98 protein-coding genes and 8 pseudogenes are annotated in these 115,343 nt (G+C 37.3%); 56 read left to right on the forward strand and 50 right to left on the reverse strand.

The window, feature by feature from the left end; translation table 11 throughout:
- Positions 1-61: 61 nt before the first annotated feature.
- From MKL36_RS13575 to MKL36_RS13610, 8 genes are all read right to left on the reverse strand, one after another.
- Positions 62-1,206, reverse strand: a protein-coding gene (locus tag MKL36_RS13575; protein ID WP_085944219.1) for an IS3 family transposase whose coding sequence is annotated in 2 segments (ribosomal slippage) — positions 62-942 and positions 942-1,206 — 1,146 coding nt in all. Because the reading frame shifts where the segments join, the coding sequence is not laid out codon by codon here.
- Positions 1,207-1,304: 98 nt separating this feature from the next.
- Positions 1,305-1,484, reverse strand: coding sequence for a hypothetical protein (locus MKL36_RS13580; protein ID WP_021511470.1), 180 nt, complete (start codon positions 1,482-1,484; stop codon positions 1,305-1,307).
- Positions 1,477-1,797, reverse strand: a complete 321-nt coding sequence (locus MKL36_RS13585; protein WP_021511471.1) for a hypothetical protein — start codon at positions 1,795-1,797, stop codon at positions 1,477-1,479. The genes MKL36_RS13580 and MKL36_RS13585 overlap by 8 nt, the downstream gene beginning before the upstream one ends.
- A complete protein-coding gene (locus MKL36_RS13590; protein ID WP_004998933.1) occupies positions 1,797-2,228 on the reverse strand; it encodes a DUF5681 domain-containing protein in 432 nt (143 codons plus the stop codon). The genes MKL36_RS13585 and MKL36_RS13590 overlap by 1 nt, the downstream gene beginning before the upstream one ends.
- 35 nt (positions 2,229-2,263) lie before the next feature.
- The gene (locus tag MKL36_RS13595; protein ID WP_021511472.1) at positions 2,264-2,980 is read right to left on the reverse strand and encodes a hypothetical protein; all 717 of its coding nucleotides are present in this window, start codon (positions 2,978-2,980) and stop codon (positions 2,264-2,266) included.
- Positions 2,981-3,642: 662 nt separating this feature from the next.
- Positions 3,643-5,673 (reverse strand): phage NrS-1 polymerase family protein, encoded by a 2,031-nt coding sequence (locus MKL36_RS13600; RefSeq protein ID WP_086374216.1) that lies wholly within the window; start codon positions 5,671-5,673, stop codon positions 3,643-3,645.
- Between the two features lie 140 nt (positions 5,674-5,813).
- Positions 5,814-6,056: a helix-turn-helix transcriptional regulator gene (locus MKL36_RS13605; RefSeq protein ID WP_000155629.1), complete on the reverse strand. Its 243-nt coding sequence runs from the start codon at positions 6,054-6,056 to the stop codon at positions 5,814-5,816.
- A 201-nt stretch (positions 6,057-6,257) separates the two neighbouring features.
- Positions 6,258-7,466 (reverse strand): tyrosine-type recombinase/integrase, encoded by a 1,209-nt coding sequence (locus tag MKL36_RS13610; RefSeq protein ID WP_005242948.1) that lies wholly within the window; start codon positions 7,464-7,466, stop codon positions 6,258-6,260.
- Between the two features lie 1,266 nt (positions 7,467-8,732).
- On the opposite strand from MKL36_RS13610, the gene MKL36_RS13615 reads away from it, so the two are divergent.
- Together MKL36_RS13615 and MKL36_RS13625 are read left to right on the forward strand one after the other, a co-directional pair.
- The gene (locus MKL36_RS13615) at positions 8,733-9,890 is read left to right on the forward strand and encodes a tetratricopeptide repeat protein (protein ID WP_005111735.1); all 1,158 of its coding nucleotides are present in this window, start codon (positions 8,733-8,735) and stop codon (positions 9,888-9,890) included.
- 724 nt (positions 9,891-10,614) lie between these two features.
- Positions 10,615-11,169, forward strand: coding sequence for a hypothetical protein (locus MKL36_RS13625; protein ID WP_001220175.1), 555 nt, complete (start codon positions 10,615-10,617; stop codon positions 11,167-11,169).
- A gap of 244 nt (positions 11,170-11,413) precedes the next feature.
- On the opposite strand, the gene MKL36_RS13630 is transcribed toward MKL36_RS13625, so the two are convergent.
- From MKL36_RS13630 to MKL36_RS13640, 3 genes are all read right to left on the reverse strand, one after another.
- Complete coding sequence (locus MKL36_RS13630; protein ID WP_021510630.1) at positions 11,414-11,773, reverse strand: RidA family protein; 360 nt, start codon at positions 11,771-11,773, stop codon at positions 11,414-11,416.
- Between the two features lies 1 nt (position 11,774).
- Positions 11,775-13,016, reverse strand: a complete 1,242-nt coding sequence (locus MKL36_RS13635; protein WP_021510629.1) for a D-amino acid dehydrogenase — start codon at positions 13,014-13,016, stop codon at positions 11,775-11,777.
- A gap of 80 nt (positions 13,017-13,096) precedes the next feature.
- Positions 13,097-13,975 carry a LysR family transcriptional regulator gene (locus tag MKL36_RS13640; RefSeq protein WP_031222583.1) on the reverse strand — a complete coding sequence of 293 codons (879 nt, stop codon included), beginning with the start codon at positions 13,973-13,975 and terminating at the stop codon, positions 13,097-13,099.
- 115 nt (positions 13,976-14,090) lie between these two features.
- On the opposite strand from MKL36_RS13640, the gene MKL36_RS13645 reads away from it, so the two are divergent.
- The gene (locus tag MKL36_RS13645; protein ID WP_050579372.1) at positions 14,091-15,518 is read left to right on the forward strand and encodes a gluconate:proton symporter; all 1,428 of its coding nucleotides are present in this window, start codon (positions 14,091-14,093) and stop codon (positions 15,516-15,518) included.
- A 181-nt stretch (positions 15,519-15,699) separates the two neighbouring features.
- On the opposite strand, the gene MKL36_RS13650 is transcribed toward MKL36_RS13645, so the two are convergent.
- On the reverse strand, positions 15,700-16,515 hold the full coding sequence (locus MKL36_RS13650) for an alpha/beta fold hydrolase (protein ID WP_021510626.1): 816 nt from the start codon (positions 16,513-16,515) through the stop codon (positions 15,700-15,702).
- Between the two features lie 469 nt (positions 16,516-16,984).
- On the opposite strand from MKL36_RS13650, the gene MKL36_RS13655 reads away from it, so the two are divergent.
- The 31 genes and pseudogenes from MKL36_RS13655 (at position 16,985) to MKL36_RS13810 (ending at position 44,983) form a co-directional block, all read left to right on the forward strand.
- The gene (locus MKL36_RS13655) at positions 16,985-18,733 is read left to right on the forward strand and encodes an FAD-dependent oxidoreductase (protein WP_021510625.1); all 1,749 of its coding nucleotides are present in this window, start codon (positions 16,985-16,987) and stop codon (positions 18,731-18,733) included.
- Positions 18,734-19,194: 461 nt separating this feature from the next.
- Entirely contained in the window at positions 19,195-20,073 is an 879-nt protein-coding gene (locus tag MKL36_RS13660) for a MetQ/NlpA family ABC transporter substrate-binding protein (RefSeq protein WP_000732870.1), read from the forward strand.
- Between the two features lie 174 nt (positions 20,074-20,247).
- On the forward strand, positions 20,248-20,754 hold the full coding sequence (locus MKL36_RS13665; RefSeq protein WP_021510624.1) for a hypothetical protein: 507 nt from the start codon (positions 20,248-20,250) through the stop codon (positions 20,752-20,754).
- A 656-nt stretch (positions 20,755-21,410) separates the two neighbouring features.
- Positions 21,411-21,971: pseudogene (locus MKL36_RS13670) on the forward strand (TetR/AcrR family transcriptional regulator).
- A gap of 431 nt (positions 21,972-22,402) precedes the next feature.
- Positions 22,403-22,712: pseudogene (locus tag MKL36_RS13675) on the forward strand (DUF2345 domain-containing protein); the annotation flags it as partial.
- A gap of 259 nt (positions 22,713-22,971) precedes the next feature.
- The gene (locus tag MKL36_RS13680) at positions 22,972-23,163 is read left to right on the forward strand and encodes a hypothetical protein (RefSeq protein ID WP_021510622.1); all 192 of its coding nucleotides are present in this window, start codon (positions 22,972-22,974) and stop codon (positions 23,161-23,163) included.
- 1 nt (position 23,164) lies between these two features.
- A complete protein-coding gene (locus MKL36_RS13685) occupies positions 23,165-23,335 on the forward strand; it encodes a T6SS immunity protein Tdi1 domain-containing protein (protein WP_249409279.1) in 171 nt (56 codons plus the stop codon).
- Between the two features lie 236 nt (positions 23,336-23,571).
- The gene (locus MKL36_RS13690; protein WP_021510621.1) at positions 23,572-23,925 is read left to right on the forward strand and encodes a hypothetical protein; all 354 of its coding nucleotides are present in this window, start codon (positions 23,572-23,574) and stop codon (positions 23,923-23,925) included.
- A 67-nt stretch (positions 23,926-23,992) separates the two neighbouring features.
- Positions 23,993-24,361 (forward strand): hypothetical protein, encoded by a 369-nt coding sequence (locus tag MKL36_RS13695; RefSeq protein ID WP_021510620.1) that lies wholly within the window; start codon positions 23,993-23,995, stop codon positions 24,359-24,361.
- 812 nt (positions 24,362-25,173) lie between these two features.
- A pseudogene (locus tag MKL36_RS13700) lies at positions 25,174-27,778 on the forward strand (RHS repeat-associated core domain-containing protein).
- Between the two features lie 2 nt (positions 27,779-27,780).
- Positions 27,781-28,218, forward strand: coding sequence for a hypothetical protein (locus MKL36_RS13710; RefSeq protein ID WP_021510614.1), 438 nt, complete (start codon positions 27,781-27,783; stop codon positions 28,216-28,218).
- Between the two features lie 425 nt (positions 28,219-28,643).
- Positions 28,644-29,082: pseudogene (locus MKL36_RS19055) on the forward strand (hypothetical protein).
- Between the two features lie 166 nt (positions 29,083-29,248).
- Positions 29,249-29,739, forward strand: a pseudogene (locus tag MKL36_RS19060) (hypothetical protein).
- 15 nt (positions 29,740-29,754) lie between these two features.
- Positions 29,755-30,201, forward strand: coding sequence for a hypothetical protein (locus tag MKL36_RS13720; protein WP_005111712.1), 447 nt, complete (start codon positions 29,755-29,757; stop codon positions 30,199-30,201).
- 141 nt (positions 30,202-30,342) lie between these two features.
- Entirely contained in the window at positions 30,343-30,759 is a 417-nt protein-coding gene (locus MKL36_RS13725; protein WP_021510612.1) for a hypothetical protein, read from the forward strand.
- A 612-nt stretch (positions 30,760-31,371) separates the two neighbouring features.
- The gene (locus MKL36_RS13730; protein WP_021510611.1) at positions 31,372-32,541 is read left to right on the forward strand and encodes a tetratricopeptide repeat protein; all 1,170 of its coding nucleotides are present in this window, start codon (positions 31,372-31,374) and stop codon (positions 32,539-32,541) included.
- A gap of 444 nt (positions 32,542-32,985) precedes the next feature.
- On the forward strand, positions 32,986-33,426 hold the full coding sequence (locus MKL36_RS13735; RefSeq protein ID WP_000842611.1) for a hypothetical protein: 441 nt from the start codon (positions 32,986-32,988) through the stop codon (positions 33,424-33,426).
- Positions 33,427-33,617: 191 nt separating this feature from the next.
- Positions 33,618-36,863, forward strand: a complete 3,246-nt coding sequence (locus tag MKL36_RS13740; RefSeq protein ID WP_021510610.1) for a DEAD/DEAH box helicase — start codon at positions 33,618-33,620, stop codon at positions 36,861-36,863.
- A gap of 407 nt (positions 36,864-37,270) precedes the next feature.
- A complete protein-coding gene (locus tag MKL36_RS13745) occupies positions 37,271-37,723 on the forward strand; it encodes a hypothetical protein (protein WP_021510608.1) in 453 nt (150 codons plus the stop codon).
- Between the two features lie 48 nt (positions 37,724-37,771).
- The gene (locus MKL36_RS13750) at positions 37,772-38,737 is read left to right on the forward strand and encodes an RDD family protein (protein WP_021510607.1); all 966 of its coding nucleotides are present in this window, start codon (positions 37,772-37,774) and stop codon (positions 38,735-38,737) included.
- A 280-nt stretch (positions 38,738-39,017) separates the two neighbouring features.
- Positions 39,018-39,265, forward strand: a pseudogene (locus MKL36_RS13755) (MetQ/NlpA family ABC transporter substrate-binding protein); the annotation flags it as partial.
- Positions 39,266-39,708: 443 nt separating this feature from the next.
- Positions 39,709-39,828 (forward strand): annotated as a pseudogene (locus tag MKL36_RS13760) (RHS repeat-associated core domain-containing protein); the annotation flags it as partial.
- 40 nt (positions 39,829-39,868) lie between these two features.
- Positions 39,869-40,189, forward strand: a complete 321-nt coding sequence (locus MKL36_RS13765) for a hypothetical protein (RefSeq protein WP_227521653.1) — start codon at positions 39,869-39,871, stop codon at positions 40,187-40,189.
- A gap of 145 nt (positions 40,190-40,334) precedes the next feature.
- Positions 40,335-40,478: a hypothetical protein gene (locus MKL36_RS13770; protein ID WP_002041943.1), complete on the forward strand. Its 144-nt coding sequence runs from the start codon at positions 40,335-40,337 to the stop codon at positions 40,476-40,478.
- 12 nt (positions 40,479-40,490) lie between these two features.
- Positions 40,491-40,751, forward strand: a complete 261-nt coding sequence (locus MKL36_RS13775; RefSeq protein WP_021510604.1) for a hypothetical protein — start codon at positions 40,491-40,493, stop codon at positions 40,749-40,751.
- 58 nt (positions 40,752-40,809) lie between these two features.
- The gene (locus tag MKL36_RS13780; RefSeq protein ID WP_000717400.1) at positions 40,810-41,109 is read left to right on the forward strand and encodes a hypothetical protein; all 300 of its coding nucleotides are present in this window, start codon (positions 40,810-40,812) and stop codon (positions 41,107-41,109) included.
- 117 nt (positions 41,110-41,226) lie between these two features.
- Complete coding sequence (locus MKL36_RS13785; protein WP_021510603.1) at positions 41,227-41,952, forward strand: tetratricopeptide repeat protein; 726 nt, start codon at positions 41,227-41,229, stop codon at positions 41,950-41,952.
- 170 nt (positions 41,953-42,122) lie between these two features.
- Positions 42,123-42,602: a tetratricopeptide repeat protein gene (locus MKL36_RS13790; RefSeq protein WP_021510602.1), complete on the forward strand. Its 480-nt coding sequence runs from the start codon at positions 42,123-42,125 to the stop codon at positions 42,600-42,602.
- 472 nt (positions 42,603-43,074) lie between these two features.
- Positions 43,075-43,335 carry a hypothetical protein gene (locus MKL36_RS13795; RefSeq protein WP_000957066.1) on the forward strand — a complete coding sequence of 87 codons (261 nt, stop codon included), beginning with the start codon at positions 43,075-43,077 and terminating at the stop codon, positions 43,333-43,335.
- Between the two features lie 284 nt (positions 43,336-43,619).
- A pseudogene (locus MKL36_RS19065) lies at positions 43,620-44,096 on the forward strand (SEL1-like repeat protein); the annotation flags it as partial.
- A gap of 143 nt (positions 44,097-44,239) precedes the next feature.
- Complete coding sequence (locus tag MKL36_RS13810) at positions 44,240-44,983, forward strand: tetratricopeptide repeat protein (protein WP_021510599.1); 744 nt, start codon at positions 44,240-44,242, stop codon at positions 44,981-44,983.
- Between the two features lie 121 nt (positions 44,984-45,104).
- Here MKL36_RS13810 and MKL36_RS13815 read toward each other — a convergent pair whose 3' ends face one another.
- The 11 genes from MKL36_RS13815 to MKL36_RS13865 all read right to left on the reverse strand — a co-directional run bounded on the left by MKL36_RS13815 (position 45,105) and on the right by MKL36_RS13865 (position 56,505).
- Positions 45,105-45,971 (reverse strand): tetratricopeptide repeat protein, encoded by an 867-nt coding sequence (locus MKL36_RS13815; RefSeq protein ID WP_021510598.1) that lies wholly within the window; start codon positions 45,969-45,971, stop codon positions 45,105-45,107.
- A gap of 57 nt (positions 45,972-46,028) precedes the next feature.
- On the reverse strand, positions 46,029-46,499 hold the full coding sequence (locus MKL36_RS13820) for a hypothetical protein (RefSeq protein WP_021510597.1): 471 nt from the start codon (positions 46,497-46,499) through the stop codon (positions 46,029-46,031).
- Between the two features lie 238 nt (positions 46,500-46,737).
- A complete protein-coding gene (locus tag MKL36_RS13825; protein WP_000416092.1) occupies positions 46,738-47,097 on the reverse strand; it encodes a hypothetical protein in 360 nt (119 codons plus the stop codon).
- 381 nt (positions 47,098-47,478) lie between these two features.
- Positions 47,479-48,837 carry an amino acid permease gene (locus MKL36_RS13830; protein ID WP_079747750.1) on the reverse strand — a complete coding sequence of 453 codons (1,359 nt, stop codon included), beginning with the start codon at positions 48,835-48,837 and terminating at the stop codon, positions 47,479-47,481.
- 144 nt (positions 48,838-48,981) lie between these two features.
- Complete coding sequence (locus MKL36_RS13835) at positions 48,982-50,427, reverse strand: NAD(P)/FAD-dependent oxidoreductase (protein ID WP_021510595.1); 1,446 nt, start codon at positions 50,425-50,427, stop codon at positions 48,982-48,984.
- 19 nt (positions 50,428-50,446) lie between these two features.
- Positions 50,447-51,778, reverse strand: a complete 1,332-nt coding sequence (locus tag MKL36_RS13840; RefSeq protein ID WP_000428074.1) for an APC family permease — start codon at positions 51,776-51,778, stop codon at positions 50,447-50,449.
- Between the two features lie 194 nt (positions 51,779-51,972).
- Positions 51,973-52,680 (reverse strand): cache domain-containing protein, encoded by a 708-nt coding sequence (locus MKL36_RS13845; RefSeq protein WP_000191921.1) that lies wholly within the window; start codon positions 52,678-52,680, stop codon positions 51,973-51,975.
- A 74-nt stretch (positions 52,681-52,754) separates the two neighbouring features.
- A complete protein-coding gene (locus tag MKL36_RS13850) occupies positions 52,755-53,474 on the reverse strand; it encodes a FadR/GntR family transcriptional regulator (RefSeq protein ID WP_001277431.1) in 720 nt (239 codons plus the stop codon).
- 59 nt (positions 53,475-53,533) lie between these two features.
- Positions 53,534-54,304 carry a nuclear transport factor 2 family protein gene (locus MKL36_RS13855; RefSeq protein WP_001041177.1) on the reverse strand — a complete coding sequence of 257 codons (771 nt, stop codon included), beginning with the start codon at positions 54,302-54,304 and terminating at the stop codon, positions 53,534-53,536.
- A 28-nt stretch (positions 54,305-54,332) separates the two neighbouring features.
- Complete coding sequence (locus MKL36_RS13860) at positions 54,333-55,763, reverse strand: gamma-aminobutyraldehyde dehydrogenase (RefSeq protein WP_021510594.1); 1,431 nt, start codon at positions 55,761-55,763, stop codon at positions 54,333-54,335.
- Positions 55,764-56,082: 319 nt separating this feature from the next.
- Positions 56,083-56,505, reverse strand: coding sequence for an Lrp/AsnC family transcriptional regulator (locus tag MKL36_RS13865; RefSeq protein WP_002001056.1), 423 nt, complete (start codon positions 56,503-56,505; stop codon positions 56,083-56,085).
- A gap of 135 nt (positions 56,506-56,640) precedes the next feature.
- Here MKL36_RS13865 and MKL36_RS13870 point away from each other — a divergent pair, with 135 nt between their 5' ends.
- From MKL36_RS13870 to MKL36_RS13880, 3 genes are all read left to right on the forward strand, one after another.
- Complete coding sequence (locus tag MKL36_RS13870) at positions 56,641-57,876, forward strand: aspartate aminotransferase family protein (RefSeq protein ID WP_021510593.1); 1,236 nt, start codon at positions 56,641-56,643, stop codon at positions 57,874-57,876.
- On the forward strand, positions 57,873-58,967 hold the full coding sequence (gene astA / locus MKL36_RS13875; RefSeq protein WP_021510592.1) for an arginine N-succinyltransferase: 1,095 nt from the start codon (positions 57,873-57,875) through the stop codon (positions 58,965-58,967). The genes MKL36_RS13870 and astA overlap by 4 nt, the downstream gene beginning before the upstream one ends.
- 398 nt (positions 58,968-59,365) lie before the next feature.
- Positions 59,366-60,829 (forward strand): amino acid permease, encoded by a 1,464-nt coding sequence (locus tag MKL36_RS13880; protein ID WP_021510591.1) that lies wholly within the window; start codon positions 59,366-59,368, stop codon positions 60,827-60,829.
- Between the two features lie 81 nt (positions 60,830-60,910).
- On the opposite strand, the gene MKL36_RS13885 is transcribed toward MKL36_RS13880, so the two are convergent.
- A complete protein-coding gene (locus MKL36_RS13885) occupies positions 60,911-62,371 on the reverse strand; it encodes a coniferyl aldehyde dehydrogenase (protein WP_021510590.1) in 1,461 nt (486 codons plus the stop codon).
- Between the two features lie 129 nt (positions 62,372-62,500).
- On the opposite strand from MKL36_RS13885, the gene MKL36_RS13890 reads away from it, so the two are divergent.
- A complete protein-coding gene (locus MKL36_RS13890) occupies positions 62,501-63,571 on the forward strand; it encodes an AraC family transcriptional regulator (RefSeq protein WP_021510589.1) in 1,071 nt (356 codons plus the stop codon).
- A gap of 15 nt (positions 63,572-63,586) precedes the next feature.
- Here MKL36_RS13890 and MKL36_RS13895 read toward each other — a convergent pair whose 3' ends face one another.
- The 3 genes from MKL36_RS13895 to MKL36_RS13905 form a co-directional block, all read right to left on the reverse strand.
- Positions 63,587-64,483, reverse strand: coding sequence for a DMT family transporter (locus tag MKL36_RS13895; RefSeq protein WP_001181015.1), 897 nt, complete (start codon positions 64,481-64,483; stop codon positions 63,587-63,589).
- A 125-nt stretch (positions 64,484-64,608) separates the two neighbouring features.
- Positions 64,609-66,156 (reverse strand): galactarate dehydratase, encoded by a 1,548-nt coding sequence (gene garD, locus MKL36_RS13900; RefSeq protein ID WP_021510588.1) that lies wholly within the window; start codon positions 66,154-66,156, stop codon positions 64,609-64,611.
- Positions 66,157-66,226: 70 nt separating this feature from the next.
- Positions 66,227-67,585, reverse strand: a complete 1,359-nt coding sequence (locus tag MKL36_RS13905) for an MFS transporter (RefSeq protein WP_021510587.1) — start codon at positions 67,583-67,585, stop codon at positions 66,227-66,229.
- A 285-nt stretch (positions 67,586-67,870) separates the two neighbouring features.
- Here MKL36_RS13905 and gudD point away from each other — a divergent pair, with 285 nt between their 5' ends.
- The 4 genes from gudD to MKL36_RS13925 all read left to right on the forward strand — a co-directional run bounded on the left by gudD (position 67,871) and on the right by MKL36_RS13925 (position 72,852).
- Entirely contained in the window at positions 67,871-69,205 is a 1,335-nt protein-coding gene (gudD, locus tag MKL36_RS13910) for a glucarate dehydratase (protein ID WP_021510586.1), read from the forward strand.
- Between the two features lie 162 nt (positions 69,206-69,367).
- Complete coding sequence (gene kdgD, locus MKL36_RS13915; protein WP_000339249.1) at positions 69,368-70,279, forward strand: 5-dehydro-4-deoxyglucarate dehydratase; 912 nt, start codon at positions 69,368-69,370, stop codon at positions 70,277-70,279.
- 30 nt (positions 70,280-70,309) lie between these two features.
- Positions 70,310-71,896 (forward strand): aldehyde dehydrogenase (NADP(+)), encoded by a 1,587-nt coding sequence (locus MKL36_RS13920; RefSeq protein WP_086374218.1) that lies wholly within the window; start codon positions 70,310-70,312, stop codon positions 71,894-71,896.
- A 242-nt stretch (positions 71,897-72,138) separates the two neighbouring features.
- Positions 72,139-72,852: a FadR/GntR family transcriptional regulator gene (locus MKL36_RS13925; RefSeq protein WP_000092890.1), complete on the forward strand. Its 714-nt coding sequence runs from the start codon at positions 72,139-72,141 to the stop codon at positions 72,850-72,852.
- A gap of 70 nt (positions 72,853-72,922) precedes the next feature.
- Here MKL36_RS13925 and MKL36_RS13930 read toward each other — a convergent pair whose 3' ends face one another.
- The 8 genes from MKL36_RS13930 to MKL36_RS13965 form a co-directional block, all read right to left on the reverse strand.
- Entirely contained in the window at positions 72,923-74,674 is a 1,752-nt protein-coding gene (locus tag MKL36_RS13930) for a tannase/feruloyl esterase family alpha/beta hydrolase (protein WP_021510584.1), read from the reverse strand.
- Positions 74,675-74,707: 33 nt separating this feature from the next.
- Complete coding sequence (locus MKL36_RS13935) at positions 74,708-75,097, reverse strand: PaaI family thioesterase (RefSeq protein WP_000372413.1); 390 nt, start codon at positions 75,095-75,097, stop codon at positions 74,708-74,710.
- Between the two features lie 40 nt (positions 75,098-75,137).
- The gene (locus MKL36_RS13940) at positions 75,138-75,674 is read right to left on the reverse strand and encodes a DUF3237 domain-containing protein (protein ID WP_021510583.1); all 537 of its coding nucleotides are present in this window, start codon (positions 75,672-75,674) and stop codon (positions 75,138-75,140) included.
- Positions 75,675-75,730: 56 nt separating this feature from the next.
- Positions 75,731-76,981 (reverse strand): OprD family porin, encoded by a 1,251-nt coding sequence (locus MKL36_RS13945; RefSeq protein WP_000041309.1) that lies wholly within the window; start codon positions 76,979-76,981, stop codon positions 75,731-75,733.
- Between the two features lie 81 nt (positions 76,982-77,062).
- The gene (locus MKL36_RS13950; protein ID WP_021510582.1) at positions 77,063-78,202 is read right to left on the reverse strand and encodes an acyl-CoA dehydrogenase family protein; all 1,140 of its coding nucleotides are present in this window, start codon (positions 78,200-78,202) and stop codon (positions 77,063-77,065) included.
- Between the two features lie 74 nt (positions 78,203-78,276).
- Positions 78,277-80,163, reverse strand: a complete 1,887-nt coding sequence (locus MKL36_RS13955) for a feruloyl-CoA synthase (RefSeq protein ID WP_171251830.1) — start codon at positions 80,161-80,163, stop codon at positions 78,277-78,279.
- An 83-nt stretch (positions 80,164-80,246) separates the two neighbouring features.
- Entirely contained in the window at positions 80,247-81,698 is a 1,452-nt protein-coding gene (locus MKL36_RS13960) for an aldehyde dehydrogenase (protein ID WP_021510580.1), read from the reverse strand.
- Between the two features lie 37 nt (positions 81,699-81,735).
- Positions 81,736-82,575, reverse strand: a complete 840-nt coding sequence (locus MKL36_RS13965) for a p-hydroxycinnamoyl CoA hydratase/lyase (protein ID WP_171251829.1) — start codon at positions 82,573-82,575, stop codon at positions 81,736-81,738.
- Between the two features lie 247 nt (positions 82,576-82,822).
- On the opposite strand from MKL36_RS13965, the gene mhpT reads away from it, so the two are divergent.
- From mhpT to MKL36_RS13980, 3 genes are all read left to right on the forward strand, one after another.
- Positions 82,823-84,055, forward strand: coding sequence for a 3-(3-hydroxy-phenyl)propionate transporter MhpT (gene mhpT, locus MKL36_RS13970; protein WP_000411713.1), 1,233 nt, complete (start codon positions 82,823-82,825; stop codon positions 84,053-84,055).
- Positions 84,056-84,125: 70 nt separating this feature from the next.
- The gene (locus tag MKL36_RS13975) at positions 84,126-84,584 is read left to right on the forward strand and encodes a MarR family winged helix-turn-helix transcriptional regulator (RefSeq protein ID WP_000252463.1); all 459 of its coding nucleotides are present in this window, start codon (positions 84,126-84,128) and stop codon (positions 84,582-84,584) included.
- Positions 84,585-84,690: 106 nt separating this feature from the next.
- Positions 84,691-85,383: a GntR family transcriptional regulator gene (locus MKL36_RS13980; RefSeq protein WP_086372192.1), complete on the forward strand. Its 693-nt coding sequence runs from the start codon at positions 84,691-84,693 to the stop codon at positions 85,381-85,383.
- Positions 85,384-85,424: 41 nt separating this feature from the next.
- On the opposite strand, the gene MKL36_RS13985 is transcribed toward MKL36_RS13980, so the two are convergent.
- Entirely contained in the window at positions 85,425-86,369 is a 945-nt protein-coding gene (locus tag MKL36_RS13985) for a PDR/VanB family oxidoreductase (RefSeq protein WP_021510578.1), read from the reverse strand.
- A 12-nt stretch (positions 86,370-86,381) separates the two neighbouring features.
- Positions 86,382-87,458, reverse strand: coding sequence for an aromatic ring-hydroxylating dioxygenase subunit alpha (locus tag MKL36_RS13990; protein ID WP_031222572.1), 1,077 nt, complete (start codon positions 87,456-87,458; stop codon positions 86,382-86,384).
- Between the two features lie 491 nt (positions 87,459-87,949).
- Between MKL36_RS13990 and MKL36_RS13995 the strand changes: the two genes are divergently transcribed.
- A complete protein-coding gene (locus MKL36_RS13995) occupies positions 87,950-89,296 on the forward strand; it encodes an MFS transporter (RefSeq protein ID WP_031222571.1) in 1,347 nt (448 codons plus the stop codon).
- Positions 89,297-89,327: 31 nt separating this feature from the next.
- A complete protein-coding gene (locus tag MKL36_RS14000) occupies positions 89,328-90,608 on the forward strand; it encodes an OprD family outer membrane porin (RefSeq protein WP_021510575.1) in 1,281 nt (426 codons plus the stop codon).
- 59 nt (positions 90,609-90,667) lie between these two features.
- On the opposite strand, the gene MKL36_RS14005 is transcribed toward MKL36_RS14000, so the two are convergent.
- From MKL36_RS14005 to MKL36_RS14020, 4 genes are all read right to left on the reverse strand, one after another.
- Complete coding sequence (locus tag MKL36_RS14005; protein WP_000154593.1) at positions 90,668-92,338, reverse strand: GMC family oxidoreductase; 1,671 nt, start codon at positions 92,336-92,338, stop codon at positions 90,668-90,670.
- A 28-nt stretch (positions 92,339-92,366) separates the two neighbouring features.
- Entirely contained in the window at positions 92,367-93,260 is an 894-nt protein-coding gene (locus tag MKL36_RS14010; protein ID WP_021510574.1) for an alpha/beta hydrolase, read from the reverse strand.
- Between the two features lie 72 nt (positions 93,261-93,332).
- Positions 93,333-94,187, reverse strand: coding sequence for an SDR family NAD(P)-dependent oxidoreductase (locus MKL36_RS14015; protein WP_004747848.1), 855 nt, complete (start codon positions 94,185-94,187; stop codon positions 93,333-93,335).
- Positions 94,188-94,231: 44 nt separating this feature from the next.
- Positions 94,232-95,719 carry a flavin-containing monooxygenase gene (locus MKL36_RS14020; protein ID WP_021510573.1) on the reverse strand — a complete coding sequence of 496 codons (1,488 nt, stop codon included), beginning with the start codon at positions 95,717-95,719 and terminating at the stop codon, positions 94,232-94,234.
- A gap of 135 nt (positions 95,720-95,854) precedes the next feature.
- Here MKL36_RS14020 and MKL36_RS14025 point away from each other — a divergent pair, with 135 nt between their 5' ends.
- A complete protein-coding gene (locus MKL36_RS14025) occupies positions 95,855-96,868 on the forward strand; it encodes an AraC family transcriptional regulator (RefSeq protein WP_031222570.1) in 1,014 nt (337 codons plus the stop codon).
- A 43-nt stretch (positions 96,869-96,911) separates the two neighbouring features.
- On the opposite strand, the gene ttdB is transcribed toward MKL36_RS14025, so the two are convergent.
- From ttdB to MKL36_RS14040, 3 genes are read right to left on the reverse strand one after another with little or no spacing between them, the layout of a single operon-like run.
- Positions 96,912-97,520, reverse strand: a complete 609-nt coding sequence (gene ttdB, locus MKL36_RS14030) for a L(+)-tartrate dehydratase subunit beta (protein ID WP_000722967.1) — start codon at positions 97,518-97,520, stop codon at positions 96,912-96,914.
- Positions 97,517-98,416: a L(+)-tartrate dehydratase subunit alpha gene (gene ttdA / locus MKL36_RS14035; RefSeq protein WP_021510571.1), complete on the reverse strand. Its 900-nt coding sequence runs from the start codon at positions 98,414-98,416 to the stop codon at positions 97,517-97,519. Before ttdA ends, ttdB begins: the two co-directional genes overlap by 4 nt.
- 49 nt (positions 98,417-98,465) lie before the next feature.
- The gene (locus MKL36_RS14040) at positions 98,466-99,764 is read right to left on the reverse strand and encodes an MFS transporter (protein WP_021510570.1); all 1,299 of its coding nucleotides are present in this window, start codon (positions 99,762-99,764) and stop codon (positions 98,466-98,468) included.
- Positions 99,765-100,001: 237 nt separating this feature from the next.
- Here MKL36_RS14040 and MKL36_RS14045 point away from each other — a divergent pair, with 237 nt between their 5' ends.
- A complete protein-coding gene (locus MKL36_RS14045; RefSeq protein ID WP_000990661.1) occupies positions 100,002-100,922 on the forward strand; it encodes a LysR family transcriptional regulator in 921 nt (306 codons plus the stop codon).
- A 58-nt stretch (positions 100,923-100,980) separates the two neighbouring features.
- Here the strand turns inward: MKL36_RS14045 and MKL36_RS14050 are convergent, their stop codons facing one another.
- From MKL36_RS14050 to MKL36_RS14065, 4 genes are all read right to left on the reverse strand, one after another.
- Positions 100,981-101,859, reverse strand: coding sequence for a class I SAM-dependent methyltransferase (locus tag MKL36_RS14050; RefSeq protein WP_021510569.1), 879 nt, complete (start codon positions 101,857-101,859; stop codon positions 100,981-100,983).
- A gap of 111 nt (positions 101,860-101,970) precedes the next feature.
- Positions 101,971-103,494 carry a flavin-containing monooxygenase gene (locus MKL36_RS14055; protein ID WP_000126765.1) on the reverse strand — a complete coding sequence of 508 codons (1,524 nt, stop codon included), beginning with the start codon at positions 103,492-103,494 and terminating at the stop codon, positions 101,971-101,973.
- A 23-nt stretch (positions 103,495-103,517) separates the two neighbouring features.
- Positions 103,518-104,351 carry an SDR family NAD(P)-dependent oxidoreductase gene (locus tag MKL36_RS14060; RefSeq protein WP_000600022.1) on the reverse strand — a complete coding sequence of 278 codons (834 nt, stop codon included), beginning with the start codon at positions 104,349-104,351 and terminating at the stop codon, positions 103,518-103,520.
- Positions 104,352-104,413: 62 nt separating this feature from the next.
- Positions 104,414-105,373 (reverse strand): metal-dependent hydrolase, encoded by a 960-nt coding sequence (locus MKL36_RS14065; protein ID WP_086374219.1) that lies wholly within the window; start codon positions 105,371-105,373, stop codon positions 104,414-104,416.
- Between the two features lie 525 nt (positions 105,374-105,898).
- Here MKL36_RS14065 and MKL36_RS14070 point away from each other — a divergent pair.
- Positions 105,899-106,522, forward strand: coding sequence for a TetR/AcrR family transcriptional regulator (locus tag MKL36_RS14070; RefSeq protein WP_000107496.1), 624 nt, complete (start codon positions 105,899-105,901; stop codon positions 106,520-106,522).
- Positions 106,523-106,586: 64 nt separating this feature from the next.
- On the opposite strand, the gene MKL36_RS14075 is transcribed toward MKL36_RS14070, so the two are convergent.
- Positions 106,587-107,309 carry a pirin family protein gene (locus tag MKL36_RS14075; RefSeq protein WP_021510951.1) on the reverse strand — a complete coding sequence of 241 codons (723 nt, stop codon included), beginning with the start codon at positions 107,307-107,309 and terminating at the stop codon, positions 106,587-106,589.
- 511 nt (positions 107,310-107,820) lie between these two features.
- Between MKL36_RS14075 and MKL36_RS14080 the strand changes: the two genes are divergently transcribed.
- The 6 genes from MKL36_RS14080 (at position 107,821) to MKL36_RS14105 (ending at position 114,601) form a co-directional block, all read left to right on the forward strand.
- On the forward strand, positions 107,821-108,783 hold the full coding sequence (locus MKL36_RS14080) for a metal-dependent hydrolase (RefSeq protein WP_000226456.1): 963 nt from the start codon (positions 107,821-107,823) through the stop codon (positions 108,781-108,783).
- 65 nt (positions 108,784-108,848) lie between these two features.
- Positions 108,849-109,679, forward strand: coding sequence for an SDR family NAD(P)-dependent oxidoreductase (locus MKL36_RS14085; RefSeq protein WP_021510950.1), 831 nt, complete (start codon positions 108,849-108,851; stop codon positions 109,677-109,679).
- Between the two features lie 23 nt (positions 109,680-109,702).
- Positions 109,703-111,253 (forward strand): flavin-containing monooxygenase, encoded by a 1,551-nt coding sequence (locus MKL36_RS14090; protein WP_021510949.1) that lies wholly within the window; start codon positions 109,703-109,705, stop codon positions 111,251-111,253.
- A 368-nt stretch (positions 111,254-111,621) separates the two neighbouring features.
- A complete protein-coding gene (locus MKL36_RS14095) occupies positions 111,622-111,849 on the forward strand; it encodes a hypothetical protein (protein ID WP_000608974.1) in 228 nt (75 codons plus the stop codon).
- Between the two features lie 322 nt (positions 111,850-112,171).
- Positions 112,172-113,491 (forward strand): NCS2 family permease, encoded by a 1,320-nt coding sequence (locus MKL36_RS14100; RefSeq protein ID WP_000729980.1) that lies wholly within the window; start codon positions 112,172-112,174, stop codon positions 113,489-113,491.
- A gap of 111 nt (positions 113,492-113,602) precedes the next feature.
- Positions 113,603-114,601, forward strand: a complete 999-nt coding sequence (locus MKL36_RS14105) for an adenosine deaminase (RefSeq protein ID WP_001077405.1) — start codon at positions 113,603-113,605, stop codon at positions 114,599-114,601.
- A 42-nt stretch (positions 114,602-114,643) separates the two neighbouring features.
- On the opposite strand, the gene MKL36_RS14110 is transcribed toward MKL36_RS14105, so the two are convergent.
- Positions 114,644-115,201 carry a cytochrome b gene (locus tag MKL36_RS14110; RefSeq protein WP_001111768.1) on the reverse strand — a complete coding sequence of 186 codons (558 nt, stop codon included), beginning with the start codon at positions 115,199-115,201 and terminating at the stop codon, positions 114,644-114,646.
- Between the last annotated feature and the right edge of the window lie 142 nt (positions 115,202-115,343).

Raw genomic sequence — 115,343 nt, forward strand, 5'->3', positions numbered from 1 at the left:
AGAGGTGGTCCCACATGTTTGAACAACTAAAAGCTTATTTATAAGTGATACTCTGCTCTAGTTAAGCTACCTTATTTTGTTGTGGTAGCTGGTCATAGTAAAACTCATCTGGAGTCATTTTGTCCAGACTCGAATGAGGTCGTTTCAAATTATAAAATTCAAAATATGCGTTTAATTGCTTCTTCGCATCCAAAACATTGCTGTAGGCTTTGAGATACACCTCTTCATATTTAACGCTCCGCCATAATCGTTCAACCATCACATTATCAACCCATCGACCTTTACCATCCATGCTGATTTGGATGTCATTTGATTTCAATACATCAATAAATGCATCACTGGTAAACTGACTGCCTTGGTCTGTATTAAATATTTCAGGTCGACCATATTTTTCAATAGCTTCATTTAATGTTTCTATGCAAAATGTAACCTCCATACTAATCGATACTCTATGCGCAAGTACCTTGCGGCTATGCCAATCAATCACAGCACATAAATAAACAAAGCCTTTTGCCATAGGGATATACGTTATATCCGTAGACCACACTTGATTACTGCGCTGAATAGCCAATCCTTTGAGCAGATATGGATATTTGCGGTGAGCTTGATTAGCCTGGCTTAAATTTGGTTTGCAATATAACGCATTAATGCCCATTTTCTTCATTAAAGTACGTGTATGACGTCGTCCTATATGATGTCCTTGACGATTCAACAAATCACGCATCATACGGCTACCTGCAAAAGGGTATTGCATATGTAACTCATCCATACACCGCATCAGCTTCAGATCTGATGCACTCACAGGTTTTGGGCGATAGTAATAACAACCACGGGAGACTTTCAGCAGCTGAGCTTGCTTAGATACTGAAATCTGAAGTGAGTCATCGATTAACTTTTGTGGTTGAAGCGGCCCAGTTTCTTCAACACACCTTCTAAAAAATCAATTTCTAATGCCTGCTCACCGATTTTTGCATGTAGTTTTTTTAGATCGATGGGTGGTTCTGTTGGAGCTTTTGATTGATCGAAAGCTTGCGAGGAAGCTGAAATCAGTTGATTTTTCCAGTCGATAATTTGGTTTTGATGAACATCAAATTCAGCACTCAATTCAGCAAGTGTTTTTTCTGCTTTAATCGCAGCAAGTGCTACCTTAGCTTTAAAATCATTTGAATGATTTCTTCTTGGTCTACGTGCCATAAAATACTCCATATATTGATGTTTATAACATCATTTGGGGAGCAAAATATCACTTATAAGTGTTGTTCAAATTTCCTGATCCACCTCTTATATGATATTAAGAAATATGCTTAGGAGAATTTAGTATCGTCAACTAATTGTTGTTGATGTGGTACAGCAATAGCTTCCCACTCATCATAAGACAAAATAGGTGGAAAAGCGGCTACTAATTTAATAGTAGTCGCTTTATTCTTTCTGTTGGTTTCGACTTTAGCTAAACGCCTTTGAAAGTCTTTTAATACCTTAGCCATTATCGGTATGACCACAATTAGGGTTAGGGTATTGTGCCCACGGTTGCCCCTGTAGCATGTTTTTAACCGTTACTGGTACTGTAGGAGGTACATAGTCGCTAAATGGGTGTAATGGGCTATTTAGCTTTTCTTCAAGCTTTGCAAATAAGGGTTTAATAAATACTTCCTCAAGTTCATCGTTAGAAGCATATAATGCCATGATGTGCATTAGATTATGCATTGCAACCAAACGTTCACTTGGTGAACCATGTGCAATATCCTGTGTAAATTTAAAACGTAAAAATTCATATTCTTCTCGTGTTGGCAGGTTCATTAGTGTTTCTCCAGTGCATTAATACGTTGTTCTAATTCATCAATCTGACGAATACCATTTAAAGCATTAATTGCTTCAATAATTTGTTTACCCACATCAGGCGCAACATTGCCGTCAGCAATAGCCTGTAAAACAGATTGTGCTTGTTCGGTTACACTTGCTGTGGCATCTAATTCAAACTGGACTGTTTCAGTCTGAGCTTTAAGCGTTGGCGCAATACGTGAAAGGACTAAGCTAGCCGCTTGCATATCGCCTGAAAGAGCAGATTGAATCACTACTTTGGCAATATCATCAGCATCAGCGAGTAGGGATTGATTTACTTTCATTCTTTTATCAATAATCCCTTTTGGGCGACCTTGTGGGTTAGGGGAGTTCATCCCCTTACGCCAATTTGGATTTCCTGCTGTTTTAGTCTTTGAATTTGTGGTCATTACAATTCCTTGATCTAAACTATTAATTATCAATTTCAAAGATCGACACGTTGGTCATTTAAAATGAATGCTTGTTCTGCTTCATTTTTTGCTTTACGAAGTTTTTGAATAACGTGTGATGGTTTACCCACTGCTTTTTCTACTTCTTTAAATACCAAGCCACCACGTTCACCCAGCAACGTTGCTGCATTCTTCATTACTTTTAATCGCTTAGCTAAGGCAGGATTTTGAATTTCATGGAGTTGACGTGTGTAATGTTGAACTTCAATATCAGTTAAGCCTGAAAGGTATGATGGAGCACCTAAAAGGGCTTGAAGTGTTTGCAAGTCTTTTTTCTGCTGTGCTTCTTCAATGAATTTGCGACGCTTGCTGTTATTCATATTTTTAACATGCGAGCGGATTTCATTAGCCACAGGGTCATTAGCACCTGCTGTCAAAGGTGTGGTTAGTTCCTTTTCAATATGTGCAATGCTTTTACTTAGGTTTGCATTTGCAGAATCAATAGATTTAGTAATTTTAAGAAGCTTCTTATTTGCAAAATCATCAGTTTGGATTAATTGAGCTGCTTCATTCCAAACAGGATTTCGCTTACTTGCTTCACGTGCTTTATGAATATCATTGATACCTTCGTAGGCTTCACTCAATGCTTGTGCAGCAATGTGAACATAAGAAGCAGTTTCTTCATCATAGCCTTGAAGGTGCTTGATATTGTCGGGATGTAGTGATGGTGTAATTAGAGGATATATAGACATTTTGAACTCGCATATTGGTTGCATAATTACTTATTGCTTACAACATACGAAAAACAAATTAAAATGGCGACGAAATCAAATAGATACAAATTATTTACAGCAAATAACAAATTATATGGGGGTATAAACAAGCATTTTTATAGTGCGAAAAATAGCCGTTTTAAGCGAGTTTTTAGGGTAGCCAGTACCTTTGTACCAACCGAGTGCTTAAAGAGGCTATTTACCCCTGAAAGTCGTGCTAATTTCGCTATGTTTAAACCTGTATTTGGGGTAAAGGGTTTAATAATTTAATTAGCAGTAAGTATCCATATTTTTAACCACAGTATTAATAATTATTGCTGTAAGCATGTAATCTGTTGAACTAAGAAAAAGTTATAGAAATGAACGAACTTATATAAACAGAAGAATGTGAATATAAAGAGCTGTTGCTGTGGTTAGCGTGAGTTGCATTAGCATAACCCCCCTAAAGGGGGGGGTATATGTGCAACTTTGCAACTTTTTAAATAAGTTGCAAATAAAAGTTGCAATGCAACTTATTTAAAAACAATTGTTTAATGGTAAAGTTGCAAGTACGAGTTGCAACTGCAACTCGGTAAAAATGCTTGCAACTTTTAAGGGAAAGTTGAAAAATTAATGAAACTCTGCAACCTATTGTTTTATAATTATATTTTAAGTAAATCCAGTCCTTTTTGTGTCAAAGTAACTGTTTTACCATTTTCAATTAAGAAGCCTTTTATAATCAGAGCATCTTTCGCTCTTGTCATTTGGTATGCTTTTTCGAATCCAAGTATTTCTCCCCAGTCTTTTTGCTTACTGTTGGGATTATCATTAATAACTTTTAAAATCCTTTTGTTATCTTCATTTTGATCTTCTAGTATTTTATTGTGGTTATTCATTGCTTGAATATCAATTACTGGCGTGACAACTGCTGAAGAAATGGGGTTTCCATCTTCATCCATACCTAAAGGAATAGGTTCTAAATGAAATTGTCGTTCAATATCATTTGCACCATTCTTGGATTTTGCAATATTCCATTTTTTTGTAGAACCGTTAGATGATATTTCAATTGCACAGTCTACAGCACCAAGTAAACTGGAATGACCACGCATTCCACTTCCTTGGATTTTGCCTGAATGGTGTACGATAAGCACTAAACAATTTAATTCAGATGATAATTTCTTAAGTTTACCGATGACCATACCCATGTCTGTAGATGAATTTTCGTCTATGCCATTTGCTGATTGAGCTAGGGTATCTATACAAACTAAACCACAATTTGGTGCATATTCTTTAATAGAATTAATTAATTCTTCTACATGATCTTTCTCTTTAAAGTTTAAAGAAATTTCATAGTATAAAAAGTCATTATCAGGGATTAAACCTTTTCTTTCCTGATAAGCATGTAAGCGATTTCCCATACCATGTATATCTTCAAGATTAATATAGGCAACTTTAGACTGCTTTGTTTTCATTCCGAACCATTCTTCACCTTTGCAAATTGCAAAAAGTAAATCAAGCATCAGAAATGATTTTCCAGTAGCAGGTAAGCCGTAAATTGTGGCTAGTCCTTTTTTAGGTAATACACCTTGAACGAACCATTCCATAGGAGGTCGGTTCATTACATCTAATAGGTTTGTTGGGATAAATTTATTTATACCGATAGGCTTTTGAGCGTTATATCTTGCGAGTAGATTGTCTGCTATTTTTTTACCAATATTTGCTTCGTACTCATCGTGTGCTTGATTTTGACGCGCTTTTCTAATTGTTGATTCAATGTAATCTTTACGGTTTGCTTTTATTCGTTTTCCAAGGTTTGATTTATGCCATAAGCGAATAAGTTGATCATTATTATTGGTATAGAATGCAAGCATTTGGATTAAAGATAAATCAGCCTGACTGTGGTCAAGACCAATAGCTTCTGAATCATTATCTAAGTCAGCAAACCATAACGCTTGAAATTTTTCTTTATTTCCTGCATTCCAAGCTTTTTCCATAATCGAGTCATCACTTTCAATTTGTGGTTGATCGGGCAGTGGTTCAAACTTTCCTTTTTCATCCTGTAGCTGTGAAACCATATTATCTAATATGTCTTTCTTATACTTAATGGGTTCACTTTTTAAAGTATTACCAGTACAAATAATAAATCGTTCTTGAGAATATATTTCTACATTATCACGTCTGAGTCCTTTTCCAATATTACCGTAAACCCATATATGGAAGCCTTTTCCGCTTTGAGAATACTCAGTATAACTATTCAAAGTTTTTATAATGCTGCTTGCACGATCGCACTGTTCTTGTGGGGTATCTGCTTTAATATCCAAGTCAATACAGGTAAATGGATCTTCTGCGCTAAGCATATATCCAATACTATAACCTTGCTGTTTTACTTCAATACCGTGTTTGTCCGTATGTGACGTTACCCTGCCACGATTGTTCCATGCAAAGGTACAAGCATCATTAAAGTTCATCCATGTGGTAGGGTCATTTGATTTAGCAGGAACGGGATTGCCATCTACAACATAAAGGGGGGCTTTACTTGCTCCACTTACAGCCCATTGAGCACGCTCTTTTAATTCCTCGGGAATATTAGCCCACAGATTTGAATCATTAATAATGACAGAGGTTTGCTGTGGGGCTTGGCTGCCTTGCGTAGTTTGCTGTGGTAAAATAGGGGTACGGTTTAAGCTATTCATGCCAGTTTATTCCTATCAAAAAGACTGCTTCGGCAGTCTTTTTTTTTGATTGTATGTTTACGATAGGCTTAGGTCGGGAGAGGTGTTGGACACAGGTTTCAATAAGCGCAATACGTTTAAGGTTTAGAACAGAAAATTAATTATTTGTCGGAGGTTTGAACTGAATACGAAGACGTACTCGAATGCGCTTGTGCTTCAAGCCATGCCATTAAGGTTGAACGTAAATAGCGGACACGTGACTGGGTATCTGATCCCACTTTAATAAATTGTGGCCCTTTACCTTTAGTACGCCATATTTCAAGGGTGTTCTTTTTAAAGCCAAGTAATGAAGCGGCTTCTTTAGTCGTCAGTAAATCTTTATGATTGTTTGCTGAAATAGTCATGTCAAAAGTTCCTTTAGTAATGAGCTATCTGACATGCAATAAAAAAAGGGACAGATAGCTCAAGTTTAAATTAACCTTGAAGCCTCTATCCCATGATAGATACAAGCTTAATAATGTAACCCATGTTACGTAAATATTAAGCGAGGTGTTTGCAGTTAAAAACAACTATATTATGTTTTATGTTAATGCACAAATGATTTTTTATGATTTACTTTTATCAATCCAATCAGCCACTTGCTGAACTTCGGGGCGTAAATATTGCAAGTGCGTAGTTTCTAAATAATGAATTGCTGTAACCCCTTTAGGTACATGGTTTGTCAGCAATTCAACCTTGTTTAAATCAATACCACAATGCGCCACTCCTATTGTGGTAAACGTCCGTCTAAGGTCATGTGCTGTAATTGGTGTTCCAGCAACTTCACTCATACGTTTCAATGAATCTCTAGGGTCAATAATGTGCCCTGACTTTGACCATGAAGCAAAAACAAAAGGTGAACCCTCTGTTCTAGGTCTAGCTTTGAGCAGCTCTATTGCTTGAGTTGATAAGGGTAAATAAACAGGATTGTGGTTTTTAGGGTCGGGTATATGCCACCATGCTTCCTCCAAATTGACCCTATCCCAAGTTAAAGAACGAGCTTCGCCTAATCGTGCGCCTGTGAGCATTAAGAAAATGATTAAATCAATGCTTGCTAGAGTTTCACGGTTAAAAGCAGTTTCCCTTGTTGACCACAGGTAATTCCAAACATCATTTACCTTAGAATCAGGAATACGACTGGTACGAGGTTTTAATTTCACCATTTTCTTTTTAAGAATATTTACAGGGTTTTCCTGAATTAATGGTGTGCCATCTTCCTTTCTATATTCATCCATTGCGTAATTAATTAATGCTCGTAATACACTGAATGCTTGATTAGCTTGGGCAGGTGCAGGGGCATTACCACGTAAACCATGTTCTTTAAGTTGGTTGTAGCGTTTATTCACATCCTCACGGTTTATGGCTGCAATAGGAGTATCCTGCCATGCTTCAAAACTTGTGGTCACATGTCTGCGAATTTCACTTTGTGAACTTTCTTTAAGCGATCTGTCTTTAATGTAAGAGTCGCAAACTTCACGCAATGTAATAGACATTAATGCATGTGCTTTTGCCTGTGCTGTTGGGCTTGTACCCATGCGCATTGTGCGTAAATGCTCGCGGGCAATGTCACGTGCTTGGTCAGGGGCAAAGACACCATACTGCCCGATAGTAATACGTTCCGAGCGACCATTAACACGGTTTTGCACAATAAAGCTAACACGACCTTTAGGGGTAACTCGAATACCGAAACCTTTTAATTCAGTATCCCATTCAAATTTATCTTTGCTGATTGGTGCAGGGTATTTGTCGATGAAGCTCTTAGTCAACTTAGGCATGATAGAACTCCTCACCGACATTGTAGTTGGCGATAAATGTAGTATGATTCATTTGTTGTTTCCTAGTAGGGATATAACCACAGGCAAGGGCTATTGGCGTAGTCGCTTGCCTTTTTTGCACTGTAACTCGTAAGCAATTTGTAAGCGATACAGGGAAAGCATAAACAAGCTACATAAAACAAAATATAGCTTCAAGGCATTGTTTTGTAAAGGAATGTATGGCTTACTAAATGTTAATAAAGCCCAGTAAAGTGTAAGTCCCAATAACTTGAAAACCGACGAGGGTGTGAGTCCTCCGTGAGTTCGAATCTCACCGCTTCCGCCAAATTCTAAAAGCCCCTGTTAAAAGTAGGGGCTTTTTTATATCTATTATTTTACCCCTCATTCTACCCCACATTAAAACTTAGATTGGAATAGTTAAAATAAGAACAGTTCAGATGGCTTTGGATTGACGTTTAGATTCCTTTAAGCATTTTCTAACTTCATTTATTAATTTTCAAAACCTATATAGAAGCACATGAATTGCAGATTTCTTAATCGTTTGGATTCTTTAAAGCTAATATAGCGTCATTTGATGACGTACTTATCTTTTATTTTATTTGTATTCAGGCTGATTAAAATCCTAATTGAAAGAGGTTAACCATATGAATAAAAATATAGTGCATTTAATCCAAAATAAAGGCAAGAAATAGTCTTTTATTTTCAATGTGATGCAAACAATGAAATTACGAGATTTTTTGATCTTGATGTTAACTTTTTGTCTTTAAATTAAAGAACTAGATATGTTATTTGCAATGCTGAAGTTTAGTATTATTGAATCATATATAAAAAGCAGTATGAAAGGCATCCTGCTGCTCTATATAAAAGTTTTTATCTAATCAGCATTTTTTAGTTCTTCTTTTTTCATTTGATAGATTAGAAGTAGGTATAAACCTTTGTGTGAGATTTCAATTGAAAAAACTTTGTATAGACGAGAGCTCTTGTTAATAATATATTTTAAAAAATAAATGAAAGTGCATTATGACTGATAATTACTTATCTGACTCTTTTGTATTTAAATATAAGGATAATAAATTTAATTGTTGGCTATTTTCGAAGAGAATAGTAGACGTTATAGTGAATAGAAATGACTTCTCTAGTTATAATAATAGGGCTATCTGGATTTTGGGATGAATAGACTTAATGATATATTATCAAAACTAGTTTAGCTATTTTATTAAAAACTTAATTTAAGTTGCTAGAATCCATAAGGAAATTTTAATTCGTATGAAAAAATCTATATTGTTTATGAGTTTACTGAGTCTAAGTACAATTGTTTTTGGATCTCCAATCAATATTCAAGTTCTGAGTGCAACAGTAAAAGATCAGTCTATTAATAATGCGGAAGTTATTTTACAAAAAAATGGTGAAACTTCTTCTTCAACGCATACTAATGTTCAAGGAAGAGCCAGTATAGAGAGTATTATTGATAACCAAGATAGTTTATTGATTATAAAAAAAGAAGGTTACTCCACTTTAGTTGCTAAATGTCCTTGTGATGGTCTAACTTATGCATTAAGCCCAGTGCAAACGAAGTTAGGCAGCATGCGTATTGTCTTGACTTGGGGAGAAAAACCACTAGATTTAGACTCCCATTTGAACTATTCCAATCAGCATATTTATTGGTCTAATAAAGAAGGTCATCAAGCTAATCTGGATGTGGATGATAGAGATTCATATGGTCCAGAAACAATTACTATAGATCAGCGTTTAAGTGATCAGTACTATGTTTACTCTGTGCATGATTTCAGTAATAGAGATGAACCAGGCTCAAATGGGCTCAGTCATAGTCAAGCCAAAGTTATGGTATATACTGGTAAATCTCTCATCCGATCTTACGAAGTACCAATAAATAAAACGGGTAATTTGTGGACTGTATTTCGCATTTCTCCAACTGGTGAGATTCAAGATATTAACCAAATTTCAAGTGTTAAGGTTGGTGCTGAAAACATTGGTTCAAGTGTGTCTAATTACCAGCAAGAAGCTACTCGAATTGCAATTGTTCCAGTATCTGCTGGAAATCAAGCACGAGCTAAAGCAATAAATCTTAAAGCAGATATTTTATATAAAAATAATAACTACGAACGTGCGGCTATGTTTTATCAGCAATCGATTGATTTAAATCCCAATGTAGGGCAGACATATAGTAATTTGGCAGTCACTTATCAAAAATTAGGCCGATCTTCGGAAGCTTTATGGGCAAATCGAAAAGCAATCGCACTTGCAACAAATGATAATGTACGTGCTTATTCTAACTACAACATTGGTCGCATCTATGAAAACAACGGCGAGTATGAACGTGCATTAGAATACTATCGCCTTGCTAATCGTTTTAAATCTTCAGCTACTTATGTCGAAGCAATTCGTCGTATGGAGCAACGTTAATTTCTTTAGGTTGAATGAAAGTGCATCTTTAAAAACCGTCCAAATACCACAAATCATAAGAACCACGAGCTAATTCTCGTGGTTTTTTTATAACCTGTTTTCACTAATTTAGGGATTTCTACTCAATTTATTTCGGTTTCATTAACAAACAATGTTTACACAAACATTGCTTGTTAATGGTAATGACCCAACAAGCCGCTGTCATGTATGTTTGACAGATGAAATATTCAATTCTTATCAGACTGTCATCATAAGTTGGCAAGCCTAACGGTCGATATAGTATCAATCAATATTTAAAGTATTATGGCTATATATTGAATGAGTTGCATGTATATTTAGGACACTAGGAGGATTTGGGGATTGTGTGAGAAACAGAGTTAGTGTTTTTTTGCTTGGCATAAAATTATTCAACGTTTTTGGGTCCATCCATGTACTTTTGAACATCCAACTGCTTTAGAATTTTATGTTCGGTCAGGGTTTAAATCCTATGCACTAAAGTTAGAGGTTCAAGCTGATCCAGATCTTAGTGTGTATTTATCTTTTTCTGCTGCTGTATATGTTCCAATAATTACCTAGTTGATAAGATTCAATAAGCGAAACAGGAGGGTCACCAATTTATTTTGAAGTACATCAGCCATATGTTCAATTGATCACTTATGGGATTTTTTTATATAGAATCCACATCGTATTTAATTTTGAAAGAGTCATATTGGAAAGGTTTTGAATGAGAATTATAAAAGGGACAAATTATTGGCGGTTATCCTCAATCATTCTGATGTTTATTATTTTTCTAGGATTGTATTATTTTTTTATTGTTTACCCTAAGGATACCGAAAAAGCTCGTTTGGCAATCGGTGAGGAAATTCTAATGGCATCTTATTGGCAAGAATTGGCATATAAACATGCTTTATATAAGGCTTTGCTAAAACAGAATGTACCACTTAATGCTATTAATGATGAAATTTACTTTAATGATCTGAATGGGTTGAGAGTGTTATATCAAAGTGGAGATGGGGAAAAATTGATAGAGACATTGAATAGATATTCAAAGTATTCAATTTATCAAGATAAAAGTGTCCGTGGGCTATGTTTACAATTACAGTTTCTACAGTTATATAAAAATAAAATTGAACGAGAAAATTATCACACCGAAAGATTGACTCGTTGGCAAAATATTAATAAGCAAAATTGGGAAACAGTGTCGCCTTGGTTACAGCAAAAGGATGCATTTAATCATTTTTTTAAATCAAAAAAGATGCAAAGTGATTGTTTCTTGTAAGTATAGTTCAATAAAATTATTTGAAGTTTAATTAAGGAGGGGAAATAAGCATTGTCATACTGGTGTTTGAAAGGTTACTTTACCTTAGTTTAATAGGCAGGTTGGAATCAATTTATAAAGTTTCTACTAAGGATCAAATTATTGATACTACCTTTATATATGTAGTATAGGATTAATAATTAGCTATATTTCAAGATAAAATTAATAAAACCAGTAAATTCACTGGCTTTATTTAAAGCAAATATTATTTAATACTCGCCGTAACCATTACTTCTACTAATACTTGCGGACGTGCCAAATCTGCTTGGATAGCAGCGCGTGCTGGTGCTGCACCATCCGGTAACCATGCTTCCCAACACTCATTGAACACTGCGAAATCTTCAGCAATATTTTTAATCCAAATTTGTGCAGTTAAAATATGGCTTTTATCACTACCAGCCTGTTCCAGTAAAGCATCAATTTTTGCTAGAACTTCTAAAGTCTGTTGCTTAGCGTCAGCATCCAAAGTTGTTGGAACTTGACCGGAAACATACACTAAACCGTTATGAAGCACGCAACCTGATAATCGTGGATTTGTATCAATACGTTGAATATCATGACTCATTTTATTTCTCCAGAGATAAACCATCTAATATAATTGGCGAGGTTGCTTGGCTAATTAACTGACTAATGACCATGGCACAACCAGCAGCCAATGTGAAACCTAAACTACCTTGGCCAATATTTGCCCATAAATTCAAATATTTCGTGCGACCCAAAATGGGTAAACCTGTAGGGGTGGATGGACGTAAACCACCCCATTCTTGTGCAGTATTTACACCCAATAAATCGGGAAATGTTGTTCGTACTGTATCTTTCAATGCATTTATTCGCTCTTTTCGAATGTAGATATCTTGATAGCCAATATCGACCATTGCGGCAATTCGAAGTTGATTCCCCAATTTTGCATATACAATTTTATTTGCATAATCGGTTACGCTCATATTGGGTACAACATTGGCTTTTTCTGGAAATGGTAAAGTTAGGCTATATCCTTTTAATGGATAAACTGGGACTGAAATACCCACCATATTAAAAATTGCAGTACTGCCATTGCCCGCAGTAACGACAAATTCATCTGCTTCTATACGTCCTTGATTTGTTTCAATTGCAGTAATTTTATTATTTTCTACAAAAAAACCTGTCGCTTCATGTGCATATAAACATGTGAAGTTGCTACTCTTTTCTAGTGCTTTATACAGAGCTAAACAAAATTTGTAGCAATCTGCTGTTTCATCATCAGGTGTATAAATTGAACCTACTAATGTAGCTTCAATACCTTTCAATGCAGGTTCAAGTTGAACTGTTTCTTCAGATGACAGCACTTTTTGTACAGTTGGATCTATTCCTGTTGCTGCTTTTTTAAAAGCTTTTTCATTGCGATGAATGATCATTTTTCCTGATTTTATCCAGTCAAAATCATCAATTTCATCGCGCCATTTAGACATAATACTTTGACTATATAGGGATAACCGTAAAATATGATTGCCGTTCACAATATTGTCTTTACGATTACATGCCATGAGGAATTGGAATAACCAAGACCATTGAAGAGGTGAAAAATTCAATTTAAAGTTTAAAGGCGAATGGGCTTTTCCTAACCATTGCAGCGCCTGAAATGGAACGCCTGCATCCGCTAAAGGTGCAACATAGCGATAACTGAGTTGACCACCATTTGCAAAACTTGTCTGGCAACCAATCTTGTCATTCGCTTCCACTATTGTAACTTTATGACCTGCTTGAATAAGTGCATAGGCTGTACTTAAACCAATGACTCCACCACCAATGACAACGACATGTTTTTTCATTCTTCCATGCTATATTTGCAACACACATTTGTATTAAAGAAGAAGAAAAAGGGTTAAACAAATGAGTTTTTATATAGTACTCATAACTTTTGGTTAACCGATGGTGTCATCGAAGCAATTTCTCTTTTTATTAATTCAATAAAATCTTCAGTCGCTTTGTTCGTACTTACATTGGCATTTTTTAAAATATAAATTGTGGTAGATAAACTTGGTTTTACTGGATGAATCATATGATTTGGTAAGGAGTGTGCAGCAGTATAAATATCGGTAATGCTACACCCTAAACCTTCGCGTACCAGTTCACTCGCCATATAGTAAGTTTGTACATTCACAATACTTTTATTAAATGTTCTGTACTTTTTTACGACTTGCATGAGGGAATCTGCGTAGGGTTGAATCCACCTATTTTCATCAATTGAATGAATATCTTGATTTGAGCTAATAGGCTGAGAATCAATATAAACCAGAGGAATTTCCAGAACAGGCGTAGCAATAATGCCATGCTGAGTATGGGGCTGGAATGTCACCGCAATATCAATTTCACGTCTTAATAATTTTTGCTCTAAGGCTTGAGTATGATCGGTACCAATATTGACAAAAACATCAGGGTATTTTTTTAGAAATTTTACAGTTAATTTGGGAATGAGGCTTAAACCTAAACTGGGTAAACATCCGAGTGTGATTTGCCCTTGAGTATTTCTTGCTAAATTATCCGTCAACTTATTTAATTCATTTATTTTTTCATAAATTGGCTTAATTTCATCATACAAAGTATAGGCTTCTTTGGTGGGCTGTAATTTTCCTTTGACCCGTTTAAATAGAGCAAAACCAAGCCGTTGCTCTGCATGTTTGAGCAATTTACTTGCGGCAGGCTGTGAAATGCATAACGATGATGCTGCCTCTGTGAGTGAACCAAAAAGCATGACTAAATAGAATATCTCTAGGTGTCGAAGATTCATAAATGAGCACATAACTAATAGTTATAGGTAATCTATTAGAATTCATTATTTAATGTCAATGAACCCTTGTAAATTGGGATGAAATTCAATGCCCAATGATCAAGGAGTGATACATATGTCAGTTGAGCAATCTTCTATAACAATACCTAATATAAGGACACCTAGAAATATTGCCCTTATCACCATTATGATTCTTAGCTTTGCTTTAGCATTTTACGCAAAAGGCCTGCCAATAGAGGAGGTTGGTTTAATTGGGTTATTGCCCATTTTTGCCTTGGCGCTCTTAACTGTTATCGGTCTCGATATTGTCCTTGCTGTTATTATTGCAATTATTATCAGCGTGATAATGACATCCACCAGTGTGTTTGAATTAGGCGGAATTCTTGCAAAGTCTACGGGCTCATTTATTGCGACTGTAGGTCTTATTATTATGCTAGGTGCTGGGGTTGGTGAAGTCGCCAACCGAACAGGTGCAGCGAAAGAATTGGTCAAATTTATTGTCAATAAAGTTGGGCTTTCAAGTATTCCTCGCGTCAAACTTGGCATCATGATTTCATCAGTTGTTATTTGCGGTTCATTGGGGACTATGGCAGGTGGTAATGCCATTATTGTTGCTGTCATTATTCCCATTGCGGCAGCAGTTGGTTTAACACCGCCTACAGTTGCATTACTTTTGATGACAGCAGGTTCTGTCGGCCTCTTTATAGGACCTTTTACACCAAGTACAGTGACTATTTTAGAGTTGGGAGGTTTGACCTATCCGCAATATTTGAGCACTTGTGCCATCCCTATGAGTGTTGTCACACTTCTGACAGGTTGGTTCATGTCTGGCTATATCCAAAAGTGGACTTTCGGAAAATATACCTATAATGAAAATTTCTTAGAACCTTCTGAAAAAATAGAAAGTGCCTCTGAATTGAAAAGAAGTAAACGTGCAGCGATTGTATTTATTGGCACAATTATCGTGATGGCAATTCTTGGAATTATTTTTAAAGCAGGCTTTAGTTTTGCAATTATTGTGATGCTTACTGTTGCCACATTAACTGGGTTAGTGGCGGGGTTTAGTCCTAAACAAATTTTGGAAGCACTCTATGAGGGATGCGGTAAATTAGTATGGATGTTTATTCTTTACTGGTTATACAATCCAATTTTAGTTCTTGTTGAAAAACTCAATGCTTATCAAACACTATTAGATAATGCGACACCGTATTTGGTCGACTTAAGTCCTGCTATGCTGTGTTTTGGTATTTTCTTATTTAATATTGTGGGGCATATTCCAGGGGCAGCTGTTGCACAAATGACCTTTACCAATAAAATTTTTGGACCAATTTTACTGGCAAATGGTGTTCCACCTGTAGCGGTTACAGCAGTTCTATTATCAAGTTCCCAAGTAGACTGGTTTGGTCCTTTTCCATCTTCTGATATGTTTGGTCAAATGGGCTTAGCACGTTCAAGTCAACTGAAATACATGCTCTATGGTGGTTGGGCCATAGTGATCGCAAATATTCTACTCTTTGCAGTATTGTTTCAGATTTTGAATTAGCCCCTAAAAATTAAAGCTATTTCTTATTTAAATAAATTTCAAAAGCCTCTTAATCTAGAAAGTTTAAGGGGCTTTATTTTTGCGAAGATAATATCTGCGCCTAAGATAAGTAGGAGTTCAAAATTCAATTTCTCAGCTTTTAACAAGAAGAGGATTTTTGCAGTCCAACCTAATCAGTTTTTTAAATATTATAATTCCTGATATTTTTTAAAAGATAATGATCTTTATCTTTCTCAATTATGAAATTAAAGTTAGCTTTTCGCATAGAAATTTTTTTTAAGGTTTGGACTATTTCAGAGGGAATAGGAGAGTAATTTGTAATATCATTTATTTCGTAAAATCCTTTTGACTTTCCATTATCTGTTTTTATACCATCTAACTCGCCATAAACTATTGTGATTTCTCTTTTATATTCCATTAAAAAAAGCCAAATCGATGATGAGTAAAAGCTATAAGGTTTGGAGATTTCATCCTTAAATTCGGTTCCATACATTTTTTTGACTGCTTGATCTGAATATATCGCTGGGCATAATAAAATCAATCGATCAATTTGAAATTTTTTCGCTAAATTAATTGCAATATAACCGCCTAAACTATATCCAATAACTATATCCACCTTTTTTAAAAGTCTGTAAAAAACCATACTTTCATTTATGTTCTGAGATAAAGATGATTTCGTTTCACTCGTATTATTTAAGCCACTTAAATTGAATGAAAGCGTTCCAATATTTTTACTTCTAAGTAGATTTTCCAAAGGACTTAAAGAACTTAAATCAGAATTTCCGCCATGTATCAGTAAAGCTATTTTCTGTGGAAAACCATCACAATAATTGAATTTAGCTTCTAATTCATAAGTACCAAAGTCATGTAGAAAGAAGAAAGAATTTTCATTTTCAGTAGGATCATTTTTTAGCTTATGTATTGGAAAATTTGTTAGATTAGAAATCGTATTAGAAAAATATCTATCTACAATCGATATCATGTCTTGCTTTTCCATAACTCATAATTCCTATTGATCGTGTTAATAAGATTCATTTGTATAAAGTACAATTGAAATAATGATTACTTCATAATTTTATTTTAAAAGTATAGCTCATAGAATTTTAATAAATAAAAAAATCTGCTTAAAAAATTAGAAATTGAACCAGAGGCCTAGACCTATCTAAAAGATATATTCTGTATAGATTTGCCAATGCTACCAATAAAATCTAAATGTTATATTTATTTTAGACTCTAGATCATTTGGTTTATTTAAACTTTGCCATATTTATAAAAGACTGAACTATGTTGATATAAGAGTCTGCTTTATAACTTTTATAGACTCATTTAATATTTAATGTTGTGAAGTTTTTACCTCCATGATCTAAAAGAGTTTTTAGAAGCAATATTATATTCAAAATGGTTATTTGCTTTAAATACACGTAATAACTATTTAGCTGTCAAAATATGTAAGTAATAGGATAAAAATGTTAGAAACTGATGTTTTAATTGTTGGAAGTGGTCCAGCTGGTTCTTCTGCTGCACTTATGTTAAGTAGTTATGGAATTAGAAATATCATAATAACTAAATATAGATGGTTGGCAAACAGCCCTCGTGCTCATTATATCAGTCAAAGAACTATGGAAATTGTTCGAGACTTGGGGATCTCAGATGAAGTAATCGCAAAAGCAGCACCAAAAGAAGTTATGGGAGATGTTGTTTATTGCACATCTTTAACGGGTGATGAAATTGGACGCTTTCCTTATGGAATGAATCATCCAGAAAGAATGTCAGAATATGCTAAAGCGAGTCCCTGTGAACAGTGCGATCTTCCTCAACATCTATTTGAACCTATTTTAGTTTCAAATGCAGCATCACGAGGGAGTCATCCAAGATTTGATACGGAATATTTATCTCATGTGCAAGATGAGGATGGTGTAACTGTCACTGTTTTAGATAGATTAACTAAACAAACATACTTAATCCGATGTAAGTATTTAATTGGAGCTGATGGTGCAAGCAGCCAAATCGTAAAAGATTTAGATTTACCTATGGCTGGTAAAATGGGGAAAAGTGGCAGTATCAGCATTATTTTTAAAGCCGATTTAACAAAATACGTTTCGCATCGACCTGGCTACCTCTGGTGGATTATACAACCTGGAGCAAACATTGGCGGGATCGGGTTGGGGTTGTTGCGTATGGTCAGACCTTGGAATGAATGGCAGATTGTTTGGGGGTATAACATTGAAAAAGAAGAGCCATCTCTTACCGATGATGAGGCGGTCGCGATTTGCAAACAGCTTATTGGCGATAACGACATTGAAATAAGCATAAGTAGTAAGTCGTTATGGACAGTCAATGAAATGTATGCAGAGCAATATTCGAAGGGTCGAGTTTTCTGTATTGGTGATGCTGTCCATCGTCATCCACCTTCTAATGGTTTAGGTTCAAATTCTTCTATACAAGACGCTTATAATTTATGTTGGAAATTAGCATTTGTATTAAATGGCAAAGCAGGTCGTGCTTTATTAGACAGTTATAATGATGAAAGGGCACCTGTTGGTGAGCGAATTGTTAAACGAGCAAATCAAAGTGTTAGAGAGTTCTCTACCATATTTTCTGCTTTAGATTTAGATGGAAAGTACAGTACAGAGACAATGCAAAAAAGCATTAATGCTTTAAGTGAGAGTAATGAAAAAGGTGCTGTTAAACGCCGTGATTTAAGATCTGCAATTAAATATAAAGCTTATGAATTTGCTGCTTTAGGGGTAGAAACTAATGTGCGGTATAATTCATCTGCAATTATTGGGGCAGAACATAATATTGAAAATGAACTAGATTCTTGTCGAGATGAAGATCTTTATTACTATCCCTCATTTACTCCTGGCCATAAACTCCCTCATATATGGTTACTCAAAAATCATAGAAAAATCTCAACTTTAGATTTAATTGGAAATGGAAAGTTTACGCTGTTTTGTTGGTTACAAGGTGATAAATGGAAACTTGCTGTAGACAACCTGAATAGACAGCTCAACTTGGATATTAAAGTTATACAGGTAGGCCCAAAAAGAGATGTCGAAGACTCTTATGGAGAACTTTCTCGCTCTTGGACTAATGATGAAAATGATTGTATTTTGATTAGACCAGATGGCTATATTGCTTGGCAAAGCAACGTAATTGAATCGGCAGATAATGAGTTATACAGCGCAATTTCATCAATACTTAGTTTGAATTAGTATTTCACTGCTTCCGCCAAATTCTAAAAGCCCCTGTTAAAAGCAGGGGCTTTTTTATGCCTAAAATAAAAATTACAACTTCATTTAGCTTAAATCTTGCTAATAAATGCCGAAAATTTCATATAAATCAAGCGGGTATATATTTTAACCAAAATTACTATCTTTATATAATATGTTTTGTGTTTTCAATATCTTAGCAATAAGAGGCCTATATATCAGAATCGAACAAGTTATTTGTAGAATATTCATTTATTGATATATGATGAGGCCATATTTAGAAACTGTTTCAAAACATAATTCTATTGTTCAGCGTGCAAATTCACGGAAGGAATGATGCTGAAATCAGGCTTCTAAACCCTATATCTGGAAATTATATCCAGCCAAATATTGCATTTCGACCCAATGGTTGGAAATGTCTCACTCTGATTTAGAGTAGGCGTTTCCTATTTTAGGATATATTTATGAAAAAATTATTTAGCGTACTGTTCAGTGCCTCTGTACTGACACTGACTGCATGTAATAAGCAACCTGCACAAACTGAAAATACAGCAGCAGCCAAAGATAAAACTGAGTCAGTTCGTACAATTAAACTGGTTTCAACAGGTTCTGATACGGACGTATGGAAATACGTAGCAACACTTCCTGAAACTGCTCAAGCGGGCATTAAACTCGAAGTGACCAATTTAACTGACTATGTTGTGCTCAATACGTCTGTAGCAAGTGGCGAACAAGATGTAAATGCGTTTCAGTCATTCAATTATTTGGCAGCTTATAATGCTTCAAATAAAGCTAAAGTTGCTGCTGTTGCGACAACTTACTTGGAACCAATGGGTATTTATGCAAATAAAGTTAAAACCGTTGATGAGTTCCCGCAAGGTGCTACCATTGCAATTCCAAACGATACTGCTAACGAAGCTCGTGCATTAACATTATTGCAGTCTGCTAAATTAATTAAACTTAAACCAGGTTTTGACCCTGTAAAAGGGACAGTGAATGATATCGCTGAAAACCCTAAAAACTTACAATTAAAACCTATTCAAATGACAACCGCAGTTCGCGTTAAAAACGATGTGGATGCGATTGTACTCGGTAATACATTGGCACTTGAGGGTGGCCTCAATGTAATGAAAGACGCAATCTTCCGTGAGCCAATCGATCAGTCTACTAAGCTTTATGTCAACTTATTGGGTGTTGCTGAAGCGAACAAAAATGACCCGATCTATACGAAGCTTGGTGAACTTTACCACTTACCTAAAGTTCAAAAGTTTGTAAATGAAAAATTTGGCGGCACAAAAGTTGAAGTGAACAAGCCTGTTTCTGAATTTGCAGACATCAAATAAGTAATTTTTTAATTAAAATTATTTTGCAAAGCTAAGCTACGGTAATCGGAGCTTAGCTTTATTTTATTTAGTACATTGTATTTCAATTAAAATTTATTAAGTGAATTATTTATGGCCTTCTTTAATAATATATAATCATAATATGATTGTTGAATACATAAGAACATCAAGTTAATGAAATACTCAAGTGAACAAATTAAAAAAGCTTTATTGCTTACTCCATTGCCATTACTTTTATGGCATTTCTTTTTTAAATTTATGGATGTGGATAACGTTAGACTTAGCTTAGATATCTTTTTTGCATTTTTTCTTAGTATTGTAGGTTATAGTCTTGTTTATTTAGCTTATTGTATTTTGACCGTACCCTTTAGCTTTATTTTTTCCATTCTTTTAAATCATTATAATTATCTAAACTTGTGGACCATCTGTATTAATTCGGTAATTATTACATCTCTATTTTTCTTTTTCTTAGGATGGTTTTTTACAGGAGAAATTCCTCCAAAAATAAATTATATGGAATCTATGGAGGGAGAAGCACCTCTAAAATGGTGGATGATGTATACCCATATAACTTTTATTATATTTATATTATTTCCTGGTCTATGTTATTGGGGATTTTTAATTCTTCTTAAAAAGAAACAATCAAAGATTATTAGAGGTCGCTTTTCAAACTATTTCTAAAATCAAAATAATCCTCCCTCATACAAAATACTTGCATACATTCAAAGCAGCCTATCACTAAGCTGCTTTATAAACCTCAAATTAATAATAACTTGTTAATTATTTATTCTTACTTTTTAATGATCTAATTTAAATCAAATGTCATTTTGTATGCTTGACTACAAGAGGGTGGAATACTATTCTTCGCATGCTGGCCACATTGCCAGCCGGTTGTCGCAGACCGGGAAAACAAAGTCGATATGCAAAATTCTTGTTTTGTGTGTCGGGAACTCGTTCGCCCCCTTTTTCTCTACGGTAGGGCGGAAGGGGGACACCTCTGGTGTGCTGGTTCCTTTGTTTCCAGTCTGCGAATCCCCTTTCGTTCTGCCACCATAATTTAAATGTTTTGGCAGAACTCCCAATAAAAAGGAGTTGGCTTTGCACATCCATTATTTCTTGGCACTCATTGCCATAAGCTATAACGACACAACTTAAAAATTTAAAGCAGCTTGATCACCTGTAGGGTTTTCATGCTTTAAGTCATTACGGCTCAAAAAACTTGCATTAACTATAAAACTTGAGATGTGCCAAGCACAGTCTTTATGGCTTTGCTGTGCCTTTTTTCTCCCAAAAAAGTATCTCTTTTAGAAACAACAAGAATTTATAACGGTAAAACTATGCCAAATTTAGAAACCTCTTCCAAAAAATTACATGTTATTCGTACGGCTATAAACTTATTTACTACCTATGGATTTCACACCACGGGTGTAGATCTGATTGTTAAAAAATCCGAAATTCCGAAAGCTACGCTCTATAATTATTTTCACTCAAAAGAATGACTTATAGAAATGTGCATCGCTTTTCAAAAATGCCTACTGAAAGAAGAAGTACTCGCGATTATTTACTCAAACCGTTACTGCACGCCAACTGATAAGCTCAAAGAAATTGTGGTTTTACATGTCAACTTGAATAGTCTGTACCATTTATTACTTAAAGCCTTTTTTGAAATTAAAGGGACATATCCTCAGGCTTACCGTATGGCAATCGAGTATAGAAAATGGCTAATTCGAGAATTTTTTGACCTAATTTTTAGTTTGGAAACTCGTGCTTTAAAACCTGATGCCGATATGGTTTTAAACCTAATAGATGGTTTGATTTTTGGGTTTTTAAGTACCAATAGTTTGAGTGAGAGGGATGAGGTGTTGGAGCGGTTTTTTAAACCTACTTATTTAAGATAAATAAATGTTTAGAGTATAAAGGTTTATGTAATATGGCTATAAAAATATTAGTTCTAACAATAAAACTAACAGAATATTCTTTTGAGTCTAATTATATGACTCACAGAAAAAATTAGTAAGCCATGATGAGTGCAATAGTAAGTTATTGAGTTTATTTCGGTAAAAATTATTTGATTATAAAAATAAGAATATTTAAAAAAATCAAATAATTATTTATTTTTTATAGAGATGTAATAAAAGATAAGCTGAAGAGACCTAGTATTCCAAATATGACCACAAGAGTAGAGAGAGCCTGAATATACTTTTTTAAAAGAATAGGTAGGACAATTAAACAAGCAAGATAGGTAAGTGAGGAAACAATTATAAATATCCATATCCAAGCATAACCACTTCCTCCTTCAAAATTGGATATGTTAAATGTCAGAAGTTGTAGGCTAAGCCTTTTTGCTGCGCAAAGTGGGCTAAAAGTAGTAGCTGCGCAAGGCAAGGTAGAAATACAAGCTCAGGCAGATGCGCTGGATGTGTTGAGCAAACTCGGAATTACTATTTCATCAACCGATGACAAAGTCATCATTAGTAGCCCGAAAGAAGTCAAAATTACGGGTGGCTCGTCTCAAATCACTCTAAACGGTTCAGGAATCTTTCCGAAAACTGGTGGGAAATTTCAGGTCAATGCAGGACAGCATTTGTTTATGGGAGGAGCGAGTGTTCAGCCTAGCTTACCGTCATTACCTGTTTTTGAACCCAAGCCACAGGATTTATTTTTAGAATATTTTCATGCTGATGGCACGCCTGCAAAAGGTTCTAAATATACGTTAACACTCTCTGATGGCTCTAGAAGAACTGGATTTTTAGATGAAAAAGGGCAAGCTTTTATTCGAGATGTTCCCGTTGGAAAAGCACAAGTTCTTTATGAAACTGTATTTAATGAAAATGACAAATCAGGTGCAGTTGATGAAAGTTGGTTTTCTAATTTTATTCAAACCAAAGGTGTTAAGTAATGGTTGAACAAAATAAAACACCTGAGACAGGAAATGAACAGTTTTGGCAAGGTTTAAGTAGTAAATCAGGATATATACAACAAGAGTTTATCCAATCTTCAGAGTTTCTAAGCCTAGCATTAGGTGAGTCCGAATATGGTGTAGCGAAACATGCGCCTTTAGAAAAAAAAGATCAAACCCAAAGAGAATGAAATCTATGCCTTTGAACCACCAGCAGTATTAGGTGGGCCACAAGTTATTGAGAATATAAAAAAAGTAGATTTATTCCAATACATTCCTTTTGTAGCTCAACTAGATAAGTTTCAAGTGATGTTGGATATTGCCAAAGAGGTTGATCGTTTGGGTATCAAACCGAAAAGTTAATCTTGCCTAACAAAATATATGCTATGTGAGTAATTAGAAAAGGGAGTTAGGCTCATTTTTCTATATATAAATTCTTCAAATAAAATTTGATAGCAACCTTACATAATTCGACTATGTCATAAAAAAGTATAGTCCATATTTTGATATATTGCGGAAGCTTTACTGAGGGTTAGATGGTGATGAATAAGAAAATGGCCTTAAAATTTTTATTTAATTATTAAAAAGGAGAAATTCTAATGAAAATTAAACTGATTGCTATTTTCTCAATATTATTAATACTTACAGGTTGTGGTAAGAAATATAAGATCATACCTGATAGTTTTCCAATAGCTCACGTTAATCAAGAATACAAACAAACTATCGAAATATCAGGAGGAAAAGTTGTCGATCATTATGCTAAATTAGAAACAAATATTCCTAAAGAATTAGGAATAAAAGTTCAACCTGCTAATGATCTAGATGGTTATAATGTTATTGAGGTCAAGGGCACTCCAAAGTATAAAGGTACATTTACAATTCATATTTGGGTGGGGTTTTATGCTGGAGGCGATAATAAAATCGATAAAACCTATGCTTTTACAGTTAAGTAAAAAGAGACCTTAATTTTTAATAAGTGAAATAAAATTTCTATCTATTTAATAGGAAGAAGATAGCCTAATGATGGGAAAATCTAATCACTATATTTACTCTATTATTTTTTTAATATTATTGGTACTTACAAGCTGCGGTAAGAAATACACGATTACTCCTGATAGTTTGCCAATAGCTCATGTTAATCAAAATTATCAACAAATTATTAATATTTCAGGTGGGAAAACAGTAGATAAATATGTGGATTTTAAAAATAATATTCCTGATGATTTAGGGATATCTGTTAGTCCAGATGAAAGTAGTGGTTATAATCAAATTACAATCAAAGGTATTCCAAAATACACAGGTGTATTTACTATTTATATTTCGACGGGATTTTATGCTGGTGGTGATGCTGAGATAAATAAAACCTATACTCTCAAAGTTGAGGAATAAATATTTTAAATTTTAAGAATTTGTAAAATTAAACTTTTTCTTCTTTCTAAATAAAAAATAATCTATTAATTATAGACTATTTTTTATTTACACTTTTTATAAATGAAAATTTAACAATAAATTTTAATATTTGAAAGCTTGCTTAGTCGCGGTAGTTAATTACGAAAAAAGTATTTTTTGCTTCAATTGTTAAAAAGGAGAAATTCTAATGAAAATTAAACTTATTCCTATTTTCTCAATATTATTGGTACTTACAGGTTGTGGTAAGAAATATTCGGTACAAATCAACTGAAGCCAAAGCTAAAGCGATAGAAGAATGGGCGGATGATGGCAGTTTCCATACCAAACTAAAATGGTATTCCCGCTTACGTCAAGTGGCGGTTTATGACGCTTATGATGTGCCAACTTACTATTACTTCGATCTTGATGGGTTTACTTATCGAACTTGTTTAGCGGATGGGCGTGAGTCATGGTATAGCCGTGATGGGAAAAAGCGCATTACTCGGCAAATCGATTTTGATGGGCGAGAGACTCAACAAGAATACAATGATCAAGGTCAACTTGTTAAAATTGTTCAGCCAAACGGTGGGATAATTCGTTTTGCATATAATAAAAATAATATGCCAATCAAAATTAAAGATGCTGAAGGTAGTATTTGGAAACGTGAATATGATACTCAAGGTAATGTTAGCAAAGAGATCAATCCTTTAGGTCAGATTACACAGTACAAATATAACAATGATAGTCAACTGATTGAAGTCATTGATGCCAAAGGTGGTGTTAAGAAAATTCAGTATAATGAATTGGGGCAGATGATTTCATATAGTGATTGCTCTGAAAAAAGTAGTTACTGAGAATATGATAGAAATGGAAAACTACTTTCTCAAAATAATGCCGATATGCAGAAAATACAATTTATCTATAGTAGTAAAAATAACGACCAGTTAGAAACATTTATTTATCCAGATGGGTTAAAAGAATACTTTGAACATGATGAAGAAGGACGCTTACTTAAACATACCGATACCAAAGGTTTAGTAACGGAATATAAGTACAATCAAGTTGGCTTATTAGAGCAGCGTATTGATGCCAATCGACATAACATAGCTTATCAATGGGACAAACAAGGTCGCATTCAAAAGCTAATTAACCAAAATCAAGCAGAGTACATGTTTGAATATAACCCATATGGATATCTGGTACGTGAACATGCCTTTGATGGAGAGGAAAAGCACTATAGTTACAATGAAAATGGTCGATTATTTCAAATCCGTTAGCTAAATATACTGACCCAATTTGACTACTATGCAGATGGGCAAATTGCTTCGAAAAGCTTTACCCATTTACACACAGGACAGAAACAAACAGAACAATTTTACTATAACCTGAATCGCCAACTGAGCCGAGTCAGTAATGAGGTTAGCCAAATTGATTTCTATTACAATGCACTTGGACAGTTGGTTAGAGAGCACCAACATTATAAAATTCCAGAACTGAAGCCGCTTACAGCAGTATTACGTTATGAATATGATGAGCTTGGAAATTTAATTAAAACAATTCGACCTGATGGACATACACTGAATCATCTTGTTTATGGTTCAGGGCATATTTATGCAATTGGTTTAAATAACCAAGAGGTTGTTTCATTTCAGTGTGATGATTTGCATAGAGAAACAACACGATTACTAGCAAATGGGCTCATGCAAACCAAACAATATAATGATGTGGGGTTATTGAGTTCACAGTTCATTCAACCTGAGCAAGAAACTCAAGACTATTTACAATATCAAGCACATAGAAAATATCACTACGATAAAAACTATTTGCTTAGTCAAGTTGAAGATAGCCGTTTGGGTAAACTCAATTATCAATATGACCCAATTGGGCGTTTAATTGCAGCTCAAAGTTTACATAAAACAGAAAGCTTTAATTTTGACCCAGCAGGTAACTTAATTGATTCTGACTCGGTATTAAGTCCTGCACAAATTAAAAATAACCTTATTAAAAGTTATAAAGGTAAACACTACCAATATGACGTTCAAGGTAATGTGACAGAGATTATTCAAGCGGGCAAAAACCTTAAACTGACTTGGGATAATCAAAATAGACTTATTCGAAGTGATAATAATGGTCTAGTTACAGAATATGGTTACGATGTCTTTGGTCGTCGACTCTACAAAAAAACAGCCAAAGAATTAACCTTATTTGGTTGGGATGGAGATTTAATGATATGGGAGTCTTTTAAATCTGCACAGACCAATTATACAAAGCACTATATTTATGAACCTGATAGCTTTGTTCTACTATTACAAGCAGGTTATAAGGATTTTATTCAACTGATAGAAACTCCTGATTATCAGGAATATCAAACAAAACCATATTCTATTTATAAAGACCCAGTATGGAATAGTAATACTCGTTAAAAGCGCGCTGATTTAGAGCAAATCACATTTTACCATTGTGATCAGGTCGGAACACCCCAAAACATGACCAATACCCGTGGTGAATGTGTGTGGAAAATTCTCCAAGATACATGGGGCGCGGCATTAGAAATTAAAGCAGTAAATCAAGATAATCCATTTGAACAAAATAATTTACGCTTTCAAGGGCAATATTACGGCTGTGAAACAGAGCTGCACTATAACCGTTATCGTTATTATGAACCCTACAGTGCAAGATACATAACAAAAGACCCAATCGATTTATATGCAGGTTTAAACCATCATGCTTATGTTTTGAACCCTACCTTATGGGTGGATGCACTTGGTCTATATCCGACTTATGGAGGACAACTCATAGGCTTAAGTCCGAAAGCTGCATCCAATTTAGAGTATGAAGCTTATCGCAATTATGACTGTTGGTTAAAAACAGGTGAAACATGTAAGCTCAAAGCCGCTCCTTTATTTGACTATGTTTATTGTTCAGGTGGTGTGGGCCCTTTTGCGTATGCAGAGATCACGAACTTACATAATGGTAAAGTCTTTTCAAGTAGGGACTGCTTCAACGCCAGATACAAAAGGAGCGAAAGCAATTGGTCGTAACGCGATTTCGATAATTGATGGTAGTCAAAAATTAGGTGCTTCTGATCTTTCCAAGTTAAAAGGTAAATTTTCTGCAAGTTGTATGGCGGGTTATATTTTTAATAAACCAAATAAAGAGGCACAAGCAGACAGTACCGATATATTTTTGAAAGGATTAGCAGGTAGTGCTAGTGGTGGAATCTGGGGCGTGCGAGCGGGTGTTGTACTTCCACTGGATACAGGTTCAAGCGCTGTTAGTGATAAGATAAAAGCATATTTTACTTCAGATACAATGAAAGGCTTAGAGGTTGGTATTGGTACACCTGATGCAGATTTTAATTTTGGATATGGTGCTGAAGCGCAAGGCAGAACCATTACGGGAGCGATTAAGGTCTAAATATGAAATTAAGTAAATTGAGTTTAGCAGCTTTTATGCTTTTTACATTCACTGGTTGTAGTGGAGGCGGTGGAATTTATCCACAGCCTTCAGATAAGTATCCATTTGAAGTAAAAATGAAAGCATTGTTAGGCGATAATATTGAAATTGTTAACTCAATACGTAAAGCAGAAGTTCAAATTTCTTCTTTTGATTTATCCAAAAAAACTAATCAGATAGACAAAGTAATTAGTCAATTAAAAAAGGATGGCTGGGTACTAAAAGGACATGGTCAAGGCGTAGATACTTACTGTTTAGGCTTACATAATAAAATAAATATTGTTGTTCCTATATCAAATAATGTTTATGACTATAAAGGAAGAGAATTAAATATAATGGACTATAGCATGAATGGTGTCTCTTACATGTATGATAAATGGGGAATAAATATGTGTGAATAAATTCTTAATGAAAAAAATATTTTCAGTGTTAGTTCTACTTTTTTATATTGCAAGTTGGTTGTTATAAACGAATTCATAAAGACGATGATGACAAATACATGTTCTTAATTAAAATGAAACAAGTAGTAGGTAATGATGTAAAAATTGTTAATTCGTTAAACCGTGCGGAGGCTCAATTAGCTTACTTGGAATTGCCATTAAAGTTAGATAAGACCTCTAAAATTATTGAAAAAAGATGGTTGGACTTATAAAGAAGCTGGAATAGGTTCTGAAACCTATTGTCTAGGCTTAAATAATGGTAACAATATTGTTAGCCCTGCTTCTAAAACTGTATCTACGTTTAAGGACGGCGATTTATATATGACTGATTATGATAAAGATATAGTCTCTTATAGTTATAATAAATGGGGTTTGAATATATGTAAATAATTTATATGGAAAAATTATTAAAATTAATATTTTATTTCCTTTTTTAATACAAATGGGTTGTTCTAATAGAGTATATGACCAACCTTCTAATAAATATCCATTTGAACTGAAGAGGAAAGAACTATTTGGCGATAATCTTGAAATGATGAATTCATTGTATAAAGCAGAAGTTCAAATTTTTTCTTTTGATTTACCCAAAAAACTAATTAAATAGACAAAGTAATTAGTCTGTTAAAAAAAGATGGATGGGTATTGAAAGGAAAAGGGCAGGGCGTTGATACATATTGTTTAGGTCTAAATAATAAAATTAATATAGTGAACCCAACCTTTTTGGATATTCAAGATTATAAAGGTAGGGAGTTGAAAATAACTAATTATGATGTTAATACGGTTTTGTACCGATACTATAAGTGGGGAGATGATTTATGTGAATAAATGCTAAATGAAATATTTACTATTAATACGTAAAAGTAATACTATAAAAGACAGGTAGATTCTGAGTTAATTATAGGCATATACTATCTGAATGGTACTACTAGATTTTGTAAATTTTAGATGCTGTGAAACCTAGTAAGAAATAATAGATTAGAGAGATTAAGTAATGCAAACATGGAATAAAGCCTTTTTTAAATTTATGACTATTATTTTAATGGGTACTTGCTGTATTGCATGCGATCTTAGAAAAAAAATGAAGTAACAGTTGTTGAAAATAAGAATATAATAATTAAAAAATTTGAAAGTGATGCTGAATATATTTTTGGTAATCAAATTTTAGGTAAAAAAATATTTTCTTCCTATAATACAGAACGATTAATATTTCAAGTGAAAGATCTAGAGCAAAATAGTGATAATTTTATAGATAAAATAGATGGTAGGTTGAATAAGAGGGGTTGGAACTATAAAGAAAAATACAAAGAAGCTTACATTTATTGTGATAGAGATATGAATCAACTTGAGTTAGTTCCTCCTATAAAGATAGGTACAGTTATGCAATCAGGAGAAGGACAGTCATTGAATCAGTTAGTAGATTATTGGAATATAGGTTTTATCCATTCTAGACATAAACGTTATGTATGTAATATGAATAGTTGATTGGGATAAATTATTATGATTGTGAGAAAATTCATATTTACTTTATTAATTTTCGGTCTCTATTGTTACCTAATAGCATGCAGTACTAGCGCAACTAGCTTACAAGAGCTTTCTAAGGAGTTGTTCAGTGAATATCCATATGAAGTTGATACTGATAGAAATAAAAGCTCTACTCAATTAATTGTGATAAAAATAAATAAAGAAAATTTTTCGATTAATGATTATGATAAAATTAAAAACAAACTATTAAGCAAGAAGTGGGATTTTGTTGATTCATACGATAATTATTATAATTTTTGTAAAACTAATAATTATTCTATAGATATATTAAATCCTATTCATGATAGACATTATGCGAGAGAAGGTGATGAAGTAAATTTTAAGAACAAAGATTATTGGTATTTCGCAATATACTATAATAAATTTGGAGTTAATAATTGTATGGAATATTATGGTAAGTAAATTTGATTATTTAAATAAAATTTCTTAAATTTGTGGTATTTGTTTTAATTTGATAATCTGGTTTTAAGTTTTAATTAGATTTGTTGAAATTATTATTGAATCTAAATTTAATAGTTGGTACGTAAAATATAAGAAGGAGTTATGATTAAAATTAATTGTTTGATATTGATTACAGGTCTTAGTCTTTTATTATCAGGATGCAACAAAGATGTTGAAATAAAACCTCAATTTAAAAGTTCGAATGAAGCTACCCCATATGATTATAGCAGTGTTCCTGCAGAACAATTTAAACGGAAATTAAGTTTTTTTAAAGAACAATTGGATAAAATCTTTACCGATCAAAAAATTATTTTGAGAGATGAGGGTATTGCTTTTGCTCATACTCAAAGCTTTCTTGTTGTTCAAATTCCTGTAGAGAGATTAAATGAGGAAACCTATCAAAGAAACATAGTTCCTAGAATCAAAGATAATGGCTGGATTCTTGAGAAGAGTGTAAAGAATGCTGATGTTTTTTGTAATGGTAAGAAATATCAGTTAGAGATAGATTATTCGGCCTAAAGATTACTCTAAAGAAATTATTAATGAAGAAGATAGGTTAACTTTTACTCCAATTGAAAAGGAATAGGATATTAGTATGTATTATCAAGAACAAGGAATATTATTCTGCAGAGATAAATTACTAGTAAGTACTATAAAATAAAATATAGGGCCTAGATTATTTTTTAGACTATATAATTTATGAGATTTTAGACTAATATTTTTTGAATATATATAAATGGAATGAATCTGAAAATTGAATAAAAACTGCATTGTAGGTCAATTTACTTTGTTAAGCAGAGAAACGTTGTTTGAGGAAAATAATTACCAATACAGCTCAAAGTATTTAGTATTTTTAATTATCAAAGTATAAATAAATTAGCTGTTTGTAGATAAGAATTGAGTGATTTATCAACTTCGTGAAATTTAAAAATAATTTTATTGATTTAATTTTAGTAAATCATATAAAATATATTGATTACTAAAATGGGAGTTTAGTTGTTTTTTATTTAAAATTTTAAAATAAATATTGATCTAGTTGTTGAGTTTAGATCAGTATTTGGTAAGAACTAATTATGAAAATAAAAGAGTATTATATATATTGATATTTTTTTATTTAAGTGGAGGAGAAATATGGGTACACGTATGACAGGAATGGTTTTCCCATTTAATGGTTCTAAAGAAGATATACAAGGAATTATTTATAAATGGATGCAACATGAGGCTATCTTACTAGATCGATATAAAGAAATACATGTAAATTTTTTGGACAATAATTTTATCTTTATTGCTAATGCTGATATTTTTGAGTCCGCATATAATAATCCTGAGCTGTGGCAAGAATTATTACTTGAGTCATTAATCCAGAATTGGGTTGTTTTCTTTGAATGTATTGATAGTTGGGATCAATACAGTTATTTAATTTACAAAAATAATATTGAAATTCGTAGGGTTATACAGATTCAAGAAAGTGATTTGTATCAGGAGGGAGAACCATTATTTTTTGAGAAAGAATGGTTGGATTTTACTACATATTATGAGAAAGAGAATTATAAAAACGGTCAAATAGAAATTGAGAAAATAGTCGATCCGATTTTTTTAGAGGAAACTGATGATTATAATAAATATTATTATGTGCGTTCAAAAAATCAACATGTATATCATCACTATTTAGCTAGATTAATGTTGTCTGAATTATTTATCAATTATCTCGGAATTAATATTATCGATGACAAATATATAATTAAAGATGAAATAATAATAAATTATGATGAAATCCCTATGTTTGAAAAAGTACTAAAATTTGCTAAAAATGGTGATATAGATTCTCAAAATAAAATTGGAAAAATGTATCAACAAGGTTATGGTATTGAAAAAAATTATGCTTTAGCATTCTATTGGTATCAGCAAGCAGCAAATCAACAAGATTCATTTGGGCAGCTGAATGTTGGAATGTCTTATCTTAATGGTTTAGGCGTGAAACAAGATATAGATACAGCATTATTATGGTTAAATAGATCTATAGCACAAGATAATCCAGATGCTCTTATTACACTTGCTGAGATGTATGAAAATGGAAAGTTTTTAGAAAAAAGTATTGAACAAGCTATTTCTTTTTATAAAAAAGCAGTAAAACAAGGAAGTGGTGTTGCAGCATATAGACTAGGTTTAATATATGAATATGGCAAAGATGCTGTCGTAGATATAAAAATGGCAAAGCGGTGGTATTATCAAGCGGTAAATAATTTCAATGAAGATGCTAAAAAACGTTTAGATGAATTAAATAATATGGAGAGTAGTTAAAATTTTGAGTATTTATGATATTTAAATATAAATGGTTTTGTTTACTTTTATATTATTTTACTAAATGAAATTATTGATAAGATTGCTAAAATTACAATATGGAAATTTTAATAACTTGATAAAAAAATTATTATTGTAGGGTAATCTAATTTTTAATAAGGTCATGAGTTTTTGATGTTTTATGAGTTAATGTACGTTAGTTTAAAAATAATAGTAAAGAATTTTTTAGGCTGAGTTTGAAAATATTTATCTTAATTTTATTGATTTTAACTACTTGATTTGGTTAATTGTTTAATGGTTTTTTAATTCTTGATTTATGGAAAGTAGTAATATGGTGGTGAATATTTTTAATTGTTAGTTTAAATACATATGAAATGTATATTAATTTATTTAAGTTTTGATATATAATTAAATGGTGAGAGATTAGTTGTAGGTTAAATAAATATGAAGTCAAGTAAGTTGAGTTTGGTTGTTTTTATACTTTTTATATTTACTGGGTGTGGTGAAATTTATTCTCAACCTTCTGATAAATATCCATTTGAAGTGAAAATGAAAGCTTTATTAGGGGATAACCTTGAAATTGTGAACTCAATACGTAAAGCAGAAGTTCAAATTTCTTCTTTTAGGTTTGAAAAAGATCCTAATAAATTGAAAAAATTAATCAACCAATTAGAAGAAGATGGCTGGGTGTTAAAAGGCAAAGGACAAGGAGTTGATACTTATTGTTTAGGGAGAAATAATAGAATTAATGTTGTGAGCCCTACTATGATAGGTGTTTTTGATTACCAAGGTGGGAAACTCAATATAACAGATTATAATTCTGACGCTATATCTTATAGCTATAACAAATGGGGAGATGATATGTGTGAGCAATCTGAGGAGTAAGTTTTTGAAATTTATAGTCTTATTTATTTAATTCGGTTTGAGGAGTTTAAATTTAAGATAAATATCTATTTATAAATGGTATAGGAAGATTCTTGATGATATTGGAATGATGGTGCTAATGGATTAATATTCTAGGCATGATATATTTATTTTAAATAGGATTTTAACACTATATAGCTTCGAGAGTCTTTATGGATAATAAGAAAAGTAACTTTATTGAGTATAGTCGTATTCTTACATTTTGGCGTGATTTAGAAATATTTACTATACCTTCTGCTCCAACTTCAAAAGATAATGATAAATTCACAAAAATAATAACTTTAAGATTTGGTGAGAAACTACCTTGGGAAATGGTGGAATATCAGCCAACATTAAAAGATATGTATATCCATACAGTTTATATTGGTGTAGCAGATCAAGAAGAATTGACTAGACTTGTTTTGCGTAAGATTGTAAGCAAAGAGTTGAGTGATAAAGAACGTGAACGTATTTCGGGTACTGGGTGGTTAGCGTCTTTTACTGTAAACGAAAATGGATGTCTAAGTGCTGATAGCTATGCACCAGCCAGTTATGTATATGGTACCCAGGCTTTAAGTCAAGGAGAGCCCCTTATTGACTTAAATGCAAGACTTACTAGAGCTAAGGAGGAGTTTGCTCAGCGTTGTCATCGCTTAGTTCAATTGAAAGAGGATTATCGATGTTCATGGAAGGATTTGCAAAGTGAAACGGATTTAATTAGATCTATTTTTGCTCATGATGAGCAGATTGGATTAGATTGGCGAGTCGTAGTTGCTACAAAGCGATTACCTAGAAAAAAAGCGTTAGAGGATATTGAACAAGAGGTTAATTATCTGAACTCATTTTATTTAGATGATCTAGATAAAATGCTGAAACAAAGTTCATTAAGTCAACCATTTGGCCAAGCGTTATCTACATATCTCGGGGCTTCAATTATTCATGATAAGCGAATAGATATTTTAAAAAATCATGAAATTATGGGAAAACTTGTCTGTGCAGCCAATTTACCTATTGCGCGTTGGCCTAACGCACCAGATAGACCTTTAGTGTTGGCACAGCAGGCGGTAGTTGCTCATATAGAAAACTCATTGAAAAATCAAGATGGTATTCTCGGCGTAAATGGACCGCCAGGTACTGGGAAGACAACTTTACTGTGCGATGTTATTGCGACGGTTATTACTGATAGGGCTAAGCGAATTTCTGCACTTTCTACACCTGAAGCTATATTTAAACAGCCTATTCGGCTTATGGGACGAAGATTTTCACCCATTGTTGAGGAGTTGGTGCGAGATAGCTCAATAGTTGTCAGTAGCAACAATAACAATGCTGTAAAAAATATTTCACAGGAGTTGCCTGCTACTAGTAAATTAGACAAGCGGTATGAAACAGATTCTTTATATTTCTCTGAAGTCATAAGTGGAGTTTTTGATAGTCAACGAGTTCAGGATGAAAATCAAAAAACAATTCCTGCATGGGGTTTAATTGCTGCGGCTTTAGGTAACAGTACGAATCGGAGATCTTTTGCTCGTGCTTTTTTTAAAGAGGATCATATTGCTGAGAATGATGAGGAGGAGAGCAAAAATTCATTTATATCGATGAAACAAATACTTGAGGATGCAATTCCTCATATTAGTGCTTATTGTCGGAAATGGCACACAGTCAAAAGTGAATTAATTGAATTAATTGAAGAATTAGAGAAAAAGCGTTCAGTTTTAATAAAAGCAGAGCAGGCTTCACTTGTTATTTCAGAATGTATGGAGAAGAAGGAAGAATTATCGGAAACGATTACGCTCAAAAATGAAGAATTAAATAAGCATCAAGATTTATATCGTCAAATACAGGGAGAGTTACAAGACCAGGCTATTTTAATACAATCTAAACAGCAAATATTAGGGCAAATTCAGATATCACATGGACCTCGGTTATGGGATCGTCTATGTGCATTATTTGGTTACCGGACTCACCGTACAGAAGTCTATGATAAGCGAATTAGTGAAGCAACTTTATCATTACAAGAAACTACCGCTCGCTATGAAAAGCTCATCAATGATAAGACATCAAGCCATAAAATTATAAAAATTTGCGAGCAGGAGTTATTGAAATTAAATGATGAGCTTCTTGTAATAAGGCAAAAATGCGACAAGTTGATTTCCGATTTACAGGCGGTACACGCTTTAGGGGTAAGACATGTCATTGGGCCTGATTTTTGGAAATTATCGTTTGAAGAATTGCATAGGACTTCAGTAAATACTTCAGAAATTATCGATGATATTCGTGCCCGTATTTTTATTAAATCGATACAGCTACACAGACTAACGATTTTATCTAATGCCAAAAGATTTTTAAGTAATTTGAGAATGGTCGGGCAAATGCTTTCAGGAAATACCAAAGGTCTTTCCCTTCATGATCGTCCTGTAATTTGGGACAGCCTGTTTTTTGTGGTTCCTGTTGTTTCCACAACTTTAGCTTCATTTAGTCGGCTTTTTGCAGGCATGGGACAAGATAGTTTAGGGTGGTTATTAATTGATGAGGCAGGCCAGGCTACACCTCAATCTGCAGCAGGTGCAATCTGGCGAAGTAAAAGGGCTATTTTAATTGGTGACCCTTTGCAGGTTGAACCGGTATTTACACTACCAGATAGTGTAGTTGAGATTCTACGCAAACAAAATGATGTGGATTTATCTTGGTCTCCTGTCTTCGAATCTGTACAAACAATTGCTGACAGAATAACGCCATTTGGTTCATGGATTGATGATGGTAGTGGAGATAATCAATCAAGAATCTGGACTGGTATGCCCTTAAGAACACATCGTCGTTGTGATGACCCTATGTTTTCTATTGCAAACAGTATTGCTTATGCGGGTCAAATGGTTCAGGGGCGTGTTGACCGCGAAGGAAAGCCTACACCAGCAAATATAGCTTATGATATTGGTGTGAGTACATGGATGCATGTAGATTCAATAGATTTTGCTCATCCTGTTAATTCTGGAGAACTTGATGTATTGATTGATTCTTTAAGAAAGCTTGAAGAAAAGCGAAAAACTACAATTAATAGTTCAAAAATTAAAATATATGTCATTTCACCTTTTAGAAAAGTTATTCAAGCATGTAAAAGCAGTATTGAAGAGGCAGGAATAAAAGGCATTGAATGTGGCACTGTACATACTTTTCAGGGTAAAGAGGCGGATATCGTATTTTTAGTATTAGGTACAGCGAAGGATCGTACCGGGGAAGGAGCTAGAGCTTGGGCTTCCTCAAGTCCAAATTTATTAAATGTTGCTGTGACACGAGCCAAGAGTCGTTTGTATGTGATCGGTAATGTGGATACTTGGTCTAAAATGGACTATTTTTCAACACTCGTTAATATACTTCCGGTGAAAACGGTAAATGTAGTAAACCGATCAATTGAATTAGAATAGGGTGGAATTACTAATTAGAACCAAATTAAAGGCTTTGACTTAGTCGTGATTTCTATGTGGAGAACAGTAATGAGCTCAATAAAAAAACTATACTATTATAGATCATCAATATTTTTTTAAAGTAAATGAATATTCTCTACACAGAAATACCTGTATAGATCTGAATAAAAACAACTTATAATGATTAGGTTGTTTTTATTTATGACCTCTTTGAAAAAAATTAAAAGGTATAATTGTTTATAAAGAAAAATAATATGAAAACATGCTACATAGGATTTAAATCTTTTTGGATTCTATTGAAACAGTTACCACTATTAAAGTTAGAGAGAAACATGCCTTGGAAGCAATTTGTTCAAAAACTGGATAAATTTTGGCTGGAAAAGAAGTCACGAACTGGTGAGAAGTAAATGTTAGATAAGATCAGTAAAATTTTATTATTAATTGGAATATTATCTCTTATAGGCTGTTCCATAATAGATAAAAAAACTTGTATTAATCATTTTAATAATAGGGTTTCTATTTTAACAAAAGATAGTCAAATTATTAAATCAATTAATTTAATTAATAAGAATATATTTTGTGGAGATCAAACGTATAGTGAGTTTTATAATAATATAAATTTATTTCTATTAGGATTAAATAATAATCAAAAAAAGAATTTTTATGTAATCTTATTTTTTACTGAATTCCATAAAAATGATAATGGTGGTGAGTTTATTGAGTTTTTGTTAAGAAATAAGATCGATATTTCTGATCAATATATAGAAATATCAACTAATAATCATTTAATATCTCAAATGAAATATACAAATGAAGAATTATTGAATATCAAGAAACTGGGTGAATTGTTGAAGAAATAGTTAAATTTGATAAAATCTATTTTTATTTACTCTTAATAAGGAATAATTTTGTCTTTACAGCCATCTTATATTGCTGGGTTCTGGCGGAGGACTTTTGCTTTTATTATTGATGTTGTACTAGTGAGTCTATTTTGTGGGCTTATTGTTAGTATTTTTTCGCGTTTATTACATCAGCATCCTGTGATTTCTACTTTAGTGGGCTATTGGTGTGTCATTTTATATTTTGGATTATTGAATAGTCATTTAAATCTAGGAAAAACTTTTGCAAAACAGTTATTAAAAATTAAAGTGCTGGATCTGGAAGGAAAAAATCTATCAGTTCCCTTATCTATTTCACGTGCTGCGATTCTATTTGCGCCTCTATGTTTAATTTCTTTAAGTGATTATATTGAAAACTTAACTCTCTCTTGGGGCATTAAGCTATTATTTATTTGCTTACAAATTTTAATTATATATTTTTATCTTTTTAATAGCCGAAACCGTCGATCGATCCATGATTTTATATCAGATTCGATAGTTATTAACGTTCAACAAAATTATACTAATATAAAAATACCTTCTACATGGCGGAAACATAAAGCTTTTGCCTCTATACTTGCAATTGCTTGCATGGTTTTTGTGATAAATCTAGCTTTATCCCAAGAAAAAAATGAAGAGATTATTCAGACACGATTAAAAGATATGCAGCCAGAAATTATACATATTCAAGAAACTTCAGAATCGATAAACGATAGGAAATTAAATTACTTTGATGTTCGAATTAAAAGCCCAGACAAGCTTAATAATCCTTTTTTTGCACAGCAATTTATTGAAAATTTAAAAAAAGTTACCCCGGCATTGATGGATGGAAATAGTGAGATACTCTTGGTCTTAAGAACAGATCTTCAATTTGGTCTAATTTCAACAGGCCAGTACAGTCTATATTCTGTTGAGCAGAATGATACAGAGTTTAACGTTATAGAGCAGCAAAGTTCTGAGTTCAATCAAATATCCTTTTTATCGATCAACTTCTAACCTACGTTTCAGCTAACTAAAGAATTATTAATGTTAATATTAAGTTGTTTGTTCAGAAAGATTTCTGATATCCGCTTTAGAAGTAAAATTCTGATTTGAGATAGACTTTATCAGTATTCAAACCAAACAACTTATTTGGCTCTTATTTTCAGAAGTTAATTTCTATCTATTCAGACTGAGCTAAGTCACTTTCATGACATGATAATTTATAATAATTAGCTTTTAGTCGTGAAGGGATTTTAAAGCTATAATCCTCACTATTTAACTCTATAGGACTGACAATACATTGGCACTTGTGGATGGCCTCAATGTACTTGAAAATTCTATCTTCGTAAGCCTATTGATTAGTCTACTAAGCTTTATATCAATTTATTGAATGTAGCTTGAGCAAACAAAAATGACCCGATCTATATAAAAATTGGTGAACTTTACTACTTACCTAAAATTCAAAAGTTAGTAAATGAAAAATTTGGTGGCAAAAAAGTTGAAGTCAATAAGCTTGTTTCTGAATTTGCAGACATCAAATAACTAATTTTTTTGTTTAAAATTATTTTCATAGTTAAGTCATGGCAACCGCGGTCTAGCTTTGTTTTATTCAAAAGATTGGATAGAATTTAGTAAACTTTTAATAAGATTATATCCGGAAATAAAAAAAAGAATAAATTTAAACTATTTATTACATCATCAATAGAATAGCTTCATATATTTCAAGCTATAAATATAAAATTATCTAGTACTTGTGAGGTTTCATAATGGGACAATGCTTTTGATCCCTCTAGTTTTACGTTTCCAACATTAGTAAAAAAGCAAATAGAGTAAATTTTACAATATTTGTTTTCATCCATAAGATCAAATAATTATTAGAGAGAATATATAGTATTGTTAGAGATAAAGTATTATTTGAATTATATTTATTTGTAGGAACTTTAGGGATTGATAAATATTTTATTATATATCCTGAAAATATGGGCCAAGAAACAGAACTGCACTATAACCATTATCGCGATTATGATCCTCATAGCTCAAGATATATGATCAAAGATCCGATTGGGTTGGAAGGTGGACTAAATACTTCGGCTTATGTAAATAACGCTACTTAATTGGTGGACCCAATGAGATTACAGCCAGTAGGTGGAAAAATCAGGATTAGGTATAGGTTTCTTATTTCTAAATACTATGGCTGGGTTTGCTAAAAATCCTGAAGATGCTCGTGCTTTAAGAGTATTAGGGGCGATAGGTAATAATAATTTAGCGGCAGCATCAGTTGCAGGTTATGGATCTTATGTTGTAGTAGGCACAGTGGCCGCTGTATCTGCTGCTGCACCTGTAGTAGGAAGAGTGGCTGCGCCATTTATTGGTACTGGAGCACACTTAGAAGGAGCCGGTTTAACTGCTGGAACTGTGGGTAAAGCTGCTGTCACAAGTGCGGGAATTGGTGGGGGGTGGACATAATTTCTCTAGGAGTTAAGTGTAAATGCTTAAAAGATATTAATCTTGTCGTACTGGGCGAGTTGCTGCTGTTAGTGCTGTGACAAGTGGATGGGGCGCTACAACCTCCACTGCTGTGGGCTTTCGGCAAGTTGGTGGGAAAAGTATAGTGTTAAATGTGCCAAATATGGGACAGTTCCTTAAAAATAATGCTTCAGGAATGGTTATATTCGCAAATGAACAAATGATTGGACAAGCTGGTTCGAGAGCTGTTAAAGCTGCGACTGAGAAAGATAAATCAAGTAAGAAATAGTAAGGTGAAATAATGCTAATGATGTTGGTAGAAGTAATTATGGGTGTTTTCATTGCTAATTTTAAAGCATCAGAACACCCTATTATAAGTATAATAATACGTGGCCTTTTGGTGGCGGTAATCGGCTTTTTTATAGCATTATTTTCTTCAATCCTAGAAGGTTGGGACTTTTCGATTGGGTTTGCTTTAATATTCAGCCTGATAATTGGCTTGGCCGTAAGTATTTTTCTGTTCGCGGTAGAGGCTTTTTTTAACTATATTGATAAGAAATGATTTTATATATTAAGAAACGTTAGAGAAGTAGTGATAGGAGTTATAAAGGGAAGTTGAAATGAAAAAAATTGCAACGAATCAATTGAATCTTGAAGATGTACCTACGGACTATAAGTGGAATAGTTTTGTTCAGTTTGCTTTAAGTTTTGATCCTAGATTAGAGATAGACCAATGGAGCGAAAGTGATTATATTAGTCCAAATCGGTTGCCAACTAAGTCGGATTCTATAATAGGATTGAGAAGCTATTTGTACCATCTTCAAAGAGTAAATAATCAAGAAATTAATGATGAAAATACTTTAAAATTTAGAGTGGAAAAAGTATATATTTTATTAAGAGAAAAGTTAAGAGAATTTTAATTTCCTTATATTCTTAATAGAAGTATATATAAATTAACTTAAGTTAGAAAGTAGGAGAACACTAATTTATAGCATATTATATTATTTATTAAATTATATTGGGTGTTATTCTAAAATATGAAATTTTTCTTATCAATATTTATATTTAGTGCATTAACTTTGGTGGGGTGTGATTCATCTAATGTAAAAGTTAAAAGTTCTAATAGTAAGTTAAGTAAATATCAAAAGAATGCAGAAAATGGTGACCCTATTGCCCAATATAATATGGGCGTAGTATATCAACTAGGTTTAAATGGTGAGAAAGTAGATTTGGACAAGGCTGTTTATTGGTTTGAGAAAGCTGCCGAACAGGGTGAAGAGGAAGCTAAAGCTAATTTGGGTATAATTTATTATACAGAGGGAACTAAATATACTAATATTCCTAAGGCTTTAGATACTTTTTCTGAGCTTTCAAAAAAAGATAATAGAGTAGCTCTTAATTTTTTAGGAAGAATGTATAAGGATGGAGTTGGTGTAAAACAGGATAATAATAAGGCTTTTAATCTTTTTAATAGAGCTGCTATTTTGGGGGACTTAAGTGCACAGTTTAATTTAGGTAATATGTATTTTAATGGTGAAGGGATCCCTTTAGACTATGAAAAGGCTACCTATTGGTATAACAAGACTATTATAAATGGGAAAGATGGAGATGCCGCTAAAATACTTGCTGGAATGTACTATGAAGGGAGAGGTGTAGAAAAAAATATTAATAAATCAATTGAATTACTTCAGATTGCTGCTGATCAAGGAGATCAAGAGGCGGCCAAAAATATAGAAATTATAAAAAGAGAGTGTGGTTGTTAGTAAAGAATATATTAAACTGGTCTGGACTAAGATAAATAATATCTAAGCTCAGACCAGTATATTCTTAATTATATAATATTTTTTGTAATTATTATTGGTTTAAGAAAAACTAAATTTATTTTCGAAAATTAGTTTTTTAGTGAAAACTTTATTAATAATTTGAGTCTACTATGATTAAATATTTAAATATCTTTATATTCAGTTTATTATTAGGGTGTAATAGCCTTGATAGTTCAGAAAATTCTGAATTTGTAAATTTGAAGAGCGCAGCAGAAGAGGGAGATATTCGGGCTCAGTCACAAATGGGCGATGCATATTTATTCGGTGAATATGATCTAAATGTAGATTATGAACAAGCTTTTAATTGGTATAAAAAAGCTGCTGATCAAAATGATGCAAAATCACAATATAATTTAGCAATAATGTACCTTAATGGTTATGGAGCAAAAAAGGACTTATCAAAATCTGTAGAATATTATAGAAAATCTGCTTTACAAGGTGATACTGATAGCCAACTTCAATTAGGAATTAGGTACTTAAATGGAGAGGGAGTTGAAAAAAATATAGAAAATGCAAAAGAATGGTTTCAGAAAGCAAAATTATCTGGTAATCAAGAAGCTGATGTTTATTTAGAAAAAATAAATAATTAATAAAGAATATATTAAATTTTTCTGGGTTACATAAATATTATCTAAGCTTAGGATGATATGTGAATAATAAATTTTATTAGTTAATTGGCCCATTTTATACTTTTTAAAGTATAATAAAATTAAATTATAAATTAATCATATAATTTGCTGTAGTAATTGTACTCCAAATCAGTAAGACTTTTGCTTTTTAAGTAACTTAACCCATTAGGTCAACCCTATAGGGCAGCAGCTAGTAGACGGAAAAAAATTAGGATTAGGTATAGAATTCTTATTTTCAAATATTATGACTGGATTTGGTCAAGTTGGTTGGAAAAGTATAGTGTTAAATGCGCCAAATATGGGACAGTTCCTTAAAAATAATGCTTCAGGAATGGTTATATTCGCAAATGAACAAATGATTGGGTAAACTGGTTCAAGAACAGTTAAAGCCGCAACTGAAAAAGATAAGTCAAATAAGAAATAAGGTGAAGTAATGTTAACGATGTTAGTAGAAGTGATCATGGGTGTTTTTATAGAGAACTTTAAAGCTTCAGAACATCCGATTATTAATATTATTATACGTGGCATTATTATTGCTATAGTTATGTTTTTATTGATGATATTTTTAGATCTATCAAATGGTAACAAAAGTTCTATTGGGCTAGGGCTGGCCATAAGTATTGGAGGTGGGCTAATAATTAGCTTAGCTGTTTTTTTAATTGAGATATTTGCAAATTATCTTGATAAGAAATAGTAATGCTGACAGTTATAGCTGAAGTGATTATGAGTATAGATACAAGTGGATATAATGAATAGAAAAAGCTTTATTTGTTGATTTTGGACTATTTAACCTGTTAAAATTTCATAAAATATTTACTTTAGAATATAGGATGGTAGCAAAGTAATAAAAGTAGATTTAATTGGGAAGCACTAAAGTTATAAATGATAGTTTAATAATAAATTTTTGATTTTGAAAGTTTATAAATTATCAATATTTTATTATTTTATAGATAAAAGGTCGTAGGATTAAGATAATGTTTTTTTTTTAAAACTTTAAATTTTTTTAGCTTAAGTTTACTTTTTTGCGCTTATGCTTATAGCGCTACTTATAAGAAAAATAATGAATTTCAATGGGCAGAAGCTGGGAATGTTAATGCCCAATATAACGTTGCAATGAACTTTTTAAACGGAGAGGAAGGTTATCCAAAAGATTATAATCAAGCTAAAAGATGGTTTGAGATAGCTTCTAAGCAAGGAGATGCATCAGCCCAAAATGCTTTAGGGATTATTTATTTAAGGGGGTTGGGGGGAGATAAAGATTTAAGTAAAGCAGAATATTACTATAGACTAGCCGCAAATAAAAATCATGAAAATGCTCAGTTGCAATTAGCTCTTATCTTATTAAATAGTAAAAAAAGTAATAACTTGAAAGAGGCTAAAGAATGGTTAGAAAAAGCTAGCCTTAATGGAAATATAGAAGCTAAGGATAAGCTTAGAGAAATAGAAAATAAATAATATTTTAATAATCAATACTTGGTTATTAAAATATTTTATTTAAGTCGAAAGAATATTTCATTTCTGAATCTTTATAGAGATATTATTTCTTTATAAAGGTTTGAGTTTTCTTTGTCAATCCAGAATAGTATTAGTCTGAAATTATGAAGTTTTTTTTATCAATATTTATATTTAGTCCATTAACTTTGGTAGGATGTGATTCATCTAATATACAAGTTAAAAGTTCTAATAGTGAGTTAAGTAAATATCAAAAAGATGCCGAAAATGGTGACCCTGTAGCCCAATATAATATGGGTGTAGTATATCAACAAGGTTTAAGTGGTGAGAAAGTAGATTTGGATAAGGCTGTTTATTGGTTTGAAAAAGCTGCTAAGCGAGGTGAAGAGGATGCTAAATATAATTTGGGTTTAATTTATATTAGTGATAATTCAAAATATAGAAATGTTAAAAAAGCGATGGAATTTTTTTTAGAAGGTATGGGGGAAAATGACGCAGAATCAATTAATCAATTAGGAATTATATATAAAGATGGTGTTGATACTTCTGTAGATAATACAAAAGCTTTATCTTTATTTAAACAAGCAGCTAATTTAGGGTCGAATAGTGCACAGTTTAATCTAGGAATAATGTATTTTAAAGGACAAGGTGTTAAACAAGATTTTATCGAAGCTAGAAAATGGTTTGAAAGAGCATATAAAACAGGTGGAAATATTAATGCAGCTTATACCCTTGCTGGAATGTATTATGAAGGGAGAGGAGGGAGTAAAAATATTGAAAAAGCACTAAATTTATATCAGTTCGCAGCTGATCATGGAGACCAAGAAGCTGCTAAAAATATAGAAATTATAAAAAAGAATGTGGGTGTTGATAAAAATTTATTAAATTGAACTGGGTTTAGATGAATAATATCTAAGTTCAGGATTGAATATGGTTAATAAATTGAATTAAATTAATATTTTTAAATCTAATATAAATAAGATTTTTATATATTAAGTGCTTAGATAAATATTAATTTAACTTGAATAATTCTTGAGCTGCATATGAATTTCCTACTTCAGCAGACTTTTCAAACCAAATACGAGCTAAGGATAAGTTCTTATCCACTCCTAATCCGTCTTTATATATTTTCCCAAGATGATATTGTGCATTGCTTTCGCCTTGATTTGCAGCTGACAAAAACCATTTTTGTGCTTGAGCATAATCTTGTTTTATACCATCTCCGAGTAAATACATAAGCCCTAAATTATATTGGGCATCAATATCTCCTTGGACGGCAGCTTTCAAATACCATTGAGAAGCTTCTAGCTTGTTTTGAGTTACTCCTCTGCCATGTAAAAACATGGTTGCTAGATTTGTTTGAGCATCTGAATCACCCGCATTTGCAGCATCTAAGTAGTATTTAATAGCTTTCTGATAGTCCTGCTTAATACCTAAACCTTTACTGTAGAAATTTCCAAGTTCATTTAAGGATGCAATGTCACCTTGTGCTGCGGCTTTCTCATACCAATATTTTGCTTTGACATAATCTGGCTTAATATACTCATTTCCCTTGTATAATAAACCTAAATTATATTGAGCATTAACATAACCTTTATTTGCAGATTGAGTGTACCATTCAATAGCTTTTAGAATATCGGCTTGAATATCTTTATATCCTTCCGCATATATTACACCTAAATTGTACTCTGCTTCAGAATCTCCCTTTTCAGCTTTTGACTGAATATCAGTTAAATCAATATTGTTTTTTATATTAGTATTAGTCTGACTAGATTGCTGTTGTTTAGTATTGTCATCTGTTTGTTTTATAGATTTTGCCCATCCTGAATTCAGGATGCTTAAGAGACAAATAGTTAGAAAAATTCTTTTTGGTAACATCTTTTATCCTCTATAGATATTTTACTTTGGCTCTTATTTTCAGAATTTAACTTCTATCTATTCAGACTGAGCTAAGTCACGTTCGCGACATGATAATTCATAGTAATTACCTTTTGGCAGAGAACGAATTTTAAAGCCATAGTAATCACTTGTTGACTCTATAGGGCCGAAACTACATTGATTTGTTTTTGCAAATTTTTCAATCAATTTCAAATTAGAAGTTTGTTTAAATACAGCTCCCCAACCTTCACTCACACAACAGCCCACATATTCAGACATATATTCATCTGAAATAAGCACAACGTTTTGTCCCATAAATTCATAAGGTTTTTTGAGTTTGTATATATCGTTATAGTCTGCTCTTGAAATATTAGGTTTTTTGGCTAGGAAACCTTTTTGTTTAAGAATTTGAAACTTTAAAAAATCTTCAGGACCAGTACCAAGTCCCCGATAAATCGAGCTATTGTCCTCTGCAAAACTATATGAGCTGAAAATGCTAATTAAGCTTAAAAGTAATAATTTTTTCATTTTAAATTTCAAAAGTTATATGAGGCCACAATTCTTTCATATCTTATGAATAGCGTAAAGTAAATGACTGATTTTTATAGTCTACTCATAAAATATAGTATCGGTAATAGTTAGTTATTAGATTATTTTTTTCTTTGAATAAGATGAGATAAGAGAGGGAGGAAAGCAACCTAAATAGTGGCTTTCCTATCTTTTAAAGTCATGAACGTGCTTTAAAAATAGGCTTAATGAAATAAGCTTATTTCTTCTGTTTAAAACGGTATTTACACTTCAAGCAGCGATAGTCCTGAAATATATTTTTATCAATCATTACGCCTGCTTTTTTACCAAAAATATTACCTACCACACCGCCAGTAATGCCTGCACTGATTGCACCGACAAATGTTCCTACAGTTCCACCAACAATTACACCTAATGGTCCGGCAACAGTACCAATCGCTGCCCCTACAGTAGCACCAGTTGCGGCGCCGCCTACAGTACCTGCCGTAGTGCCTGCAGCTGTTAATAAAACACCGCCAGTGGTTTTAAGTAATTTGTCATGATCACGTGTTTCAATTTCTGTAGAACCACATTTCGGACATTGCAGTGTTTTTTCCATAAAATTTTCCTGTCTTTCATCATTGAGCGACGCAGTGAATAGTGCGAGATCTATATGTGGGTAAAGCACTGGGTTAGATGAAGTGTCTTTTTCCTAGAAGGGCATCGCAACAATATACTTTGTCAGCCTCGATTTTAGCTGAACATAAGCACAAATAATTATAGATCATGTAAACACTTGTATTTTAATCATGATCTGTTGAATATAGGCTAATTGCTTGTTTTAGAATGAATAAAGAATACATAAAATATCTCAGAATTAATTATTGTGAATTAAATTAGAAATAGGCATATGGCATAATTGGTTTGTTCTGAAGGCCAATTGTTTGTAAACCCCAAAATAATAAAGGCTTATCCTGTTTGAATAAGCCTTATTTGAAGATTAGAGTGATTTTTTCCAACTCAAAATTGTATATAGCCCAAACATAAAGGCTATCCAGATTGGAATGAGAATTACCGACTTTTCAAAGCCTTGAGTCCACATGATATATAAAATCATGCCAATAAAAGTCAAAACGATATAGTTACTCAAAGGTGAAAATAGGGCAGGAAATTTGGCAACTTTATTTTCAAGCTTCATCGAACGTTTAAATTTTAAATGGGTAAAACTAATAATTGCCCAGTTTAAAACCAAAGCTGCTACAGCCATGTACATAAGATAGCTTAAAGCTTCTTCTGGTATGAAATAGTTAAGTAATACACACCCAAAAATTAGAATAGAAGAAAAGGTAACCGCGGATGTAGGTACACCTTGTTTGCTTACTTTTGCAAAAACTTTAGGTGCGTTGCCTTGAACTGCTAGCCCGTACAACATACGGCTATTGGCATACATCCCACTGTTATAAACAGAAAGGGCAGCAGTTAAAATAATAAAGTTCAGTAAATGTGCTGCCCAACCAATGCCCAGTTGGCTAAAAATCATGACAAATGGACTCTTATCTAAACCGCCAAGGTCCAGTTGATTCCATGGAATAAGCGACATAATAATTGCCAGCGAAGCCACGTAAAAAACCAAAATTCGGAAAATAACTTGGTTAATGGCTTGTGGAATACTTTTTTCAGGATTTTCAGCTTCAGCAGCGGTCATTCCAATGAGTTCAATACCGCCAAATGCAAACATTAAAAAAGCGAGCATATAAAATAGGCCCGAGAATCCATGAGGGAAAAATCCGCCATGCTGCCATAGGTTTGAAAAGCTAGCGATAGAGTCACTACCCGCGGTAAGCAGTAAATATAAGCCAAACACAATCATTGAAATGACCGCAGCAACCTTAATAATAGCTAACCAAAATTCAGATTCGCCATAAAATTTAACATTGCCCAAGTTCAAGCAAGTGACCAGCCCAAAGAAAAATAAAACTGAAACCCAAGCAGGGATATGAGGCCACCAATAATGTACATATTTAGCCACGGCGGTAAGCTCGGTCATGGCAACCAAAATGTACACTACCCAATAATTCCAGCCCGATAAAAAACCGGGAAATCTTCCCCAGTATTTTTGTGCAAAGTAGCTAAAAGAACCGACTACAGGCTCTTCGACAATCATTTCACCCATTTGGCGCATGATTAAAAATGCAACCAAACCGACATTGGCATAACCCAAAATGATTGAAGGACCAGCAGATTGAATGACTTGTGCCGAGCCTAAAAATAGTCCTGTGCCCACAGCACCACCCATAGCGATTAACTGGATGTGACGATTTTTAAGTCCACGTTTTAGTTGGGAAGATGAGTTACTCAAAATACTATGCGCTGAATAAAGAAGCCGGCGTTATTGTAATAGATTGAAAAGGGATAACCTAGTTTGAAAATGAATATTGCTTTGATATAAAAAGATTCGCACAAAACTGTACGAATCTTTTTTAGAAAATGACGTTTTTATAAATTAGAAAGAAACCATTTTGCCCGGATTAATCATTGCACCGAGGCCATACATGCTTTTAGCGAGTGGAATAACAACTGGGGCAAGGGTACGACCAAAAATAATATTTTGATGGTCAATTTTAGATAACATTTCAAAGTCATTCGATTGGCCAACAAAATCATTTGCGATGGCTTTACCAATACGTACTGTCTGCGCTACGCCATGACCGCTCCAGCCGTGAACAGCATAAATCGGGAACTTGTTGCCAAATTTACGGCTATCGACTGCACCATTTACCGTTAAATCAGTAGTTCCACTCCAGACGAAATCCATCTCTAGATTTTTAATTTGCGGGAATACGGTATGAATTCGATGCTCTAGATAATTTAGAGTTTTCTCTGGTCCCCAACATGTTCCAGTACCTTGTCCACCAAATAATAAGCGGTTATTAAAGACAGGGCGGTAGTAATCAATCTGGAACTGAGTGTCATAAACCGGATGTCCAAATGGCAAAAGCTCTTTGGTATCAAGCTCTAAAGGAGCGGTGGTCGCGACATAAGTGTAAAACGGAATAGTGGTATTGTTCTGTTCAGATAAAAGTTTAAATGAAGCATGGTGTACCGCTAAAACCACAGACTTTTTGGCTTTCACGACTGCATTTACTGTGTGAACATAAATACCATCTGCTTTTTCTTCTATTGAAATAACTTCTGTTTGCTCATACACAGAGCCGCCGTTTTGGCAAAAGCCATATATTAAGCCACGGTTTAAAGCCAACGGATGGATTTGTCCACCTAACTCATCAATTAAACCACCTGTATAGTAGTCTGACTTAATAAAGTCCATGAGTTCATGTTTACCCACAATACGGGTATGGTCTTCACCTAAGTATTTTCGGGCATCGGCACCTTGTGTTAAGCCAACCAAATGTCCCTCGTGAACGGCGGCAGTAATATGGCCGTATTTACGGTCAAAGTTGAGTTGGTATTTTTCAGAGATATCATCAATCAGTTGCATCGCTTCAGTAGAAGTAAAATGCCATAACTTTTTGGCATCTTCGTAGCTGAGTCGATCGGCCATTTCTTGAGCTTCCCAACGTGCTAAACCCGGGGTGAGTTGTCCACCATTTCGACCTGAAGCTGCACTACCAATACGATTTTTTTCTAATAAAACCGTATCTACACCTTGTTCAGCTAAATGTAAGGCAGTTGATGAACCTAATAAGCCACCACCAATAACAACCACATCACACTCGATGTCAGCATTTAAACTGTCAAATGTATGCCAATTCGAGAGGGAACTTTCATAGTAGTTTGCTGGGTTATCTACCGAAGTGCCGTTAACCGTGGATGTATCAAATTGTGCATGTTTTGGATTTAACCAGCTCCATTCTTTACCCACTTGTAAAGACTGACTTGGTTTGTATTCCACATCTTTTAAAAGTTGAGGTTTAGAAATAATTTTCATGACGAAGTTCCTTAAAAAATTAATAAGCATTACTAATTGCAATACTTTGTTTTTTAATCGTTTTATAAATGAATAGGAGAATGCCTAAAGCCAACCAGAAACATCCAAAAGTCAGTGAAGACGAGTCGAGATTGAGCCATAAACAAATAATGCTGACGACCGATAACAGCGGTAAAAATAGGTTTAGAAATTTATTTTTAAAACCTGAACGTTGCTTATCTTTAATATAAAATTTCATAAAAACTGAGAAGTTTACGGCTGTAAATGCAACGAGCGCACCAAAACTGATCAGACTGACAACTTGAGCTAAATCTAAGAAAATAGCCGACATTGAAATAAGCCCGACAAATAAAACCGAGAAAAAGGGTGTCCCTAAAGAGCTATGGATGGTTCCAAAATACTTTTTAGGGAAAATATTGTCGGTACCCATTATATACAGTAAACGCGAAGCACTGGCATGTGAGGCAAGGCCAGAGGCGACAGTGTTCATAATTTGTCCGCATAAGAAGATGGACTGAAACAAAGCACCACCGACATAAAGCACAATTTCTGGTAACGCTTCTGAAGGATGGTGAAAACGGACATTGTTTGGAAAATAAAGCTGAATAAACCAAGCGGCTGTGAAAAAAATAGCTCCGCCAGCAAGTGTAGTTAACATGACTGCACGGGGGATATTTTTGGTGGGTTGTTTGGTTTCATTTGAAAGGGTGGTGACCGCATCAAAACCCAAGAATGAAAAGCATAGAACGGAGGCCCCAGCAACAAGTGGTAACAGTGATTGCTGACCATGCCATAGGGGAGCCAAGGTAAGTACATGTTCGTAACCTTGGGTAGAGCCAATACCCCGGACCACTAAATATACAAAAATGACCATGAGGATAATGGGTGCGAACACAAACACGAGGCTTAAGTTGGCAAGTAACCGAATACGGAAACAGTTGACTAAAGTCACAAGGCCCGCCGATACCAGCACCCAAAACCAATAAGGCAAACTTGGAATCAGTGCGGTGAGATAAATTGCAGCCAGTAACACATTGATGAGTGGTAATAACAGATAGTCGAGTAGAGAGCACCAACCGACAAAAAAACCACTTTTGGGTCCTAAGCTTTCGGCAGTATAACTGTAGGCTGAGCCTGATTTTTCCGAATTTTGGCTAAACCTTGCGTAGCTCCAAGCAGTAAGCAACATAGCACCTAAAGCAAGCAAATATGCGAGAGGGACATGACCATTGGTAATTCCGGAAACAATACCGAAAGTATCAAAAACCGTCATGGGGGTCATATAGGCAATACCAATAATTGTCACTTGCCATAGCGATAATTTTTTTAAGGAAGACGCTTTATTTTCCATGTCTTTTCAACCTCAAATTTCGTTGTTTTTGCTTTTCATCCAGAAAGGCGATGCTATTTTTAGGCCAAAACTTCCCCTAGACCTGAATAAACAAGTCTGTTTGAAGAAAGTTTGAACAACAGCTAGGGCTTAGAGTGCTATATCACCTTGGTGGTACACTAAAGCGGGAATAAAAGGCCAATATTCTTTGCTTTTTAGATGACAACCAACTGGAAAGACTGACAGGGTTGCGAGAAAAACTGTTGATCAGTCTTAGCTTTAAATAATGTCCCGGTTCTGATGCTAATGTCATTTGAAGTAATGACTCGAGATGAATCATTCATAATGACCGCCTTTTGCTTAATGTTTTTGAGTTTTGGCATAAGTAGTTTTTCAAGGGCCGAAACTAAAATATCGGTCGCAATGACACCGATAAAATGGTCATGAATCATGACAGGGTGAGCAATGGTAATGGTATAGGCACCATTGCAAATATAATCCACATAAGGACCATGTATGCATGGACTTTTATTTTGTGCAGGTTTATGGAACCACTCAAATGAGCGGAAATCTAAAAAGCGCTGCGCATTTTGGTAGTTTTCAAGTTTCGCTTGTTGTAATTGATCTTCTTTTTTATACCACCATTCTAGCGTCCAATAGTCTTGCTCATCTTGAGTTGCCGGACTATAGCTAGCAAAACCCGTACCTTGACTATAATGGCTCTGAGAGAGAGCTTTTTTAATTTCTTTCTGCAAAGCAGCGCGTTCTGAAGTTGAAAGCTTAATATCTGCATTTTTTTCAGAAGCGTGTTTCGACAGAATTTTACTTGCTTTACTTGCGAGTGTTTCCGTAATAGAGGTTGTTTCGTCAACTACCGTCTTTAACAAATTTTGAAGCTCTTCTACATCTAAATGTTGGGTCATTCCTATAACTCCTAAAATTCCATATTCCTAACTTGTGTATTAATAAGCCATCTCATTTCTTATTTTTATTCTTTTTATTCACTCGATAACTTATATCGAAGCATTTGGTCAGTGAGCATTGAAACAATTTTTCTGGCTTGAATAACAGCTTCATTTTCATTGTTGTCAATAAAAGACGACAAAAGATGGTGATATTGTTTTACAACTTCACGGTGAAAATCATCATCTTGATAAAGCACGGCAATGAGCGGAGCCCATTCAGCCTGAATAGTGAGTTCCTGATTTGCCAGTCTTGAAGATTGGGCAAATGAGGTGAGTGTGAGTAAACAACGTAAATCAAGCTGTGCACGTGTATCTGCCTCAACGGCTTGTTCAAATTGATCAATTAACTCTTTGATTTTGTTAAGTTCGTATTCAGTTGTTCTTTGAGCGGCCAGATAGGCACTATGACTTAAAATTGCACTATGAAACTCACCTAAATCGGCAAGATACTCATTTGAAGCTTGGCGCAAAGGATGTTGATTTAAAAGTAAATCCGAAGGTAGCTCACAAACAAAACTTCCACCATTTCTTCCGCGACGTGTATCAATTAAACCCTTTACGCGTAAAGTATTTAAGGCTTCGCGAACGGTAATTGGTGAAACTCCCATTAAGCGTGCTAAGTCTGCTTCATTAGGAAGTTGTTCATTGCTTTTGAGCAAACCAGAGATAATTGCATTTTCCAAGCGTTCTACAACTTGTTCCGAACGAGTTGCTTGAGCAATAGGCGCAAAAATTATCGTATATGCTGACATGGCGAATTCTCTAAAAGCTAAGTCAAAAGACTTAGCTTAATGAAGCGGATAAATAGTTATTAAAACACGCCATAACCATGGACAGCCTGTTCATCTTCAGGCACAGCAGGTATTGCATCCCAAAGTTCAACAATTTTGCCATTATCGACTCGCCATAGTTCAAAATAGGCATGTCGATTTCCGGCAATACTGCCTTCGGAATGTGTCAATACAAATTGACCATCAGCAATGGAGCGATGCGTTTTTGAGTATACCAAACCTTGTCCTTCATTACGGATATTGTTCAAAAAATCAATCACGGCTTTAACGCCATCACCAATATCTGGACTATGTTGAATGAACTGATCGCCGTCGGTATATTCTTTAAAGGCTTCATAATTTCCATCGATTAATGACTTCTTGAAGAAAGACGTCACAATCTCGCGGTTTTTCTCTGGGTCATGGTGAGTTACGATTTCAGTCGGACCATCTAGTTGAGTTCTACCGCTTACATTCGGCGCAGCTTCTGCCACAAGACCATCCCAATGCTCGACAATTTTGCCGTCTTTTACTCGGTAAATATCAAAACCAACCAATGGGTTTTCATCTAAGCCTTGAAAGCGGCCATGAATTGCAACCAAGTCACCATCTGCTAGTACACGTACAGCTTCGTGTTGCATATCGGGACAATCTTCTACCAATTGACGAAGACCTGAAATACCATTTGCAACGAGTGGTGAGTGCTCTATAAAGTCTTCAGAAAAATAACGGTCTAGAGCAGTGGTGTCATGCAAATTAAAGAGTTCGTGATGGGCTTTAGTCACCAAGTCTTTCATTTCTTGCTTATTCATTTTGATCTCCTTTCAAAACGCATTGTTATTATTCGTTTGAACTCATCACATGTTTAACACGGGTATATTCTTCAAAACCGTAACCAGATAAATCTTTACCATATCCTGACTTTTTGAAGCCACCGTGTGGCATTTCCGCGGTTAAAGGAATATGGGTATTAATCCAAACTGTACCGAAATCAAGTTCACGTGACAGGCGTGTTGCACGAGCATGGTCTTTGGTCCAAACACTTGAAGCTAGGCCATATTCAACATCGTTGGCTTTTTCAATGGCATCATTTTCATCTGTAAATTTCTGAACCGTAATTACTGGTCCAAAAATTTCGTTCTGAATGGCTTCATCATGTTGTTTTAGGCCACTAATAACAGTCGGTTCAAAATAGAAGCCTGGGCGGTCTGCCTGTTTTCCGCCTGTTTCAACTTTGGCGTGAGCAGGTAAGTTGTCGATAAACGCTTTAACATTCTTTAATTGATTGGCATTGTTAAGTGGACCATAAAGCGCGTCTTGATCATCTGGATCGCCAAAACGGGTATTTTTTGCAGCTTCAACGAGTTTAGCTAAAAACTCGTCATGAACAGTTTCAGCCACAATCACACGTGTTGCAGCAGTACAGTCTTGGCCTGCGTTGAAATAGCCTGTTAAAGCAATCATTTCAACGGCTTTATCAAGATCGGCATCTTCAAAAACCAGTACAGGTGCTTTACCGCCAAGTTCAAGATGAGCTTTTGCTAAATTTGCAGCAGCAGAAGCAGCAACTTGTAATCCGGCGCGAACTGAACCTGTAATCGAAACAAGAGCAGGGGTTTTGTGTGATACAACTTTTGAACCGACTTGTGCTTGGCCTAACACCACGTTAAATGCACCTTTCGGAAAAAATGGTGCAGCAATTTCTGCAAGTAAAAGGGTACTTTCAGGAGTTGTGTCACTTGGTTTTAATACGACAGTATTACCCGCTGCCAAAGCAGGAGCAATTTTCCAAACCGCCATCATGAGTGGATAGTTCCAAGGTGTAACTTGGCCGACCACGCCGACTGGTTCGCGGCGAATAGAAGAAGTTAAACCTTCTAAATATTCGCCAGTTGCTGTGCCATCGAGTAAGCGGGCAGCGCCTGCAAAGAAACGAACTTGATCTGCCGATGCACCTACTTCTTCAGATGCAATTAAATGTTTTAACTGACCTGTATTGCGGCTTTGCGCTTCAATCAAACGGTCAGCATTTGCTTCAATAGCATCTGCCAAGTTAAGTAATGCTTTTTGACGAGTCGAAGGTGTACTACGTCCCCAAATTTTAAATGCTTCTTTTGCAGCAGCATAAGCTGCATCAACTTCTGCTTCGGTCGCATTCGGCGATTGTGCATAGACTTCACCAGTGACTGGGCTTACCAAATCGAAGAAATCATTTCCTTTGCTAGCAACATATTCGCCGTTAATGAAGTGTTGTAGTTGAGTTTTAGCCATTTTTTATACCTTGTCCTTAGGTTTTAACATATAACATATAATACTATATGTATTATGTTTTAAATTTTCTGTCAAATGCTTTGATGAGGGGAGTGAGTGAAAAAGTGAGAATTTAAATCAAATTAGATTTTAAGTTTTTGATTTTGATTATTTAAAAAAATTAAAAATTTATTGAGGATTGTTAGAATAGGTTCATCATGAGGATGGCGCTTTTAGATTTAACGAGCAGCGATAGAGAAATTTTTGAATGAAAGGGAATGGATGAGCTCAGCCGTATAGTTGGCTCACCCCATGTTTAATTTAAGTTTGAATGCAGTGATTAGGTCTTATGGCTAGCAAGTAAAATACTAGTTTCACTGTTGTAAATACCTGAAATATTTCGAATTCTCTCTAATACTTTATCGAAGTTTTCTAAAGTGTCTGAACGTAGTTCAACCAAAATATCCCATTTACCGTTGGTTTTATGCAGACATTCAACCGCACTTTCTAGGCGTAGTTCTTTAATTACAGACTGTGCTTTGGTGCCTTCGACCATAATGCTCATCCATGCACGGATAACATTCCGTTCCGCATTTGGTTTAAAACGAACCGTATATCCGGTAATAATGCCCGAAGATTCAAGATACTCCATTCTCTTTTTAATCGTTGCTCTTGAGACGTGAACTTTTTCGGCTAACTCGGTTACAGACATCCGTGCGTTATCTTTAAGTAAACCTAAAATAATTTGATCAATATTGTCCATAATGTAATTGTCAATTATCAGATTGGTAAAAAATAATTCATTTTTTACTGAATTACAAATTTTGTGAATCAATTTGATTTTGAATAATAAGGTCATCAGTTAACCTGAATAATTCAATTTAATGGACTAGATAAGATGAATAATTTTGCAGTTTCTCGTGGTGACTTTAACGAGTGGATGGTCCCGGTATTTGCACCGGCAAATTTCATTCCGGTACGTGGTGAAGGTTCACGTATCTGGGATCAAGAAAATAAAGAATATATCGATTTTGCAGGCGGGATTGCAGTAAATGCATTAGGTCATGCGCATCCAGTGGCAGTCAATGCGTTAACAGAACAAGCAAAAAAACTTTGGCACGTCGGTAATGGCTATACAAATGAACCCGTTCTACGCCTTGCAAAACAACTCACTGAAAATACATTTGCAGACAAGGTTTTCTTCTGTAACTCAGGTGCAGAAGCGAATGAAGCAGCTTTAAAACTTGCGCGTAAAGTTGGGCTAGACAGTGGTGTTGCTGGCAAAAGTGGCATCGTTGCATTTAACAATGCGTTCCACGGCCGTACTTTATTTACCGTTTCGGCAGGTGGCCAACCAAAATATTCACAAGACTTTGCACCACTTCCAAATGGCATTAATCACGTTGCTTTTAACGATTTAGAAGCTGCAAAAGCAGTCATTAATGAGCAAACTTGTGCAGTCATTGTTGAGCCAATCCAAGGTGAAGGCGGAGTTATTCCTGCTGACATCGAATTTTTAAAAGGCTTAAGAGCACTGTGTGATGAGTTCGGTGCCTTACTTATTTTTGATGAAGTACAAACTGGTGTCGGCCGTACAGGTGCACTATATGCCTACATGAACTACGGTGTGATTCCGGATGTACTGACTACTGCAAAAGCCTTGGGCGGTGGTTTCCCAGTCGGTGCAATGTTAACAACTGATAAGTTTGCTCCGCATTTTTCTGTCGGTACACATGGTACGACTTATGGTGGTAACCCGTTAGCAAGTGCGGTTGCAGGAGCAGTCTTTGAGTTTATTAATACACCTGAAGTGCTGAATGGCGTTAAAGAGCGTCACGACTACTATAAAAACGCTTTAAATCAATTAAATGAAAAATATGAAGTCTTTAAAGCAATTCGTGGCAGTGGTTTATTGCTCGGATGTGTTTTAAAAGACGAGTTTGCTGGTAAAGCAAAAGATATTAATAACCTTGCGGGTGAAGAAGGTTTACTGAGTCTTATTGCTGGTCCAAATGTAGTCCGTTTTACACCTTCTTTAATCGTTCCATTTGCTGATATTGATGAGGGCTTAAAACGCTTTGAACGTGCGCTTGCTCGCTTTGTGGAAATTCAAAAGGATGAACAAGCAGCATGATGATTATTCGCTACATTGAACCTAGGGATGTTAATGACCTTTACCTGTTGGCGCAAAAAGCAGGTTTTGGCTTGACATCTTTGCAGCCAAATATGGAAAAACTTGCTGCTCGTATTGAGAGGGCGTGTAAGACAGTCGCAGGCGAACTCCCAAAGGCAGATCAGGTTTACTTATTTGTTTTAGAAGATACTGAACTCAACAAAGTTGTTGGCGTTTGCGGTATTGAAGTCGCTCTTGGTTTAAAAGAGCCTTGGTACAATTTCCATGTAGGAACCCAAGTTCACGCTTCAGAACCCTTAAGTGTTTATAACGCTTTACCTACTTTGTATTTGAGTAATGACCATACTAACTGTAGTGAGCTTTGTACTTTATTTTTAGATCCTGACTATCGCTTAAATAAAAATGGCAAATTTTTATCTAAAGTCCGTTTCTTGTTTCTCTCTGCCTTTCGCCAATATTTTGAAGAAACGATTGTTGCCGAAATGCGTGGATACTCTGATGCAAATGGGCAGTCACCATTTTGGAATGCGGTAGGCCATAAGTTTTTTAATATTGAATTTACCAAAGCCGATTATTTGAGTGGGGTGGGACAAAAGGCTTTTATTGCTGAGCTGATGCCAAGACATCCACTCTATGTTGATATGCTGCCTGATGATGCTAAAGCCGCGATTGGTATTGTTCATCCCAATACTCGACCAGCCTACAATCTCTTGCTTGAAGAAGGACTGCGCTACAAAGGCTATATAGATATTTTTGATGGTGGTGCAACGCTGCAAGCAGATATTGAAAATTTACGAGCAATTAAAGAAAGCCAGATTTTAACTGTGCAAGTTGTAGAGTCTATTCCTCTTAGTTCAGGTGATGAACCCTATATTGTGGCCAACGATAACTATGAAAATTATCGAGCCATTCTTGTATTCGGCACACCTTATCAGGAGTTATTGCAAATAACAAAAGCACAAGCAAAACAATTAAATGTTGAAAATGGCTCTTTAGTTCGTGTGCTAAGTGTCCATGTTAAACAGGACTCGAACCCACAGATAGTGAACAAACTTAAAGAAACAGAGCATTTGCGAATGGCTATTAATTAAGCAGAAATACTATACATTTCACCAAATTTAAGAAGGAATACTATATTATCGCTAGCGCAAGAGGGGTATATGGATAAATACAATCTTGCTCGCTGAGCTGGAATTAATTAGCCTGTTTTTCTATATAAAAGGTAAATCAATAAAATATTTAATTAATCTATATATTTTAAGTGATTATCGAAATTATATTTTGGAAATCAGGTTAATATAATAATGAAGGAAAGGAATGATGAATAATTTTTATTGTTATAGGTGATGGCTTTTAAAAAGGAATTTATAAGGTCTTAAGTGATTTAATAATATTTTTAGAATGGTTTAATGGACTAAATTAATAATCATATAATTTGTTTATTATTAAAGCATTTACGACGGTTGCTATAAATTGGAGTAAATATTACATGAGTAAGAATAACGGAAAGCAGTTCCTGGAAGGAGATCTTCTTGGTAGTCAACATATGACTGAGCAAGAAGAAGAGAAATTGCAGCGCTCATTGACAAATCGTCATATTCAAATGATCGCAATCGGTGGTGCAATTGGTACTGGATTATTTATGGGTTCCGGGAAAACATTAAGTGTTTCGGGTACTTCAATTGTTTTAACCTATTTAATTATTGGTTTCTTCTTTTTCTTCGTAATGCGTGCAATGGGTGAATTGTTGCTTGCGAATACCAATTTTAAAACATTCGCCGATTTTGCAACGGCTTATCTCGGTCCGTGGGCGGGGTTCTTCCTTGGTTGGTCCTACTGGTGTAACTGGATTATTACTGCGATTGCCGATGTAATCGTGATCGGAGGGTACATGCAGTTTTGGTATCCAGATTTACCTGTTTGGATTCCGGCATTTACTTCATTGGCGATCTTAACCATACTCAACTTTGTGGCTGTTCGGCTTTTTGGTGAACTTGAGTTTTGGTTCTCACTCATCAAAATTACTGCAATTATTCTGTTTATTCTGGCTGGTATTTATTTAATTGGTACCGGATTTACTTCTCCAAATGGGGTTAAGGCCTCGATGAGCCATTTGTTTGAAACACAATCTATGTTTCCTTATGGCGTTACAGGTTTCTTGGCTGGCTTCCAAATTGCCATCTTTGCATTTGTGGGTATTGAGCTTGTCGGTACGACTGCTGCTGAAACCAAAGACCCGCATACTTCACTTCCGAAAGCAATTAACTCTATTCCTTTACGCATTTTATTATTCTATGTAGGCGCCTTGGTTTGTATTATTGCAGTCACATCTTGGGCAAAAGTTTCACCAGAAAAGAGCCCATTTGTAGAAATGTTTACTTTGGTCGGGTTACCAATTGCGGCGGGTTTAATCAACTTTGTTGTTGCGACTTCGGCTTTATCTTCTGCAAATAGTGGAATCTTTGCAACCAGTCGTATGTTATACGGTCTAGCGTTAGATAATGATGCACCTAAAAGCTTTAGTAAGCTGTCAAAAAGAAAAGTTCCAATTAGAGGACTTGTATTTTCAATGGCATGCGTAACGGTTGGAACATCTATTTTATTTATTGTGCCTAATGTTATGACCGCATTTACGATTATTTCAGCGCTCACTTCAATTTTATGTATTTTTACGTTTATGTTGATTGTGCTTTCGTATATTTATTATCGTAAGAAAAGCCCAGAACTACACATCCAGTCAAAATATAAAATGCCGGGTGGATTATTTATGGCTTGGATGACTATGTTGTTTTTAGTGTTTACTATCGTAATTTTGGCTTTAGACCATGATACTTTAATTGCACTTGAGTGCTCACCAATCTGGTTTATTGGTTTGTTTATTGCCTATAAATATAAAAAGAAAAAGATGTTGCAGCTTGATATTTTAAAAGCTCAAAAGGTTGATTATATTTAAATAAATTTTAGTGATTTTATTAGAAATCTTATTATTTAAACCAATAGAAAAAGCCTCATTACGAGGCTTTTTCTATAATGGTTACTTAATATTTGGATCGCCTTTTTTCAAGAAAAAGCGAATCGCTAACTTTTGAAGGAATGTTCCATAAGGAGGGTGGAAAAGCTGAGTCGGGAAAAACCGATGACGAATAAAAACCGTTTTAGCATGTGAAAGTTCGCGGAAACCTTCCTCACCATGATATGACCCCATGCCTGAGTTGCCGATACCACCGAAAGGAGCATCATGGTTAACTACATGCCAACCCCAGTCATTGATGGTCACACCACCCGAATGAGTTTCACGCAAAATACGATCACGTTCTAATGAACTATGCGTAAAGCAATAAAGTGCTAAAGGTCGTTCATCCGATTTCACATAAGTGATCGCATCATCTAAAGAATCATAAGCCACCACAGGTAAAATAGGGCCAAAGAGTTCTTCTTTCATAATGCGCATGTCTGGCGTGCAGTTCAGCACAATCTGTACAGGCATCCTGCGACCTTGTTGGTCAAAGCTGTAAGTATCGCAAGGAATAATACGAGCACCTTTTTCTTGCGCATCGGTCAAGACATCTTGGATACGTTTTAAATGGCGGTCGTTCACAATGGATGTGTAATTCTCATTATTTTCAATGTTTTGACCAAACATTTTTATAAAGCTTGATTTCGCAGCTTCAACAAATTCATCAATACTTTCTTTTGGAACCAACGCATAGTCAGGCGCTACACAGATTTGACCACTATTAGTTGCTTTACCATGGGTAATGCGTTTTGCAGCATCGGCAAGTGGATAATTACGGCTCACAATAGCCGGTGATTTGCCACCTAACTCAAGTGTAACAGGTGTTAGATTTTCAGCAGCAGCTCGCATGACGACCTTGCCAATAGTCGGGGAGCCAGTAAAGACAATATGGTTAAATGGCAAAGTGGTAAATCTAGCTGGATCTGTAATTTCTTCACCAAACACAGCCACTTCATCTTCATTAAAGACTTCGGCAAGCATGCGTCTTAGCATTGCATTAGTATTCGGAGTAATTTCAGGGAGTTTAATCATGACTCGATTGCCCGCAGCCAAAGCTGCAATGAGCGGGCCAAGTGCTAAATAAACAGGGAAATTCCAAGGAACAATCACACCAACCACGCCTTTAGGTTGGTATTGCACACTTAAACGGTTCGATAAAAATAAAAGCTCGGTACGGCGTTTACTTGGACGCATCCAGCGGCGTAAATGATGAATCGCATGATCAGCTTCCAACACAGAACCAAGCAAATCTAGTAGTTTAGATTCATCAAGTGATCTAGAACTAAAATCGGAATTAATCGCGGCAGCTAAAGCATCTTGATAACGAATAATTTGTTTTTTAAGTTGATGCAGTTTTGTGCGGCGTGCTTCAAGACTTGGGTAAGGATCTGCCTCAAAATTGGCACGTTGTTTGGAAAAAATAAGTTCCATATGTTCAGTGGCAGAGCCGCTATATTCTTTTAAAGTGGAGCGTTCCATTATTGTTCCTTCCATACTTTTGCTTATCATACTTTATGCTTGAAGCGTCGTATGGTCGATGTTAAATTGAGACAACAAGAGGTAGTTTAGTGCCATTATGCACGTCACTCTAGGGATGGTATGAGTTAAATGCCTAAAAATCTTTATAAAAATGCAAATAGTGTTATCGAAGGAAATTATGATAATACACCCTTAGGTGCCAATACATATTTGCTGGGTTTAACCAGTTTATTTGATGAAATGGGGGCGCAAGGCCATTCAATATCCGATGTTTTATCTGGCACAAATATTTCACCAGATGCTATGAATCAATCCTCTTTATATATTTCCCAAGTCCAAAAAATTCAGCTATTTCAAAATATTCAAAAGCTATCAAATGATCCACTCATTGGTCTGCGCGCAGGGCAAAAGCAGCGATTGTCAGATTTTGGAGTGTATGGCTATGCGTTATATTCCTCACGTAATTTTAGACAAGCGGTAGAGCTTGGTATTCGACACATTAAGCTTGCAGGACCTATTTTAAAAAAGTCATTCTATGTGCGAGATGATGTTGCCATTTTTGAAGGGCAGGACATTATTGCACTTGGTAAACTTTTGCCTTTAGTGTGCGAGTTTTGGTTTAGCTCTATGCAAACTTTAATTGAACGGGTACTTGAAGGACCATTTCAAGCAAAGAAGCTTTTATTACCATACCCAGCGCTAGACTATGCAGAAGAATATGAAAAAGTGTTTCGTTGCCCCGTTCAGTTTAATGCTGGGGTGATGCAATGGCATTTTGATTTAAAGTGGCTCGATGTACCTTGCCCAAATGCCAACCCGATTACTGCGGACATGTGTAAGTCGTTTTGTGAGCGGATGCTAGGCGTTGCTGAACTTGAGGAGCCTGAGTTGGTGAAAACGATTCGTTTAATACTATTGGATGGAACGGGGCTTTTTCCATCAGCTCAAGAAATGGCTGAACGTTTACATATCTCAAAGCGTACTTTACACCGGCGCTTGGCAGGTTTTGATTTAACCTATCAAGAATTGTTAGATGAGACTCGGCGCCGGCTTGCGGATGAATATTTGCGAGAGACAACTTTAACCATAGATGAAATTGCTGAGAGAATTGGCTTTTCAGATACTTCTAACTTTCGAAAAGCCTACCGTCACTGGACAGGCATTTCACCAAATGAGTATCGAATACAGTACCTAAATTAGATTAAGGTTTGTTTATTATTTAAATCGAGAGAGTAACTTTTTCTGCAAAAATGGATTACAGAGCAAAATGGCAAATAAAATAATAAATATGCCGATAATGCTGAATAAATCCGGTAATTCATGCCAAAAAACAAATCCCCATATCCCTGCAAAAATAATAGCAATGTAATTCATTGGGCCAATTTGTCCTGCCGGCGCTAAGCTGTAGGCATAAGACATAAACAGTTGACTAATATTAGCTAAAAGTCCTGCGGCAATGAGTAGTGCTAGTTCATGCCAAGTGAAAATACGCCAATGCCAAAACATCGGAATAGAGGAAATTAAACTACCAAAAACACAAAAGTAAAAAACAATACGTTCAGGTGGTTCTGTACTGGTTAAAGCTCTTACAGTCACAAAGGCCATTGCTGATAAAAAGCATGCACCCAAGCCAATAAATGATAGTGCGTTAAATAGACCTTGATCGGGTTTAGCGACAAATAAAACTCCAATGAGCCCAATCACAGCGGCAAAAATCATCGATTTGGTAATTTTTTCTTTTAAGAAAAGCCATGCAATGAGTGGAATAAAGATAGGAGATGAGTAACTAAAAACCATAGCATTCGATAGTTTTAAGTTCGCAATGGCATAGAAAAAACCATACATGGCGGCTAGCCCGACAATACTTCGCCAAGTATGCATCCAGAGTTTATCGGTTTTAATAAAATCTAGCCCCTGTTTAAAGAGCATCGGAATAAAAATAAATAAACCTACTGCATTTCTAAAAAACACGACAGTCGCGTTATCTACCGTTTGTGAAGCAAAACGAATGCACACTCCCATAATGGAAAACAATAATGCCGACGTCATAAGACAAAGCAGTGCTTTTCCAAGTTGTGTAGAGGGGAGGTTTGAAGCAGTCTGATTTTGCATAGAGAAATACAGTTCTTAATTTTCGATGTTATTTTAGCAGCGCTGTTAAGTTTTAGTGAAATGTGTCGTAATTAATAGGGGAAATAAGAAAGATGAGGTGATATAACCTCATCTTCTAAACCTTATTAGGTCACTGGTGCAGGGTTAAATACAGCGAGTGAGTTATGAATACCCCAACGGTCCGACCACGTTTGTTTCTCACCGCTAGCCACGCGTAAAATCAGCTCAAAAAGTTCCCAGCCCACTTCTTCAATAGTTTTCTTCCCAATCGCAATATCGCCAGCACTGATATCAATCAGGTCATACCAACGGTTTGCAATATTGTTTCGGCTTGCCATTTTAATGACAGGTACGGCTGCCAGCCCGTAGGGTGTACCGCGACCTGTGGTAAAGACTTGAACGGTAATACCAGATGCCATTTGCTGCGTACCACAGATAAAGTCACTCGAAGGGGTGGCCGCAAAAATTAAACCCTTTTTAGTCGGTCTTTGACCCGGTGCGAGAACTTCTACAATCGGTGAGCGGCCCGATTTTGCAATTGATCCCATCGCTTTTTCTACAATGTTATTCAGTCCACCTTTTTTATTACCTGGTGTGGTATTGGCACTTCGGTCCACTTGGCCTGCTGCTAAGTAATCGTCATACCATTTCATTTCCCGAATTAGATCTTTGGCAACTTGTTCATTTGCTGCACGTGGAGTAAGTAGGTGAATACCATCGCGGACTTCCGTAACTTCAGAGAACATGACTGTACCGCCACATTGCACAATCAAGTCAGCTGCGAAACCAACGGCAGGGTTAGAGGTAACTCCGGAAAATGCATCACTCCCCCCACATTGCATGCCTACAACTAAATTAGAAGCTGGAACTTCTTCTCGAGTACGTTGATTAAGCTTTTCAAGGTGTTGTTCTGCCACGGTTAAAATATGGTTCACCATACTTTCAAAACCGTTATGGCGTTCATCTTGTAACTGAATAATATCTTCGTTTGCTAGGGGAATATATTTGTTTTCTTTAGGAATATTTAAAAGTCGTTCGGGTTGCATTTTTTCGCAGCCCAGACTCACCACCATAATTTCTCCACCAAAATTAGGGTTGAGTGCAAGGTTATGTATGGTACGAATAGGAACAATTGCAGCGGGTGCATCGATTGCCACACCACAACCATATAAATGGTTTAATCCAACTACACCATCTACATTTGGATATTTTGGAAGTAAATCACGTTCAATAATTTTAACGACATAATCGACAATACCCTCTACACAGTTAACACTGGTCGTGATACCTAAAATATTTTTTGTGCCGACGCTGCCATCCTTATTTTTATAACCTTTAAATGTATATCCGGTCAGTGGAGGAAGCTTAGGATCGGGGCGAGTTGCTAATTCAAGATCATCTAGCTCAGGTGCCTCTGGCATTTGGGTAACAGCTTCATTCACCCAAGAACCTGCGGTTAAATCTTTATTGGCATAGCCAATGATTTCGCCATAACGAACAATTGCTTCACCTTGCTTTAACGGCTCCAATAAAACCTTATGTCCTTGTGGTACTTCATCAACCAAGGTGAGTTGGTATTCTTCAATATATGTAGACGATGGTAAGCCACCGTCATTGACCACAATGGCTACATTATCGAGAGGACTGATTCTTATTAGGAGAGGCTTCAGCATGATCGTTCCTTGTATACATTTGAAGAGAGGTCATAACGCTTAATGTGTTTAAGCGTTATGGTGTAAAGGTTTAAGAAGTAGGTTTTAATTCGAAACGCTGAATTTTACCGACAATAACGGTATAGCAAATGACAGCTGCGATGGCATGTACACCGACATAAGTTAATGCCAGGTTGAAAGAGCCAGTACTTGCCAAGATATAGCCGATCACAATTGGGGTCACGATTCCTGCTGTATTACCAAATGCATTCATCATTCCACCTGATAAACCAACCATTTCTTTGGGTGCAACGTCAGACATCACTGCCCAACCTAAAGAGCCGATTCCTTTACCGAAGAATGATAAGGACATAAAGAATACAATTGCTGCTTGAGAATCTACGTAATTACATAAAATAATTGAGGTTGAAACCAAGAAGCCGACTACGATAGGGAGCTTTCTCGAAAAGCTTAAGCTGTAATTCATTCGAATTAACTTATCTGAAATTAAGCCACCTAAAATTCCGCCTATAAAGCCACAGAGTGCTGGTGCAACCGCTGCAAAACCCGCTTCTAAAATGCTGAGATGTCTTTCTTTGACAAGGTAAACAGGGAACCAAGTCAAGAAAAAATAGGTCAGTGTATTTACACAATATTGGCCAATAAAAATACCGAGCATCATACGTGAAGCAAGAAGTTGTTTAACTTTACCCCAAGTAATTTTCTCTTTTTTAGCGTTTTGGTTGTTTTCGCCCATATCGAGTAAAGCACCTTCTGAAGCAATGTATTTCACTTCTTCAGGATTTACTGTTGGATGATTGGTCGGGCTATAAATGACCTTGAGCCAGATAAAGGAAAGAATGATTCCTAAACCACCCATGACCCAGAAAATAGACTGCCAGTGGACGGTTGCAACAAGCCAGCCCATGAGGGGAGCGAAAAGTACGGTCGAGAAATAAGAGGATGAGTTAAAAATGGCAGCGGCAGTTCCACGTTCTTTTGTTGGAAACCATGCAGCAGCAATTTTACTGTTACCCGGAAAAGCAGGTGACTCAGACAGACCGACTAAAAATCTGAGTATAAAGAGTGAAGTAATGATGGTCGCAGTATCACCTAAAATGTCGGTAAAACCGATTAAAACAGTGAACAAAGACCATAAAAACAGGCTCCAGAAATATACACGGCGAGCACCAAACTTATCGAGTAGCCAGCCACCTGGAATTTGACCAATCACATAGGCCCATGCAAAGGCCGAGAAAATATATCCCATAGTGACTGAGTCAATTCCCAGTTCATGAGACATTGGCGTTGCTGCCATTGAGAGAGTTGCACGATCACCGTAATTAAAAGCCGTGACCAAAAAAATCATCGCAAGAATGTAATAGCGAGTTTTTGTATGCTTGGCTCTTTGCTGAGTCACTACAGCAATATTTGTTTGCAGATTATCCATATACAAACTCTTTTTAATAATCGACCTATTTGCATATCCGTGAAATAGGTGACGTCATGTCAAATTCATCGATAGAATAGATGAGAAAACGGAATGTTGTATCTACTCTATAGTCCTAATTCTAAAACCGCGCCTTTAGATGTATGACATCATATGATTAAAAATATTATTTTGGCAAGTAGGCTCGAAAAATAATTTTTGTGCGAGTTTATATTGACAAGTTGTCTGATGTCTTATAAGTTTTGGTGATGAAAAAATAGTATCAGTATGCCAAGGAGTATTTTAATGGCGACCTCTACACCTATTGTTAAATCCATTCGAGCAATCCCTGTTGCTGGGCATGACAGTATGCTGCTCAATTTGAGTGGTGCCCATGGACCTTATTTCACTCGTAATATACTCATCATTGAAGATAACTCTGGAAATATTGGTGTAGGTGAAATTCCAGGCGGAGAGAAAATTTTAGCGACATTAAATGATGCTAAAGCCTTGGTAGAAGGGCAGCCGATTGGTGAATATAAAAATCTACTTAAAAAAATTCAGCAAACTTTTGCTGATCGTGACAGTGGTGGTCGAGGAAACCAAACCTTTGATTTGCGTACAACCATTCACGTTGTAACGGCCTATGAATCGGCATTACTTGATTTGCTTGGTAAGCATTTAAATGTAAATGTTGCAAGTTTACTTGGTGAAGGGCAACAACGTAGTGAAGTTGAAGTATTAGGGTATTTATTCTTTATTGGTGACCGCAAACAGACTTCATTAGACTATGCGACTACACCTCAACATAACCATGATTGGTATAAAGTTCGTCATGAAAAAGCGTTAACACCTGAGGCTGTGCAGAGTTTAGCAGAAGCATCTTATGACCGTTATGGTTTTAAAGACTTTAAATTAAAAGGTGGTGTATTACAGGGCGAACAAGAAGCTGAAGCTGTTACAGCTATCGCGCGCCGTTTCCCGGATGCACGTGTGACGCTTGATCCAAATGGTGCGTGGTTTTTAGATGAAGCAATTGCTTTAGGTAAACATTTAAAAGGTGTGCTGGCCTATGCGGAAGACCCGTGTGGTGCAGAGCAAGGTTATTCAAGCCGTGAAATTATGGCTGAGTTTAAGCGAGCAACGGGGTTACCGACCGCCACGAATATGGTTGCGACTGACTGGCGGGAAATGTCGCATAGTATTCAATTGCAATCTGTTGATATTCCATTAGCTGACCCGCATTTCTGGACATTGGAAGGTTCGGTGCGTGTTTCTCAGTTATGTAAAATGTATAACTTAACGTGGGGATCGCATTCAAATAATCACTTTGATATTTCCCTTGCCATGTTTACCCATGTTGCAGCGGCTGCCGTGGGTAATGTGACTGCAATTGATACGCACTGGATTTGGCAAGAAGGTACAGATCAACTGACTAAAGCACCGCTTGAAATTAAAGACGGTAAAATTCAGGTACCAACAGCACCGGGACTTGGTGTCGAACTTGATTGGGACCGAATTAATCAAGCCCATGAACTTTATAAGTTAAAAGGTTTAGGAGCTCGTAATGATGCGGATGCGATGCAATTTCTGATTCCTAATTGGACTTTTAATAATAAAAAGCCATGTTTGGTTCGTTAATCTGACTCGATTCGTATTTAAATATTGAATTGATAGCTGTCCTTTGGGGCAGCTTTTTTATTGCTATAAAAAAATTAATTTTAAAAAGAAAAAAGATATTGAAAGAAATTAGATTGATGATGTAAGATGTCTGACAACATAAACACGTATGGAAACTTGCAAATGGATGCTCTTGAGTTAAAAAACATTATTTCTGATGGTTTACTGTCTTTCCCGGTAACAGATTTCGATCAAAACGGAGATTTTAATAAATCTTCTTATGCAAAACGTCTTGAGTGGTTAGCTCCATACGGCGCAAGTGCTTTATTTGCTGCAGGTGGTACAGGTGAGTTTTTCTCATTAACTGGCAATGAATATTCTGAAGTAATTAAAACTGCGGTAGATACATGCAAAGGCAGTGTACCGATTATTGCTGGGGCAGGTGGTCCGACACGTCAGGCGATTGAACAGGCAAAAGAAGCAGAGCGCTTAGGTGCACACGGTATTTTGTTAATGCCGCATTACTTAACTGAAGCAAGCCAAGAAGGTTTAATTGAACATGTTAAGCAAGTATGTAATTCAGTAGACTTTGGCGTAATTTTTTATAACCGTAGCGTATCAAGATTAAATCTCGATTCAATCCAAAAGTTAGCCGAGATGTGCCCGAACTTAATCGGTTTTAAAGACAGCTCTGGCCAAATTGATATGATGACGGCAGTGACTCAAACTATTGGAGACCGTTTGTCATATTTAGGTGGCTTGCCGACAGCAGAAGTTTTTGCAGCGCCATATAAAGCCTTAGGTTGCCCAGTTTACTCGTCAGCTGTATTTAACTTTATTCCAAAGACTGCTATGGAGTTTTATAACGCGCTTCGCAGTGATGACTTTGAAACAACCAATCGTTTGATTAAAGATTTCTTCTTGCCACTGATTAAAATTCGCGACCGTAAATCAGGTTATGCGGTAAGCATGATTAAAGCAGGTGCCAAAATTGTTGGGCATGATGCAGGCCCTGTGCGTCCACCATTAAGTGATTTAACTCAAGCAGACTATGAAGATTTGGCTGCTCTCATTGCGACACTTGGTCCGCAATAATTCTAACTGTTTAGGTATTGGAGCTTTAAAATGAGTAAAAATAACGGTCGGCAGTTTATTAATGGTCAACGCGTTGCTGTAAATGCACCAGCTCTAGAAAGTATAGCTGCAAAAGACTATCAACCAACAGGTTATGTATTTAGTCAGGCAACACTTGAAGAAGTAGATCAGGCTGCTCAAGCTGCACATAACGCTTTTTTAGTTTATAGCCAAACGACTCAAGAACAACGTGCCTCTTTTCTTGAAGAAATTGCTCGCCAAATTGAAGCATTAGGTGCCAACCTGCAAGAGGTCGCTTCACTTGAAACAGGTTTGCCACTTGCTCGTCTTCAAGGGGAGACAGGCCGTGTTACTGGACAGCTTCGACTATTTGCTGAACTTTTACGCCGCGGCGATTTTTATGGTGCCCGTATTGATGTGGCATTGCCAGAACGTAAGCCTTTGCCGCGTGTAGATTTGCGTCAATATAAAGTTGGGGTAGGACCAGTTGCCGTATTTGGCGCGAGTAATTTCCCACTCGCATTTTCAACTGCAGGCGGTGATACCGTAGCTGCTTTAGCAGCAGGATGTCCGGTTGTCTTTAAAGCACACTCTGGCCATATGGCGACTGCTGAGCTTGTTGCAGAAGCCATTGAAAAAGCAATTGAAGTTTGCGGTATGCCTAAAGGCACATTCAATATGATTTTTGGTGGCCGTATTGGTGCAAACTTGGTAGAACATCCACTGATTCAGGCAGCCGGTTTTACAGGTTCACTTGAAGGAGGAATGGCGCTTTATAACCTTGCGCAGAGCCGTCCTCAGCCGATTCCATTTTTTGCTGAAATGTCGAGTGTGAACCCTGTGGTGGTTTTACCTGAAGCACTTCATTCACGTGGTGAACAGATTGCACAAGATACGGTTGCTTCTTTTAATATGGGATGTGGCCAGTTCTGTACAAAACCGGGTCTAATTTTAGGTATAAAAGGCCCCGAGTTTGATCGCTTTATTACAGCTTTAGCTGAAAATACGCAGAAAGCTGTGCCTCAGGTTATGTTGAATGAAGGTACTTTAAAAAGCTATCGAACTGGTATTGATGCATTAATAAATGAAGCTGGTTTTGAGATCATTGCATCGGGTCAGGAACCTGAGCTAGTTTCTCAAGCAAAAGCACATCTGTTTAAAGCGGACCAATCTGTTTTATTGTCAGGCAACCCAAAACTACAACATGAAGTTTTCGGACCGATGTCGATTGTGATTGCGGTCGAAGATGAAGCCACTCTGTTGAAGGGTATTGAAGCTTTAGGTGGACAGCTTACAGCAACCATTATTGGTGATGAAAATGAATTGTCTAAGGCAGGCGAGCTTCTTGATTTGTTAACCCGTAAAGCTGGCCGTATATTGTTTAACGGTTTCCCGACAGGGGTGGAGGTATCGGATGCTATGGTACATGGTGGTCCTTTCCCTGCAACCAGTGATGCACGCGGAACTTCGGTAGGTACGGGAGCGATTGAGCGCTTCTTACGTCCGGTATGTTTCCAAAATACGCCACAAGTATTATTGCCCGATGCATTAAAAGACAGTAATCCGCTACAGATTACTCGTCTGGTCAATGGGCGGTTAAGTCAGGCCCAAATTTAAAAATGGTGCAGCTCAATCAAGAGTATTGAGCTGCATATTTTTTAACTTATTCAAAGAATTGTTAAATATTTAAATAAGCACAAATTGCTTACTTTTTAAATATGAGTGGTGGTTTGATAAGTGAGAGAAAATATTTTATTTTTAATAACTTAGGGGTCTAAAAACCGAATATGACTATCGGCTAAGTTTATAGTAAAATGAATTTTATAATTTTTTTCAACATTTCATGAGTTCTTCAGATTATGTCTAGCGCAATTAAACCTAGATCAACAAAAAAACTAAGCCAGATTATTGTAGAACAACTGATCGAAAAAATTCAGTCTGGAGAATTTAAAGTTGGAGAAAAGATCCCGACCGAACTTGAATTAATTGAAACTTTTGAAGTAAGCCGTTCTGTCATTCGCGAAGCAATTACTGAGTTGCGTTCATTAGGATTTGTCGAGACTCGTCACGGAATTGGTACTTTTGTCAAAGAGCAGACAGTTGAGCAAAATTTTCTGTTGTCTAATGCCAGTTTAGAAACCATTAATGACATTATTTCCTTGCTTGAGCTTAGGATTAGTCTTGAATCTGAAGCTGTCTTTTTAGCATCTGAGCGCCGTAAGCAAATCCATATTGATAAAATGAAAGCTGCGCTTGAGGACTTTGAACGACATATTTCTTCAGATGCAAATGATGGTACGGTAAAAGCTGACTATGATTTCCATATTGCCATTGCTGAAGCTTCTGAAAACCAATATTTCGTTGATTTTTTGAAGTATCTGGGTGAAAAAATTATTCCACGTGCACGTGTTAAATCTATTGAGCAAAGTCCTGAAAATCGCGAAGAATATTTAAAAGCGGTTCACCATGATCATGTCAATATTTATAACGCAATTGTGGATCAGGACGGTTTGTTGGCTAGACAAATGATGCGAGCTCATTTGTCTAAAAGTATTAAAAAGTTTAAGCAGTAAAGCTTGAGCTAAGATTAAGATAAAAATAAAAAAGAGAGCCTGTTTAGCTCTCTTTTAATTTTATAAGGCGCTATTTACAGCTAAAGTTTTCGGCTTTTTCGCTATCACCTTGACCATTGTAACGGGCAATCAGCGGGTAAGGGCAAAGTGGACGGGTGCGGTTTGATGCCCAGTCTTGTGGAAGTTCAGTATTCACTTGACCACTCGGGTTACCTGCACCGCGTGCAGTTGCAATGATTTTGTCAGGTGCTTGCCCATATTCCACCCAATTAACTAAAGCAGTCAATGCGTCAAATTGGTCGGTCGCAATGCCATCACGGGTATGGTTCATGCCTGGAACTCTAAAGAAACGTGCAAATTCAGGTGCTGTGCCTTTTGCATCATTTTTATAGTGTTGTAGCAGTTGATCGTACCAATTTTGAGTGTCATCTACAGAGAAAACGCCATCTGCTGTGCCTTGTACTACAATCATTTTTCCACCGTGATTACGGAGTTTATCTAGATTGAGTTCATCGGGTGGCATCATGAATGACATGGAACTTTCGGTATAAACATCATTGGTTGCTGATAGTTTTGGATAGTCGGTATCGAAGTTAAAATTAAAGGCAAATTGTCTAGAGTTTTGAGTCACAGTTGGGTCTGGTGGAACCTGAAAAAGAATGCCGACTGCAACGGGGTCACGTGCTGTTCCCACCGAAGATTCGAATTTCCAGCTTGCCCAGTTGCTTCCCACTAAACCGGGGTCGAAAGGCTGGGTTGCATAGAGGGCTTGTCCAGCCGAATTTACAGGACCACGGTAAATGTTGGCTAATACATCAATTTGTTCGGTGCTTAAACAAGTACCGTCTCTTGTGCTTGAGCAAACGGGTACATGCTTATGAATATCAAAAGCTGTACGGCAAGTCTCGACGTCTTGAACCAAGCCATCTGTAACACCGTCTAAAGCATCGCATTGATCTAAAATCGCTTTTGCTAATACTTTACGCTCTGAAAGAGTAAGTGCGGTACTTAGGTCATTTTCATCTGTTGCGACACGACGAAGCTGCTGTGCTGTGTAGAGCTGAGCCGCGGCTGCACGAGGTAAATGAAAACCCGGTGTACTTGCTAAAATTCCGTCATATTGGTCGCCCAAACGAGTTGCAGCAATCATGGCATGACGCCCACCGTTCGATGTGCCGCCTGCATAGGAGCGGTCTGGCAATTTACCATATGCGGCTTTAATTAGGTTTTTTGCCATAGGCGTGAGTTTGGTAATCGCACCGTAGCCGTAGTTAATTCTAGCTTGAGGGTCTAAACCAAACATCGGATTTTGTGAAGCATTATGTCCGGCGTCGGAGGAAATAACAGCAAAACCATCATGCAGGGCATTGGTGAGTGGACCGCCGCTGCCGACCTGACCTGTGGCAGGGACTAAATTGCCATCGGTTCCGCCATTACCTTGATAGAGGAAACGGCCGTTCCAGTCTATTGGTAAGCGCATTTCAAAACCAATTTGATAAGTTTGTCTATCGACAGGGCTTACCCGTTGATCCATATAACCTTTGACCAAACAATGTGCACCAATCGGTTTGTTGGCGACAGTCAATGTGCCTGTTTCTTGAAGGGTAGCTGAGCTAATAACGGTATTGTTGTACTGAAATCCGAGTAAGTCTGAACAGCTTCCTGTCATTTTTACGCCAACAGCAGGAGATAACTGCGGTGGTTTGGTTGTTGACGGAACCGTTGTGTCATCATTATCACTTCCACAGCCTGCCAAAGCACCAAGCATGGCAAGCACCAAAGCGGAGTGGGTCAAAATTCGTTTATTGTTGGTGTAATTCATTTATTCATATCCTTATTGAATGAATGTTTGCAATTAATCTAAAACCAAAAAATTAGCTGTGCTTCGTGCAATCATCTTGTTGTTTTGCCAAGCTTCACTTTCGAGATTTAGTACAGTTTTGCCTTGTTTAATGAATCGGCATTTTGTAATGACTTCACCCACAGCACAGGGCTTTAAAAAATCCATCGTTAAATTGATGGTGGTGGCGGGTTTACGGTCATTGGCGAGATATGCAAAAAGTCCCATCACATCGTCAAGCATGGCGCAGATCATGCCGCCTTCAACGGTGCCGCGTGGATTGGTAAAGCTTTCTAGCGCCGTGTAGTGGATGGTGAGTTCAGTGTTTTGGTCATTCCAATGGATATTATGTCCACCCAAATGGTGATGGATGGGCGGTAAGTGTTCTAAAGTTTTTTGATCCATAATGAAGGCTCCATCCTTTTTGTAGGTGTTATAAAAATTATTATTTCAGGGTATAGGCATCATAAATAACTGCTTTACCCAAACGCATTGCACTGCCTACCGCAACGGTCTGATTGAGCCATGAATATTTTGGTGAGCTGGTTTCAAACTGCATGGTAATTTTGAAATAGTAGTTTTTCGGGTCCACATCTTTGCCTTGGGCAAGCTGTTTTAGCGTCTCTGCCGAGCCATGGCGGTAACCTTTGGTTTGAAGGTAAATAAGCGCACCGTCATCGGTTTCTAACAAATATCGCGTATCAATAATGGCCAGTCCTTTACTGTCAACGATTTGCCAATCTGCACCATTATTTAAAATGTGGCCTTTAAGTGATTTGCCTTCGAATGTCCCACCTGTAATGGGAATAATTCGGCGTTTACCTGCATCACTGGTTGTGCCTAATTCCCAAACAGACGCATTTAGATCAACACTAAATTTTGCTAAAGGCTCAAGCTGAATAGGTGGTGGGTTATATTGCGTTTCGGCATGAGTTAGCCCAATGAGACAAATTCCGCAGAGTAGTGTTACAACTTTCTTCATGATGAATTTCCCGAAATAAAAAGAGGCTCTATGTGTGACAGAACCTCTGGTTTTAATTATTTAAATTTCCATGTGTAGTCGATGTTGAGACGGGTTTCGTTTACAGGTTTGATATTGGCTGTAGAGAGCATGTTGTTGTCATAAATGGCGTAGCGCGCGCGTAACCCTAGATTTTTTAACCAGCCACTTTGAACGGTGTAACCTAAATCAAAGTCTGTTTCTCGCTCTTTTAGATTGGTTCCACCTAAGTTGGGTGCATAAATATTGTGACCTGTGGTGTAACGAGTCATAAAACGTAAACCCGGAACATAATCTTTAAAGTCATATTCATAACGGAAGCTATAGGCTTTTTCTTTTGGGTTTAAAAACTCGCCCGGCCATGTATCAATGAGTAGACCCGTTTCACCTCCCGTTAAATACGGAAACGCGGTGTCGCCATGATGTTGGAAAGTCCCAAAAATAAATTTATGGTTTTGATGTTTAAGTTCGAAATGCGCATGATAAAGGTCATTATCGACTAAGCCTGCTTTTGCTTGTCCGTCATCTCGGCTGCGGTAGTAACGTAATTGCGAGCTAAAATTAGTGGTGTCATTAATTTTGTGTTGATGTAAGGCACCGACCATGGTTTGGTTATAAAGATCGTCAACGTCCATGTAAAAAGCGGTGAGCTTGAGTGCAGGATTAAACTGATAGTTTCCACCTAAATAATAAAGTCCATCAGTTTCGGCACTTTTAAATCGTCCATTTACGCCTGAAATTTTAATTTTTTCATAGTTGGTCGAATCCCGATGATTCACTTTATCGAGGTAGGCTGCCTGTAAATCAAAATCTTTAATATCTTTACTGGTCAGTGAAATTCCTCGATAAGTTTGAGGAAGCAAACGAGCAGGTGAAGCCACTAAAACAGGATTCATTGGCATTAGGGTACCAATGCGTAGTTCGGTCTGGCTCATTTTCGCTTTTGCTGTGACCCCAATTTCGCCATAAGAGTCGGCAGGCTCATTGGTGCGCGTGTCTCTAGGTAAGTTTCCTGTACCTCCGTGCTCGGCATCGGCATCGAGTTTAAAGCCTGCCGTTGCAAGCACATCCAGCCCAAAACCGACAGTCCCTTCGGTATAACCTGAATTGGCTTTAAGAATAAAACCTTGTGTCCAGTCCTTGGCAGCAGGGTAAGCAGATTGCTCTTGGTAGTCGCGGTCAAAATAGAAATTTCGTGTGGTGAGTTCTACTGAACTGTTATCAATAAAACTGCCAGCCCACACTGAACCTGAGAGCATAAGGGTAGAGTACATCCATAATTTCGACATAGCATTTCTTCCTGAAATAACATTTTTTGTTTTCAACAAGGCATAGTTGTTGTGTCTGCCTTGTTTGGTTTTTAAATCGAATTATTTTCCGAGCAGTTCTCGGGCGACGATTTCTTTCATAATTTCATTGGTTCCCCCATAAATTTTTTGTACCCGCGCATCCACAAAAAAGCGTGAAATCGGGTATTCCTGCATGTAACCGTAGCCACCAAAAAGCTGAAGTAATTGGTCAATCACTTCACATTGGACATCGGTAATAAAGCATTTCAGTGCGGCAACTTGAGTCACGCTTAACTGGTGTTGTTGATACAGCGCTGCACATTGATCTACAAAAGCTTGTGCGGCTTTGGCTTTGATTTGCGCGTTTGCGAGCACGAAGCGTGTGTTTTGCATCTGGCTTAAAGGTTGCCCGAAAGCTTTACGCTCTAATACATAGTCTTTGGTCAGTTCGATGGCGCCTAAAATTGAGCCCAAAGCCATCATGGAAATACTCAAACGTTCACGCGGTAACTCTTGCATTAAATAAGCAAAGCCTTGTCCTTCTTCCCCCAGACGCTGAGTTGCAGGCACACAGACATCATCAAAAAATAGTTCGGCTGTATCTTGGGCATGGAGTCCGATTTTTTGTAATGAACGGCCTTTTTTAACACCGTCTAAAGCAGCATCAACTAAAAAAATCGAAATGCCTTTTGCTTTAGCTTGAGGATCAGTTTTTGCTACTAAAACGATCAGGTCGGCATGCAAGCCATTTGATATAAACGTTTTTGAACCATTCACACGATAGTGGTCATTTTCTAAAATCGCTTGAGTGCGTATGGCTTGTAAGTCTGAACCAGCATTGGCCTCTGTCATGGCAATTGCAGTGACGACTTCACCTGTCACCATTTTGGGTAGCCAATAACGTTTTTGTTCTTCAGTTCCAATATTTTGCAGATAAGGTGAGACCAACTCATTTTGCCCACCAATGGCAACCGCCAAAGATGCAAAGCCAGCTTGAGCAGTTTCTTGAACCAGCATGAGTGAGTAGTGCACAGGAGCACCATAGCCGCCATATTCCTCGGGCACATCAACGCACAAAAAGCCATTTTCCCCAAGACGAAGCCATAAATCACGTGGGATAAGACCATCGTGTTCCCATTGTTCGTAGTATGGAGCGACCTGTTCTTTTAAGAACCTGCGATAGCTGTCCCGAAATAGTTCAAATTCTGTATCGTGTGGCATGTTGAACCTTTTTTTGGCAAAAGTGAGGCTAAGGCCCAAACCGAAATTTGAGCTTCCTTTTTTATTTCAATTGCTTATTGTTTTAAGGTGGGCACCCGAATAATCAGTGGGTTATCAGTCTGCTTTTGATAAAGCTCATCAATTAAAGCGGCACGACGTTTCGTAATACTGCTTTGATTAAGGTTGCCTTTATCGGTCACTTCACCGGCATCTAACTGAGGTGGTTCGGTCATTAAATAAAGCATTGAGACTGTATTTGAACTGCCAGTCGCATCTTTATTAAAGGTCGTTAAAAATTGGCGGAACCATTGCTGGACTTTAGGATGCTGTAATATCTCTGTTGCAGAATGATCACCAAGCTTAAGACCTGCATATTGAGCACATGCTTCTAATTTTGGAAAAATCAGAAAACCCACAGCATTCAGGTTTGAACCAGTAATACAAACATCTTGGATGAGTAAATTACCTTGAATGAGCACTTTGTTGCGTAGTGTGCCGACATTCACAAAAGTGCCTGTATTGAGTTTAAAGTCTTCGGCAATTCGTCCGTCGTACATCAGGCCTTTGGTTGGATCATTGATGTCGACTAAACGAACGGCATCGCCTGTATGGAAAAAGCCTTCATCATCGAAAATAGTACTTTGTTGGTCTGCTTTTAAGCGCCAATAGCCTTTCATGACATGTTTGCCACGAACACAGAACTCAAGTTTGTCACCACATGGAACCAGCTTGATTTCGCATCCCGGAGCAGGGTAACCAATAAAACCAGCCATCACGCGTGGGCCAGTTGTAAAAGCACAAGAGGGAGCAGTTTCAGTCATGCCCAATCCGCTCATGATGCGGATTTTTTCTCCGCAATGTTCCTGAGCAATTTTATCGAGTCTGTTCCAGCCCGCTTCTGAGAGCGCGGCGCCTGCAAAGAATAAAATTTTAACTTTGGCAAAAAAGCGGTCTCTTAATTCTTCATCTTTTTCTAACGCTTCGGTGAGTTCTTCCCAACCTTTTGGCACATTTAAATAAACTGTTGGAGAAATTTCTTTGAGATTGCGAATGGTTTCGTCAAATTTTCCTGCAACGGGTTTACCGTCATCAATGTAAATGGTACCGCCGTTATAGAGTGCGATGCCGACATTGTGACTGCCGCCAAATGTGTGGTGCCAAGACAGCCAGTCGAGTAGGACAGGCGGCGTTTCTTCAAACTCAGGGAAAGTCTGCAATAACATTTGCTGATTAACACACAACATTAAATGTGTGGTCGGTACAGCTTTAGGTAATTTAGTTGAACCTGATGTAAATAAGAATTTGGCAATCTGGTTTTCATCAAGGGTTTGGTAAAACTCTTGAACATTTGAAACGGGCGTATCTAACAGCGATTGAAAAGACGTGCAGATCTGATCGCCTACAATCCCTTTATTGGTTACCACTTCAATATCGGATGTAATGCATGCCTGAATGGCTTTGGCAAAAGCTTGTCCATCGCTGGCATAAACCATACCAGGTGTGAGCACTTCAAACACATGTTTAAGTTTGCCAAAGTCTTGAGAAATAAGAGAGTAGGCAGGGGAAATAGCCGAGAAAGGTACACCTGCCAGCATAGCACCCATAGAGAGTGTTAAATGCTCAAGATCATTACCACTTAAAATAACGAGTGGTCGTTCTTGGCTTAAATTACGGTCATGCAAAGCCTGAGCAATGTGCCATGCGCGTTGTAGAACTTCTGCATAACTCAGTTTGACCCATTCGCCTTGAGCATTGCGTTTTGCTGCAAAAATATGGTCGGGTTTGGTTTGTGCAAAATGAATTAACCGATCTGTCAGTTTTTGTGGATACGGTTTTAATTGCTCTTTTGGGCTGATATAGAGCGTTTGATCTTTATAGTGATAATGAATATCGTGTTGCCCTAATTTTACGAACCGTTCGCGGTCTTGTGATTGAGTGGCATTCATTTGCATTTCTTTCACTCCATGGAAAGCGCATCACTGCGCTTTATTTTTTTTGCATCATGCAATTTTTATTTAATCTGTTTGTCTTTGTATTAGCCTGACTAAATCGGGTAATGACGTGATTGGGTTTGAATGGTAATCCAGCGTAGTTCGGTAAATTCGGCAACAGAGACTTTACTACCAAAACGTCCGTAACCACTCGATTTTGTTCCGCCAAATGGCATTTGAGCTTCGTCATGTACGGTTGCGCCGTTAATGTGACAAATACCCGAATCAATTTGTTGAGCCACTTCCAGTGCTTGCGAAATATTTTGACTAAACACTGCCGAAGAAAGGCCGAACTCGCTGTCATTTGCCAGTGCTACGCCTTCTTCAATGCTTGAAAAACGTTGAACTGTGCATACAGGTCCAAATGATTCTTCACGGTAAAGCAGCATGTCAGGTTTAATATTGAGTACCAGCGTCGGTTGCATGGTGGTGTCTTCAATATGAATACCTAAAGGTAAGTCAGCACCTTTGTTTTGAGCATCTTCCAGCAAATGCTGAATACGGTTTGCAGCACGGCGACTTTCTAAAACACCGAGTACATTGTCTTTTGAAGTTGGATTACCTGCCTGAATAGCGCGGGTTTTTTCAATTAGTTTTTCAATAAATTGATCGGCAATATTGTCTTGAACCAAAACACGTTCGGTCGACATACAGATTTGACCCTGATTAAAGAACGCTCCAAAAGCAACTGCATTTACGGCTTCATTAATGTCAGCTTCATTTAAAACCACGACAGGGGCCTTACCACCCAATTCAAGTAAAACAGGTTTTAAGTATTTAGCAGCAGTCTCGGCAATAATTTTGCCGACTTTGGTTGAACCGGTAAAATTAATACGTTTCACGGCTGGATGAGAGACTAAACGCTCCACAATTTGTGGTGCATCTTCAGCGGCATGCGTAATCACATTGACCACACCTTCACCTAGACCTGCTTCATGTAACACTTCACCAATGAGACGATGTGTTGCTGGACAAGCTTCAGATGCTTTTAATACCACCGTGTTACCACAAGCCAAAGGCATAGCAAGCGCACGTGTTGCCAAAATGACAGGGGCATTCCAAGGTGCAATTCCTACAATCACACCACAAGGAACTCGCACACCCATCGCAAGATTGCCCGGCACATCTGACGGAATCAGACTTCCGTCAATTTGTGTGGTCATGGCTGCGGCTTCACGTAACATGTTGGCAGCAAGATGAACGTTAAACCCATACCATGTTGCAGTTGAACCTGTTTCTTGCATTCCAGTTTCAATGAATTGCTCGGTTTTTTGGTCCATTAAATCGGCTGCTTTTAATAAACGTAAGCGACGTTCGGTAGGCGAGAGTTTCGACCATACTTTAAAAGCTTGCTGTGCCGAATCGATTGCACGATCAACATCTTCTAATGTTGCAGCAGCAGCTTTAGTTGCTACCGTTCCATCAATTGGACTAATACGCTCAAAAGTTGCCTGATTTGATGCATCAACAGATTGACCGTGAATAAGTAACTGTACATTTTGCATGGGTTGCGTCCTTACATTGCCATTAAAGAATCAAAAGTTAACCAGTACGTTTATAGCTCTGTAAACCCGGTTTAATTGATTTTTCATCTAAGAATTGTTTCAAACCTTCTTGGCGACCATTTTCAGTATCGCGGTGGATACATTGATCGAGTTTGGCATATAAGTAATCTTCGTTTTGGTCCCATGTCAGTTCACGGCAACGCTTAAAGCCATTTTTAGCAGTACGAAGAACTACTGGGTTTTTCTCGAGTAAGCAATTTGTAAGTTCAGTTACTTCTGCTTTTAATTGGGCAAGCGGTACGCTTTTGTTCACAAGACCCATGGTTTCGGCTTCTTTACCGCTAAAAGTTTTACCCGTCATGATGTAATACAAAGATGCACGATGACCTACCGTATCTGCCATTGCTTTGCTTACAAGGTTGCCCGGTGGGATGCCCCAGTTAATTTCAGATAAACCGAAAGTTGCTTCATCTGCTGCAATTGCTAGGTCACACGCCACTAAAGGTGAGAAACCGCCTCCGAAGCACCAGCCGTTGACCATAGCAATGGTTGGTTTTGAATACATACGAAGAAGTTGCCACTGCCAGCGACATGAGTCACGACGAATACGCTCTTGGAAAATCTCAGGTTGAGTGTCGACTTCACGGAAATATTCCTTCAAATCCATACCCGCTGTCCAAGAGTCGCCTGCACCAGTCAGAACCAAAACTTTAGCATTTTGATCAAGCTCAAGGGTTTCAAGCACATCAATCATTTCACGATTGAGGGTTGGGCTCATGGCATTTTTCTTTTCAGGGCGGTTTAAAGTGACCCATGCAATTCCATCTTCAACTTTAACATCTACTGTTTCCCAGCGGTTTTCATAACTCATCTTCATACTCCTTGAATGATTTCTTGCTGTTCTGGGATTTAATCTAATATCAGTTAAACTTACATTCAAGTCTTTTTTGGAAAATTTCATAAATATTTTATAATTTATTGTATTTTAAAAATTAATTATTTTAAAAATTAATTTTAAATAAAAATGTGTTGATTTTTTAATAAGCTTAACTGATATTTTTGGTGTGTTTGAAAATAATACACAAAGGGCTAAATGGAACGACTAGTCAATAAAGGACAACACAATGGAAAAAATATCAGGACAGCCTTCAAGGGCAAAAATCACGTTGCTACTGTGCTTTGCCATAGCGATTTTTGAAGGCTTTGATCTTCAATCAATGGGGGTAGCCGCTCCACGAATGCGGGCTGAGTTTATGTTAGATAATGCCCAGATGGCGTGGGCATTTAGTGCTGCAATTTTGGGAACACTCCCAGGCGCAATATTAGGTGGTCGGTTTGCTGATATTGTCGGGCGTAAGAAAATTCTGATTTTTAGTATCTTACTTTTTGGAATTATGTCTTTGCTAACCGCCTATGCGGCCAATTTTAGTCTGTTGCTACTCATTCGTTTTTGTACGGGTTTGGGAATGGGTGGAGCGTTACCCATGATGATTACACTTGCCTCTGAAGCTGTACCTGACCAGCACAAAGGCACTGCAGTTAGTGTGATGTATAGCGGCATTCCTTTTGGTGGCTTACTCACTTCCGTCGTTGCTATGTCGTTGGCAGGTGATGCAGAGTGGCGTCATATTTTCTATATCGGGGGGATTGCGCCTATTTTACTAATCCCACTGATTATGCGCTTTTTACCTGAGTCAAATGACTACCTGCAACGCAAAGTTCAAGCGCAAAAAACCACACCATTCTTTGAGGTTTTATTTGCCAAAGAGCGTCGTATGTCAACCATTCAACTTTGGATAAGTTTTTTCTGCACGCTGGTGGTACTGTATTTCTTGTTGAACTGGTTGCCGTTACTCATGGGTGCGCAGGGATTATCAAAACTACAGGCGAACTATGTACAGATGGGCTATAACGTTGGCGGAATTTTAGGTTCGGTTCTGATGGGCGTATTGCTTGATAAATTACGTATGAGTTTTGTGATTAAGCTAATTTATCTCGGCATTTTATTCTCACTATGCTGTTTAGCAATTTCTCCAACCGTTGCTTTACTTGCACTTTCGGCAGTGGGTTGTGGCTTATTCATTGTGGGTGGACAATCGGCGTTGTATGGTTTGGCGGCCATGTATTATCCAACCGAAATGCGTGGAACCGGAGTAGGTGCCGCGGTTGCAATCGGGCGTATTGGTTCTTTTGCAGGGCCTTTAATGGCTGGTTTTTTACTCTCGCTTGGACAAAGCTCGACCATCGTGATTGGTTCAAGTATTCCTGTGATTTTAATTGCAGCGATCTCTGCATTACTTCTTGTCAAAAAACCTAAACAGCCTGTACATTTAGTACAAAGCTCAGGTGCTCGCTAAGTTTTAACGAAAGTATGGGGTTAGAACCTCATACTTTCACTACAGATTTTCTTATGATGATTGAAAGGTTATGGTACGTTCGAATTTAGTTCAAAAAAAAGTAGAAGATGAGCCTAAGTTAAGTTACATGATTGCTCGTGTTGACCGAATTATTAGTAAACATTTAACAGAACATTTAAAAGAGCTTGAAATTACCTTACCGCAATTTACCGCACTTTCTGTTTTAGCTTCAAAAAGTAATTTATCCAATGCCAAGCTTGCTGAGCGTTCTTTCATAAAGCCGCAATCTGCCAACAAAATTTTGCAAGATTTACTGGTGAATGGCTGGATTGAGAAAAAACCGGATCCGACACATGGCCGCCGTATTTTAATTACCCTGACCGAAAGCGGGATTGAAAAGTTAAACAAATGCAATGAAGTGGTTTTAAAAGTCGAAGAAAAAATGCTTGAAGGCATTGATATTAACTTGGCTTATTTAATTCGCAATAACCTCGATATTATGGTCAATAATCTTAAAAATTTTAAATAAGTGTGTTTGTTTAGGTTGAGTTAAATTGCTAAGTACTGATTCACACAGAAAATTGATTTCATTTTGCAAATGAACTTGCTAGCATCGAAGTGACGTTTTTGATGATGTGTGGCAACGAATGTCTTCAGGACAACAAGTTTTACTAAAACTAAGAAAAATGATTATTTCAGGGGAACTTGAAGGCGGTGCCAGAATTGCCGAGATTCCTACTGCCGAGTTACTTGGTGTTTCACGCCAGCCTGTTCGTATAGCCTTTCGGTTGCTCGAACAAGAAGGTCTCCTCATTAAAAACCCAACTCGTGGTTACACGGTTCGTGAAATTTCCGGAAAACTGGTGCATGACGCACTTGAAGTGCGCGGTGTGCTTGAAGGGTTGGCTGCGAAAACTTTGGCAGAGCAAGGCTTAAGCGAAGATCAGAAAAAGACGCTGCAACATTGCATTCAAGAAACTGAAAAACTTTTTAATGAAAAAGACGAGTTTGGTGATGCTGAGCTTGAACGTTATCACCATTTTAATGTCATCTTTCATGACACCATTATTGAGGGGGCGCAAAACGTTGCGCTCATCCAAGCCTTAGCAAAAAACAACCAATTGCCAATGGCTTCTGCCCAAGCCATTACCTATGACCAGAACCAAGCTTTATCGGAATATCGCCGTTTGCACTATGCCCATTTACAGCATTGTTCGATTTTCGATGCATTGGTACATCGTCAGGCAGGGCGTGCTGAAACGTTAATGCGCGAACACAGTAGTGTGGTGATTTTAGGTGAAACGCTAAGAAATGTTCTCAGCGCTTAAAGTGAAAAGTTCCTTTATTTTTGAATAAAGGAACTTTCGAGTTAAAGCTCGATCACAAGATTTTTAGTTTTTGCACGAGAACAACAAGGTGTAAATTGGTCATTTAGTGCATGCTCCTCATCGGTCATAAATAGATCCCGATGATCTGGCGTGCCTTCTACCACGCGGGTAATACACGTACCACAAATACCTTGTTCACATGAAACAGGAATATCAAAACCATTTGCAATTAATGCTTCTGTTGCGGTTTGCTCTGGTAATACTTCAATTCGGCGGCCCGTACCTTTCACTTCAATAGTAAAAGCTTCATTGTTGGACGTATCTACTTTTTGCGCGACAAAATGCTCTTGATGTAACTGTTCACCATGCCAACCTGCTTGTTCGGCTGAGCTCATAACAAACTGCATAAATCCTGTCGGACCGCATACATATAAGTGTCTATGTGGTGAAGCTTGGCCTAAAGCCTCTACCATATTACATTCGGTGTCCGGTTGATCTTGAATATGAAAATGGACTTGGTCACCAAAGTGCTCGGTTAAGTTGCCATAAAAGGCAATCATTTCATGACTGCGAACAAAGTAGTGTAATTCAAAAGGAATATTGGCCGACTTAAGCCGATATGCCATCGACAAAATAGGGGTAATACCAATACCACCAGCAAATAAAACCGCCTGCTTTGTGTGAGGGTGAATTTCAAATAAATTACGCGGCTCACCAATTTTCAAATGATCGCCTTCACGATATTCAGTATGGATACAACGTGAACCACCGCGTGAATTAGCATCATGTAAAACACCAATCACGTAACGATGTTTTTCACTGCAGCAGTTTGAAAGTGAATACTGACGGGTGAGGCCATTTTTCAGATGCACATCAATATGTGCACCTGCTTCAAAACTCGGCAGCTCCGTACCATTTGCTGCAACCAATTCAAATGCACGAATAGTCGGGGTGAGCTGGTGAATTTTTTGAATGATAACGTCCATGTTCATGCTCCTTTAAATAATCCGAATGTTTGGAAACTTCTGTGTGGACGTTTCAGGAGGTGTTTTATTTTCTTCGGCAAGTAGTCGGTCAATCACTTTACGAGACTGGACACCGCCTGTGTCGATGTTGAGCATCAGTAACTTGCGATGTGGATTATTTAAAATGTTTTGCTGCTGTTGCTCCAGCATTTCTAAATCTTCAGTAAAGATTTTGCCTTGGCCTTCACGAATTTGATCGGTGAGTTCAGCATTATCTGGCTGGAAGTTACGTGCCATTCCCCAGAAATACCAATGTGATGTTTCAGTTTCCGGTGTAATAAAATCGACCACGATTGAGGACACTTTTTTGTCTTTCGGTGCGTGATAACCGCCATGTCCAGCATGCGCCACACCTACTTCAATGTGGACATTACTTGGCGCAAAGAAGTGGCAACGTTGCCAACGGTCGACAGGTACATCATCTGCTAAATGATTGCCGCGAAGGGCCATTTGCCAAAATGGAGGTGCGATCACATTTTCCATATAGCGTTCGGTAATGACATGGTCACCGTCAACTTTAGTTACTGGCAGGGCTTCATCAATTTCTTTTTGCCCGATGCTGCTTGAGTGAACATAGGTCTCATGGGTTAAATCCATTAGGTTGTCGATCATTAGGCGATAGTCGCACTGAATGTGAAACAAGCCTCCGCCATAGCTCCATTCCGGATGATCTGCCCATTCTAAAGTTGGGAGTTTTGCTTCATCTGCTAAAGCCTTTTCACCTGGCCATACCCAAATAAAGCCGAACTTTTCAACAACTGCATATGCTTTGTTGCAAGGGAAACCATTTACACGTTGGGCTGGCATTGAAACAGTCTTTCCATCACAACCCATGACTAAGCCATGATAACCACAGACAAGATTGCCATCTTCGACATAGCCAAGTGAGAGTGGGGCACCTCGATGCGGACAAAAATCTTCAACGGCTGCAACTTGGTTTTCTTTACCACGATAAAAAACGATTTTTTCACCACAGATGGTGCGACCTAATGGTTTATCTTGGATTTCTTCTGGACGGCAAGCGACATACCAAGCATTTTTAATAAACATTTGTGACGACTCCTTATCACTTATTGGATCCAATTTATAATAAATAAAAATATTGGTCAATTGATAAGCAGGATCTTTTTTTATATTATTTCCCCACATTGTTTATATTCTTAATATTAATCCAGAATTTTTTGTTTTTTAAAGTTTTGAGTATTGAAGTTTAATTTGGATCCATATTGATCAAATTAAAAGGAGGATAAGGGGAAATCCTTTGATTTGTGCAATTGAAAATGGATAATATTCTTATGGATCCATATTTTTAATTTTAAATAAATTATAATTATATTTTTCAGTTGCTTAATTTGATGATGATTAAATTTTAAAAATATTGTTGATTTTTTGGATCCAAATATTCAGTATAGAAAAAGAGCAGGATGCTCAAAAAAACAAATATTCCTCTAGGTCATGATGGATACGGATATGCATAATCACCCAATCGCTCATATTAGCAATGTCGTGTGTATCTCTTATCCACATTGGGAGATGCACAAATGGAAAGAGATGTTCTAAGTGAGATCAATCACAATAATATGAGCCGTTATCAATGGTTCATCATTTTGATCTGTATTTGTCTCAATATTATTGATGGCTTTGACGTGATGGTAATGGCATTTACCGCTCCATCCGTGTCAGCAGAATGGTCACTTTCGGGCGCGCAAATTGGCTTATTGCTGAGTTCAGGTCTTTTTGGGATGGCTGCCGGTTCAATTTTTCTCGCACCTTTAGCCGATAAAATTGGTCGCCGTTTACTTATCTTGGTTTGTCTTGTGATTGCAGGTCTTAGCATGTTGGGCTGTGCTTTTGTACAAAGTCACGGCATGTTGGCAGCACTTCGGTTTATTACCGGAATTGGGGTAGGCGGGATTCTTGCGAGTAGTAATGTCCTGGCAAGTGAGTATGCTAATACACGCTGGCGCAGTCTCGCAGTGAGCTTAATGTCTACAGGTTATGGCATTGGTGCGACACTGGGCGGAGTACTCTCACTGGCCTTGATTGAGCATTTAGGTTGGCGTTCAATCTTTTTGGCAGGGGGCATCACAACCATAATGATGTTACTAATTAGCGCATGGTTATTACCTGAATCTTTAGATTATTTGTTGGCGAAAAGACCAAAACAGGCATTAGAACGCATTAATGTAACAGTGAACCGTATGGGTTTAACTGCTTTAAAAGCTTTACCTTATTACGGCCAGAATAATCAAAAAAATACAGGTGATATTGGTAAATTATTTTCAGGGCAGCAGGGGTTCCAAACACTTTGTTTATGGTTTGCATTCTTTTTAGTGATGTTTGGCTTTTACTTTGTCATGAGCTGGACACCAAAAATTCTGATTTCAATGGGAATGTCGCCTGAACAAGGCGTAAGTACCGGTATTTTAATTAGTATTGGTGGTATTTTCGGAGCAGCCATTATTGGTTTACTTGCTTCCCGCATGAAAATTTTCTATGCCCTAAGCTTATTTCTGGGATTAACAGCTGTCTGTGTTTTCCTATTTGTCGCCGTTTCATCTCAAGTGAGCATTGCTCTCATAGTCGGTTTATTACTTGGCACACTCATTAATGGCTGTGTGGCAGGTTTATATTCTATTTCTCCAACGATTTACGATGCTGAAATCCGTAGTCGCGGCGTGGGTTATGCAATTGGTTTTGGTCGGATTGGGGCAATCTTATCGCCAACGGTTGCAGGCATTTTCTTAGATAAAGGTATTGCACCCGCAACGCTGTATGCTTATTACGGTGTGGTGTTTATTTTGGCTATTTTCCTGATTTTGAGTTTGGGTAGCGCTTTTTACCGAAGTAAGAAAGAGCAAAAATTCTCACTTAAAACAGCACCTTAATCCATTAAAAATTAAATAGTTGAGTTAAAAAATGAAAAAGACACCATTGTGGGTGGGGGTATGCTTGTGCCCATTATTTAGTCAAGTTGTGCATGCCGAGTTTATTGAAGACAGTAAAGCTGAGCTGACACTGCGTAATTTTTACTTCGACCGAGACTATAAAAAAGACCCATATCCCTATACGGCGGCCAGAGATTGGGCACAGGGTTTAATTTTTAAAGGACAGTCGGGTTATACCGAAGGGACAGTTGGGTTTGGTGTTGATGTGTTCGCAATGGCAGGTTTTAACCTGATGGGAAGCCGTGCTGATGACTATGCACGTAGTGGCTTACTCCCAGTTAATCCTGATAACTCGCGTGATGATTATTATGGAAAAATAGGCATTACAGGGAAGGCTAAATTTAGAAAAAATGAGCTTTTTGTGGGGGACTTGGTTCCACAGTTGCCAACTATATTTTCATCGCCAGCGCGTTTGTTCCCTCAGACTTACCGTGGTATCCGCTTTGTTTCAAATGAAATTCCAAATCTTCAACTCGAAGGGTTTTATGTCGACGAAGTACGGCAGCGTGACTCCATTCGTTATACCGATGTTGGAACAGACAATATCAATCATCGATTTAACAAAGCTGCCACCACTGACTCGTTTTATACTTTAGGTGGAAGTTATCAGTTAAAAGATTACCGTTTACGTGCTTATCATGCTGAACTCAAAGACATTTACCAGCAACAATTTTTGGGCTTTAACGGCAAACAACCTTTGAATGACCAGCTTAACTTTTTAAGTGATGTGCGGTTTTTTAATAGTGAAGAAACTGGAAGTAAAAAAATAGGAGAGGTCGATAACCGACATATTAGTGGCTTATTTGGTTTGAACTATCAAAATCATACGGTTTCTTTGGGCTACATGCAGTCGTTTGGCTCGACTGGTCTGCCATTTTTGTCGGGAACTGAAAGTCCAGTTGTGCTTGATTTTATGAGTTCGGACTACTCAAATAAAGACGAAAAAGTCTACTCGATTCGTTACGAATATGACTTTAAAAATGCGCGGATAGGGGATGTTTCATTAAACGGACTACGTTTTATGACCCGTTATGCTAAAGGTGAAGATATTGATTTACTGCAATATGGCGATCAGCGATTTAAAGAAGATTCGCTGGAGTTTGATTTGGGTTATAAAATTCCAGAAGGCAAGTTAAAGGGCTTAGGAATGCGAGCTCGCTTTTCTCACTATCGTAATGACATGCCAACGAATATGACTTTCCACTCGGCAAATGAAACACGTTTGAATGTCGATTACACCTTTAAATTTTAAATATTAAAAAAGCAGGTTGAAACCTTTTATTTGAGGATTTAACCTGCTTTCGGATGTGGTTAAGCAGATACTTTTGCTGCTTCTAAAACTTCACCCTGAGTTTGAGTATAAGCTTGTTCTTCTAAAGTATGTTTAGCCGGAATATAAGACATTGCACGTTCTGCTAGAGCTGTAATGGTGAGACTTGGGTTAACCCCCAAATTTGCACCTAACATTGAACCATCTACAACGTATAAGTTTTTATAGTTAAACACCCGATTTTGTCCATCTACCACCCCACGCTCTGGACTTGAAGCAATTGCACAACCACCCATACAGTGAGCTGTAAAAGGTACGTTAAACAAAATTTCGGTAATGGTCGTCATGGGGTGGCCATTAAACATTTTGGCAACTTTTTCGGTAAATGCATTGGCCTGCGGAATATAAACAGGTAGCTTTTTACCTTCGCTCGATAACACCTTGCCAAAAGGCCAGAACCAGTTACGTTTCAAGCGCATGTTGATTGAGGCATCGGCAGTTTGCATCACTAAGAAAATTAAGGTTTGACGTGCAAAACTGACAGGATTACTCATGCGAAGGAAAATAAATGGATGGCAAATGAGTGCCCATAACCAAAAGAAAATACGTGTCCAACCCGGTTTGCCTTTAGCCATGTAAGTACACATAAGGCCCATGGCATCTGAGCCACTTTGGTAGCGAGTCGCTTCAATGTGAGTATCATGGTCAATGTAAATACTTGAACCAATAGCAACACCTTTACTCATGTCGACATCTTTACCAAAAAAACGAACACCTAAAATTGACTCGGCATTGGTACGAACCCGATTACCCAAATCATCAGAAATATTTGGCAGAGAACCGGACTGTTTTAAACGGAACAACATCTCTTGTGTCCCTAAAGAAGATGCCGAGAAAATCACATTACGAACTCGCCAAGTACGACGTTGTTTGTTAAACCATGAGCTTGAACATTCAGTCGTGACTTCATAACCATCGCTGCCATCGGCTTTACCATTGAGTGGTTTAACATCAACTACTTTGGTTTCTTCATAAACCTTGGCGCCATTTTTTTCGGCAAAGTACAAATAGTTTTTATCTAATGTATTTTTTGCGTTGTGTTTACAACCCGTCATACAACCGCCACATGCGGTACAAGTGCCACGGTCTGGACCTTCGCCGTTAAAATAAGGGTCCGGGTAGGTCTTCCCACCTTCTTCACCTTCCGGTGGAAAGAAAGTGGCAACACGAGTAGGTTTAAATGTATGGCCAACACCGACTGCTTCACCCATTTTCTTTAGCATGTGGTCGGCAGGGCCGAAAATTTTATTATCAGTCACGCCAAGCATACGTTCTGCTTCAGCATAGTGCTGAGGCATTTCATTTTTCCAGTCCGCGGCATCTGCCCACGTGCCTTCATCCCAAATATGTTCAGGTGGAACCAGTAGGGTATTGGCATAGGTAATTGAACCGCCACCTACGGCATTACCGCAAATAATGGTGACATGGCGAAAAAAACGCATGTTGAAATAACCGAAAAGTTTCATGCCCGGACGCCAAATCCAACGGCGAGTATTCCAGTTGTTTTTAGCAAAATCTTCAGCTTTCCAGCGTCGCCCCATTTCCATTACGGCAACCGAGTAGCCTTTTTCGGTTAAACGGCAAGCAGAAACACTACCACCAAAGCCTGAACCAATAATCAGGTAATCATAGTCATAATTGTTTATTGTCATGATGAAGGCTCCTGTCTAATGATATTTTTTATATTGACTCTGTATGTTTATCAATGAATTGCCTAATGCGCTCAAAGGAGTCATTAGATTCCTTTAGTATACCTGCATGAAATTGAAAAACATGTCCGACTTGGTCATAAACCCTTAAGTTCGTCGGAATACCGTATTTTTCAGTCTGTTCAGCAAGTCGTTTTGCATCGTCTAATAAAACTTCTTCGGTACCGACATGGATCAGAACCGGCGGTAATCCGGTTAAGTCAGCATAAAGTGGGGAACATGTTGGATCGGTTGCCGATTTTTGGCCGCAATAGTTTTTTGCACACCAGGTTAACCAGTCCTCTGACAACATCGCATCTTGAGCAGCATGAGTTTTTATTGTGTTTCCTGAAAGACTTAAGTCAACCCAAGGCGAAAGTAAAACTAAAGCCGCTGGTAAAGGGAAACCCGCATCTCGTAAAGCAATTACGGTGCTTAAGCTCAGCCCACCGCCAGCGGAGTCACCCGCAATTACAAGTTTTTTAGGGTCTTGTCCGTAAGCAAGTAAAGTTTTATAGACTGCAATGCTATCTTCAATAGCAGCAGGGCTTGGGTGTTCTGGAGCCAGACGATATTCAGGTAACCAGACTTGTGCTTGAGCTACATGTCCAACCTGAGCGGCAAGTTTAGCGTGACTTTTGCTACTGCCCACGACATAGCCACCCCCATGTAAATACAAAATACCGCGACCTGACTTAATGGTCTTAGGCCGAATATGAAGCGTAGGAACTTGAGCAATTATTTGCTTTTTTGTTTGATAACCACGAGGCCCAAGCACAATAGCACTGGCTGCATCACTACAAAAACGTTGTAGCTTTAGTGGTGTTTTAGGGGATAAAGCTGGACGTAGTGTGGTACGGATGGTCCATGCAAGAAGTTGCTTCATAATAAGGACTCATACTAAGCATGTGAGATTAGCCAGCATCTCCTAAAATTAAGAGCATGCTGACCACTATTTTTATTTTGCTGATTTGTTGAGTAGGCGAGTTTGCCAAGCTGTCGCGGCTGCAAAAATCTTTTGGTAGCCTTGCGGCAGAATACGCTGAATTACATCAACGGCTTTTGCATCGGCTCCAATAAGTAAACGGCGACGGTCCTTACGAACAGCTTCCAAAATTTGCTGAGCTGCATCATCAGCAGGGGTGCGAAGTAATTTATCGAAAGCATCTTGGCTTTTTAGCGGGTCCATTCCTAAAGACTGGACGCTATTATTCATACGTGCAGCTTTGGCAATATTGGTGCGAATACCACCCGGATGCACACAAGTCGCGCTCACACCAGCATTTTGCATATCAAGTTCTTGGCGCAATGATTCAGTAAAACCACGAACGGCAAATTTACTGGCGTTATAAGCACTTTGGGTCGGTTGAGCTGTTAAACCAAACATACTAGAAATATTAATAATATGCCCATCACCACTTTGCTTTAAGTAAGGCAAAAACTCTTTGGTGCCATAAACCACACCCCAAAAATTAATACCAATGAGCCATTCAAGATCTTCATAGCTCACACCTTCAGCCGTACTCCCTATTGCGACACCAGCATTATTAAAAATCAGGTTAACTTGGCCATGCTCATCTACTACTGCCTTTGCCCAAGTTGCAACTTCATCACGTTTAGCCACATCAACTTTTTGAGTGGTGACTTTGACTGAATAAGGCGTTAACAGCTCGACTGTTTTAGCTAATCCAGCTTCACTAATATCGGAAAGTGCCAGATGGCAACCTTGTTTGGCGAGGGCGATTGCAATTGCTTGTCCAATACCTGAACCCGCACCTGTCACAGCTGCGACTTTATTTTTAAAAGACTTCATAAAATTCTCCGTTTATTTTTCTCATTTCCTATGGCGAAGCGTATTTAAGAAATAGCCGACACCTGAGTGTAGTTTTCAATGTCAAAGCGACGAGTGCGTTGGCGATATTCAAGGGTAAAACCTGGCCAGTTATTGGTATTTTTGCCATCAGCAGTTTGATACCAACTGGTACAGCCTTGCGCCCACACCGTTTTTTTCATTTTTTCCTGAATATTTTGATTAAACTCGTGTTGAATTTCGGCACGAATGTTGGTGAACAGCAGGTTATTTTTCAAAGTAGTGCGCAGCGCATCTAAAATATAATTCACCTGACTTTCAATCATATAGACGATTGAGTTATGTCCGAGGTTGGTATTTGGTCCATACAACATAAAGAAGTTAGGGAATCCGTTTACTGTTAGACCTAAATAAGCCTCAGCACCATCTTTCCATGTGTCTTTTAATGTACGCCCATCAAGTCCAGTAATTTGCATTGGCGCCATAAATTCAGTCGCTGTAAAACCTGTACCGTAAATAATGGCATCAACTTCACGCAGCTTTCCTTCCGTGTCTAAAATGCCATGTTCAGTAATTTCTTGAATACCTGTATCAATCACATCAACATGAGGTTGGGTCAGCGTTTCATACCAGTGGTTAGAGATTAAAATACGTTTACAACCAATTGGATAGTCAGGCATTAAGCGGTGGCGTAACTTCCCATCTTTAACAACTTTTCGAATGTGGCGCTGGAATATGTATTCCACCAAAGGCATTTCATTAAGTGAAGTTGTAAAAGCAAGTAGGCGAATTTCATGATGGCCATATTGCAAGGCACGGTCTAGACTTTGCAAGATCGGCAGTTTACGGAAAGCTTTTTTCTCTAAAGGTTGGTAAACCCGATCCGGTTTTGGAATAACATAAGGCGCTGAGCGTTGATAAACGTCTAGGTGAGCCACTTGTTTTGCAATTTCAGGTACAAACTGAATCGCGCTTGCGCCTGTGCCAATGACTGCAACACGTTTACCTGTTAATTCATAGTCATGGTCCCAACGCGCTGAGTGAAATGCCTTACCTTTGAAGTTTTCAATGCCTTTAAGTTTTGGATAGGCAGGGCGGTTGAGTTGGCCTACCGCACCCACTAAAAATTCAGCTTCAAACTGTTCACCAGTTGTACTTTGAATGTGCCATACACCTTGCAGTGCATCAAATTCGGCGCTGGCTATTTCAGTGTTAAATTTGATGTGCGGGCGAAGATCATATTTATCGGCACAGTGACGTAAATATTGATAAATCTCTTGAGATGTCCCGTAGCGATTTTTCCAACCAAGTTCCTGTTCAAAAGAAAAAGAATAAAGATGTGACGGCACATCACATGCAGCGCCCGGATAAGTGTTGTCACGCCAGACACCACCTACATCGGCAGCTTTTTCAAATAGAGTAAATTGTTCAAAACCTGCTTGTTTGAGACGAATGGCAAGTCCTAGACCACCAAAGCCAGTGCCAATAATGGCGATGCGTACATTTTTATTTGAATTAGACGACGAATTAAACATGGGCTGCTCTAAATCCTTAAAAACAGTGAGCGAAAAAATCGCAATTTCCTGTATGCAGAATAGACGTTTATTTGCTTGATTTAGAGGATGGATGAGGACAAAATATTGTGATTCGAGGACATTCTGAGCAATACAGTGAAGTATGCATGGGCTTTTGAACGCAGTGTACATAGTGTTCGGTTAATGGCTGATTTTGCGGTGGAATCAGGCATTTCTTATCAGACGATTTTGCAAGGGACAGGGCTTAGCCAACAACAATTACTCGACCCTAATATGGTGGTGACAGGCCATCAGGAATTACAGCTGATTCATAACTTGGTTGAGCAACTAGGAGGCAGACCGACATTAGGCTTAGAAGTGGGCACACGCTATCATTTCACCACATTTGGGCCATTAGGCATGGCTCTGATGAGTAGTGCGAGCATTCGTGAAGCACTAGATTTGGCTTTAACCTATTTCACTTTAACTTTTGCTTTTACTCGCTTTGATGTGTCGGATACACCGCAAGGAATCCGTATCGAAATTGATGAGCAAGATATCCCATCTTCAGTACGTCAATTCATTATTGAACGAGATGCTGCTGCACTCATTACAGTACAGCGAGATTTGGTGCAGGACAATTTTTGCCAATATTTGGCTTTTTCTTTCCAACTCAAAGGCGATGCCGAGCCTTATCAGGACTTATTTGGCGTGATGCCTGAATTTGGTGCTGCGAAAAGCTTTGTAATTCTTGATCCGCAAAAAGTAGACCAAAAATTGCTTATGGCAAATGAATTGGTTTTACATACAGCCGAAGAACAGTGCCGTCAAATATTAGAAAAACGCCAATCACAAAATAAATTTACAACCTTAGTGCAACAGCAGCTTATGAATGTGCGAGGGGAAATGCCTTCTATGCAAATCGTGGCTGACCGATTGCATTTAAATACACGAACTTTACGCCGTCACTTGGCATCAGAAAGGATGACTTTTATTCAGATACGTGAAGAGGTTAGACAGGTCTTAGCAGAGCAATATTTGGCATTACCAAAAGCTTCTGTTGAGCAAATTGCCGAATGGTTAGGTTATGCCGAACCTGCCAGTTTTATTCATGCTTATAAAAGATGGCATGGGAAAACACCTCATGCCATGCGTTTAGTACAAAAATAAAAAAATGAAGGGTGCTTTTGCTTTCCCTTCATTAAAGAGCAGTTTATTTAATAAAGCTTAGTTGCTTACTGATTTTTTCTAAAATCGGTGCTTTCTTGGCTTGAAATTCAACTTTGTTTTGTTGAATCAGGTTGTTGCCTTTAGTGTCGATAGAAATAATGAGCGGACCAAATTCTCTCACACGGTTAATCCAAAGGGTTTCTGGCATACCTAGATCTTGCCATTCAGCGCCTTCAATCTCTTCAACCAAAGTTGCTGCAAGTACTGCACATCCACCTGGGAAAATCGCATGAACTGCAATATTTTCCTGACATCCAGCAGCTGTTTCTGGTCCCATGCCACCTTTACCCACAATGAGCTTAACGCCAGTTTGCTTGATAAATTCCCGCTCGAATTTTTCCATCCGCATACTGGTTGTTGGGCCAATCGAAACCATTTCGAAGTCGTTTTCACCTTTCTTGCGCACAATAGGGCCAGCATGAAAAATTGCTCCACCTTCAAGATTAACTGGTAGTTCTCGACCTTGTTCGATCAGTCTGCGATGGGCAACGTCACGACAAGTTACCAAACGGCCAGTCAAATAAACTACATCACCGACTTTAAGGTCTAAAAGGTCTTCATCTTTGATTGGCGTTGTTAGAATTTTTTTCATAGTACAACTCCTTCGTGAGACAAGATTTCATACGACATATCTGGATTAATCTTAATTTTGCCACGGCGATGTGCCCAGCAACCTGTGTTTACGGCAACACCAATTGTTGATGGATGACGTGCAGAAGATTCAATATTGACCCCCATTACACTGTTATTGCCTGTGAGTCCCTGAGGACCAATACCAATTTCATTAAGACCTTGTTCTAACAGTTGTTCCATTAAGGCAGCGCGTGGGTTCTCACTTGTTGAGTCAACTGGACGCATAATCGCGAGTTTAGAAAGACGAGCTGCGGTTTCAACCGAAGTTGATACGCCAACACCGACCAGTAACGGTGGACAGGCATTTACACCGCGTTCGGTAATAACATCCATTACAAATTCAGCAATGCCTTCGTAGCCTTGACCTGGCATTAAAACTTTTGCCGCACCCGGTAGAGTACAACCGCCACCAGCCATATAGACATCAATGGTACAAGTATCGAGTTCAGGGACAATACGCCAGTCTAACCATGGAATTTGAGTACCGGTATTTGTGCCTGTATTTTTTTCATCAAAGGTTTCAACAGCGTTGTGACGTAATGGACCTATGCGTGTTGCTTCAGCAGTTGCTTCGCTCAAAATATCTTGAAGTTCACCAAGCAAAGGGAAGTTGGCACCTGCTTCAACAAAATATTGAATGACACCCGTGTCCTGGCAGCTTGGGCGATTGAGTTTATCGGCAGCTTGCTGATTTTCTTCCATCGAGTCATAAACTGATTTAGCCAATGGATTGGTTTCTAAAGTACGCAGTTCAATTAACTTGCTTTTCACATCTTTCGGTAGGCGTTTTCCAATATAAGCCGTAAATTTGGCCATGGTGTCCGTAAGGGACTGGACTGCAATATCTTTGTCCATGTTGTGCTCCTTGAAGAAACTTGTTCAGATCTAATTGGTGTAAATAGGGTTATTGGGTTGCTTTGGCAGCGTTTACTTTCACTTTTTGGGAGAAGCTCAGCACTAGTGTCAGTAAGGTCGAGATGATGAGTAGGCCTGCAACAAAATAGAGTCCGCCTGTGAAATCTCCAGTTTGATCTTTAATCCAGCCGATCATGGCAGGGCCTGCAAACCCGCCTAAATTTCCGATTGAGTTAATCGTGGCGATGCCTGCTGCTGCGGCTGATCCTGACAAGAACATGGTTGGCATGCTCCATAGCGGTGGCTTGGCACAACTAATACCGACATTCACAATGGTAAGTGCTGCAATTAATCCAATGACGTTATGTGTGCCTGCTGCAATTGCGAGACCAACTGCTGCGGTTAAACACGCGAGAGCAACATGCCATGTACGTTCATTGGTGCGGTCAGAGTGTCGAGACCATAAAACCATGGAAATGACAGAAACGATTGGAGGAATAGCATTTAAAAGCCCCACAGTCATAGACGTTACGCCAAGCTGTTTAATAATTTGTGGCGCCCAGATGCCGAGGGTATAAAGCCCAGCCGACGTTCCGAAATAAATCAATGCAAGGGCAAGTACCCGTGGGTTGGCAAGACCACGAAGAATGCTGTGATGCTCAGGTGCATTTTTTCCTACATCCTCTTCCTTCATGGTTTTTACAAGCCATTCGCGTTCATCCTGTCCTAACCAAGTAGCTTGTTCAGGGCGATCCGTCATATATTTAAAAACAACAACGCCTAAGATGATTGCTGGTATTGCCTCAATAATGAACATCCACTGCCAACCAGCGAGACCCCAAATTCCATGCATTTCAAGTAATGCGGCTGAGATTGGTGAACCAACTGCTGTGGCAATTGGGGCGGCTGCCATAAATAAAGCAATCACCCCAGCACGATGTCGTGCAGGAAACCAGTAAGTTAAGTACAGAATAATGCCGGGAAAGAAGCCAGCCTCGGCAACGCCGAGTAAAAATCGCATAACGTAAAAGCTGGTCGAGCTTTCTACAAACGCCATACCGGCTGCAATCAGACCCCATGTCACCATAACTCGAGCAATCCAGATACGGGCACCGACTTTATGCAAAATAATGTTGGATGGGACTTCAAATAAGAAATAGCCCAAAAAGAAAATTCCGGCACCAAAACCGAGAACCGAGGCTGTAAAGCCTAAGTCTTCTTTCATGGTGAGTGCGGCAAAACCAATATTGACGCGGTCGATATAGGCTATAAGGTATAACAACATAATAAACGGTACGATTCTCCAAGTAATTCGACGTAACGTTCGCTTTTCAATATCCATTTCCATGTCATGACTCCATATTCATGACTACCAATCCTGATTGGTAGTTTTCGCTTTCTTTACCGCTATTGATTCGGCTAGATGGCTTTTCCCGTTCATCCACAGCATTCCTTCTGCGGACATTGTTATGCTCTTAAACAAGAGATGCCTTATGTCGGGAAACATTGAAATGGATGTTAAACCCTTTAAAAAACTGATGAATCGATATAAAGTTAAATCACTATTGCAAAAAACTTAATAATCATGAATGCAGATACGGAATTAGCTTTCTTTTGTTTATTGGTCAAACAAGGAAGTCTTGTCGCGACGGCACGAGAGTTAAACTTGACTCCACCTGCGGTTTCTAGACGTTTAACTCAACTTGAAGAGCGTTTGGGAGTAAGGCTTTTAAATAGAACAACACGGCGAATTAGTTTAACCAGTGAAGGTGAGGTCTACTTTGAAAATGCAGTTCGTATTTTAAAAGAGATTGATGAAATGGAGCGTTTGGTTTCAAGTAGTCGGGCAGCACCCAAAGGGGTATTGCGTGTGAATGCTCCTTTAGGCTTTGGTCGTTCTTATATTGCGCCAGCGATTTCTACATTTGCCAAAATCTATCCTGATGTCGATGTCCAACTGCATTTAACTGACCGCCCGATTAATCTGCCAGATGAAGCGATTGATGTCTCAATCCGCTTTGGCGAAATACCTGATTCACGTCTAATTGCAAAAAAATTGGCAGCCAACCGCCGTTTATTATGTGCATCACCTAGCTATTTAAAAAAGGCAGGGCAACCACTCACTCCTCATGATTTAACACAGCATCAGTGTATTGTGATTCGGCAAAATGATTCTGCTTATGGTAATTGGCGGTTAAGTCATGGCAAACAAGTTGAAACCGTTAAAGTTCATGGGCAACTGAGTACGAATGATGGGGCAGTCGCATTAAATTGGGCCTTAGAAGGCTATGGTATTTTGATGCGAGCAGAGTGGGACGTAGCAAAATATTTAAGAAGTGGTAGATTAGTTCAAGTGCTAGCGGACTATGAAACACCACCCGCAGATGTCTATGCGGTGTATTTAGAGAGACTGAATCTGTCGCCTAAAGTCGCGCATTTTCTAGATCATTTACGCCAATTTTTAAATCAGCATGTCGATGGTCCAGAGCCTCGTTCAAGTTGGTAACGATGGTATTAACCTCAATTAAAAAAAGCCAACTTAAAGTCTAAGTTGGCTTTTAACATTAGTTTTTATTTAAACGCAAATGTAGCAAACGTGCTGCCGATGTATGGCGTATATTGTCGGCACGGTTATAAAAATAACGTTCAGTAATAGCTTCACCAGACAAGTCTTCGATTACTTCAAAATCCATTTTTTCAACCGCCTGATGTAAATCTGAAGGTTTAAATTGACCTAGTAAAGGTTCTTTCAGCAAATGGGTAAACTGTGCAACGCCCATACTCCCGAGTCGCTCAATACCTTTTAATTCCTGAAAATCGGTCGAATAGTCGAGTACCACTTCGCTGCCGTTTGCAGCAAATTCAGCAATACTTTTTAAAGTTTGTAGCGTAGTGTCCGGCTTTAAATAATGAGTGGTGCCCAGCCAAGAAAAGAAAGCCGGAGCTTTTCGTACATAGCGACTTCGGGCAAGCGCTTCAGAGATAGATTCTTTTTCAAAATTAATAGAAACAAATTCAACAGTAGAGGGAAGTTCGCCTAACTTTTTGAGTTTAGATTGTTTGGCAGCCTGAGTATCAGGATGGTCAACTTCAAAAATTTTTAAAGTTGGATAATGCTGTGATTTTCGGAGTACAAAAGAGTCTAAACCCGCTCCAACCAAAACATATTGCTTAATATTGTGTTGAACAGCTTGGTTAAGTAAGTCCTCGGCATAACGTGATCGGCCGACAACCTGCCCACTCAATAAACCTAAGGTACGGTTTAAAATGGGTGAATTCATTAATTTAACAATGAGTGGTGTAGATAAAAGCTTTTTCCAACCTTTACTGGTCATTTCAAAAGCATAGGGATCTGAAAATACAGGATTTATCGTATTTTTAAAGTGATTCGCACGTAAAGCAGCAGCGGCTTCGGCAGTACGGCTTGATTGACCTTCTTTCATCTTTAACCTGTTCTTTTATTTCTTGAAGATTGAATGAAGAAGGCAGTGTATTTCATGAAAATCTAAAATACACTGCCCATTCCTTACAACTGATTTGGTCAAATTTACAAATTAATGTGTCTTTGACATTTGATATGTAACTTCATAATCCTTCAAATCTAGTTTTTTCAAACGTTGTTTAAGCTTTTTCAATGACCACGGCCATGCTGCAAAGTTGCGACCGTTAGCGTCAAGGTAATAACTCTTACAGCCACCACTATTGAATACAGTGGTTTGAAGATGCTTTTGCACCAAGTCGTTGTGCTTTTTAATTACATCAGCCTTAACATTTAACTTGCTAATTCCTTTGTTTTTAATTTTCAATAAGCCATCTACGATATAGTCGAGCTGTGCTTCTGCCAAACCAATAAATGAGTCATAAACCAGTACGTTTGGTCCCAATACTAAGAATGCATTTGGTACATTTTCAATGTTGGTTCCTAAGTAAGCTTCCGGTGAACTATTTTTCCACAAATCATTTAAACGTTGGCCTTTTTCATTAAACACACGTTTGCCGATTGGTGGGTGAGATACTTCAAAACCTGTACCCCAAATAATCACATCAACTTCATGGCGTTCGCCATTAGCTGCAATCACCGTATTGCCTTCGACTTTAACCAGGCCATGTGGAATAAGCGTGGTATTTGGTGCTTGTAGTGCAGGGTAGTAATTGTTAGCAAACAAAATACGTTTACAGCCAATATCAAAATTAGGCGTTACGTTTTTACGTAACTCAGGGTCTGCAATTTGAAGTTTAAGTAATTGCTTGCCGAGTACATTTACTGGTTTTAGCGCAAGTGGGTTACGTAAACCAAAATTAATCGCATTGAGGGTTAGCGCTACACTTTTACGCCAACTTGCCTGAATCGCTGGATATTTGGCAATAATTGATTTACTCAACTCACCCAAATCCGTATCCGGTTTTGGTAATACCCAAGGGGCTGTACGTTGGAACACAAATAGCTCTTTTGCTTTAGGTTGAATTTGTGGCACAAACTGGATGGCAGATGCACCTGTACCAATTACAGCAATGCGTTTTCCAGTAAGGTCGTAGTCATGATTCCATTTCGCTGAATGGAACATTTCACCAGTAAAGGTATCTAGACCTTCAAGACGGGGAATCTGGGCTTCGGTAATTGGGCCTGTTGCAAAAATAACAGTTCGCGATAGATATTGACCAGTAGTTGTATCAAGTACCCACAAATGGCGTGATTCATCCCAAGCAGCATTGAGCAGTTCGTTGTTAAACTCAATTTTAGACGTGATATTAAACTCGTTACTTACATCTTCTAAGTAACTTAAGATTTCCGGCTGACGTGCAAATAAGTGACTCCATTTTGCACTAGGCGCAAACGAATAAGAATACAAAGCCGACGGTACATCGCAGCCACAGCCCGGATAGGTATTTTCACGCCAAGTGCCACCCACACGTCCTGCTTTTTCAATAATTTTATAGTTGGTATAGCCAACTTGGTCGAGACGAATCGCTGCGGCGATACCGGAAATTCCGGCACCGACAATAAAGGTATCGTAAATATGGCTAGGTGAATTGACAGCTTTTTTTGCTGATGCATTTGTTTTCATTTGAGCAGTCATATGGGTACTACCTATAAAATTTCTTATTTAAATAATTTGTAAGAGGTACCAAGAAACTTGGTATACAGACTTGGTGATGCACGTTTCATCAGCCAGAACAACTTCGCATCGATTTGAGGAATGGTATAAAGCTCATCCTGATCAAGACGGTTAAGTGTCAGTTTGGCTACATCATCACTTGTGGTGAGTGCGTAGTTCATGAGCGCATGGTCTGCAAGTTTTGAATAACGGCCCGGAATACGACCATTTTTAATGATATTGGTTGGCACCAAAGTCGGGCAGAGCACATTGACTTTAATGTTGAATTTACGAAGCTCAGCCGAAAGTGTTTCAGACAGCGCACGGACTCCAGCTTTCGTTACGTTATAGGCAGTCATTTCTGGTGCTGCGGTATAAGACGCCGCAGAAGCTACATTAATAATTGCGCCGTAACCTAGTTTTTTGAACTTTGGCACAAATGCATGACAACCATGAATAACACCCCAAAGGTTAATATTCATGACCCAGTTCCAGTCTTCTAGGCTGAGTTCGTCAAACTTACCGCCTAAACCTACACCCGCATTATTAATGACAAGGGTGACAGGATGACTAAGTAAAATTTCAGCAGTTTCAGCTAAATTTGTGACATGTTCAGGGTTACCTACGTCACAGTGCATTGCAAATGCTTTTGCACCCTGTTGTTCAAGCAGCGTTACAGTTTCTTCTGCAGCTTCTAAATTAATATCTGCGCAGACTACGCTACCACCACGTTTTGCCAGTTCAATTGCAAAACTTCGTCCAATTCCACTGCCTGCACCCGTCACGACGGCATAAGCTTTTTGGCTTGGTTTAACTTTCTTTTTGCCAAATAAAATCATGATTCATCCCGAAATAGATTTAAGGAAAGCCAGTCATTAAGTAATGACTGGTTGCAAGCCAGTTAAGACAAGCGTACAGGTGGGGTAAATTCCTTCACAAAGTAAGGTGCAATCGCGCCGCCTTCTTTGAGTAATTTGTCTTTGTAGTACTCTAGATATTCGGTCGTGTCATGGTCATTTGGATGGAAGTCAGGACGTAAGTAATCGAAAATCTGGCCAATGGTGCTACCAAATACACCATCTTTTGGACCAAAAATAAGTCCTACACCACGGCGCGCGTCTTTCCAGAATTTTCTAGTCAACATTTCCTGTGGTTTTCTTAAAACCGGAATAAACAATGTAGTTGCTGGGATTAAACCTAAAATAGTAAAGAAAGCTAAGAAGAAGCCAGAAGCTCGTAGTGGATAGCTACCATTGAGTAATTGATATACATCATAGGCAATATCTTTATGCTCAGATTCTTCAAGCATATGCCACATCCATAAAGCACGGCTTTTTGCATCATCTGAATAGTAGAAATTCTTTTCGTGCTTCATCATGTATTCGGCAAGTACCGCAGTAAAATGCTCAATACCAGCCATCATCGATAATTTAAGTGGTTGCGGGAATTTCAAAAACACATATTTAAAGAAGTTTTCGCCCAAGAAACGGTATAAATCGACAGGGTATTCAACATCTTTAAGTGCATCGTTATATTCATTGTGTAGTTTAGAGTGAATCGCCTCTTGTCCAATCAATGAAGTAACACGCTGTTTTAAAACTGGGTCTTGAATAAATTCACGGTGATGACGAGCTGTTTCAATCACCAGATCTTCACCATAAGTCAGAAATACTGAAAGCGTAGCAAAAAACATCGTGGCAAATTGATTGTTCATATAAAATTCAACATCAATCTCTTTACCTTCAAATCCGATATTTAAATGACGGATTGGGACGGATTTTTTACTGGCAAAATCCGGTAACTCGATTTCACGGTAAAATTTAATTTTGTTTAGTGATTTTTTAACTGTGGTCGAGATCATGGTGACACCTTCAGATCAATCAGTGATAGTGCGGCTACGTCGAAAACCAAAAGCTTTGATTTGAAACAGGGCACTGTAAATTCCATTTTCAAAAAGCAGTTTTCTCTGCTTACTGACTACGGTGATGTTGCTCCGTTATTTGTGTGATTATTTGACTGAATAACGGGAAAAAGAGGAAAGTTCAGTAAAACGGCTCAACCTCTTTTTAGATTTTTTCATGTTAATCTGAGTTTATGTTCGGATTCAATTCGGGTAACTTTTCAAGTTTCTAAACCTAAAGTTTCATGTTTTTATAAAATAAAAAATTAGTTTTAAAATTTATTAATATATTGATTTTTATTTAAATATTTTAATGTCATTAAAAAGAAATATTCAAACATAAAAGAACTTATAACTGTATTTCATTGTAGTTTTAAAAGAAATATTTCATGAAAGTTGACAACTATTCGGATTTTGTTTTTTTATTAGGGTAGGGCTAAATTACATGCTAATCTGAGCTTATGTTCGGATTATTTATAAGAAAATATGTCTACGCGAAAACCCCGTCAGGCACGAGCCAAAGTCACTGTCGATACCATTATTGAAGCAGGTTTTATTGCTGTAGCATTGCATGGACCAAGTGGTACCACCACACGTCATATTGCAGAAATTGCAGGGGTGAGTGTGGGGTCACTCTATGAGTATTTTAAAAACAAAGAAGAAATCTACGATGCGATGAATCACTACTTTGTGAGTGAAATTTTAGACATGATTAAAGAACTAACCCCCACAATTTTAGAGTTGGAGTTAGAGCCTGTCATTGAAATGATTTTTTATACATTCAGTGATTTATTAAAGAAAAATAATGACCGTTATTTAACCGTTTTACGTTATGCAGGTGAGTTGCAATACGATAAATATATTCCAAAAATTGAACAGGCTTTAATGGAAGTCATCATGAAGTATATGATGCATAATCCTAAATATTTAAAAATTAATAACTTACCTGTAATTACCTATATTTGTATTAATAGCGGTATTTTTAATGTTGCAAGGCATCTTATTTTACCCAACCCATTTATTAGTTTTGATGAAATGGTGCAGGGGCTAACAACTATGATCATGAGTTATATCAATACTGAAATGGCACGCTCAGAAGATCAATCATAATTTTTAGTTTTTCAAATATGATAAAAAACACCTGCGTATACTTCTACGCAGGTGTTTTTACTATTTATGGCATGGTTGGAATTTCTTCCGGACGCATATCAAAAATCAGAATTTCAGCATTGCCACCATTGGTAAATGATAACTTGCCTCCATCGCGAATACGCGCAGCATCACCAGTATTAAAGGTTTTACCGTTTACATCAATACGGCCTTTTGCCACATGTAGGTAAACATAACGACCTTCAGGAATTGCAAACTCTGCTGTTTCTTCACCATCAAAAAGACCTGAATAAATATTAATATCTTGTTTGATGGATAAAGTTTTTTCGCCACCTTTTGGTGAAATCATCAAGTGCAATTTACCGCGTTTGTCTTCCTCGGAAATATGCAATTGTTGATAGCCCGGTGTTGTGTTCACTTCATTTGGAACCACCCAAATTTGCAAGAAGTGCACATTTTCTTGAGCAGAGTGATTAAATTCACTATGTGCAACCCCACGACCTGCGCTCATTAATTGAATATCACCAGGCACAATCACCGAACCAGTACCCATTGAATCTTTATGTTCTAACGCACCTTCAAGCACATAAGAAATGATTTCCATGTTACGGTGAGGGTGAGTACCAAAGCCTTTTGATGGAGCAACTGTATCGTCATTAATTACAAGTAAATCTGAAAAACCAACTTGTTTCGGATCCCAATAATTTGCAAATGAAAACGTGTGTTTCGACTGTAACCAGCCATGATGTGCTGCACCACGCTCATGAGATAAACGCATATCAAACATGATTTATTCTCCTCATCCAATTTTTTTCTCTGAATGCAGTTTATCGTTTTCATTTGTGCAATAAAGCTCTAAAAACAGAAAGCTTGGTGTGATTTTTGGAACGCTCAAATATAGAACTAAGGCATGTATAGAAATAGGCAGAATATTTCGTGTGTTATCTTTTTAAGCCATGTTTTTATCATTTTAGGACAAATGTATTTTATTTGAATAATAATGAATAATAGTAGTTTATATAAATAATTTAAAATAATCGAAAAATATTTGAGTTGGCAAAAAGTTTCAAAATGGATTGGCTTTTTTTGTCCTTGTTCGAGTGTTATAGCAAGCGCACTATTTAACCTGATTTGGTGAACTTAACAACGCTTAAGTTCATAAAACATGACAAGGCAGAGGTATTCGAGCAAATTTTTGTTCGAGAGCAGTTAAAGATTGCAAGAAATAATCCAAAGACAACTTTAGCTGTTTGATTCGACGCTGCCTTGTATTTAACAAATTTTATAGGGTGTCGAAAATGGTCGCTCAAGCTATCCGAAATATTATTTCTCCTAAATCAGTTATAGCTCAGTATCAAAAGATAGATTTCTCAAATAAAGGAACTATCCCAATTCGCCATTTAAATATCGGATTTGATGGTAAAGAAATTGATATTGAGTTTTACGTCAACAACCAGTTTGCAACTTTGTTCTTTGCAACGCTTTCGGTTTTTTTGACCTATGGTGAAGATCTGGTGATTGAAACAGCTCGTCATCACCGTGAATTTATTCAAGATCCGATTTTAAAACAGCGTGTTACATCGCTGATTGGTCAAGAAGCCATCCATTCAAAATTGCATAATGAGTTCAATGATGCAATTAAAGAGCTGGAATATCCGGTCGATTTTTATCGTTTCTTGGGTGAGAACTTCTTTAAATATGTGTTCTTAAAATTCCCGCAGCCATTAAAGCTTTCACTCATGGCGGGTATTGAACATTTTACGGCGGTACTTGCCGAATACATGATGAAGCATGAAAAGAATTTCTATTATACCGACGATGCCAAAAGTCGTGCCTTATGGATGTGGCATATGCTTGAAGAATCTGAGCATAAAGATATTGCTTATGACGTCTATCAGGTTTTAAACGGTAATTATCCGTTACGCGCAACGGGCTTTTTAATGGCTTTCATTACCATTTTAGGGCTTATTCCAACAGCAACGTTATTTGTACCTCTACTGCGTAAGCCAAAAGAACTGTTGACCAGAAAATTCTGGAAAGATGCACGTCGTGGCGTCAACTTAATTTTTAGTCCAAAAGATGGCGTATTTGGTAGCACCATTGGTCAGATTTTTGATTACTTACGTCCAGACTTCCATCCAAATGACCATGACACGACCGAATATCTGGAGTACTACAAAAAGAAATTACTTAACGAGGGCGGTGCAATTGCGCCTTACTTTGTGAAGGAATTTACACCACCAGTTCGTGCAGTTTCATAAGCCTATTGGTCATGGCAGTAATATGACAATTACTGCCATCTCCCTAAAGTTTTTTAGGATTTACTATGATTTTATTTGGTAAGAAAGACCAGCCGAGCCGAAACGCATATGCGGTCGTAACTGGGGCAGGCAGTGGGATTGGACGAAGCTTTGCAGTTGAACTGGCAAAACGTGGTGGCAGCGTAGTCTGTGCAGATATTAATTTAGAAGCTGCTGAAGAAACCGTAAAGTTAATTGAACAGTTGGGACAAAAAGCATTTGCTGTACAGTGCGATGTTGGGCAAGCAGAACAAGTACAGACTTTGGCTGATCAAGCAGAGCAGTTACTTGATCATCCTGTAACCCTCATCATTAATAATGCTGGCGTAGGTCTAGGTGGCAAATTTGATGAAATGAGTTTGGAAGACTGGAAATGGTGTATGCATGTAAACCTGTGGGGTGTTATTCATGGTTGTCATGCATTTGTGCCAAAGTTCAAAAAACTAGGTTACGGTGCAATCATTAATGTGGCTTCTGCCGCGTCGTATACCGCAGCACCAGAAATGAGTGTCTACAATGTAACGAAAGCGGGTGTTTTAGCATTATCCGAAACCCTTTCAGCCGAGCTTCGTAAATTCAATATTAAAGTCAATGTACTTTGCCCGACTTTGGTGCCAACCAATATCATTAAAAATGGTCGTATTCCGGGGCGTTATTTCAAGCTTGCAGACCATGCACTCATGAACTATGCCATGACAACCAGCGATGCAGTTGCGACTTTAACATTGAATCGATTAGATCGTGGGCAGCTCTACACCACGCCACAGATCGACGCCAAATTATTCTGGCTTATGAAAAGGACATCTCCAACGCTATATGCAAAGTTCCTTGGGCTTTCGTATCAGTTATTTAAATAAAATTTTGTATAGGCAGAAAAATTATGGTCACTAAACCTAGAACAAATACACGCACCCGTAAAACCCAAGAAGTTGCACATATTTATGACACTTTTATTGTCGGTGCGGGTATTTCTGGTCTTGCTGCTGCAATTAAGCTAAATGAAGCAGGCTTAACTAATTTTAAAATTATTGAAAAAGCAAGCCGCGTCGGTGGTACTTGGCGTGAAAATACCTATCCGGGCTGTGGTTGTGATGTACCGTCAGCTTTGTATTCTTATTCGTTTGCTCCAAGTGCAAAATGGAGCCATTTATTTGCACGTCAGCCAGAAATTTTAAGTTATTTAGAAGATGTTAGTCGTGAGTTTGATATTGAGTCTTTAATTGAATTCAATACCGAACTATTAAAAGCGGAATGGGACAATGTAAAAAATGTCTGGAAACTAGAGACAAGCTCTGGTTTATATATTGCTAAAACAGTTCTATTTGCTACAGGCCCAATTACTGAGGCGCAGATTCCACGCCTTGAAGGTCTAGATACCTTTACAGGTGAAATGTTCCATTCAGCGAAATGGAACCATGACTATGACCTTACTGGAAAACGTATTGCGGTGATTGGTACTGGTGCATCTGCCATCCAGTTTGTGCCCCAAATTCAACCTAAAGCCAAAGAACTGTTTGTATTCCAACGTACAGCCCCTTGGGTGCTGCCAAAACCGGATACAGACTTAGGTGAGTTAAGTAAATCAATTATTGCCAAATATCCAGCGATTCAGGCAGGTTGGCGCCAGACTGTAGCAGGCACCTTAAATGTCATCAATTTTGGTTTACGCAACCCAAAAGCTTTAAAGCCTGTCAATTTTGCTGCGAAACAATTGTTAAAGTTACAAATTAAAGATCCGGTTTTACGTAAAAACGTAACACCTAATTTTGATATTGGTTGTAAACGTATTTTATTTGCCAATAACTACTATCCAGCGTTACAGGCATCCAATACCACGCTTATTCCACATGGCCTAGTTAAAGTCGAAGGCAATACGGTGATTGCAGCTAATGGCGAACGCCACGAAGTAGATGTGATTATTTGGGGCACTGGATTTGAAGTGTCTCATCCACCCATTGGTAAACGGGTACATAACGAAAAAGGGGAATGTCTGGCAGAACTCTGGAAAGACTCCTCACCGGAAGCTTACTTAGGAACCAATATTGAAAATGTACCGAACGCATTTCTTATGCTAGGGCCAAATGTCTTGGTTTATGACTCATTCATTGGTCTTGCTGAAGCCCAACTGCAATATATTGTAGATGGTTTATTGCAAATGAAAGCGAAAGGTATTGCTAAACTTTCTGTAAAATCAGAAATAATTAAAAAGCATAATGAGCTTGTACAAAAGCATTTACAAACCACAGTATTCAATAGTGGTGGTTGTAAGAGTTATTACCTTGATGCAAATGGTCGTAACTTTGCAGCATGGCCATGGTCATTGAAAAAGCTTAAACAGCGTTTACATCATTTAAATTTAGAAGAATACGATGTCATCTATGAAGCTGATCTTGTAAAAGTAAAACCTAAAGTTGAAGAAGTTGCAGGTTAATTAATTTATAAAAGCCCACTTTATTGATGAAGGTGGGCTTTTTACTATTAAATAATGAAAGAAATATATGAAAATTCAATAAATAATATAATGAAGTTAAAGTAAACGATATATTTAAATATACTTCAAAATAAAAATGGGCCAAGCAGTCTATATAATTTTCATTTAAAATAATATAGCTATTTTTAAAAATGAATTTTTAAGTGAAAAGTTTTCTTTTTAATCAATTTTTTAAATTGTATATTGGAAAACATTTTTATATCAATAACTTGTGTGGTTGATAATTATTGTAAATAAATGTGAAAGTATTCACAACCTTATTTTTTTTTGTTAAGATCATTAACATTAAAAACATAGAGATAATAATAATGATCAATAAAGTATTAATAGTGTTATGCGTGAGTATTGTATTTGTATTAGGGTATTGGGCATATTTAGATACCCAAAATAAAAGACATCAAGAGCTCATGAGGATCATTCAAGAAGCTGAAAAAAATTTGCAGACCATCGAACGTAATCCTAACCGTGTTAGTCATAGCAATTTAGCTTCATATAATTTGCAAAAATATATCAGTGATAAAAAAGTTTTTTTCTAAGCACAGTGGCGATTGTGATTTGCTTTAAAAAGTGTGCCATTGATCATATCTTTTCATAAATTTTGATCATGTTGCTGTTGAATCTGTTAAACTTATTGAACGTATAGTAAAAAAGCTGCATAGGGGTTATGCAGCTTTTTTGTGTTTCAAGAGGGGCTGTGGCTATTTTCTGTGTATGACAGCAGAAATCAAATGAGTGGCATATTTGTTGCTTCGTCTATTTAAGATTTTTGTCTAGAGATCTGAACAGAAAAACAAGATTGCTCAGATACCTACATAGAAGTACATATTCCACAGCTCAGATTTTGCATAGAGGCTACTTATGGCGGCGCCCAATTCTTCGGCAGGGTGGTTAGAGCGTTTATTTAAGTTAAGCGACAATAAAACCACGTTTCGAACAGAAGTTCTTGCTGGTGTAACAACATTTTTAACAATGTGCTACATCATCATTGTCAATCCACTCATTTTATCTGAAACCGGCATGGATCATGGCGCCGTATTCGTTGCGACCTGTTTGGCAGCAGCAATCGGTTGCTTAGTGATGGGTATTATTGCTAATTATCCAATCGCCTTGGCACCCGGTATGGGGCTTAATGCTTATTTTACCTATTCGGTTTGTATGGGCATGGGAGTGCCATGGCAGACAGCTTTAGCAGCTGTTTTTGTTTCAGGTGTGGTATTCCTTGCAATTAGTTTCTTTAAAATTCGTGAGGCGATTGTCAATGCAATCCCGATGTCGCTTAAATTTGCGATAGGTGGTGGTATTGGTTTATTCCTTGCGCTCATTGCGTTAAAAAATGCCGGAATTATTGTCGCGAACCAAGCAACATTGGTCGGTTTGGGCGATATTAAACAACCTACTGTATTATTAGCTTTATTTGGCTTTTTACTTATCGTAATTTTGCATCAGCTTAAAGTCCGCGGTGCGATCATTATTAGTATTTTAGTCGTTACAGCAATTGCTACAGCTTTAGGTCTAAATGAATTTAAGGGTGTGGTTGGTGAAATTCCTTCAATTGCGCCAACATTCATGCAAATGGACTTTGAAGGGTTGTTTACCGCAAGTATGGTGGGTGTCATCTTCGTATTCTTTATTGTTGACTTGTTTGACAGTACGGGTACTTTGGTTGGCGTTTCACATCGTGCGGGCCTTTTACAAGACGGTAAATTGCCACGTTTGAAAAAAGCGCTATTTGCTGACTCTACTGCAATCGTTGCTGGGGCTGCATTAGGTACATCATCAACTACGCCATATATTGAATCGGCTTCAGGTGTAGCAGCAGGTGGACGTACAGGTTTAACCGCGGTAGTTGTCGCTTTCTTATTTATTTGCTGTTTATTCTTGGCACCTCTTGCTCAATCTGTGCCGGGTTTTGCAACAGCACCCGCTTTATTGTTCATTGGTGTATTGATGATCCAAGGGATCACTCACATCGATTGGGATGATATTACAGAAGCTGTACCAGCCTTTTTAACGATTGTATTTATGCCATTTGCTTACTCAATTGCAGATGGTATTGCAATGGGCTTTATCAGCTATGCATTAGTTAAATTATTTACGGGTAAGGCAAAAACTGTTCCATACATGGTGTGGATTATTGCTGCCCTTTGGGTATTTAAATTTATCGCCTTTGGCGGTTAAGACGATTGTTTATAATTTCCTTCTAGAACTATCTTAGTGATAGGGATATAAGCAGGAAATTATAGAAGGGTGTGCTTACCACACCCTTTTTTCTTTAGATGTGGAGTTAATATGAATCAAGTCGAGCTGATTCAGGCCTTACCAAAAGCCGAGTTGCATGTGCATATTGAAGGGACCTTTGAACCTGAATTAATGTTTGCCATTGCACAGCGTAATCAGATTCAGATTCCTTACAAATCTGTTGAAGAAGTAAAGCAAGCTTATAACTTTCATAATCTTCAATCATTTTTAGATATTTACTATGCTGGTGCAAATGTTCTTGTTCATGAGCAAGATTTCTACGACCTAGCATGGGCATATTTTGAAAAGTGTGCAGAAGATCGTGTCGTTCATACAGAAATGTTCTTCGATCCGCAAACTCATACTGACCGTGGTATTGCTTTTGCAACCGTGATCAATGGGCTTAAACGTGCATGTGCTGACGCAAAAGCCAAATTTGGTATCAGTTCTCAGCTGATCATGTGTTTCTTACGTCATTTAAGCGAAGAAGCTGCATTTGAAACGCTTGAGCAAGCTTTACCGTTTAAACAAGATATTATCGCTGTAGGACTTGATTCAAGCGAAGTAGGCCATCCACCAGCTAAATTTGAACGTGTTTTTGCTAAAGCGCGTGAAGAAGGCTTTTTAATCGTGGCTCATGCAGGTGAGGAAGGTCCACCTGAATATGTATGGGAAGCTTTAGATCTGCTCAAAGTAAACCGTATTGACCACGGCGTGCGTTCTGAAGAAGACGAACAATTAATGGCTCGTTTAATTAATGAAAAAATGCCATTAACTGTTTGTCCTTTAAGTAACTTAAAGCTATGTGTTGTTAAGGATATGAAAGACCACAATATCCGCCGTCTTTTACAAAAAGGCGTACACGTGACTGTTAACTCAGATGATCCTTCATATTTCGGTGGTTATATGAATGATAATTTCTTTGCCATTCAACAGGCATTAGATTTAACCAATGATGAGTTGAAGCAACTCGCAATTAACTCTTTTGAAGCCTCTTTCATTTCAGATGAAGAGAAACAAAAGTGGATTTCAGAAATCCAGAAAATCTAAATAAAAAACCGCCTGTGATAGGCGGTTTTTTTAACATTGAATTTATTTAGGTTGTTTGGTCATACTGTTTAAAACATTGTCTTTATCTACAAAGTGATGTTTTAAAGCTGCCAGAACATGGCCAACAATAAGTAAACCTGCAAACCATGAAATATAAATATGTAATGGCTTAACAATGGCTAATAACTCAGGGTTATCTTGTACCAAGCGTGGAATTTCAAATAAATATAAAACCGGAGCAGGGTGACCAGCACTCCAGCTAAATAAACAGCCAGTGACTGGTAAAGCGACTAAAATCACATACAGTAATAAATGTCCGATGTGAGCTAAAGTTTTCATTGTTGGTGACATGGTGTCAGGCAATTGTGGGGCAGGATGGGTGTAACGCCAAAACAGACGAATGACCACGAGGAAGATAATGGTTGTGGCGATATTCTTATGTAGTGTAATGACATCGCCTTTAAAGCTGCCATCAACGTCATAACTTAGAAAATTTCCACTATAGAAACCAATCACCCAAGCAGTGATAAAAATGATGGCCATGACCCAATGCAGAATCTGTGCAGTACGGGTGTAGTATTGAGAGGTTGAGGCAGGCATAAAAGACCCTTTTTTTGTCATTCTAGCGCTAGATTTTATGGGAAACTGTTAAATTTGAGAAATGTTGTTCCCGTAACAGAGCGTGCTATAAACAGAACGCTTCAATTTAAAAAAACACGGTTAAGTTGAGCTGGAGACTAAG

The sequence above is a fragment of the Acinetobacter sp. AOR12_HL genome, assembly GCF_027855275.1.
In the GTDB taxonomy this organism is placed as follows: domain Bacteria; phylum Pseudomonadota; class Gammaproteobacteria; order Pseudomonadales; family Moraxellaceae; genus Acinetobacter; species Acinetobacter baumannii.

Bases quoted from the DNA above. Each gene is read 5' to 3' on its own strand.
- MKL36_RS13580 (WP_021511470.1), bottom strand. From the start codon at position 1,484: ATGGCTAAGGTATTAAAAGACTTTCAAAGGCGTTTAGCTAAAGTCGAA.
- MKL36_RS13585 (WP_021511471.1), bottom strand. From the start codon at position 1,797: ATGAACCTGCCAACACGAGAAGAATATGAATTTTTACGTTTTAAATTT.
- MKL36_RS13590 (WP_004998933.1), bottom strand. From the start codon at position 2,228: ATGACCACAAATTCAAAGACTAAAACAGCAGGAAATCCAAATTGGCGT.
- MKL36_RS13595 (WP_021511472.1), bottom strand. From the start codon at position 2,980: ATGTCTATATATCCTCTAATTACACCATCACTACATCCCGACAATATC.
- MKL36_RS13600 (WP_086374216.1), bottom strand. From the start codon at position 5,673: ATGAATAGCTTAAACCGTACCCCTATTTTACCACAGCAAACTACGCAA.
- MKL36_RS13605 (WP_000155629.1), bottom strand. From the start codon at position 6,056: ATGACTATTTCAGCAAACAATCATAAAGATTTACTGACGACTAAAGAA.
- MKL36_RS13610 (WP_005242948.1), bottom strand. From the start codon at position 7,466: ATGCCTAAGTTGACTAAGAGCTTCATCGACAAATACCCTGCACCAATC.
- MKL36_RS13615 (WP_005111735.1), top strand. From the start codon at position 8,733: ATGAAAAAATCTATATTGTTTATGAGTTTACTGAGTCTAAGTACAATT.
- MKL36_RS13625 (WP_001220175.1), top strand. From the start codon at position 10,615: ATGAGAATTATAAAAGGGACAAATTATTGGCGGTTATCCTCAATCATT.
- MKL36_RS13630 (WP_021510630.1), bottom strand. From the start codon at position 11,773: ATGAGTCATGATATTCAACGTATTGATACAAATCCACGATTATCAGGT.
- MKL36_RS13635 (WP_021510629.1), bottom strand. From the start codon at position 13,016: ATGAAAAAACATGTCGTTGTCATTGGTGGTGGAGTCATTGGTTTAAGT.
- MKL36_RS13640 (WP_031222583.1), bottom strand. From the start codon at position 13,975: ATGAATCTTCGACACCTAGAGATATTCTATTTAGTCATGCTTTTTGGT.
- MKL36_RS13645 (WP_050579372.1), top strand. From the start codon at position 14,091: ATGTCAGTTGAGCAATCTTCTATAACAATACCTAATATAAGGACACCT.
- MKL36_RS13650 (WP_021510626.1), bottom strand. From the start codon at position 16,515: ATGGAAAAGCAAGACATGATATCGATTGTAGATAGATATTTTTCTAAT.
- MKL36_RS13655 (WP_021510625.1), top strand. From the start codon at position 16,985: ATGTTAGAAACTGATGTTTTAATTGTTGGAAGTGGTCCAGCTGGTTCT.
- MKL36_RS13660 (WP_000732870.1), top strand. From the start codon at position 19,195: ATGAAAAAATTATTTAGCGTACTGTTCAGTGCCTCTGTACTGACACTG.
- MKL36_RS13665 (WP_021510624.1), top strand. From the start codon at position 20,248: ATGAAATACTCAAGTGAACAAATTAAAAAAGCTTTATTGCTTACTCCA.
- MKL36_RS13680 (WP_021510622.1), top strand. From the start codon at position 22,972: ATGGTTGAACAAAATAAAACACCTGAGACAGGAAATGAACAGTTTTGG.
- MKL36_RS13690 (WP_021510621.1), top strand. From the start codon at position 23,572: ATGAAAATTAAACTGATTGCTATTTTCTCAATATTATTAATACTTACA.
- MKL36_RS13695 (WP_021510620.1), top strand. From the start codon at position 23,993: ATGATGGGAAAATCTAATCACTATATTTACTCTATTATTTTTTTAATA.
- MKL36_RS13710 (WP_021510614.1), top strand. From the start codon at position 27,781: ATGAAATTAAGTAAATTGAGTTTAGCAGCTTTTATGCTTTTTACATTC.
- MKL36_RS13720 (WP_005111712.1), top strand. From the start codon at position 29,755: ATGATTGTGAGAAAATTCATATTTACTTTATTAATTTTCGGTCTCTAT.
- MKL36_RS13725 (WP_021510612.1), top strand. From the start codon at position 30,343: ATGATTAAAATTAATTGTTTGATATTGATTACAGGTCTTAGTCTTTTA.
- MKL36_RS13730 (WP_021510611.1), top strand. From the start codon at position 31,372: ATGGGTACACGTATGACAGGAATGGTTTTCCCATTTAATGGTTCTAAA.
- MKL36_RS13735 (WP_000842611.1), top strand. From the start codon at position 32,986: ATGAAGTCAAGTAAGTTGAGTTTGGTTGTTTTTATACTTTTTATATTT.
- MKL36_RS13740 (WP_021510610.1), top strand. From the start codon at position 33,618: ATGGATAATAAGAAAAGTAACTTTATTGAGTATAGTCGTATTCTTACA.
- MKL36_RS13745 (WP_021510608.1), top strand. From the start codon at position 37,271: ATGTTAGATAAGATCAGTAAAATTTTATTATTAATTGGAATATTATCT.
- MKL36_RS13775 (WP_021510604.1), top strand. From the start codon at position 40,491: ATGCTAATGATGTTGGTAGAAGTAATTATGGGTGTTTTCATTGCTAAT.
- MKL36_RS13780 (WP_000717400.1), top strand. From the start codon at position 40,810: ATGAAAAAAATTGCAACGAATCAATTGAATCTTGAAGATGTACCTACG.
- MKL36_RS13785 (WP_021510603.1), top strand. From the start codon at position 41,227: ATGAAATTTTTCTTATCAATATTTATATTTAGTGCATTAACTTTGGTG.
- MKL36_RS13790 (WP_021510602.1), top strand. From the start codon at position 42,123: ATGATTAAATATTTAAATATCTTTATATTCAGTTTATTATTAGGGTGT.
- MKL36_RS13795 (WP_000957066.1), top strand. From the start codon at position 43,075: ATGTTAACGATGTTAGTAGAAGTGATCATGGGTGTTTTTATAGAGAAC.
- MKL36_RS13810 (WP_021510599.1), top strand. From the start codon at position 44,240: ATGAAGTTTTTTTTATCAATATTTATATTTAGTCCATTAACTTTGGTA.
- MKL36_RS13815 (WP_021510598.1), bottom strand. From the start codon at position 45,971: ATGTTACCAAAAAGAATTTTTCTAACTATTTGTCTCTTAAGCATCCTG.
- MKL36_RS13820 (WP_021510597.1), bottom strand. From the start codon at position 46,499: ATGAAAAAATTATTACTTTTAAGCTTAATTAGCATTTTCAGCTCATAT.
- MKL36_RS13825 (WP_000416092.1), bottom strand. From the start codon at position 47,097: ATGGAAAAAACACTGCAATGTCCGAAATGTGGTTCTACAGAAATTGAA.
- MKL36_RS13835 (WP_021510595.1), bottom strand. From the start codon at position 50,427: ATGAAAATTATTTCTAAACCTCAACTTTTAAAAGATGTGGAATACAAA.
- MKL36_RS13840 (WP_000428074.1), bottom strand. From the start codon at position 51,778: ATGGAAAATAAAGCGTCTTCCTTAAAAAAATTATCGCTATGGCAAGTG.
- MKL36_RS13845 (WP_000191921.1), bottom strand. From the start codon at position 52,680: ATGACCCAACATTTAGATGTAGAAGAGCTTCAAAATTTGTTAAAGACG.
- MKL36_RS13850 (WP_001277431.1), bottom strand. From the start codon at position 53,474: ATGTCAGCATATACGATAATTTTTGCGCCTATTGCTCAAGCAACTCGT.
- MKL36_RS13855 (WP_001041177.1), bottom strand. From the start codon at position 54,304: ATGAATAAGCAAGAAATGAAAGACTTGGTGACTAAAGCCCATCACGAA.
- MKL36_RS13860 (WP_021510594.1), bottom strand. From the start codon at position 55,763: ATGGCTAAAACTCAACTACAACACTTCATTAACGGCGAATATGTTGCT.
- MKL36_RS13865 (WP_002001056.1), bottom strand. From the start codon at position 56,505: ATGGACAATATTGATCAAATTATTTTAGGTTTACTTAAAGATAACGCA.
- MKL36_RS13870 (WP_021510593.1), top strand. From the start codon at position 56,641: ATGAATAATTTTGCAGTTTCTCGTGGTGACTTTAACGAGTGGATGGTC.
- astA (WP_021510592.1), top strand. From the start codon at position 57,873: ATGATGATTATTCGCTACATTGAACCTAGGGATGTTAATGACCTTTAC.
- MKL36_RS13880 (WP_021510591.1), top strand. From the start codon at position 59,366: ATGAGTAAGAATAACGGAAAGCAGTTCCTGGAAGGAGATCTTCTTGGT.
- MKL36_RS13885 (WP_021510590.1), bottom strand. From the start codon at position 62,371: ATGGAACGCTCCACTTTAAAAGAATATAGCGGCTCTGCCACTGAACAT.
- MKL36_RS13890 (WP_021510589.1), top strand. From the start codon at position 62,501: ATGCCTAAAAATCTTTATAAAAATGCAAATAGTGTTATCGAAGGAAAT.
- MKL36_RS13895 (WP_001181015.1), bottom strand. From the start codon at position 64,483: ATGCAAAATCAGACTGCTTCAAACCTCCCCTCTACACAACTTGGAAAA.
- garD (WP_021510588.1), bottom strand. From the start codon at position 66,156: ATGCTGAAGCCTCTCCTAATAAGAATCAGTCCTCTCGATAATGTAGCC.
- MKL36_RS13905 (WP_021510587.1), bottom strand. From the start codon at position 67,585: ATGGATAATCTGCAAACAAATATTGCTGTAGTGACTCAGCAAAGAGCC.
- gudD (WP_021510586.1), top strand. From the start codon at position 67,871: ATGGCGACCTCTACACCTATTGTTAAATCCATTCGAGCAATCCCTGTT.
- kdgD (WP_000339249.1), top strand. From the start codon at position 69,368: ATGGATGCTCTTGAGTTAAAAAACATTATTTCTGATGGTTTACTGTCT.
- MKL36_RS13920 (WP_086374218.1), top strand. From the start codon at position 70,310: ATGAGTAAAAATAACGGTCGGCAGTTTATTAATGGTCAACGCGTTGCT.
- MKL36_RS13925 (WP_000092890.1), top strand. From the start codon at position 72,139: ATGTCTAGCGCAATTAAACCTAGATCAACAAAAAAACTAAGCCAGATT.
- MKL36_RS13930 (WP_021510584.1), bottom strand. From the start codon at position 74,674: ATGAATTACACCAACAATAAACGAATTTTGACCCACTCCGCTTTGGTG.
- MKL36_RS13935 (WP_000372413.1), bottom strand. From the start codon at position 75,097: ATGGATCAAAAAACTTTAGAACACTTACCGCCCATCCATCACCATTTG.
- MKL36_RS13940 (WP_021510583.1), bottom strand. From the start codon at position 75,674: ATGAAGAAAGTTGTAACACTACTCTGCGGAATTTGTCTCATTGGGCTA.
- MKL36_RS13945 (WP_000041309.1), bottom strand. From the start codon at position 76,981: ATGTCGAAATTATGGATGTACTCTACCCTTATGCTCTCAGGTTCAGTG.
- MKL36_RS13950 (WP_021510582.1), bottom strand. From the start codon at position 78,202: ATGCCACACGATACAGAATTTGAACTATTTCGGGACAGCTATCGCAGG.
- MKL36_RS13960 (WP_021510580.1), bottom strand. From the start codon at position 81,698: ATGCAAAATGTACAGTTACTTATTCACGGTCAATCTGTTGATGCATCA.
- MKL36_RS13965 (WP_171251829.1), bottom strand. From the start codon at position 82,575: ATGAAGATGAGTTATGAAAACCGCTGGGAAACAGTAGATGTTAAAGTT.
- mhpT (WP_000411713.1), top strand. From the start codon at position 82,823: ATGGAAAAAATATCAGGACAGCCTTCAAGGGCAAAAATCACGTTGCTA.
- MKL36_RS13975 (WP_000252463.1), top strand. From the start codon at position 84,126: ATGGTACGTTCGAATTTAGTTCAAAAAAAAGTAGAAGATGAGCCTAAG.
- MKL36_RS13985 (WP_021510578.1), bottom strand. From the start codon at position 86,369: ATGGACGTTATCATTCAAAAAATTCACCAGCTCACCCCGACTATTCGT.
- MKL36_RS13990 (WP_031222572.1), bottom strand. From the start codon at position 87,458: ATGTTTATTAAAAATGCTTGGTATGTCGCTTGCCGTCCAGAAGAAATC.
- MKL36_RS13995 (WP_031222571.1), top strand. From the start codon at position 87,950: ATGGAAAGAGATGTTCTAAGTGAGATCAATCACAATAATATGAGCCGT.
- MKL36_RS14000 (WP_021510575.1), top strand. From the start codon at position 89,328: ATGAAAAAGACACCATTGTGGGTGGGGGTATGCTTGTGCCCATTATTT.
- MKL36_RS14005 (WP_000154593.1), bottom strand. From the start codon at position 92,338: ATGACAATAAACAATTATGACTATGATTACCTGATTATTGGTTCAGGC.
- MKL36_RS14010 (WP_021510574.1), bottom strand. From the start codon at position 93,260: ATGAAGCAACTTCTTGCATGGACCATCCGTACCACACTACGTCCAGCT.
- MKL36_RS14015 (WP_004747848.1), bottom strand. From the start codon at position 94,187: ATGAAGTCTTTTAAAAATAAAGTCGCAGCTGTGACAGGTGCGGGTTCA.
- MKL36_RS14020 (WP_021510573.1), bottom strand. From the start codon at position 95,719: ATGTTTAATTCGTCGTCTAATTCAAATAAAAATGTACGCATCGCCATT.
- ttdB (WP_000722967.1), bottom strand. From the start codon at position 97,520: ATGAAAAAAATTCTAACAACGCCAATCAAAGATGAAGACCTTTTAGAC.
- ttdA (WP_021510571.1), bottom strand. From the start codon at position 98,416: ATGGACAAAGATATTGCAGTCCAGTCCCTTACGGACACCATGGCCAAA.
- MKL36_RS14040 (WP_021510570.1), bottom strand. From the start codon at position 99,764: ATGGAAATGGATATTGAAAAGCGAACGTTACGTCGAATTACTTGGAGA.
- MKL36_RS14045 (WP_000990661.1), top strand. From the start codon at position 100,002: ATGAATGCAGATACGGAATTAGCTTTCTTTTGTTTATTGGTCAAACAA.
- MKL36_RS14050 (WP_021510569.1), bottom strand. From the start codon at position 101,859: ATGAAAGAAGGTCAATCAAGCCGTACTGCCGAAGCCGCTGCTGCTTTA.
- MKL36_RS14055 (WP_000126765.1), bottom strand. From the start codon at position 103,494: ATGACTGCTCAAATGAAAACAAATGCATCAGCAAAAAAAGCTGTCAAT.
- MKL36_RS14060 (WP_000600022.1), bottom strand. From the start codon at position 104,351: ATGATTTTATTTGGCAAAAAGAAAGTTAAACCAAGCCAAAAAGCTTAT.
- MKL36_RS14065 (WP_086374219.1), bottom strand. From the start codon at position 105,373: ATGATCTCGACCACAGTTAAAAAATCACTAAACAAAATTAAATTTTAC.
- MKL36_RS14070 (WP_000107496.1), top strand. From the start codon at position 105,899: ATGTCTACGCGAAAACCCCGTCAGGCACGAGCCAAAGTCACTGTCGAT.
- MKL36_RS14075 (WP_021510951.1), bottom strand. From the start codon at position 107,309: ATGTTTGATATGCGTTTATCTCATGAGCGTGGTGCAGCACATCATGGC.
- MKL36_RS14080 (WP_000226456.1), top strand. From the start codon at position 107,821: ATGGTCGCTCAAGCTATCCGAAATATTATTTCTCCTAAATCAGTTATA.
- MKL36_RS14085 (WP_021510950.1), top strand. From the start codon at position 108,849: ATGATTTTATTTGGTAAGAAAGACCAGCCGAGCCGAAACGCATATGCG.
- MKL36_RS14090 (WP_021510949.1), top strand. From the start codon at position 109,703: ATGGTCACTAAACCTAGAACAAATACACGCACCCGTAAAACCCAAGAA.
- MKL36_RS14095 (WP_000608974.1), top strand. From the start codon at position 111,622: ATGATCAATAAAGTATTAATAGTGTTATGCGTGAGTATTGTATTTGTA.
- MKL36_RS14100 (WP_000729980.1), top strand. From the start codon at position 112,172: ATGGCGGCGCCCAATTCTTCGGCAGGGTGGTTAGAGCGTTTATTTAAG.
- MKL36_RS14105 (WP_001077405.1), top strand. From the start codon at position 113,603: ATGAATCAAGTCGAGCTGATTCAGGCCTTACCAAAAGCCGAGTTGCAT.
- MKL36_RS14110 (WP_001111768.1), bottom strand. From the start codon at position 115,201: ATGCCTGCCTCAACCTCTCAATACTACACCCGTACTGCACAGATTCTG.